Annotated in this window: 83 protein-coding genes, 1 tRNA gene and 4 pseudogenes; 51 read left to right on the top strand and 37 right to left on the bottom strand. The window is 63.0% G+C overall.

The window, feature by feature from the left end:
- Window positions 1–231: 231 nt before the first annotated feature.
- Together NLX68_RS12445 and NLX68_RS12440 are read right to left on the bottom strand one after the other, a co-directional pair.
- On the bottom strand, window positions 232–669 hold the full coding sequence (locus tag NLX68_RS12445; protein ID WP_254284235.1) for a CopD family copper resistance protein: 438 nt from the start codon (window positions 667–669) through the stop codon (window positions 232–234).
- Between the two features lie 17 nt (window positions 670–686).
- Complete coding sequence (locus tag NLX68_RS12440; RefSeq protein WP_254284234.1) at window positions 687–1,877, bottom strand: NnrS family protein; 1,191 nt, start codon at window positions 1,875–1,877, stop codon at window positions 687–689.
- Between the two features lie 358 nt (window positions 1,878–2,235).
- Here NLX68_RS12440 and NLX68_RS12435 point away from each other — a divergent pair, with 358 nt between their 5' ends.
- Both NLX68_RS12435 and NLX68_RS12430 read left to right on the top strand, forming a co-directional pair.
- The gene (locus NLX68_RS12435; protein WP_100782683.1) at window positions 2,236–2,919 is read left to right on the top strand and encodes a Crp/Fnr family transcriptional regulator; all 684 of its coding nucleotides are present in this window, start codon (window positions 2,236–2,238) and stop codon (window positions 2,917–2,919) included.
- Window positions 2,916–3,107: a hypothetical protein gene (locus NLX68_RS12430; RefSeq protein ID WP_010221924.1), complete on the top strand. Its 192-nt coding sequence runs from the start codon at window positions 2,916–2,918 to the stop codon at window positions 3,105–3,107. Before NLX68_RS12435 ends, NLX68_RS12430 begins: the two co-directional genes overlap by 4 nt.
- Here the strand turns inward: NLX68_RS12430 and NLX68_RS12425 are convergent.
- The 6 genes from NLX68_RS12425 to NLX68_RS12400 form a co-directional block, all read right to left on the bottom strand.
- On the bottom strand, window positions 3,104–4,942 hold the full coding sequence (locus tag NLX68_RS12425; RefSeq protein ID WP_254284233.1) for a nitric oxide reductase activation protein NorD: 1,839 nt from the start codon (window positions 4,940–4,942) through the stop codon (window positions 3,104–3,106). The two genes, NLX68_RS12430 and NLX68_RS12425, sit on opposite strands and share 4 nt — an antisense overlap.
- Before the next feature lie 75 nt (window positions 4,943–5,017).
- Window positions 5,018–6,445, bottom strand: coding sequence for a cbb3-type cytochrome c oxidase subunit I (locus NLX68_RS12420; protein WP_010221922.1), 1,428 nt, complete (start codon window positions 6,443–6,445; stop codon window positions 5,018–5,020).
- A 3-nt stretch (window positions 6,446–6,448) separates the two neighbouring features.
- Window positions 6,449–6,889, bottom strand: a complete 441-nt coding sequence (locus tag NLX68_RS12415; protein WP_010221921.1) for a cytochrome c — start codon at window positions 6,887–6,889, stop codon at window positions 6,449–6,451.
- Between the two features lie 90 nt (window positions 6,890–6,979).
- Window positions 6,980–7,216 (bottom strand): cytochrome C oxidase subunit IV family protein, encoded by a 237-nt coding sequence (locus NLX68_RS12410; protein WP_254284232.1) that lies wholly within the window; start codon window positions 7,214–7,216, stop codon window positions 6,980–6,982.
- A 9-nt stretch (window positions 7,217–7,225) separates the two neighbouring features.
- Complete coding sequence (locus NLX68_RS12405) at window positions 7,226–7,804, bottom strand: cytochrome c oxidase subunit 3 (RefSeq protein ID WP_254284231.1); 579 nt, start codon at window positions 7,802–7,804, stop codon at window positions 7,226–7,228.
- Window positions 7,788–8,582: a CbbQ/NirQ/NorQ/GpvN family protein gene (locus NLX68_RS12400; RefSeq protein WP_254284230.1), complete on the bottom strand. Its 795-nt coding sequence runs from the start codon at window positions 8,580–8,582 to the stop codon at window positions 7,788–7,790. Before NLX68_RS12400 ends, NLX68_RS12405 begins: the two co-directional genes overlap by 17 nt.
- A gap of 319 nt (window positions 8,583–8,901) precedes the next feature.
- Here NLX68_RS12400 and nirS point away from each other — a divergent pair, with 319 nt between their 5' ends.
- The 11 genes from nirS to NLX68_RS12345 all read left to right on the top strand — a co-directional run bounded on the left by nirS (window position 8,902) and on the right by NLX68_RS12345 (window position 17,782).
- On the top strand, window positions 8,902–10,470 hold the full coding sequence (nirS, locus tag NLX68_RS12395; RefSeq protein WP_223253866.1) for a nitrite reductase: 1,569 nt from the start codon (window positions 8,902–8,904) through the stop codon (window positions 10,468–10,470).
- A 24-nt stretch (window positions 10,471–10,494) separates the two neighbouring features.
- Window positions 10,495–10,809 carry a c-type cytochrome gene (locus tag NLX68_RS12390; RefSeq protein WP_010221916.1) on the top strand — a complete coding sequence of 105 codons (315 nt, stop codon included), beginning with the start codon at window positions 10,495–10,497 and terminating at the stop codon, window positions 10,807–10,809.
- A 19-nt stretch (window positions 10,810–10,828) separates the two neighbouring features.
- Window positions 10,829–11,152: a cytochrome c gene (locus tag NLX68_RS12385; protein WP_254284229.1), complete on the top strand. Its 324-nt coding sequence runs from the start codon at window positions 10,829–10,831 to the stop codon at window positions 11,150–11,152.
- Window positions 11,149–12,327 (top strand): cytochrome D1 domain-containing protein, encoded by a 1,179-nt coding sequence (locus tag NLX68_RS12380; RefSeq protein ID WP_254284228.1) that lies wholly within the window; start codon window positions 11,149–11,151, stop codon window positions 12,325–12,327. The genes NLX68_RS12385 and NLX68_RS12380 overlap by 4 nt, the downstream gene beginning before the upstream one ends.
- A gap of 1 nt (window position 12,328) precedes the next feature.
- Window positions 12,329–12,787 (top strand): Lrp/AsnC family transcriptional regulator, encoded by a 459-nt coding sequence (locus NLX68_RS12375; protein WP_254284227.1) that lies wholly within the window; start codon window positions 12,329–12,331, stop codon window positions 12,785–12,787.
- Window positions 12,784–13,293, top strand: coding sequence for an AsnC family protein (locus tag NLX68_RS12370; RefSeq protein ID WP_254284226.1), 510 nt, complete (start codon window positions 12,784–12,786; stop codon window positions 13,291–13,293). The genes NLX68_RS12375 and NLX68_RS12370 overlap by 4 nt, the downstream gene beginning before the upstream one ends.
- Complete coding sequence (locus NLX68_RS12365; RefSeq protein ID WP_254284225.1) at window positions 13,286–13,729, top strand: Lrp/AsnC family transcriptional regulator; 444 nt, start codon at window positions 13,286–13,288, stop codon at window positions 13,727–13,729. The genes NLX68_RS12370 and NLX68_RS12365 overlap by 8 nt, the downstream gene beginning before the upstream one ends.
- Window positions 13,704–14,204 (top strand): nitrite reductase, encoded by a 501-nt coding sequence (locus tag NLX68_RS12360; protein WP_254284224.1) that lies wholly within the window; start codon window positions 13,704–13,706, stop codon window positions 14,202–14,204. Before NLX68_RS12365 ends, NLX68_RS12360 begins: the two co-directional genes overlap by 26 nt.
- A gap of 15 nt (window positions 14,205–14,219) precedes the next feature.
- Window positions 14,220–15,398, top strand: a complete 1,179-nt coding sequence (gene nirJ / locus NLX68_RS12355) for a heme d1 biosynthesis radical SAM protein NirJ (protein WP_254284223.1) — start codon at window positions 14,220–14,222, stop codon at window positions 15,396–15,398.
- 72 nt (window positions 15,399–15,470) lie between these two features.
- Window positions 15,471–16,301, top strand: a complete 831-nt coding sequence (gene cobA, locus NLX68_RS12350) for a uroporphyrinogen-III C-methyltransferase (RefSeq protein WP_254284222.1) — start codon at window positions 15,471–15,473, stop codon at window positions 16,299–16,301.
- A complete protein-coding gene (locus NLX68_RS12345) occupies window positions 16,298–17,782 on the top strand; it encodes a nitrite reductase (protein ID WP_254284221.1) in 1,485 nt (494 codons plus the stop codon). Before cobA ends, NLX68_RS12345 begins: the two co-directional genes overlap by 4 nt.
- On the opposite strand, the gene hemN is transcribed toward NLX68_RS12345, so the two are convergent.
- The 3 genes from hemN to NLX68_RS12330 all read right to left on the bottom strand — a co-directional run bounded on the left by hemN (window position 17,779) and on the right by NLX68_RS12330 (window position 21,017).
- Window positions 17,779–19,164, bottom strand: coding sequence for an oxygen-independent coproporphyrinogen III oxidase (hemN, locus tag NLX68_RS12340; protein ID WP_254284220.1), 1,386 nt, complete (start codon window positions 19,162–19,164; stop codon window positions 17,779–17,781). The genes NLX68_RS12345 and hemN overlap by 4 nt on opposite strands.
- Complete coding sequence (locus NLX68_RS12335; RefSeq protein ID WP_254284409.1) at window positions 19,151–20,452, bottom strand: coproporphyrinogen III oxidase; 1,302 nt, start codon at window positions 20,450–20,452, stop codon at window positions 19,151–19,153. Before NLX68_RS12335 ends, hemN begins: the two co-directional genes overlap by 14 nt.
- A gap of 121 nt (window positions 20,453–20,573) precedes the next feature.
- On the bottom strand, window positions 20,574–21,017 hold the full coding sequence (locus tag NLX68_RS12330) for a CopD family copper resistance protein (protein WP_254284219.1): 444 nt from the start codon (window positions 21,015–21,017) through the stop codon (window positions 20,574–20,576).
- Window positions 21,018–21,200: 183 nt separating this feature from the next.
- On the opposite strand from NLX68_RS12330, the gene NLX68_RS12325 reads away from it, so the two are divergent.
- The 6 genes and pseudogenes from NLX68_RS12325 to NLX68_RS12300 form a co-directional block, all read left to right on the top strand.
- Window positions 21,201–21,626 carry a DUF1810 domain-containing protein gene (locus NLX68_RS12325; protein ID WP_254284218.1) on the top strand — a complete coding sequence of 142 codons (426 nt, stop codon included), beginning with the start codon at window positions 21,201–21,203 and terminating at the stop codon, window positions 21,624–21,626.
- A 185-nt stretch (window positions 21,627–21,811) separates the two neighbouring features.
- Entirely contained in the window at window positions 21,812–23,551 is a 1,740-nt protein-coding gene (locus tag NLX68_RS12320; RefSeq protein WP_254284217.1) for a dipeptidase, read from the top strand.
- Window positions 23,552–23,724: 173 nt separating this feature from the next.
- On the top strand, window positions 23,725–24,333 hold the full coding sequence (locus tag NLX68_RS12315) for a hypothetical protein (RefSeq protein ID WP_254284216.1): 609 nt from the start codon (window positions 23,725–23,727) through the stop codon (window positions 24,331–24,333).
- Window positions 24,334–24,490: 157 nt separating this feature from the next.
- Entirely contained in the window at window positions 24,491–27,094 is a 2,604-nt protein-coding gene (locus NLX68_RS12310; RefSeq protein ID WP_254284408.1) for an autotransporter outer membrane beta-barrel domain-containing protein, read from the top strand.
- The gene (locus tag NLX68_RS12305) at window positions 27,094–27,984 is read left to right on the top strand and encodes an alpha/beta hydrolase (protein ID WP_254284215.1); all 891 of its coding nucleotides are present in this window, start codon (window positions 27,094–27,096) and stop codon (window positions 27,982–27,984) included. The genes NLX68_RS12310 and NLX68_RS12305 overlap by 1 nt, the downstream gene beginning before the upstream one ends.
- Window positions 27,985–28,057: 73 nt before the next feature.
- Window positions 28,058–28,268 (top strand): annotated as a pseudogene (locus NLX68_RS12300) (DUF2857 domain-containing protein); the annotation flags it as partial.
- Window positions 28,269–28,380: 112 nt separating this feature from the next.
- On the opposite strand, the gene NLX68_RS12295 reads toward NLX68_RS12300, so the two are convergent.
- Both NLX68_RS12295 and NLX68_RS12290 read right to left on the bottom strand, forming a co-directional pair.
- The gene (locus tag NLX68_RS12295; RefSeq protein ID WP_254284214.1) at window positions 28,381–29,289 is read right to left on the bottom strand and encodes a carbohydrate kinase; all 909 of its coding nucleotides are present in this window, start codon (window positions 29,287–29,289) and stop codon (window positions 28,381–28,383) included.
- Between the two features lie 133 nt (window positions 29,290–29,422).
- The gene (locus tag NLX68_RS12290; RefSeq protein WP_254284213.1) at window positions 29,423–30,985 is read right to left on the bottom strand and encodes a carbohydrate porin; all 1,563 of its coding nucleotides are present in this window, start codon (window positions 30,983–30,985) and stop codon (window positions 29,423–29,425) included.
- Between the two features lie 167 nt (window positions 30,986–31,152).
- Here NLX68_RS12290 and NLX68_RS12285 point away from each other — a divergent pair, with 167 nt between their 5' ends.
- The 6 genes from NLX68_RS12285 to NLX68_RS12260 all read left to right on the top strand — a co-directional run bounded on the left by NLX68_RS12285 (window position 31,153) and on the right by NLX68_RS12260 (window position 37,990).
- Entirely contained in the window at window positions 31,153–32,427 is a 1,275-nt protein-coding gene (locus tag NLX68_RS12285) for an ABC transporter substrate-binding protein (RefSeq protein ID WP_254284212.1), read from the top strand.
- 21 nt (window positions 32,428–32,448) lie between these two features.
- Window positions 32,449–33,411: a carbohydrate ABC transporter permease gene (locus NLX68_RS12280; RefSeq protein WP_254284211.1), complete on the top strand. Its 963-nt coding sequence runs from the start codon at window positions 32,449–32,451 to the stop codon at window positions 33,409–33,411.
- Window positions 33,408–34,250, top strand: a complete 843-nt coding sequence (locus NLX68_RS12275) for a carbohydrate ABC transporter permease (RefSeq protein WP_254284210.1) — start codon at window positions 33,408–33,410, stop codon at window positions 34,248–34,250. The genes NLX68_RS12280 and NLX68_RS12275 overlap by 4 nt, the downstream gene beginning before the upstream one ends.
- A gap of 27 nt (window positions 34,251–34,277) precedes the next feature.
- Window positions 34,278–35,423 carry a sn-glycerol-3-phosphate ABC transporter ATP-binding protein UgpC gene (locus NLX68_RS12270; protein ID WP_254284209.1) on the top strand — a complete coding sequence of 382 codons (1,146 nt, stop codon included), beginning with the start codon at window positions 34,278–34,280 and terminating at the stop codon, window positions 35,421–35,423.
- Window positions 35,420–36,922 carry a glycoside hydrolase family 32 protein gene (locus NLX68_RS12265; protein WP_254284208.1) on the top strand — a complete coding sequence of 501 codons (1,503 nt, stop codon included), beginning with the start codon at window positions 35,420–35,422 and terminating at the stop codon, window positions 36,920–36,922. The genes NLX68_RS12270 and NLX68_RS12265 overlap by 4 nt, the downstream gene beginning before the upstream one ends.
- 75 nt (window positions 36,923–36,997) lie before the next feature.
- Window positions 36,998–37,990 (top strand): LacI family DNA-binding transcriptional regulator, encoded by a 993-nt coding sequence (locus tag NLX68_RS12260; RefSeq protein WP_254284207.1) that lies wholly within the window; start codon window positions 36,998–37,000, stop codon window positions 37,988–37,990.
- Here NLX68_RS12260 and NLX68_RS12255 read toward each other — a convergent pair.
- From NLX68_RS12255 to NLX68_RS12240, 4 genes are all read right to left on the bottom strand, one after another.
- Window positions 37,948–38,226, bottom strand: coding sequence for an AMP-binding protein (locus tag NLX68_RS12255; protein WP_254284206.1), 279 nt, complete (start codon window positions 38,224–38,226; stop codon window positions 37,948–37,950). The two genes, NLX68_RS12260 and NLX68_RS12255, sit on opposite strands and share 43 nt — an antisense overlap.
- A complete protein-coding gene (locus NLX68_RS12250) occupies window positions 38,223–39,509 on the bottom strand; it encodes an MFS transporter (RefSeq protein WP_254284205.1) in 1,287 nt (428 codons plus the stop codon). Before NLX68_RS12250 ends, NLX68_RS12255 begins: the two co-directional genes overlap by 4 nt.
- Before the next feature lie 217 nt (window positions 39,510–39,726).
- Window positions 39,727–39,987: an ectoine synthase gene (locus NLX68_RS12245; RefSeq protein ID WP_254284204.1), complete on the bottom strand. Its 261-nt coding sequence runs from the start codon at window positions 39,985–39,987 to the stop codon at window positions 39,727–39,729.
- 1,151 nt (window positions 39,988–41,138) lie between these two features.
- Complete coding sequence (locus NLX68_RS12240) at window positions 41,139–42,101, bottom strand: GlxA family transcriptional regulator (protein WP_254284203.1); 963 nt, start codon at window positions 42,099–42,101, stop codon at window positions 41,139–41,141.
- Window positions 42,102–42,196: 95 nt separating this feature from the next.
- On the opposite strand from NLX68_RS12240, the gene NLX68_RS12235 reads away from it, so the two are divergent.
- Entirely contained in the window at window positions 42,197–42,634 is a 438-nt protein-coding gene (locus NLX68_RS12235; protein WP_254284202.1) for a tautomerase family protein, read from the top strand.
- A 193-nt stretch (window positions 42,635–42,827) separates the two neighbouring features.
- Here the strand turns inward: NLX68_RS12235 and NLX68_RS12230 are convergent.
- The 7 genes and pseudogenes from NLX68_RS12230 to NLX68_RS12200 form a co-directional block, all read right to left on the bottom strand.
- Window positions 42,828–43,258 (bottom strand): annotated as a pseudogene (locus tag NLX68_RS12230) (dihydroxy-acid dehydratase); the annotation flags it as partial.
- Window positions 43,252–43,648: pseudogene (locus tag NLX68_RS12225) on the bottom strand (Arm DNA-binding domain-containing protein); the annotation flags it as partial. The pseudogenes NLX68_RS12230 and NLX68_RS12225, both read right to left, overlap by 7 nt.
- 228 nt (window positions 43,649–43,876) lie before the next feature.
- A tRNA-Gly gene (locus NLX68_RS12220) sits at window positions 43,877–43,952 on the bottom strand.
- 63 nt (window positions 43,953–44,015) lie between these two features.
- Window positions 44,016–44,576: a CDP-diacylglycerol--glycerol-3-phosphate 3-phosphatidyltransferase gene (gene pgsA / locus NLX68_RS12215; RefSeq protein ID WP_010221879.1), complete on the bottom strand. Its 561-nt coding sequence runs from the start codon at window positions 44,574–44,576 to the stop codon at window positions 44,016–44,018.
- A 32-nt stretch (window positions 44,577–44,608) separates the two neighbouring features.
- Window positions 44,609–46,432, bottom strand: a complete 1,824-nt coding sequence (uvrC, locus tag NLX68_RS12210; RefSeq protein ID WP_254284201.1) for an excinuclease ABC subunit UvrC — start codon at window positions 46,430–46,432, stop codon at window positions 44,609–44,611.
- 8 nt (window positions 46,433–46,440) lie between these two features.
- The gene (uvrY, locus tag NLX68_RS12205) at window positions 46,441–47,079 is read right to left on the bottom strand and encodes a UvrY/SirA/GacA family response regulator transcription factor (RefSeq protein WP_010221877.1); all 639 of its coding nucleotides are present in this window, start codon (window positions 47,077–47,079) and stop codon (window positions 46,441–46,443) included.
- Window positions 47,080–47,178: 99 nt separating this feature from the next.
- Window positions 47,179–47,565: a helix-turn-helix domain-containing protein gene (locus tag NLX68_RS12200; protein ID WP_254284200.1), complete on the bottom strand. Its 387-nt coding sequence runs from the start codon at window positions 47,563–47,565 to the stop codon at window positions 47,179–47,181.
- Between the two features lie 659 nt (window positions 47,566–48,224).
- Here NLX68_RS12200 and NLX68_RS12195 point away from each other — a divergent pair.
- From NLX68_RS12195 to NLX68_RS12145, 11 genes and pseudogenes are all read left to right on the top strand, one after another.
- On the top strand, window positions 48,225–49,532 hold the full coding sequence (locus tag NLX68_RS12195; RefSeq protein ID WP_254284199.1) for a nucleotide sugar dehydrogenase: 1,308 nt from the start codon (window positions 48,225–48,227) through the stop codon (window positions 49,530–49,532).
- Window positions 49,533–49,709: 177 nt separating this feature from the next.
- Window positions 49,710–51,242, top strand: coding sequence for a glycosyltransferase (locus NLX68_RS12190; RefSeq protein WP_254284198.1), 1,533 nt, complete (start codon window positions 49,710–49,712; stop codon window positions 51,240–51,242).
- 15 nt (window positions 51,243–51,257) lie between these two features.
- Window positions 51,258–52,409, top strand: a complete 1,152-nt coding sequence (locus NLX68_RS12185; RefSeq protein ID WP_254284197.1) for a PilZ domain-containing protein — start codon at window positions 51,258–51,260, stop codon at window positions 52,407–52,409.
- Window positions 52,410–52,433: 24 nt separating this feature from the next.
- Window positions 52,434–53,885 carry a sel1 repeat family protein gene (locus NLX68_RS12180; RefSeq protein WP_254284196.1) on the top strand — a complete coding sequence of 484 codons (1,452 nt, stop codon included), beginning with the start codon at window positions 52,434–52,436 and terminating at the stop codon, window positions 53,883–53,885.
- On the top strand, window positions 53,882–55,333 hold the full coding sequence (locus NLX68_RS12175; RefSeq protein WP_254284195.1) for an alginate export family protein: 1,452 nt from the start codon (window positions 53,882–53,884) through the stop codon (window positions 55,331–55,333). Before NLX68_RS12180 ends, NLX68_RS12175 begins: the two co-directional genes overlap by 4 nt.
- 14 nt (window positions 55,334–55,347) lie before the next feature.
- A complete protein-coding gene (locus NLX68_RS12170; protein ID WP_254284194.1) occupies window positions 55,348–56,775 on the top strand; it encodes an MBOAT family protein in 1,428 nt (475 codons plus the stop codon).
- A 9-nt stretch (window positions 56,776–56,784) separates the two neighbouring features.
- Entirely contained in the window at window positions 56,785–57,879 is a 1,095-nt protein-coding gene (locus tag NLX68_RS12165) for an alginate O-acetyltransferase (RefSeq protein WP_254284193.1), read from the top strand.
- Between the two features lie 10 nt (window positions 57,880–57,889).
- Complete coding sequence (locus tag NLX68_RS12160; protein ID WP_254284192.1) at window positions 57,890–58,534, top strand: alginate O-acetyltransferase AlgF; 645 nt, start codon at window positions 57,890–57,892, stop codon at window positions 58,532–58,534.
- A gap of 9 nt (window positions 58,535–58,543) precedes the next feature.
- A complete protein-coding gene (locus NLX68_RS12155) occupies window positions 58,544–59,947 on the top strand; it encodes an alginate biosynthesis protein AlgX (protein ID WP_254284191.1) in 1,404 nt (467 codons plus the stop codon).
- The gene (locus NLX68_RS12150; protein ID WP_254284190.1) at window positions 59,938–61,053 is read left to right on the top strand and encodes a polysaccharide lyase; all 1,116 of its coding nucleotides are present in this window, start codon (window positions 59,938–59,940) and stop codon (window positions 61,051–61,053) included. The genes NLX68_RS12155 and NLX68_RS12150 overlap by 10 nt, the downstream gene beginning before the upstream one ends.
- A gap of 17 nt (window positions 61,054–61,070) precedes the next feature.
- Window positions 61,071–62,249 (top strand): annotated as a pseudogene (locus NLX68_RS12145) (right-handed parallel beta-helix repeat-containing protein); the annotation flags it as partial.
- Window positions 62,250–62,516: 267 nt separating this feature from the next.
- Here the strand turns inward: NLX68_RS12145 and NLX68_RS12140 are convergent.
- Both NLX68_RS12140 and NLX68_RS12135 read right to left on the bottom strand, forming a co-directional pair.
- Entirely contained in the window at window positions 62,517–62,948 is a 432-nt protein-coding gene (locus tag NLX68_RS12140) for an N-acetyltransferase (RefSeq protein WP_254284189.1), read from the bottom strand.
- A 62-nt stretch (window positions 62,949–63,010) separates the two neighbouring features.
- Window positions 63,011–63,409 carry a DUF488 domain-containing protein gene (locus NLX68_RS12135; RefSeq protein ID WP_254284188.1) on the bottom strand — a complete coding sequence of 133 codons (399 nt, stop codon included), beginning with the start codon at window positions 63,407–63,409 and terminating at the stop codon, window positions 63,011–63,013.
- Between the two features lie 128 nt (window positions 63,410–63,537).
- Between NLX68_RS12135 and NLX68_RS12130 the strand changes: the two genes are divergently transcribed.
- Window positions 63,538–65,154 (top strand): inorganic phosphate transporter, encoded by a 1,617-nt coding sequence (locus tag NLX68_RS12130; protein WP_254284187.1) that lies wholly within the window; start codon window positions 63,538–63,540, stop codon window positions 65,152–65,154.
- A 69-nt stretch (window positions 65,155–65,223) separates the two neighbouring features.
- Here NLX68_RS12130 and NLX68_RS12125 read toward each other — a convergent pair whose 3' ends face one another.
- The 6 genes from NLX68_RS12125 to NLX68_RS12100 all read right to left on the bottom strand — a co-directional run bounded on the left by NLX68_RS12125 (window position 65,224) and on the right by NLX68_RS12100 (window position 71,956).
- Entirely contained in the window at window positions 65,224–65,919 is a 696-nt protein-coding gene (locus tag NLX68_RS12125) for a glutathione S-transferase N-terminal domain-containing protein (RefSeq protein WP_213570820.1), read from the bottom strand.
- A 49-nt stretch (window positions 65,920–65,968) separates the two neighbouring features.
- Window positions 65,969–66,475: a GNAT family N-acetyltransferase gene (locus NLX68_RS12120; protein ID WP_254284186.1), complete on the bottom strand. Its 507-nt coding sequence runs from the start codon at window positions 66,473–66,475 to the stop codon at window positions 65,969–65,971.
- A gap of 48 nt (window positions 66,476–66,523) precedes the next feature.
- Window positions 66,524–68,362, bottom strand: a complete 1,839-nt coding sequence (locus tag NLX68_RS12115; RefSeq protein ID WP_254284407.1) for an amidohydrolase — start codon at window positions 68,360–68,362, stop codon at window positions 66,524–66,526.
- Window positions 68,363–68,560: 198 nt separating this feature from the next.
- Entirely contained in the window at window positions 68,561–69,055 is a 495-nt protein-coding gene (locus NLX68_RS12110) for a DUF934 domain-containing protein (RefSeq protein ID WP_254284185.1), read from the bottom strand.
- On the bottom strand, window positions 69,043–70,725 hold the full coding sequence (locus NLX68_RS12105; RefSeq protein WP_254284184.1) for a nitrite/sulfite reductase: 1,683 nt from the start codon (window positions 70,723–70,725) through the stop codon (window positions 69,043–69,045). Before NLX68_RS12105 ends, NLX68_RS12110 begins: the two co-directional genes overlap by 13 nt.
- A 157-nt stretch (window positions 70,726–70,882) precedes the next feature.
- Window positions 70,883–71,956 carry a sigma-54-dependent Fis family transcriptional regulator gene (locus NLX68_RS12100; RefSeq protein ID WP_254284183.1) on the bottom strand — a complete coding sequence of 358 codons (1,074 nt, stop codon included), beginning with the start codon at window positions 71,954–71,956 and terminating at the stop codon, window positions 70,883–70,885.
- 273 nt (window positions 71,957–72,229) lie between these two features.
- On the opposite strand from NLX68_RS12100, the gene NLX68_RS12095 reads away from it, so the two are divergent.
- From NLX68_RS12095 to NLX68_RS12085, 3 genes are read left to right on the top strand one after another with little or no spacing between them, the layout of a single operon-like run.
- Window positions 72,230–73,453, top strand: coding sequence for a lipase family protein (locus NLX68_RS12095; RefSeq protein WP_254284182.1), 1,224 nt, complete (start codon window positions 72,230–72,232; stop codon window positions 73,451–73,453).
- 11 nt (window positions 73,454–73,464) lie between these two features.
- A complete protein-coding gene (locus tag NLX68_RS12090) occupies window positions 73,465–74,661 on the top strand; it encodes an LLM class flavin-dependent oxidoreductase (protein WP_254284181.1) in 1,197 nt (398 codons plus the stop codon).
- Between the two features lie 4 nt (window positions 74,662–74,665).
- Window positions 74,666–76,225, top strand: coding sequence for an ABC transporter substrate-binding protein (locus NLX68_RS12085; RefSeq protein WP_254284180.1), 1,560 nt, complete (start codon window positions 74,666–74,668; stop codon window positions 76,223–76,225).
- Here NLX68_RS12085 and hpaA read toward each other — a convergent pair.
- Entirely contained in the window at window positions 76,222–77,124 is a 903-nt protein-coding gene (gene hpaA, locus NLX68_RS12080) for a 4-hydroxyphenylacetate catabolism regulatory protein HpaA (protein ID WP_254284179.1), read from the bottom strand. The genes NLX68_RS12085 and hpaA overlap by 4 nt on opposite strands.
- Window positions 77,125–77,267: 143 nt before the next feature.
- Here hpaA and NLX68_RS12075 point away from each other — a divergent pair, with 143 nt between their 5' ends.
- From NLX68_RS12075 to hpaI, 8 genes are all read left to right on the top strand, one after another.
- Window positions 77,268–77,939: a fumarylacetoacetate hydrolase family protein gene (locus NLX68_RS12075; RefSeq protein ID WP_115087195.1), complete on the top strand. Its 672-nt coding sequence runs from the start codon at window positions 77,268–77,270 to the stop codon at window positions 77,937–77,939.
- On the top strand, window positions 77,939–78,712 hold the full coding sequence (locus NLX68_RS12070; RefSeq protein ID WP_254284178.1) for a fumarylacetoacetate hydrolase family protein: 774 nt from the start codon (window positions 77,939–77,941) through the stop codon (window positions 78,710–78,712). Before NLX68_RS12075 ends, NLX68_RS12070 begins: the two co-directional genes overlap by 1 nt.
- A gap of 5 nt (window positions 78,713–78,717) precedes the next feature.
- Window positions 78,718–80,178: a 5-carboxymethyl-2-hydroxymuconate semialdehyde dehydrogenase gene (gene hpaE / locus NLX68_RS12065; RefSeq protein ID WP_254284177.1), complete on the top strand. Its 1,461-nt coding sequence runs from the start codon at window positions 78,718–78,720 to the stop codon at window positions 80,176–80,178.
- Between the two features lie 120 nt (window positions 80,179–80,298).
- Window positions 80,299–81,156 carry a 3,4-dihydroxyphenylacetate 2,3-dioxygenase gene (hpaD, locus tag NLX68_RS12060; RefSeq protein WP_254284176.1) on the top strand — a complete coding sequence of 286 codons (858 nt, stop codon included), beginning with the start codon at window positions 80,299–80,301 and terminating at the stop codon, window positions 81,154–81,156.
- A 74-nt stretch (window positions 81,157–81,230) separates the two neighbouring features.
- On the top strand, window positions 81,231–81,623 hold the full coding sequence (locus tag NLX68_RS12055) for a 5-carboxymethyl-2-hydroxymuconate isomerase (protein WP_254284175.1): 393 nt from the start codon (window positions 81,231–81,233) through the stop codon (window positions 81,621–81,623).
- A 51-nt stretch (window positions 81,624–81,674) separates the two neighbouring features.
- Window positions 81,675–82,979 carry an MFS transporter gene (locus NLX68_RS12050; protein WP_254284174.1) on the top strand — a complete coding sequence of 435 codons (1,305 nt, stop codon included), beginning with the start codon at window positions 81,675–81,677 and terminating at the stop codon, window positions 82,977–82,979.
- A gap of 11 nt (window positions 82,980–82,990) precedes the next feature.
- A complete protein-coding gene (gene hpaH, locus NLX68_RS12045; RefSeq protein WP_010221844.1) occupies window positions 82,991–83,794 on the top strand; it encodes a 2-oxo-hept-4-ene-1,7-dioate hydratase in 804 nt (267 codons plus the stop codon).
- A gap of 10 nt (window positions 83,795–83,804) precedes the next feature.
- On the top strand, window positions 83,805–84,608 hold the full coding sequence (gene hpaI, locus NLX68_RS12040; RefSeq protein WP_254284173.1) for a 4-hydroxy-2-oxoheptanedioate aldolase: 804 nt from the start codon (window positions 83,805–83,807) through the stop codon (window positions 84,606–84,608).
- Between the two features lie 73 nt (window positions 84,609–84,681).
- Here the strand turns inward: hpaI and hpaR are convergent, their stop codons facing one another.
- The gene (gene hpaR / locus NLX68_RS12035) at window positions 84,682–85,104 is read right to left on the bottom strand and encodes a homoprotocatechuate degradation operon regulator HpaR (RefSeq protein ID WP_254284172.1); all 423 of its coding nucleotides are present in this window, start codon (window positions 85,102–85,104) and stop codon (window positions 84,682–84,684) included.
- Window positions 85,105–85,268: 164 nt separating this feature from the next.
- On the opposite strand from hpaR, the gene NLX68_RS12030 reads away from it, so the two are divergent.
- Both NLX68_RS12030 and NLX68_RS12025 read left to right on the top strand, forming a co-directional pair.
- Window positions 85,269–86,567 (top strand): FAD-binding oxidoreductase, encoded by a 1,299-nt coding sequence (locus NLX68_RS12030; protein WP_254284171.1) that lies wholly within the window; start codon window positions 85,269–85,271, stop codon window positions 86,565–86,567.
- A gap of 34 nt (window positions 86,568–86,601) precedes the next feature.
- Window positions 86,602–86,967: a cupin domain-containing protein gene (locus tag NLX68_RS12025; protein ID WP_254284170.1), complete on the top strand. Its 366-nt coding sequence runs from the start codon at window positions 86,602–86,604 to the stop codon at window positions 86,965–86,967.
- 88 nt (window positions 86,968–87,055) lie between these two features.
- Here NLX68_RS12025 and NLX68_RS12020 read toward each other — a convergent pair whose 3' ends face one another.
- From NLX68_RS12020 to feaR, 3 genes are all read right to left on the bottom strand, one after another.
- On the bottom strand, window positions 87,056–87,640 hold the full coding sequence (locus NLX68_RS12020) for a TetR/AcrR family transcriptional regulator (protein WP_254284169.1): 585 nt from the start codon (window positions 87,638–87,640) through the stop codon (window positions 87,056–87,058).
- 27 nt (window positions 87,641–87,667) lie between these two features.
- Complete coding sequence (locus NLX68_RS12015; RefSeq protein ID WP_254284168.1) at window positions 87,668–88,891, bottom strand: multidrug effflux MFS transporter; 1,224 nt, start codon at window positions 88,889–88,891, stop codon at window positions 87,668–87,670.
- A gap of 131 nt (window positions 88,892–89,022) precedes the next feature.
- Window positions 89,023–89,967: a transcriptional regulator FeaR gene (gene feaR / locus NLX68_RS12010; RefSeq protein WP_254284167.1), complete on the bottom strand. Its 945-nt coding sequence runs from the start codon at window positions 89,965–89,967 to the stop codon at window positions 89,023–89,025.
- Window positions 89,968–90,020: the final 53 nt, after the last annotated feature.

Here is a 90,020-nt window from a genome sequence, read left to right as displayed (position 1 = left end):
AGACGACACCTGATGTGCTGGCTGTACCGGCCTCATCGCTGGCAAGGCCAGCTCCCACAGAGGTCGTAATCCAGGCAGCACTTGATGTGCTGGCTGTACCGGCCTCATCGCTGGCAAGGCCAGCTCCCACAGAGGTCGTAATCCAAGCAACACCTGATGTGCTGGTTGTACCGGCCTCATCGCGGGGCAAGCCCGCTCCTACAAGTAGTGCCCGCCTGAGTTTGGCGCAGCCTAGTGCCAATAGAACATCGCCTTGGCCAGGATCACGATCACCAGCATATGGCCAAGAATGCTGCAGCGGATCCAACGCGCCCGCCCCTGGCTCAAGCGCCCGCGTTTGAGCCAGAACGCCAGCAACAGGTAATGACCAATGATGCTCAGGGCCAGGACGATTTTCAGGCTCAGCAGGCTGGCAAAGCTGCTGGCCAACGGTTGGCTCAAGGCCGCGCGGTGATGCCAGGCCAGGCCAACACCAGCGCCATACAGCAGCAACACCACGCCATGCAGCACCTTGCGCGAACGCACCGACAGCGCCTGGTCGACCCCGGCCTGTGCCGCAACCGGCACCTGCCGGCGCGCCGCTTGCCAGATGAGCACTTCGAAAAACAGCGTGCCGATAAAGGCGATGGCCGCCAGTAGATGAATCACCAACAAATACGGATACAACATCCTTCGCCTCCAGGCGCTTAACCAGGGTGCCCGTCAACCCGGGCGCGCAGCAGCATCGGTGCATAGCGCCAGGTATACACGGCAAACGCCAGCACCCAGCACGTCCCGGCCAGCCACAAGCCCGCCATCGGCATCCACGGCACCAACAGCACCCGGCTGAGCGCAGCCAGGTTGAGCAGAACAAACGCCAGGGTCATCCCCGCCGGCGGCTGCAATGCCCGCCCGGTATGGCCAAGGCTGACCCGGGCAATCATCGCCAGGATCAACCCGGCCATGGCGCCGATAGTCAGGCAATGCACCGCCAGGCTCGGGTTCAACGGCACGCCGAAATGCCACAGGGCCATGCCCAGGCAGGCCAGGGCCAACCAGCCGTAGGCCAGGTGCAACGACCACAGCAGCGGCACCTGCCAAATCCCGCGATCGTGCCAGCGCCACAGGCGCACTACATGCCCGAGCGCCAGGGCGGCAAACAGCAGGCCGACCCCGGCATTGGCCGTCAGGGCAGGCCCTGCCGCATACAGCACCGCTACCAGCGCCGACCCCGCCAGCAACAGCCAGTCGAGCCAGGGCCAGGGCACTACCGCCTCGGTCCGACCCAAGCCGCGCTGGGTGAAGAACGGAATCACCCGCCCGCCAATCAGGCCCATCATCGCCGCCACCAGCCAGATGCCGCCGAGCACGCCCTGGCGCTGCCAGCCATCGTGGCCTTGCACCAGGCCATACACCGCCAGGCCATCGACCGCCGTCAACAACAGCAAGACCATCACTATCGGGTAGTTGCGCTTTTGCCGCACCTGCCACAGGGTGCCGCCCATCAACACCGCCACCAGCAACGGGAAGCCCAGCTCCAGCAGCGCCAGCAACGGCCAGGGCGCATTCGCCAGCCACGCCACCCGCCCGGCCAGCCACAGTAGCGCCAGGCCCGCCAGCGGCTTGCCACTCAGGCCCGGTTGCCCGGTCCAGGTCTGCACCGCCGTAAGCAAAAAGCCGGCGATGATCGCCAGGCCGAAACCGAACACCAGTTCATGCCGGTGCCAGGCCAGCCAACCGCCGGCCGGCTGCCAGGTGCCAAGGGCGCCGTTCAGCGCCGCCAGCCACAGCGGTATCGCCAACACTGCCAGCGCACAGCCAGCGAGGAACAACGGCCGGAACGCCAGGCGCAAGAGTGGCACGATGGCCAGCGCTTTACGGCGATCAAGTACTTGCATCAAGCCTCTCCTTACCTTGTTGCCGGCTCGTACTGAGCCCGGCCTCATCATCTGCCATCGGCAGGCTGCCACCCTTGTCGCACGTCAAGGCGCGCGGCGTGCAACGGCGTAGGCTGCCAATCGCTGCTGCATACGCCAGTGCAAGGGTTGTGCCCTGGCGTGATTGCGGGCTGAAGCAGGAGAAACAAGGGTAAAAATAACCCTGTCGCGGTCAATTTAACCCAAACGCCGTGGGTATTTTTCACCCTCAAGTATCAGCACGCCATAAAACCCGGGGCTTGCCGCCTGGCCCGGCTCTTGCTCGACGCCTACATCCAGGTTCGAGCCCCACCCCTTTTCCGCTTGAGGATGAAATGCCATGGTGCTTCACCGCGTCCACCACCAGATCTTGCGTACTCACCACCTGTTCGAGCCCTTGAACGACGAGCAGCTCGATGAATTGATGGGCAGCAGCCAACTGCTCAGCGTCGACAAGGGCGAGCCGCTGTTCCGTCAGGGCGAGCCGGCCGAGGCGTTCTACTTCGTGATTGCCGGTGCGGTGAAGATCTACCGTTTGACCCCGGACGGCCAGGAGAAGGTCTTCGAAGTCATCGGCCCGCGGCAGACTTTCGCCGAAGCGATGATGCTGATGGACACGCCCAATTATGTCGCCTCGGCCGAAGCGGTCGGGCAAACGCAGCTCTATCGGCTCTCGACCAGCACCTACATGCGCCTGCTGCAGAGCAACAGCCGGCTGACCTTCGCCCTGCTCGGCAAGCTGTGCGTGCGCCTGCACCAGCGGGTCAATGAAATCGAGACGTTGTCGCTGAAAAATGCCACCCACCGGGTGGTGCGCTACCTGTTGACGCAACTGATGCACGCCGAGCCGGTGCAGCGCCAGTTCGAACTGCCGATGGCCAAGCAGCTGATAGCCGGCCACCTGTCGATCCAGCCGGAGACCTTTTCAAGGATCATCCGCCGCCTGATCGATGAAAAGATCATCACTCAGGACGGTCGGCGCATCGCCATTCTCGATCGGCCGCGGCTGGAGCAATTCGAATGAATGCCCTGCCGGTATGCCTGTACTGCGAACACACCAATCCCGCCAAGGCCAGCACCTGTGAGCACTGCGGCATGCCGCTGCCCGCTACCGCAGCATTGGCCGGTGCGCGACAACAGTTGCGCTTCCTGTGGTTCTGCATCGGCCTGACGCTGTTCTGTGTGGCAATGGTGTTCTGGTTGCCACGCTAAGGCTGGGTCAACTGCCGATACAGCTGCGGCAAACGCTGCGGCAGTTGCTCAGGCTGGTGTATCAGGGCGTAGCCGTTGCTGCCGAACATGTATGGCAGGTAGGCACCGGCCTTGCGGTCGATGGTGATGCAAAAGGGTGTCAGGCCCAGGCGCCGGGCTTCACGCACCGCTTCGCGGGTGTCTTCAACGCCATATCGCCCTTCGTAAAGGTCCAGGTCATTGGGCTTGCCATCGCTGAGCAGCAGCAACAGCTTGCGCTGTCGCTTACAGCCGCCAAGCACTTGGCTTGCCTGGCGAATCGCAGCGCCCATGCGAGTGTAGTAACCCGGTTTGAGCCCCTGGATCTTGCCGCGCGTGACATCGTCATAGCGCTGATCGAACGCTTTGAGTTGCTGCATGCGCACCTGCTGGCGACGCAACGAAGAAAACCCGTACAGGGCAAACTCATCCCCCAGCGTCGACAGGGTTTCGCCGAACAGCAGCAGGCTGTCGCGGATCACGTCGATCACCCGCTGCTCATCGTTCAAGTGGGCGTCGGTGGACATCGATACATCGGCCAGCAACAGGCAGGCAAGATCGCGGCGAATGCGACGCTGCTCCAGGAACAGGCCACGCTCGGCGCACTGGCCATGCACACGTTCGACATGAAAATCCAGCCAGGCCTGCAGGTCCGGTTCGCTGCCCTGGGGCTGCTGACGCAACCACTGGCGATCCGTGCGCAGGTGCTCGAACTGCCGGCGCAGGCGCCGTGCCGGGCCTTGCAGCCGCGCCGGTAGCGGTTGGGGCATGCAATCACGCGGTTCGAGCAACTGCAGGTTGACGAAACCGGCTTGCAGGCGGCCTTGGCGATAGTCCCATTCCGGCAACTTGATGCCTGCGCCCAGGGGGATGTCGTCGACGTCCGCCGGCGGCAGGTCCAGGTGCAGTTTCAGGCCGCCACCCTTGCGGATACGGGTGCGCGACAGGGTCAACTGATCGAGGTCTTCGGCCACCCGGGCAGCGTCCGGGTCCTGGCTATCGTCTTCCCAGCGGTCGAGGTCGACGTGTTCGGTCCAACTGAACAGGTTCTCCAGGCGCACGATCAACAGGCCGCCCTTGGCCGGGCTGTCATCGATACGGCTGGCGCGTTTGCGTCCGCCCTGCTGCTGGCCGGGGGTGTTGGGCAGCTCGTTTTGCGCGTCTTCAAGGTCACCCGCCTGAGGGCTGGCAAGGTGCAGCGGCGGATACAACCACAGCGGCAGCGGCCAGGCCGCCCGTTCACTGCGCGGGAACACCTCGACGCTGCCCGGCTCGCGCAGGGCCTGGCGCAAGGCGCGTTCAAGCAGCGCAGCATCCGGGCTTAGCGAGGCCGGATCCGGGCGCAGTTGCAGGTGCGCATCGACCAGCCGTTGGTAGCGGCCCGCCATCCCCGGAAAGCGTTGCAGCAGCTCACGCGTCCAGCGCTGATTGTCCCGCCCCCAGTGGCGCATCGGCCCCGATTGCGCCGCGAGCAAGGCCAGCCAGCGATACAGCTCTTCGTTCAAGGCAGCGTCGGGAAACACTGCCAGGTGCGCCGGCAACCGCACGTTGTGCGCGTCACACCAGGCCAGCGGCGCCTGCTTACAGGTGCCGGCGATCTGCTGCAACAGACTGCGGCGCAGGAGCAGGTCACGCTCACTGGCGGCCTCCACACCGATGCCGCCCGCCCCGCCCATGGCCCTGAACAACAGCGCCAGGCGCCGTTGCCTGGGGGCCAGTTCGACCCGTGCCTCGGGGAAATCGACACTCGCCCGGCGGGTAATGAAACGATGCCAGAGACTGCCGACCCATTCTTCCAATTCGACCGTGAAGGCCATGCTGCCTCCTGTGTACAACGCAGAAAGCGGCCCGCTGCATCAGCCGGGCCGCAGGTGTTCAAACACTAATGCCGTTCACGAAGGCACTACCCTGGCCGGTGCGCGCAAGGCGGCGCGGCCACGCTGGCGAAAACTCAGCAGGTAGCACAACAGCCCCGCGAGAAAGCCCACGCCGCTGACCAGCCGCGCCCAGAACAGCCCGCGCAACTGATCGGTGGTGGACATGAACGGCAAGGCACTGCCGTCTTCGGCCCAGCGCTGCAACAGCACCTGGACCACGCCGGCGGCGGTGAGCAGCAAGGTGATCATCACCATCGACAGGGTCATCAGCCAGAAGCCCCACACCTCCAGGGTCTGCGAGCGCTCATCGGCGGCCTCGCCGAGCCCGCGCAGGCGCGGCATGGCATAGCTGATCAAGGTCATGACGATCATCGCGTAGGCGCCGTAGAAGGCCAGGTGGCCATGGGCGGCGGTGAGCTGGGTGCCATGGGTGTAGTAGTTGACCGGCGCCAGGGTGTGCAGGAAACCCCAGACGCCGGCGCCGAAGAACGCCGTGACCGTGGTGCCCTTGGCCCACAGGGTGGCGGCGCGGTTGGGGTGCTGGCGCCGACGGTTCTTCACCATGCTGAAGGCGAACATGACCATGGCCAGGAACGGCAGCGGCTCCAGCGCCGAGAAGATCGAGCCGACCCACAGCCACACCTCGGGTGCACCGATCCAGAAGAAGTGGTGACCCGTGCCGATGATGCCGGTAATCAATGCCATGGCGATGATCACATACAGCCATTTTTCCACCACCTCGCGGTCAACCCCGGTGATCTTGATCAGCACGAAGGCCAGCATCGAGCCCATGATCAGCTCCCACACGCCCTCGACCCAAAGATGCACCACCCACCACCAGTAGAACTTGTCGCGGGCAAGGTTGCCGGGGTTGTAGAAGGAGAACAGGAAGAACACCGCGAGGCCAATCAGGCCGGTCATCATCACCATGCTCACGGTGGTCTTGCGGCCTTTGAGCAGGGTCATGCCGATGTTGTAGAGGAAGCCCAGGCACACCACGACGATGCCCAGCTTGGTGATGGTCGGCTGCTCGAGGAACTCGCGGCCCATGGTCGGCAGCAGCTCGTTGTGGGTCAGCCGCGCAAGGCCGGCATAGGGCACCAGCAGATAGCCGAGGATGGTCAGCACGCCGGCGGCGGCGAACACCCAGAACAGCAGGATCGCCAGCCTTGGGCTGTGCAGCTCGCGGTCGGCTTCTTCCGGCACCAGGTAATACGCCGCGCCCATGAAGCCGAACAGCAGCCAGACGATCAGCAGGTTGGTGTGCACCATGCGCGCCACGTTGAACGGAATGGCCGGGAACAGGAAGTCCCCGATCACGTATTGCAGGCCCATGATCAAACCGAACAGCACCTGGCCGAGGAACAGGATCAGGGCGAACACGAAGTAGGGTTTGGCAACGGCCTGGGAGGCAAATTTAAGATGCGGATTGGCAACGTTCATCACTCAGCCCTCCTGGTTTGGCGGCCAGCCATTGGTATTGATGTTCGAGCTCCATTTGAGGAATTCGGCGATGTCGTCGACTTCCTGTTCGCTCAAGTTGAACTGCGGCATGGCCCGGCGGCCGGGCACGCCCAGCGGCTGCATCTTCATCCAGGCATGCATGAACGGCTTGAAGCCTTCTTCGCCGCCACGGCGCTTGAACACATTGCCCAGCTCCGGCGCAAAGTACGCACCCTCGCCCAGCAGCGTGTGGCAGCCGACGCAGTTGTTCTGCTCCCAGACCGTCTTGCCGCGCACCACCGCGTCGGTCAATTGCGCGGCGTTGCTGCGTTCGGGAAAGGTCTGTTCGGTGTGGTAGGTCAAAGCCAGGAATATCAGGAAGAAGAACACGCTTCCCCCGAAATAGATGTTCCTGGCCATGCCCTTGGTGAAGGTCTCTGACATGGTCGCTTCCTCATTGCTTGGCCTGGCCATGATAGAAAGCGCGGGGTGAAAACCTGCTTGATGGCGATCAAGAAACGCCGATGGTTTTACTCAGGTATTAGCGGCCAGGCTCAGGCCCACCAGCGCGGCCAACACCAGGGCCCAGCTCAGCAGCAACCAGCGCCAGCGCTGCGGGCCGTGGCGCAGTTCCATGAAGCCATCGGTGATCAACCAGGCCTTGGCCACCGCCAGCAGCAGGATCAGCGCGCCCTGGCCGAGCATCACCGTGCCCAGGCTCAGGCACGTCAAGGCAAGCCAGCACAGCAGCAGGAACATCGATGTCGGCATGCGCCCTCCTCACCCGAGCAGGTAAACCAGCGGGAACAGCAACACCCAGACCAGATCGACCATGTGCCAGTACAGCACCCCGGATTCAAAGCCGCTGCAGGTACCCGGGCCAAGGCTGCGACGCCAGGCCATCTGCGCCAGCCAGGCCAGGATCAGCATGCCGAGCAGGACATGGAGAAAGTGAAAGCCGGTGAGAATCCAGTACAAGGTGAAGAAGGTGTTGTGCTCGATGCCCAGCCCGGCGCTGAGCAAGTGGCGGTATTCGCCGAGCTTGAGCGCCACATAGACACTGGCCACCAGCAAGGCGGCCAGCAGCAACACTGCCGCCCGCCGCGACCGGTACTTGCGCACCTGCTCCAGGGCCAGCGCCGCCAGCAGCCCGGCGCTGAGCAGGCTCAGGGTCATCGCCAGGCCGGTGGAGCTGTCGAGCAAGGCACGGCTGGTGGCGAACAGCTGCGGCTTGAGTTGCTGAGTCACGGCAAAGGCCAGGATCAGGATGGCGAACACCGAAAGCTCGGCGAGGATGAACAGCCACATCGCCAGGTCGCCCGGCAGTTGCCGGGGCATTGGCTCAAGGGAAGTGGACATCGACCACGTCCATCAACGCCGCGACCGTCAGCGGGTCATCGGTGAGCGGCTCGGCCAGGCAGGCCAGGCACGCTTCTCGCGGGTGCATGCCGGCAGCGATCATGCGCGCGGTGAAAATCAGCAGGCGGGTCGAGGCCACCTCTTCCAGGTCGTGTTGGTCCAGGCGGCGCAGCGCCTGGCCGAGCTTGACGATCTGGTTGGCCAGAGCGCCATCGACCCCGGCCTCGCGGCGTACGATGTGCGCTTCTTCGGCTGCGGGCAGGTAGTCGAAGCGCATCGCCACAAAGCGCTGGCGGGTGCTGGGCTTCATGCCCTTGAGCAGGTTCTGGTAGCCGGGGTTATAGGACACCACCAGCATGAACGACGGCGGCGCCTGCAACACTTCGCCGGTGCGTTCGAGAAACAGCTCGCGGCGGCCATCGGCCAGCGGGTGCAACACCACCACCGTGTCCTGACGCGCCTCGACCACTTCGTCGAGGTAGCAGATGCCGCCTTCGCGCACCGCACGGGTCAGCGGGCCGTCCTGCCACCAGGTGCCCTGGGCGCCGATCAGGTGGCGGCCGACCAGGTCGGCGGCGCTGAGGTCGTCGTGGCAGGCCACGGTGTGCAGCGGCAGTTGCAGGCGCTGAGCCATGTGCTGGACGAAGCGGGTCTTGCCACAGCCGGTGGGGCCTTTGATCAGCACCGGCATGCCGTGGCGCCAGGCCTGTTCGAACAATGCCCGTTCGTTGCCGTGCGCTTGATAGAAGGGTTCGCAGCGAGGTTCTGTGAGGTCCATGGCTTACCTGGGTAGACAGCGGGTTCGACCACCACGCTAAGAGCCCCTGCGACAACCTGGCAAGCACCATGGGCGGCAAACTTGATCGCCGTCAAGCGGTCCGCGGCCTGCTCCGGCATAGCCTTTCCCGGCACCAAGAACCTGCGCTCTGTCCTGGCGTTCCAGCACATCGCAAAGGTCTAGCCTGAGGAGAGAAGGAATGCTGATCAGTAATCGAAAAACCTTTGCCCTGAGCCTCGCCAGCCTCTGTTCGGCGCTGGCGCTGGCGTTGCCCACCAGCGTCGGCGCCGAGCAGAAAAGCGCTGCCGCACAACCGGCCATGGTCACCACGGCCGGCGCGCCGGACATGACCCAGGCCGATTTCGATGCCGCCAAGGAGATCTACTTCCAGCGCTGCGCCGGTTGTCATGGCGTGCTGCGCAAGGGCGCCACCGGCAAGCCGCTGACCCCGGACATCACCCAGGCCCGTGGCCAGGCCTACCTGGAAGCGCTGATCAGCTACGGCTCGCCAGCCGGCATGCCGAACTGGGGCACCTCCAACGCGCTGACCAAGGCGCAGATCACCAGCATGGCCCAGTTCATCCAGCACACCCCGCCAACGCCGCCGGAATGGGGCATGGCCGAAACCCGCAACACCTGGAAGCTGCTGGTCAAGCCCGAAGACCGCCCTACCCGCCAGCTGAGCACGCTCAACCTGCAGAACCTGTTCTCGGTGACCCTGCGCGACGACGGCAAGATCGCCCTGATCGATGGCGACAGCAAGCAGATCGTCAAGCTCATCGAGACCGGCTACGCCGTGCACATCTCACGGATCTCGGCGTCCGGCCGCTACCTGCTGGTGATCGGCCGCGATGCGCGCATCGACATGATCGACCTGTGGCCCAAAGAGCCGACCAAGGTCGCCGAGATCAAGGTCGGCATCGAGGCGCGCTCGGTGGAGACCTCCAAGTTCAAGGGCTTTGAAGACAAGTACACCATCGCCGGTTCCTACTGGCCGCCGCAGTTCACCATCATGGACGGCGAGACCCTGGAGCCCAAGCAGATCGTCTCGACCCGCGGCATGACCGTCGACAAGCAGGAGTACCACCCCGAGCCACGAGTGGCGGCGATCATCGCCTCCCACGAATGGCCGGAGTTCATCGTCAACGTCAAGGAAACCGGCAAGGTCATGCTGGTCAACTACGAAGACATCAAGAACCTCACCATCACCAGCATCGACGCTGCGCCGTTCCTGCACGACGGCGGCTGGGACAGCAGCCACCGCTACTTCATGACGGCGGCCAACAACGCCAACAAGGTCGCGGTGATCGACTCCAAGGAGCGCCGCCTGACCGCCCTGGTCGACGTCGGCAAGACCCCGCACCCCGGCCGTGGCGCCAACTTCGTGCACCCGCAGTTCGGCCCGGTGTGGGCTACCAGCCACCTGGGCGATGCCGGCATCTCGATGATCGGCACCGACCCGCTCAAGCACCCGCAGTACGCCTGGAAACAGGTCGGCTCGCTCAAGGGCCAGGGCGGCGGCTCGCTGTTCATCAAGACCCACCCCGACTCGCGCCACCTGTACGTCGATACCACCCTCAACCCGGACGCCAAGCTCAGCCAGTCGGTGGCGGTGTTCGACATCGACAAGCTCGATGCCGGCTACAAGGTGCTGCCGATCGCCGAGTACTCGGGGATCAAGCAAGGCGCCCTGCGCGTGGTCCAGCCCGAATACAACAAGGCCGGTGACGAGGTGTGGTTCTCGGTATGGAACGGCCAGACCGAAGAGTCGGCGCTGGTGGTGATCGACGACAAGACCCTGGCGCTCAAGCAGGTGATCAAGGACAAGCGGCTGATCACGCCAACCGGCAAGTTCAATGTCTACAACACCCAACACGACATTTATTGAGCTTCATCAACGCAAGGAGTCGTCATGAAAAATACCCTGCTGTCACTGTGCACCCTGGCCGCTGCGTTGAGCCTGCAAACGGCCCTGGCCGATGACGGGCTGGCGCTGTTCCAGAGCAAGTCCTGCGTTGCCTGCCATGCCGTCGACGCCAAGCTGGTAGGCCCGGCGCTCAAGGACGTGGCGGCCAAGAACGCCGGCGTCAGTGGCGCCGCCGACACCCTGGCCAGCCATATCAAGAACGGTACCCAAGGCAATTGGGGGCCGATCCCGATGCCGGCCAATGCGGTCAGTGATGATGAAGCAAAACAGTTGGCCAACTGGGTCTTGAGCCTCAAGTAACCCACCCAAGGAGGGCGTCATGAAAACTCACCGCGCTGTCGTATGCCTGGCGGCCCTCCTGCTCTGCCCCCCTGTTTTCAGCGCGCCTGACGCCCTGCGCCAGGCGCAGCTCAAACACCTGCTGGCCCAGGACTGCGGCGCCTGCCATGGCCTGCACCTGACCGGCGGCCTGGGCCCGGAACTGACCCCGGCGGCCCTGGCCGGCAAACCCCGTGACGGCCTGATCGCCACCGTGCGCCTGGGCCGCCCCGGCACCGCCATGCCCGCCTGGGAGGCGCTGTTGAGCGCCGACGACATCGGCTGGCTGGTCGATCATCTTGTGCAAGGAGCCCCCGCCCCATGATCCGACGCGTACTGATACCCGCCACCTGCGCGCTGCTGGTGTCCGCCTGTACCCAGGCGCCGCTGCGCGGCACTGGCGACCTGGGCCTGGTGGTGGAGCGCGCCAGCGGTAGCGTGCAAATCATCGACAGCACCGCGGGCAAGGCCCTGGCGCGGATCGACGGGCTGGGCGATTTGTCCCATGCCTCGGCGGTGTTTTCCCGCGATCAACGTTATGCCTACGTGTTCGGCCGCGACGGCGGCCTGAGCAAGCTCGACCTGCTCCAGCAGCGCATCGACAAACGCCTGATCCAGGGCGGTAACAGCATCGGCGGTGCAATCAGCCAGGACGGCAAACTGATCGCGGTGTCCAACTATGTGCCCGGCGGGGTCAAGGTCTTCGATGCGCACAGCCTGGAACTGGTCGCCGACATTCCCGCCACCCTGCTCGCCGACGGTAAAAAACGCTCGCGAGTGGTCGGCCTGGTGGACGCGCCCGGCCAGCGCTTCGTGTTCAGCCTGTTCGACAGCGGCGAAATCTGGAGCGCCGATTTCAGCCAGGGCAACACACCGAAGATCACCCGCTTTGCCAATATCGGCCAGCAACCCTACGACGCGCTGATCAGCGCCGATGGCCGCTATTACATGGCCGGCCTGTTCGGCGAAGACGGCATGGCCCAGCTTGACCTCTGGCACCCTGAGCGCGGGGTCAAGCGCGTGCTCGGCGACTATGGTCGCGGCCAGGAAAAACTGCCGGTGTACAAGATGCCGCACCTGGAAGGCTGGGCGCTGGCCGACAACCAGGCCTTCGTGCCGGCGGTGGGGCGCCATCAGGTACTGGTGATGGATGCCCGCACCTGGCAGCAGACCGACGCCATCGCCGTCGCCGGGCAACCGGTGTTTGTCACCGCGCGCCCGGACGGACGCCAGCTGTGGGTCAACTTTGCCTACCCGGACAACGACCGGGTGCAGGTCATCGATACCGAGAGCCACGCCCTGGTCGCCGACCTCAAGCCCGGCCCCGCCGTGCTGCACATGGAGTTCACCGCCCGCGGCGACCAGCTGTGGCTGTCGGTCCGTGACGGCAACCAGGTGCAGGTCTGGGACCCGTACAGCCTCAAGCGCCTCGCCACCCTGCCGGCCGCGGCCCCCAGTGGCATCTTCTTTAGCAGCCGCGCCCAGCAGATGGGGTACTGAGATGCCGCTACTCGCCCTTGAGCAGCGCATGATCGAGCGTTTCCAGCATGGCATGCCGATCTGTGCCGAGCCCTACCTTGAGATGGCCCAGGTGCTGGACTGCAGCGAAGCGCAGGTGATTGCCTGCCTGCAGCAGATGGCCGAGCGCGGCAGCCTGTCGCGCATCGGCCCGGTGTTCGAGCACCACCGCGCCGGCGCCAGCACCCTGGCCGCCCTGGCCGTGCCCGCCGAACGCCTGCAACAGGTGGCCGAACGCGTCAGCCAGTACCCCGAGGTCAACCACAACTATGCCCGCGAGCATCACTACAACCTCTGGTTCGTGCTGACCGGGCCGGACCGCCCGCACCTGCAGCGGGTGCTCGACGAACTGGAAGCCGACACCGGCCTGACCCCGCTGGACCTGCCGATGCTCACCGCCTACCGCATCGACCTGGGCTTCGCCCTGGGAGACGCACCATGAGTTGCCCGCTCGACTCCGCGCAATGCCTGGCCCTGCGACGGTTGCTCGAAAGCGGCCTGCCGCTGCTGCCCCGGCCTTACCAGGCCCTGGCGCAGCAGATCGGTGCCCAAGAGCAGCAGGTACTGGCGCAGCTCGACCAGTGGCAGCAGCAAGGCCTGTTCCGCCGCCTGGGCCTGGTGCTCAACCACCGTGCCCTGGGCTTTACCGCCAACGCCATGCTGGTGCTGGACATCCCCGATGCGCTGATCGACGAAGTCGGCCAGCGCCTGGGGCGCGAGCCGCAGGTCAGCCTCTGCTACCAGCGGCCGCGGCGCTTGCCGCAGTGGCGCTACAACCTGTTCTGCATGGTCCATGGCCGCCAGCGCGAGCGAGTCGAGGCGCAGATCGCAGGGTTGCTCGAACGGCACCAGCTCAGCGACCTGCCCTATCAACTGCTGTTCAGCACCCAGGCGTTCAAACAATGCGGCGGCCGCTTCGCCCCTCTTGGAGCCCGCCCCCATGGATGAACTCGACCGCCGCCTGATCAATCGCCTGCAACTGGGCCTGCCGCTGGTGCCTCAGCCCTGGCAGGTGCTGGCCGAGGAGCTGGGCAGCAGCAGCGAGCAACTGCGCGAACGCCTGCAACGCCTGCTCGACGACGGCACCCTGACCCGCTTTGGGCCGATGTTCGACATCGAGCGCCTGGGTGGCGCCTTTACCCTGGCGGCGCTGAAGGTCCCCGAGGCGCGCTTCGAGGCCGTCGCCGCGGTACTTGAGGCCATGCCTGAAGTCGCCCACAACTACCGACGCGAACACCCCTGGAACATGTGGTTCGTGCTCGGCTGCGCCAGCCTCGAAGCCCTCAACGACGCACTACGGCGCATCGAACAGGGCACCGGCCTGACCCCGCTGAACCTGCCCAAGGAGCAGACTTACCATGTCGGCTTGTACTTCCCAGTCTGAACAGGCCCTGGCCCTGCGCCTGGTGGAACTGACCCAGGCCGGCCTGCCGCTGGTCGACGACCCGTGGGCCTGGCTGGCCGAACAGTTACAGCTGAGCGTCGAGGCGACCCTGGCGCTGCTCAAGCGCCTGCAGGCCGACGGCGCCATCCGCCGTATCGCTGCGGTGCCCAACCACTACCGCCTGGGCTATTGCTGCAACGGCATGACCGTCTGGGATGTCGACGATTCGCAGATGCCCCGCCTGGGCCGGCTGATCGGCGCCCAGCCCTTCGTCAGCCACTGCTACCGGCGCCCGCGCAGCGGCGACTGGCGCTACAACCTGTTCGCCATGGTCCATGGCCGCAGCAGCGCTGAAATCAACAGCTACCGCGAGCACCTGCGCTACCTGCTGGGCGATGCCTGCCGGGCCGACGACATGCTGGTGAGCAGCCGCATTCTGAAAAAAACCGGTTTACGCCTACCCACCGGCCCCTGAACCAAGGAGCGTTGCATGTTGAGGATCAGCCACTACCTGCGCACCCTGGCCGGCCACAGCCCGGCCCCTCGTACCAGCCCGGCGGGCAGCACGCGCCCGCCGGTGGTGATCTGGAATCTTCTGCGCCGTTGCAACCTGACGTGCAAGCACTGCTACGCCACCTCGGCCGATAGCGCGTTTCGCGACGAGCTGGACACCGAAGCGGCCCTGCAGGTAATCGACGACCTGGCCGAGGCCGGGGTCAAGGTGCTGATCCTCTCCGGCGGCGAGCCGCTGCTGCGCGGCGACCTGTTCCTGCTCAGCGCCCATGCCCGCGACAAAGGCATGTTCGTCGCCCTGTCGAGCAACGGCACGCTGATCGATGAAGACAACATTGCCCAGGTGCGCGCGGCCCGCTTCGATTACGTCGGCATTAGCATCGATGGCCTTGAGGCCACCCACGATGCCTTTCGCCAGCTCAACGGCAGCTTCGCCCGTTCGCTGAAGGCTATGCGCCTGTGCCGCGAACACGGTATTCGCGTCGGCATGCGCACCACCCTGACCCAGGACAACCACGCGCAATTGCCGCAGCTGCTGGCGTTGATGCGCGACTGTGACGTGCACAAGTTTTACCTCTCGCACCTGAACTACAGCGGCCGCGGCAAACGCAGCCGCAAGCTCGACGCACTGCAGCAGATGAGCCGCGAAGCGATGAACCTGCTGTTCGACCAGGCCTGGGAGGATATCCAGCACGGGCGCGACAGCGACTTCGTCAGCGGCAACAACGATGCCGATGCCATCCTTTTGCTGCAGTGGACCGCGCACCATCTGCCCGAGCACTACCGGCAACTGGAACAGATGCTGCGCGCCTGGGGCGGCAATGCCTCAGGCTGCGCCATCGCCAATATCGACAACACCGGCGAGGTGCACCCCGACACCTACTGGTGGCAGCACTCGGTGGGCAATGTACGCCGCACGCCGTTCCGCACCCTGTGGCTGGAACAGCCCGACCCTCTGCTGCTGCGCCTGCGCGAGCATCCCCGGGCCGTGACCGGGCGCTGCGCCGCCTGCCGCTGGCTGAGCATCTGCAACGGCAACACCCGCACCCGCGCCTGGGCCGCCGGTGACCTCTGGGGCCAGGACCCCGGCTGCCACCTGAGCGATGAAGAAATCGGCCTGCCGCCATCGGCGCGCATTCCTTGCGTCACGCATTGACAACCTGACCGGGCAAGCCGCCGACACAGGCGACAACCCGGCACCCCTGATGATGGATCAAGGAACGCCCTCATGCATTGTGCCTCCGTTCTACCTGCCGCCCTGCACTCGCCCTTCAACCCCGGGGAAGTCGCCCTGGTCGGCGCCGGGCCCGGTGACCCGCGCCTGCTTACCCTGCGCGCCTGGAGCCTGCTGATGCAGGCCGATGCCGTTGTTTACGACCGGCTGATCAGCGGCGAACTGCTGGCGCTGATCCCTACCGCCTGCAGCCGCCACTACGTCGGCAAGATCAGCGGCTACCACAGCCTGCCCCAGGCGCAGATCAACCAGTTGCTGGTCGACCTCGCGGCCCGGGGCCAGCGGGTGGTGCGGCTCAAGGGCGGCGACCCGTTCATCTTCGGCCGTGGCGCCGAAGAGCTCGATTACCTCCTGCAGCACGGCATCGATTGCCAGGTGGTACCGGGCATCACGGCCGCCGCCGGCTGCAGCGCCTATGCCGGCATCCCCCTGACCCACCGCGACCTGGTCAACTCCTGCCGCTTCATCACCGGCCACTTGCAGCACGACGGCGAACTCAACCTGCCCTGGCAGAACCTGGCCGACAGCAGCCAGACCCTGGTGTTCTACATGGGCCTGTCCAACCTGCGGCTGATCGCCGAGCAATTGATCGGCGCCGGGCTTGCGGCCGATACGCCGGCGGCGCTGATCAGCCAGGGCACGTGCGCCGATCAGCAGGTGCTGCGCGGCAGCCTGGCGCAGTTGCCAATGCTGGCCCGCCAATGCCCCGCCGCCACGCCGACGCTGACGGTGATCGGCCAGGTGGTCGGGCTGTTCGCCGAGCAGGCGCTGCGCTACCCGGCGCACTTTGCCGGTGCCGCGCTGGCCGCCGAGGTCGCGCCATGAAAGCCCTGGCCCTTGTCCCGTGGTTATGGATGGCTTCGGCCCAGGGCGGCCCGGCCCTTGACCAGGCCGCGGCGGACTACCAACAACATTGCCAGCAGTGCCATGGCGCCCATCGTTTCGGTGCCAGCGGCCCGGCCCTGCTGCCGGAGAGCCTGAGCCGGATCAAACCCGCCGAGATCCGCCAGGTGATCACCGGCGGCCGCCCGGCCAGCCAGATGAACGGTTTTGCCCAGGTATTGAGCCCAGCCCGGATCGACGACCTGGTGGCCTACCTGCAACAGCCCCCGGCCACGCCACCGACCTGGAGCGACAGCGAGATCCGCGCCAGCCACCAGGTGTTCAACGCTGTCGACAGCCTGCCCGGCACACCCCAGCACGGCGCCGACCCGCTGAACCTGTTCGTGGTGGTCGAAGCCGGCGACCATCACATCAACATCCTCGACGGCGACCGCTTTACCGTACTGGCCCGTTTTGCCTCGCACTTCGCCGTGCATGGCGGGCCGAAATTCTCCCCTGACGGGCGCTTTGTCTACTTCGCCTCCCGCGATGGCTGGGTCAGCCAGTACGACCTGCACAACCTCAAGCTGATCGCCGAAGTGCGCACCGGGCTCAACACCCGCAACCTGGCGGTGAGCAAGGACGGGCGCTGGGTGCTGGTGGGCAACTACCTGCCGGGCAACCTGGTGCTGCTCGACGCCCGCGACCTGAGGCCGGTGAAAACCATCGCCGCCGTTGGCCAGGACGGTACGCCGTCGCGGGTCAGCGCGGTGTACACGGCGCCGCCGCGAGACAGCTTCATCGTTGCGCTCAAGGACGTGAAAGAGGTGTGGGAACTGTCCAGTGCCGGCCAGCCCGACTTCGTGCCGCGGCGCATTGCCGCCGAGGATTTTCTCGACGACTTCTCCTTCTCGCCGGACTACCGGCAGCTGCTGGCCACCTCACGCAAGGCCAACGGCGGCCAGGTGATCGACCTCGACAGCGGCCAGGTGCTCAGCCGCATCGCCCTGCCCGGCATGCCGCACCTGGGCTCCGGCACCTGGTGGCGGCGCGGCGGCGACTGGGTATTTGCCACGCCGAACATCAGCAAGGGGCTGATCTCGGTGATCGACCTCAAGACCTGGAACGTGATCAAGGAGATCCCGACCCTGGGCCCGGGGTTTTTCATGCGCAGCCACGCCAACTCGGCCTATGCCTGGACCGATGTATTCTTCGGCCCCGACAACGATGCCATCCACCTGATCGACAAGCAGACCCTGGAGATCGCCCACACTCTGCGACCGGTACCGGGCAAGACCGCCGCCCACGTCGAGTTCAGCCACGACGGCCGCTACCTGTTGCTGAGCATCTGGGCCAACGACGGCGCGCTGATCGTCTACGACAGCCAGACCCTCAAGGAGCTCAAGCGCATCCCGATGAACAAGCCCTCGGGCAAGTACAACGTCGGCAACAAGATCGAGTTCGCCGAAGGTACCTCGCATTAAACCGTGCGCGAGAACTGGCCTTTGCGCCCACCGCCCAGGTAGGCGTCAAAGGCCATGGCGGTGTTGCGCATCATCAAGTGGCCCTGGGGCAGCAACTGCAAGGCGTGCCGGTCAAGCGCCAGCAACTGGTCATCCACCTGCTCGGCCAACTGCTCCAGGGCCTCGGCGAAGTAGTCGTTGAAGCGGATGCCATGGGCCGCCTCGAAGGTGGCGAAATCGACACGGCCATGGCACATCAACTGGTTGATCACCTCGCGGCGCAACAGGTCGTCGGCGTTCAGGCGGTAGCCGCGCTGGATCGGCAACAGGCCCTGGTCGAGCCGCGCATAGTACTGCGACAGCAGCTTGACGCTCTGGCTGTAACTGTCGCCGACCTTGCCGATGGCCGACACGCCCAGGCCGATCAGGTCGCAGTCGGCGTGGGTCGAGTAACCCTGAAAATTACGCTGCAGGGTGCCCTTGGCGCGGGCCAGGGCCAGTTCGTCGTCCGGCAAGGCAAAGTGGTCCATGCCGATGTACACGTAACCGGCTTCAGTCAGGCGCTGGATGGTCAGCTCCAGCAGCTCCAGCTTGCGCTCCGGCGGCGGCATGTCTTCGCGGCGGATCATCCGCTGGGCGCGCACCTGCTCGGGCAGGTGGGCATAGCTGTAGGCGGCAATGCGGTCCGGGCGCAGGGCGATGATTTTTTCCAGGGTCACGTCGAAGCTCTGCACCGTTTGCAGTGGCAGGCCATAGATCAGATCGACGCTGATCGACTTGAAGCGCGCGTGGCGTGCGGCGGCCACCAAGGCGTAAATCTGCGCTTCGCTTTGCCGGCGATTGACCGCGGCCTGTACATCGGCATCGAAATCCTGCACGCCGAAACTCAGGCGATTAAAGCCCAGGCCACGCAGCATCTGGATTTGCCCGGTACTGACGGTGCGCGGGTCGACCTCGATGGAAAACTCGTGCTCGTCGCTGTCATCAAGGTTGAACGCCTGGTGCAGGCAGTCCATCAACTCGGCCAGTTGCGCGTTGCTCAGGTAGGTCGGGGTGCCGCCGCCCAGGTGCAGCTGGGTCAGCTTGCGGCTGCGCTCGAACAGCGCGCCCTGCAAGGCGATCTCCCGCTTCAGGTAGCCCAGGTACTCGGCCGCGCGGTGTGTCTTGCGGGTGATGATCTTGTTACAGGCGCAGTAATAGCAAAGGCTCTGGCAGAACGGGATATGGATATAGGCCGACAGCGGTTTGGCCATCGGCGCCTGGTTGCTGGCCTGCACCGCCTGCAGGTAGTCATCGAGGGCAAAGGCCGGGTGAAACTGCGGTGCGGTCGGGTACGAGGTGTAGCGCGGGCCCGGACGGTCGTACTTTTGTACCAGGGCGCGGTTGAATTCAAAGGCTGGCATCGTGATCGACCCATTGCTGATGGAGGGAAAGCCCCGGGCTGCTCTGTTCGAACAACTGGCAGATGGCATCCACGTCCACTCGGCCTGCGGGCAATATGCTGATGTAACCTGCGCCCAGCTCGACCAGCCCGGCGCGGCTCATGGCCTCCAGCTGGCGCCAGGCGCTGGCGAAGTGCTGGCGAAAGTCCAGGCCATAGCGGCTTTCGATGGCCTGGATATCCAGCTCCAGATCACAGGCCAGGCGTTCCATTACCCGCTGGCGCACCTGGTCGTCGGCCTCGCAGCGCCAGCCGCGGCAGGTGGCCAGCTGCTCGTTGCCCAGCTGTTGCAGGTAGTGCGCCAGGGTTAGCGCATTCTGCGCATAGAGCGCGTCGAACTGGCTGATCGCCCCCAGCCCGAAGCCGACATGGTCACAGTAACCGTGGCGGGTAAAACCCTGACAATTGCGGCGCAGTCGCCCGCGTTCCTGGGCGATGGCCAGGTCGTCGTCGGCGCGCACGAACTGGCCCAGGCCGATAGGCTGGTAGCCCGCCTGTAACAGTTGCTCAAAACAGGTGCGCCGCATCTGCGCCTTGTCCTGCTCGCTGCAGGGCGCTTGCCGGGCACTGTGGGCATAGCGTGGCGGCGGTTGGCTGTAATCGAACACCTGCAGGCGGTCGGGCTCAAGCTCGATCAGGGTGGCGAGCTTGCGGGCGAAGCTGTCCGGGGTCTGCCAGGCGTGGCCGTAGCCCAGGTCGACACTGACCGAGCGAAAATCAAAGGTCCGCGCCGCATCGATCAGCGAGTGAATCGGCGCCGGGTTCTGCCAGCGCGCGGCCGACAGCGCACCGTCCGGCGTGCAATCCGGCACGCCGATGCTGACCTGGTTGAAGCCCAGCTCACGCAACAGGCCCATGCTCGCCCAATCGGTGTGCTGCAGATCGACCTCGACGCCGTAGTCACCGAGCTCATGCTCAAGGAAGGTAAAGCGCCTGCGCAGGTGCGCCATCAATTGCTGCAACGCTGCAGCGTCCAGGCGGGTAGCGCTCAGCTGGAACTGCTCGACGCGCTGCTCGGCACTCAGGTGACACCCCACCAGGGCGATTTCCCGCCGCAGGCAGTGCAGATAGCGCTCCTGCTCCAGACTCTCGAGCCCGGCCGGCACCTGCAGGCTCAAGGACAACGGGCGCAGTTGCTGGCGGCTGGCACGCAGCGCACGCAACACGTCCAGCGAGCCGATCCCGGCGTGAAACCTGCGGGTATCGGCATGCCCCCTGGGCTCGCTCGGCCACTGCCCGTACGGGGGCATCTGCGCGGGGTAGCGATGAAGAGTATCGAGCATGACAGGGCTCCGAGACAGGCTGCGGAACCTTAGTGTCTGCCCAGAGCGGCCGGAGGGCCTTGATTTGCATCAAGCGCCGCGCGACTGGCTACCAGGTCAGGTAGAACATGGCCTTGGCCAGCACCAGGATCAGCAGCACATGCGCGAATACGCTGTGATGAATGAACTTCACCCGGCCGCTGCTCATCTGCCCGGTTCTGAACAGCAGCATGGCAATCAGAAAATGCACCAGTACACTACCGGCAACGATGACCTTCACCAGCAGCAAGGTGCCGAACGACGAGCTCAGCGGCGCGGCCAGCACCGGCAGATAACGCTGCCAGACCATCCCCACCCCGGCGCCGAACAGCACCAGCAGCACCCAGGGCATCAACTGCCGGGCGCGCTGGCCGATGGCCTGTTCGAGCAAGAGCATGAGTTTGGCCGGCAGCTGTTTGCGGATGTGCTCCAGGAACAACAGCTCGAAGAACACCGTACCGATGAACATCACTGCGGCGAACAGGTGCAGGGTTAACAGCAGCGGGTAAAGCATCGGGACCTCGGCGCGAGTGTGGTACTGGGCTGGAGACTAGCGCGGTGGGCAGTAGCCTGCGTTGATGGCAATCAACAAAGCGCAGCCAACGTTCATTGCCGGCCCCCACACAAGAAATGCAATCTGCCCTGCTCTATGCTGACCTGTGTGAGTGCACATTCAACGCTGCAAGGGAGCGACAACATGGCGGATCCCTTCAATCTCACTCGTTTCGTCGACGCCCAGGAGCCGGTGTATGAGCGGGTTATGCAGGAGCTGCAGGCGGCTCGCAAGACCAGCCACTGGATGTGGTTCATCTTCCCGCAGCTGCGGGGCCTGGGGCACAGCGAAACCGCCGAGCGCTACGCCATCAGCGGCGCCGAGGAAGCCCGGGCTTATCTGCAGCATGAACTGTTGGGGCCACGCCTGGAGCGCTGCGTTGCTACCCTGCTGCAGCACCCGGACAAAAGCGCGTTGCAGATCCTTGGCCACCCCGACGAACTCAAATTGCGTTCCTGCCTGACCCTGTTTGCCCGGGTAGCGCCCGAGCCGCTGCTGTTCCAGCGGGCGCTCAAGCAATTTTATGACGGCAAGACGGACACCCGGACGTTGGCGCTGCTCGGCGACTGAACAGCGGCGACAGCCGACAAGCTGTCCTCCCCTGGGCTTTTTGCGTTTCTGCGCCGCTTTTACATTTCTGTGCGACACATCCCACTTCAGGGACTCCCGTACCAGGCCCTCATGGTGGTAGCTTGGAAATGTTTTGTTGCACCTATCCTTTCTCATCATTTGCCTGCAAAGGAATGCCCCCCGCAATGAATTTCGCCCTGAAAAAACTGGCTGCGGCCACCCTGATGCTGGCTGGCCTGGCATCCATCACTTCGCCTGCCCATGCCAACATCACCGCGCAGCAGAGCGCGGCCATTCTCAAGAGTTTCAGCGACGCATCGGTCAAGGATTTCCGTCAGTTCCTCGCCAGTGTGGCGAAAAGCGAACTCGGCAAGGCCGACAAGCTCGACCAGAGCATCGCCGCCTTTCTCGGCAGCAAGCAGTTGACGGCTGAGCAACAGAACGAAATCCATCGCCTGCTGGGTATCTATGCGCGGGTGAAATACGGCGATGCGGCCACCCAGACCTTGCGTGAACTGGTAGCCATTCCGACCTTTCGCGTCGACGGTGTTGCCCAGCACGACAACCCCGAGTTCATCAAGATCGCCGACAAGATCAAGGGCCTGGCCCAGGCCTTCAACCTGAACTTCCGTAACATCGACAACCGTGTCTATGAAATATCCCTGGAAGGCCAAGGCGATGAAGTGGTCGGCATTCATGCCCACGCCGACGTGGTGCCGGTGACGCCGGAGAACTGGGTACTCAAGGACGGTACCCGCCTCGACCCGTTCAAGGTCACCCTGATCGGTGATCGCATGTACGGCCGTGGTACCGAAGACGACAAAAACGGCATCGTCGTGGCGATGTATGCGATGAAGATCATCAAGGAAGAAAAGCTGCCGCTGGCACGCAACTTCAAACTGCTGGTCGACACCACCGAAGAGACCACCGGCGACGCCATCCCCTATTACTTCGAGCGCAACCCGACGCCCAACTACAACCTGGCGCTGGACGGTGGCTACCCGGTGGTGATCGCCGAGAAAGGTTATGGCACGGTCATGGCCAGCTTTGCCCGGCGCGCAGGCGAAGGCAAAGGCGCTGAAATCATCGCGCTGACCGGCGGCCTGGCCACCAACCAGATCCCGTCCACCTCGGTGGCTACCCTGGTGACCGACAAGCCCGCCGAATTGGCTGCCAGCCTGCAAAAAGCCGGCGCTGAGTATGCCAAGGCCAATGGCGGCAACTTCGAGGTAAGCGCCAAGGTCGATGGCAAGAACGTCAAACTGACCGTCACCGGTGTCTCGGCGCACTCCTCGGAACCGGAGTCCGGGGTCAACCCGGTGGCGCGGATGCTCGACTTCCTCAATAGCCTCGATGGCAAGGTCGCGCTCAAGCACAACCACATCACCGACGCCGCCCGCTACGCCGCCGACAACTGGGGCCTGGACTACCTGGGGGGCAAGCTGGGAGTCGGTTTCGCGGACACATTCATGGGCCCGCTGACCACCTCGCTGACCTACGTCGGCCTCGACGACAAAGCCTTGAAGCTGGCGGTCAACCTGCGTGTGCCGAAGGGCAAAAGCCCGCAAACCCTGAAGAGTGAAATCGCTGGCAAGCTGGATGCGTGGACCAAACAGAGCCACATCACACCGACCTTCGACTACTCGATCGCCGAGCCGATGTACCGCAACCCCGAGGGCGAATGGGTCAAGGCGTTGCTGGCAGTCGCCAGCGAGAACCTGGGGATGAAGCACGGGTTCGGCACCTCCGCTGGCGCCACCTCGGTGCATGAACTGCCCAATGGCGTGCAGTTCGGCCTGGCCATGCCCGACGTCAAATACACCGGGCATAACGACAACGAGTTCAAGACCGTGGAGCAGTTCTTGCTGGACCTGCAAGTCGTGACGGAAATGATGGGGCGTGTGGGGCAGATGCCCAAGCTTTGACGCGCCTGGCAGGCCCGCTGTGGTGGCGGGCCCGCCTTGTTGACGGTGTTGCGCAGTTTCTTCAGCGATGTCGCCGTGCTGCAGGTTATGATCCCCCCGCCCCACCATGGAATGGATCAAACATGCAAAAGACCTCGCCCCGGCCAAGGTTGCTCAGGGCCACACTGTTGGCATTGGCTGCGCTGAGCAGCGCCAGCATCAGTGGCTGCCTGACCAGCGCGCTGTATGAGCCGCGGGCCAGCGATGAAGTCTATACAGAGCAGGTTGGCCAGCTCTATGTCACGGCTGACCAGAAGAGCCTTGTGGTGCTGGGCAAAAAATACCACTACGTCATCCTGGTCGAACCCGAACTGTTGCAGGCGATCCGCTCAGGGCTGCATGCAAAGATGCAGGCTGAGTTTCTGCCGGTCCACGTCGGCATGTTTAAAACCCTGGATGGCGAGTTCGTACTCAAGATTCCCGGGCTTGGGCAACTTGATCCACGCGAGCTCAACGAGGCGCAAGCGCTGGGCTTCGTTGCGTCGGCGCAGCAGGACGCCCTGCTGCATCGCTACAGAATCCGCGGCAGCCGGTTTGAGTCCGCAAAGGACATCACGGGTTTTCAGGGCAATACGCTGAACAGCACATACACCCTTCAGGTGTCGGCCTACAGGGAAAAGAGCAAGGTTACCCAGGTACTGCTGACGCCGGTCACCGTCACCGCTGATGGCGTGTTGATGATCCTCGCCGCACCGCTGTTGCCGGTGGCGTTCATGGTGGCTCAACCGTTCCGGGTCAAGTAGCGGTCAAGCAATCAAATAATATCATTTTGACATCAACTCATTTACCATCGCCGCGCTCTTCTGCGTGGCCCTACCTTTTTTGTCGCAACGAGGTTCAGCCCCGCACGGAAGCGAAGCACCCAAAACTCCGTTAAAGGAATGAACCGTGACCCCCGTGATGTTTCGCAAGACCCTGCTCGCCCTGGCCGTAGCCACCACTGCCCTGCCCGCCTTCGCAGACACTGTCCAGCTGACCAACGCCGGCATTAAAAGCGAGCACCAGCACTACAGCGGCAATCTCGAGATCACCGGTGCCTATAACGGCCGCAGCGCTGAAGATGCCATCGAACTCAACGGTTCGAGCATCGACAAGGATCTGATCCTCAACGCTACTATCAATAGCACCGGCGACTTCGCCGGCGGCGTTGACATGGACGTCTGGGAAGGCACGCAACCGTGGGTCGCCAACAGCATCGGCGGCGACGTGATCAACAAGGGCAGCATTTCCGCCATCGGCGGTGGCGCCAACGCACTGATGATCGACCCGGCGAAGATCGGCGGCAGTGTCATCAACGAAGGCCTGCTGTACGCAGAAGGCGCCCCGCTGAGCGATGACGGCGGCCGCGACGTCGCCCGCGCGGTGGACTTTTCCGGCTCGTCGGTGATCAACGGCGACCTGCTCAACGCTGCCAGCGGCAAGATCATCGCCAAGGGCGAAGATGCCAAAGGCATCAACCTTGAAGGCGGCAAGATCGTCGGCAAGGTCATCAACCGCGGCCTGATCGAAGTCACCGGCGCAGGCGCCACCGGCATCGACGCCACCACCAGCGGCTCGGGCATCCAAACCGACATGGTCGACCTGGCCGGCATCGAGAACCACGGCACCATCATTGCCAACGGCGACGACGCCGAGGGTATCCGCATCGACGGCGCCAGCTTCACCGGCATGAACAACCACCTGGTCAACACCGGCACCATCCGCGCCGAAGACGCCGCCATCGCCATCGGCTTCAGCGACTTCGACAGCCCGGGCGCCCAGCCCTGGTACAAAGAAGAAGGCGATTTCAACATCTTCAACAGCGGTTCGATCATTTCTGCCGACGAGGCCATCGACGCCTCGGAAAGCAACCGCCCGGTCGAGCTGATCCTGCGCAAAGGCAGCGTGATTGTCGGCAACCTGATCGACCTGAGCAACATCGAGATCGAAGGCGACACCTCGTTCACCGGTACCGACAGCCGCGCTGACGGCGCCAACATTCGTATGAAAGACGGCGGCTGGATCGATGTCGGCAGCCTCAGCGACGACCTGAAAACCACCCTGACCTTCGAAGCCCCGCACACCAGCATCGACGGCAACCTGTACGTCGCCGGCAATTCGGCCCTGGGCCTGAACCTGAGCAGCGCCACCGACGCCAACACGGCTGTGCTCAAGGTCAGCGGCACCACCCAGTTCGGCCAGGGCGCCCAAGTGCAGCTGGCGGCCAAAGGCGAAGACTTCAATGCCAACGGCAGCACCTACAAACTGATCGAAGCCGGCCATATCGAACTGCTGGGCGCCGACGGCGAAAGCGTCGACCCGAACGGCAAACTCAACCTGGTCAGCAGCTCGGCGCTGCTCAAGGTCGACAGCTTCACCGTCGACAACAATCAGGTGGTGGCTGTAGTCACCGGCAAGGGCAAGGAAGAAGTCGAGCAGATCATCACCAACCAGGGTGGTTCGGCCAACAGCCAGAAAGCCCTGGGCAGCCTGACCGCCGACGGCATGATCGGCAAGCTGGCCAACAACGACCCGTTCAAGCAGGCATTGCTCAACGCCGACGAAGCCCAGGTCGCCAAGCTGGCCTCGGAACTGACCCCGGAAACCAACGGCGGCGCGACCCAGGCCGCCACTACCAGCCAGAACCTGGTGAGCAACGTCACCGGCAGCCGCACCAGCTCGCTGCGCGGCGCGTCTTCGGGTGAGGGTTTCAAGGAAGCCGGTGTCTGGGTCCAGTCGCTGTACAGCGATGCCTCGCAGGACCTGCGCGACGGCGTGGCCGGCTACAACGCCTACAGCCGCGGTATCGCCGTGGGTGCCGATGGCAAGCTCAACGACAACCTGACCCTGGGCCTGGCCTACAGCTTCATCAACACCGACGTGAACGGTAAAAGCGGCAACCAGACCGAAGTCGACAGCCATGCCTTCACCCTCTACGGTGGGTTCGAGCAGGGTAACTACTTCGTCGATGCCAGCCTGACCTACGGCTTCAACGACAACCAGAGCAAGCGCAGCATTGCCGGCACGCAAGCCAAGGCCGACTATGACAGCGACCTGCTGGGCCTGAACCTGATCGGTGGCTACACCTACCACATCAACCCGCAGGTACTGCTCGAGCCGCGCCTGGCTGCCCGCTACAGCCTGGTGAACATCGACGGCTACCGTGAAAAAGGCTCTTCGGCAGCGCTGAAAGTTGAAGACCAGCGTTACGAAGCCATCGAACTGGGCGCAGGCCTGCGTGTAGCCGGTAGCTTCGCCCTGGGCGCCGGTACCCTGGAGCCGCAAGCCAAGCTGATGGCGTATCACGACTTTGCCGCTGACGAAGCGAAAAGCACCTCGACCTTCCTGCTCGGCAGCACGCCGTTCGTGACCAGCGGTGCCAAGGCAGCACGCAACAGCTACGAAGCCGGCGTGGGTGCCGACTACAAGCTGGGCGCGGTGACCCTGGGCGTCAACTACGACTACATCGGCAAGTCGGGCTTCGATGCCGACGTATTCTCGGCGAAAGTCCGTTACGACTTCTGATGAGCAAACGTCTTGCCGGCCCACGCCCGTGGGCCGGCGTCTGTCGAACCGTGGGGGCGCTGCTGGTCAGCGCCCTTCTCTGTGCCTGCCAATCCTCCTTTCAAGCGCTGCAGCAACTGGCTGAACAGCACGGTCGACATGTAGAGGTAGTACCGGGACAGCCATTTCCGCTCGCCATCCTGGCACCACCTGAGCAGCGTGCAACCGAGCGTCTGCGGGTGTACCTGGAAGGCGACGGCCATGCCTGGGCCACGGCGACTCAGCCCAGCCTTGATCCGAGCCCGCGCAACCTGCTGGTGGCACGACTGGCGCTTGAGGATCCGACCCCGAATGCCTATCTCGCACGGCCTTGCCAGTTCGTCACCGCAGCAGGCTGTACCTCTGCGCTGTGGACTGATCGGCGCTTCTCCCAGGAAGTCGTCAGCAGCCTCAGCCAGGCGCTGGACCGGCTCAAACAGCGCTTCGGCAATCGCGAGTTCGAGTTGGTGGGGTATTCCGGTGGCGCGGCGTTGGCGGTACTGCTGGCCGGGCAACGGGACGATGTCACGCAGATCCAGACCATTGCCGGCAATCTTGATCCAGGGTTATGGGTACAGCTCAAAGGCTTGTCGCCGCTGAACGGTTCGCTGGACCCGATGGTCTATCGGGAGCGCCTGAAATCATTGCCCCAGCGGCATCTGCTGGGAGGTCGCGACCAGGTGATTGCGGGTGAGATCGCCGCCAGCTTTCGCGGCAATCTGCGTTCGAGCGACTGCAATCAACGGGTGATCATCCCTGCCGCGACGCATGAGTCAGGCTGGGAGGCTGCGTGGAGGGCTTGGCGAAGCCAGGCGATCGAAAAGTGCAATCAACTACAGGGCCTTGACCCGCACATCCCAACCAACTTTTGAGCGTCCAGAAGCGGAAACTCAATCGGCGCCCGGATCTCCAGCTCGCCCGAACTGTCAGTCCAGCGCCTTGCTCATGATCACGACCTTCAATTTGTTGAACCATGCCATGTTGAACCAGGTGCTGCACGAGCTGCGCCATGGCCGCCTGCAGCGCTGTAAAGCCCTGGGGTTGGCCGATGAAGCTATCGAGGTCCTGCACGGAAACCGCACTGCGTCGCCGCGTGCTGAAAATCGAGACCCACCGCGGCCGGCCGGTTCAGGAGTATGACGTGTGGAACCGCTGGTTCAACCTGGTCGATCGCTCACGTGTGACTGATGACAATCCCTTCGACGACTAGCCAGCGCAGCTTGTTTATCTTGCATCTGGCCTCCCGCTTGCAGCGCCGGCAACCATGGTCAGGTATGCATTAGCAGCTTCAGTAAACCATCTACATCAGCTAGTGCGGGAGCATGGGCTCCGGCATGACGGCACGATATGGATGCGCAAGCCGCTGAAAATCGCAGGCGCTCTTTCAAGTCTGCGATCCCCAGCATCTGCGCAGCCAGCCAACCCGCCATACAAGCATCTCCTGCTCCCACCGTGTCTTCCACTTCCACGGCAATAGCTGGCTGATCGAGTTGGCTGTCCGGGGTGTGGAGAGTCATCCCGTGTTCCCCTCGGGTAAAAAGGATCTGCGCCTGAGAATTCAGAGCACGCAGCTCATCCATTGCCTGGTATTCGGTCAGCCCTGGATAAATATGCCGGAGGTCTTCGTCGGAAAGCTTGATCATGTCAGCAAGAGTGGTCATCGTAGTGAAGGTCTGCTCCCGATAATGGCGATCCATTAACGTGCGCCAATTGGGGTCATAGCTAATCCGTTTACCGGCTCCCTTGGCCGCCTGAGCAATTTTAACCAGCCTGTCTGCGAGTGGTTGTCGAGCCAAACTGATGCAACTGAAGTGGCACAGCTCTGCGTGGTTGACCCATCCTTCGGGCATCTGATCTGGATCGAAAAAAAGATCGGCATCTCCCGCAAAAAAGTAACGTGGAGGACGGCTCGATAGAACAATGGCGACCAAAGGATCTCGATCTACCCGTTGGATGAAGTTCATATCTAGCCCTGCAGCTTTCGACTGCGAGACTATCTCGTCGCCCATTGAATCTTTGCTCACTGCCCCTGCAAAAGCGCTGCTAACACCCAAGCGACTTAGTGCTCGTGCAACGTTCCAAGGAGCACCACCTGGGTAGCCCTTCCACTGTCCAGGGGTGCCTTGGACAAGGTCCGTCAGGGCTTCGCCAAATACTACTGCGCGAGGCAATACCATCGTCACTTCCTCAGTTTTTTATCGTAGGGATAACTGCAGGCTAATCAGCGTTGACCGGTAAACAATGACTCAATACGCAGGGTGAAAAGCCGGGTTCGATGCGTGAAGGCGTGGTGGCCGACGCGTTCAAATATTAAAACCAGGTTTCCATCTGTATACCGTATTGCCATACACCTCCGGCGTTGAAGTCCGTCTTGCCGAAGTTGTCGGTGGCGCTGTATCTGTCCAGATCCGAAGACCAGTTCATGAGACTTGCGAACACGCGCAACTCGGGACGTGTGAGAAGGTCTCCAACATCAGGTTTGAATGTCGGGGCAACCGTGAATTTCCAGAAGTTACCGTCGACCGCATTACGTTGCATATAGCCCTTGGGATCGAGGTCCATGGTTTGCCAGCTCATTTCGTAGGCCATCTCGAAATTGCTGTTGATTTCATTGGCCAAGCGCACGTTCAGGGTCATCCAACGGTAGTCGTCACCCTTGACGTATCTGTCCTTGCTTTGTTCGGCCAGCAAGCTGGGACCGATGCGCCAGCCAGGTGCAATGGGTGTCTCACCGTAAAGCGCCAGACGCAAGGCGCGGGCATCGTCGATCAGTTCGCCATCCGAGCCGATGTTCTTGACCTCTGCCCCCAGACCTTGCCCATAGAGCAGTGCCGTTTTGAAGAAGCCTTCCCTGCCGAGAAAGTTTTTCTGGTGATTGGCCAGCATGCTGTGCAAGCCTGAATCCGCAGGCGTCAGGCCCGCTTCATTGCTGCGGGTGCCAATGTCGTTTTTCTTTGAGCCAATGGCATTGAACATCCACTGCCACTGACCATTATCAAAGAACTGGTTAGAGGTCAGGATGTAGCTTTCCACATCGGCGTTGATACCGCCTTCACTGAAATCCCCGTAGTTACGCCCGATCAAGGAATAATTCGAGCGCCAATTCTTGTTCATCTGCATATCGTAGATTCCACCCCCGGTGCCAGCCAGATAGACGACGTCCGAGTCCAGCCAGTGGATGTCGAAGTTATCCCTGTCGAATCGCTTGCCTGCCCACAGGGTGGCGTTCTCAAACACTGAATTCCCCTTGAATGCAGCAAGATGGTCGAGCTCTGCAAATACCTGACGCACGTTCAGGTTACTTTCATTGGCCGTCCAGTCGTTGGAACTTTCCACTCCATCGGCGATAGAAACCGTGAATTTGGAACGGGTGCCGTTTTGCGCATAGGTTTCTTTCGAGAGGTCTATGCGCATGTAGGTGTCGTCTTCGTTACCGAGTCGCCCGACGGCCCCGCCGACCGAACCGGCAGGGGTTGTATAAGGGCCACCACGACCACCGCCACGTTCATCGTTGATCAGCAGTCCGGAACGGGCGTAGCCCTTGAAGCTGAAACCGTCAGTAAGGTGTCCGCTGCTGCCCTGCTTCTCGATGCTTTGCTGACGGGCTTCTAATGTTGCCACCCGGGCATCCAAAGTGGGCGCCGCAATCGCTGTCGAAGTAGACGCAGGCGGCAAGGTGAGAGTTGCACGTTTGAGCTGCTGCAATTCCCTGGCGAGTGCTTGGGTCTGCTGTTCGGCTGCGGCTGCACGCTTTTCCGCTGCGCTGGCACGGGCTTCAAACGCGGCCATGCGTTCTTCCAGAGTCGCGGCCTCAGAGGTCGCAGCCGATGTGCCGAGCACACCTGCAAGTAGCCAGCTTGATGCTTTCTGCATGTGGGTTTCCTATCTTGTTTTTATTGTTTGCTCCTGCGACCAGCCCTTTCTACGTGCGTTTCGAATTGTCGCGATCGACGAAAAAAAGGATGCCTCATCGCAAAGACGCTGCTACATTTGGCAATGTTAACGTTAACTTTTCTAAAAACAAAAATAAAGGGTACTCAATGAAACAGCTGAAATCTCTCCTTCCAGCAGCACTCATTACCCTCTGCACCGGACTGCCATCCGCCTCGAGCGCAGCAGATTTGACGATTTCGTGCGGTGCGGTGGGTGCGGAATTAGCACTCTGCAAGGAGGCTGTCGAGGCGTGGTCGAAACAGACCGGCAATAACGTCGAGGTGGTTTCCACGCCTAATTCGGCGACCGAGAGGCTGTCGTTCTACCAACAGATCCTCAGTGCGCAGTCCACCGACATCGACATCATCCAAATCGATATGGTGTGGCCGGGGATGCTGGCCAAACACCTGATGGATCTGCGCGAGGTGCTTCCTGCCAACGCTACCCAGGGCTACTTCCAGGCACAGGTGGATAACGCCACGGTGAACGGGCGGCTGGTGACGATGCCATGGTTCACCGACTCGGGCCTGCTGTATTACCGCAAGGACTTGCTCGAGAAGTACAACCAGCAGGTTCCCCAGACCTGGGAGGAAATGACCGCTACCGCCAGGAATATTCAACAGGCCGAGCGCACTGCTGGGAACGCCAATGCCTGGGGCTACATCTTTCAGGGGCGCGCCTACGAGGGCCTGACGTGTAACGCGCTGGAGTGGATCAGCAGCCAACCGGAAGGCGGACTTGTCAACCCACGCGGTGACATCGTGGTCAACACTCAGGCCTCAAGAGCGGCTTTGACCCTGGCGAAAAGCTGGGTGGGAGACATCTCCCCGCGAGGCGTACTCAACTACACCGAGGAAGAAGGACGTGGCGTATTCCAATCGGGAAATGCGTTGTTCATGCGTAACTGGCCTTATGTCTGGGCCTTGGTACAAAGCCCGGACAGTGCCGTAAAAGACAAGGTCGGGGTCGCCCCCCTGCCCCGTGGCGGCATAACCGGCACCCATGCCTCCACCCTCGGTGGGTGGGGCCTGGCAGTATCGCGTTACAGCGCCCATCCAAAACTTGCCGCAGAGTTAGTGAGCTACTTGAGCAGTGCGCAGCAGCAGAAACATCGTGCCCTGGTCGGCGCCTATAACCCGGTTATCGAGTCGCTGTATCAAGATCCCGACCTGCTCGCGGCGATGCCTTATTACAGTCAGCTGTACAGCATTCTCAACGATGGGGTGATGCGCCCCGCCTCAATAACCGCCGATCGCTATCCACGGGTCTCCAATGCGTTCTTCGATCGAGTGCATGGCGTGCTGGCGGGCGAGCAGCCTGTCGATCAGGCGCTGAGCGAACTGGACAGTGAGCTCACTCGCATCAAACGTCGGAGCTGGTAAGCCACAAGGAAGGAAATCGCCATGCCTGTCTCTACTACCCATGCCCCCCGTGAGCAGCTCCTGCTCACCCGGGAAACGCCTGTACAGCGCCGCCAAGTACGCACCGCCTGGCTGTTTCTGACGCCGATGTTGCTGTGTCTGGCTCTGGTGGCGGTCTGGCCGCTACTGCGCACATTCTGGTTCAGCCTGACTGACGCCAACCTGGCGGACACCAGTGATGGATCCTTCGTAGGCTTGAGCAATTATCTGTTCCACAACGGTTCCAACTGGTCGGGCATCCTGGTTGATCCTCAATGGTGGAACGCTGTTCGCAACACCTTGCATTTCACCGTGGTGTCGGTGGGACTGGAAGTCGTCCTGGGGCTACTGGTGGCGTTGCTGTTGAACATCAAGTTCACCGGCCGTTCCTTGGTGCGTGCGTTGATTCTGATTCCTTGGGCGATTCCTACCATTGTCTCGGCGAAGATCTGGTCGTGGATGCTCAACGACCAGTTCGGCATCATCAATCACCTGATGCTGAGCGTCGGCCTGATTGACGCGCCCCTGGCCTGGACGGCAGATGCGGATCTGTCGATGTGGGCGGTGATCATCGTCGATGTCTGGAAGACCGTCCCGTTTGTCACGCTGCTGATGCTGGCGGCCTTGCAGATGTTGCCGAGTGATTGCTACGACGCCGCCAGGGTCGATGGCATTCACCCGCTGAAGGTGTTCTGGCGTGTCACGCTTCCTCTGTTGATGCCTGCATTGTTGGTGGCGGCGATCTTCCGCATCCTCGATTCCCTGCGAGTGTTCGACGTGATCTATGTGCTGACCTCGAATTCTTCGAGCACCATGAGCATGTCGGTCTATGCCCGCCAACACCTGGTGGAGTTCCAGGATGTTGGCTATGGCAGCGCGGCCTCGACTCTGCTGTTTCTGGTCGTTGCGGTAATCGCCATGCTTTATCTCTACCTCGGACGCCGTCAAATGGAGGTTCGGTCATGAGCCTGCGCCTACTCAAAAAAACGCTGTTACGTCTCGGGTTCTGGTGTCTGATCGGGGTTTTGCTGCTGTATGCGGTCTTCCCTTTCTACTACGCCATCGTGACTTCGCTAAAGCCGTCTGGTGCCTTGTTCCAGGTGAGCTACTGGATCGAAAGCCCCGACTTCTCCAATTACGCGGCGGTACTCCACCAAGCCTCATTCCTGCGAGCGATCGGTAACTCGCTGGTGGTTGCGCTTTGCGTGGTGACCCTGGCGCTGTTCCTCAGTGTGACCGCCGCCTATGCCTTAGGAAGGGTGAAATTCCGTGGGCGTGGCACGGTATTGATGATGGTTCTCGGCGTGTCGATGTTTCCCCAGGTTGCCGTACTGTCGGGGCTGTTCGAAGTGATACGCGCCCTGGGCCTGTACAACACGTCTTGGGCATTGATCCTGAGCTACACGATTTTCACCCTGCCGTTCACCGTCTGGGTGCTGACCACGTTCATGGGCCAACTTCCACATGAACTGGAAGAAGCGGCAATCATGGATGGCGCTTCGCCCTGGGTAACGCTTACCCGGGTGCTGTTGCCGCTGCTATGGCCTGCACTGATCACCACTGGTTTGTTGGCTTTTATTGCAGCGTGGAACGAGTTCCTGTTTGCCTTGACCTTCACCCTCACCGACACGCAACGCACGGTGCCGGTCGCCATTGCCTTGATTTCCGGCGGTAGCCCCCATGAGCTGCCGTGGGGGCTGTTGATGACCGCATCGGTGCTGGTCACCGTCCCTCTGGTGATTCTGGTGCTGATCTTCCAGCGCCGAATCGTATCCGGTCTCACTGCCGGCGCGTTAAAGGGTTGATGCCCAACAAGTACAAGGAACAGCATCGTGATCAAATTGAAACTAGACAACGTGAACAAACAACTGGGCGGAATGCAGATACTTCGCGACGTTAACCTGGAGATCGCTGCGGGTGAATTCGTAGTGTTCATTGGCCCTTCGGGCTGCGGAAAGTCGACCCTGCTGCGACTGATCGCCGGACTGGATTCGATCGGCGGCGGCAACCTGCTGATCGACGGGCAACGGGTCAACGACCTGGAACCGCGTGAGCGTGGCGTCGGCATGGTGTTTCAGTCTTATGCGCTGTATCCGCACATGAGCGTCTACGACAACATCAGCTTTGGCCTCAAACTGGCCAAGACCGAAAAGAGCACCCTGCGCGAACGCGTGCTGAAAACAGCGCAGATCCTTCAACTGGACAAATTGCTGCAACGCAAACCAAAGGAACTGTCTGGAGGACAGCGTCAGCGTGTAGCAATGGGCAGAGCCATGGCGCGGGAGCCGGACATTTTGTTGTTCGATGAACCCCTCTCCAATCTGGATGCATCTTTACGGGTACAGATGCGCAACGAAATCGCCAGGCTGCATGATCGACTGGGCTCGACCATGATCTACGTCACCCACGATCAAGTGGAAGCGATGACCCTTGCCGACAAAATTGTTGTGCTCAATGGCGGTCATGTAGAGCAGATCGGCTCACCGCGCGAACTCTATGAGCGCCCAGCGAGCCGCTTTGTCGCCGGCTTTCTCGGTTCGCCAAAAATGAACTTTCTAGCGGCGCGCCTGCATGCCCCGGGCGAAACCAGCCTGGTCGATACCCCCGTTTTGGGTATGACCTCCCTACCCTTCGACAGCTCGCACCTGGCGGCAGGCACGCTACTGAGCCTGGGGGTTCGCCCGGAGCATGTTTCGCTCAAAGCGGCAGGGGGGGCGGTCGGGGTCGTCGTGGCCGGGGTCGAATACCTTGGCAGCGAAACGTATGTGCACCTCGAAACAGGCCAGGAGGAACCACTGATCTGTCGTTGCGAGGTCAGCGCCGGATGGCAGGCGGGCGATCGGGTCGAACTGCAACTGGACATCGACAACCTGCACCTGTTCGACGACGACGGTACGGCCTTGGAGCGTCATCCACAAGCCATTGAAAACCGTCCGAATGAAGTCTCTCTGCGCTCAGACCGAGCACCGGCCCTATGACCTTGTCTTCGAACAACATGAGCGATCCAATGTCGTCTTCCCTTGACCTTGCGCAGCAGGCACTGAGTGACGGCCTGTCTCGTGTCATCCAGGATTATCGGCCCGGTTATCATATCGCCCCCCCGGCAGGTTGGATGAACGACCCTAACGGGGTCGTGTACTTTCGTGGCGAATATCACGTTTTCTATCAACATTACCCCTTCGAAGCGAAATGGGGCCCGATGTATTGGGGGCACGCCAAGAGCGCCGATCTGGTTCATTGGCAGCACCTGCCCATTGCACTGGCACCCGGTGATGACTTCGACCGTGATGGATGTTTTTCCGGTAGTGCGGTGGTGTACGGGGATACCCTCGCACTGATCTACACCGGACACACCTGGCTGGGGGAAGTGGGTGACGAACGCTTGATCCGTCAAGTTCAGTGCCTGGCCACCAGTATCGACGGCATCCGGTTCGTCAAGCAGGGCGCAGTCATCGAGACCGCGCCGCACGACACGATAATGCACTTTCGTGACCCCAAGGTATGGAAAGAGGATGACTATTGGTACCTCATTGCCGGCGCACGTCTGGGCGATAGGCCGCTGCTCCCGCTGTACCGTTCTACGGACCTGTTCACCTGGGAGTTCCTCGATTACGTGTCCAGTGGCAGCGAGGGCGATGGCTACATGTGGGAGTGCCCGGATCTGTTTCGACTGAACGGACGCGATGTGCTGCTGTACTCCCCCCAAGGCATGCAACCCCAAGGTTATGAACGGCTCAACAAGTACCAGACCGGTTATCGAGTGGGCCGACTCAACAGCGAGTGGCACTTCACTGGCGGGCCTTTTATCGAACTGGATAACGGCCACGATTTCTATGCAGCGCAAACGTTGATAGCTGCCGATGGTCGACGACTTTTGTGGGCGTGGCTCGACATGTGGGAAAGCCCGATGCCGAGCAGAACCCATCACTGGTGCGGCATGCTCGGTTTACCGCGCGAACTTGAACTGCGCGCAGATCGCCTGCGCGTGTATCCGGCACGGGAGCTCAGCGCTCTACGCAAGGCGCCATTGCCGAGTACCCCGTGGTGGGATGAGTCGGGAACCCGGTGGGTGCCGCAAGTGAATGGCGATATGCTCGAAATCCATGTGCATCTGGATTTGCTCGGCTGCACCGATGGGCACTTGGGAATCGCCTTGCGCTGCAGCGACGATGGCCATGAAGAAACCCTACTCTACTATGATGCGTCGTTACGTCGTCTGGTGCTTGACCGCAGCCACTCGGGTGCGCAAGCCACAGGTCAGCGCAGCGTGGCGATAGACGCAAGGCAGGAGCGACTCGAACTGCGCGTGTTCCTGGATCGCTCGTCCATCGAGGTGTTCGACGAAAGCGGGTGCTTTAGCCTCAGCAGTCGCCTCTATCCGCAGCCCGACAGCCTGGGGGTGAAGCTCCTTGCAAGCGGGAATGGCGGGCGTGTCTCCATTCCCAGAGCATGGCCTCTCGCCTCGGGATGGCTATGAGCAGCGTCATTCGGATCGCAAGAAGCGCAGGCCATGTGTCATGATTCTCCGCAAACCTGACCGGTCTCGCCTCGTATGACTTCAGTGAAAGACGTTGCACAACTGGCCGGCGTGTCCCTGATGACGGTTTCTAGAGCGCTCAACAATCCGGAAAAATTGAGCCCCGAAACCTATCAGCGGGTACGTCGCGCCATTGATGAACTGCAATTCGTACCGAGCCTGTCGGCGCGCAAGATTCGCGGCGACAACCTCCAGACACGAACCATCGGTGTGTTCGCGCTGGACACGGCGACCACACCGTTCGCCGTCGAGCTGCTGCTGTCCATCGAACAGACCGCGCAGCAAGCAGGCTGGAATGTCTTTATCCTTAACCTGCTAAGCAACCCGCCTACCGACCAGAACATCGACCTTATGTTGTCACACCGCCCTGACGGGTTGATCTTCAGCGCCATGGGGTTGCGCCAGGTGTGCATTCCCGAGCGGTTGAAGAGCAAACCCCTGGTACTCGCCAATTGCCTGGCGGATGACAGCCACCTGGTCAGTTATGTGCCCGACGACGAAACGGGGCAGTATCGAGCCGTGCATCACGCATTGAGCCAAGGCTATCAGCGTCCTCTGTTTATCAATCTGCCCAAACAGAGTCTGGCCTGGGGGCTGCGTCAAAAAGGCATGCAGCGTGCTTGTCAGGCATTCGGACTGGCGCCTGACGCACTCCTGCAGTACGACCTGTCCGATCATGACGCCTATGGTGAAACCGCAGCCATCCTCGACCGGCACATCACTGATGGTCGTCCCCAATTCGACATTCTGATCTGTGGCAACGACCGCATTGCTTTTTGTGCCTATCAGGTGTTGTTGGGCCGTGGTCTGAAAATTCCCGACGATGTCGCCGTGCTCGGCTACGACAACATGATTGGTATTGCTGAGCTGTTCATCCCGCCGCTGACCACGGTGCAACTGCCGTACTACGAGATCGGTCGCAAGGCTGCCCGGCACTTGATCGACACCCTCGAGGAATCGGGAGCTCAGCCAGTGGATTGTCCATTGGTGGTCAGGGCATCACTATAAGAATGAGGTAATTCGGTGCGGTCGACGAAATACAGGTACTGCTCACTGTCCATCCTGAACAGGTCACCTGTGAAATAGACCCGCGCCTCACCGAACAGATCGTTTCTAAGCACACGCCGGGTCAGCTCAGGTTGGTTCCAGTAGCCGAGCATTACCAGTTCGCCAGCGACGACCAGTACGACCTTCTCTGGCGTAAGCTCGGCGTGGTTTTTCACATAGTGGTGGAAAGGTCTCATTGGGCCACCTCGTGGTCATCCATCAGAGGCACTTCGGCCGTGTTCGCGCAGGCAGCTTCATTGTCCTTGGGAACGAGCAATACCATCGCACCGACGATAACTTCGAAAATCCCGCTACCGAGGATGACCATACCGGTTTCGAACCGCGCATAAAGTGCCGCGCCGCAGGCCCCAGCAATGAGAATGGAGGCACCCAGCGCAGCAAAGCGCAACCTTGCCAGCCCGGCGATCTCGCTTTGCCTGAATGTGGTTTGAATCAGCAGAATGAATGAAATGTCGATCAGTGGCCCACCGAGCGCGGCCAGGCCGGCGCCGAACATCATCCCGGCCAGGACGTACTCCGCTGGCAAATACATCACCGCCGCACCGATGGTCGCAATGCCCAGACCGTTGACCACGGAGCCGAAGGTAAAGCCACCATACAGGCGGTGGATATGCAGGTTCCCGACGACGAAAATAGAGATCAGGTTGCCGCAGCCATAGGCGCCCATGATCAGGCCGTAGGCGGCAAAGTCCTGTACACCGAAGCCCTGGATGTCGTATTTGACCACGGCCAGCGCCATGCCGATAGAAATGCCCAGACTCCAGGCGATGTTGCCCAATCCAGCACACACATACACCGCCTGCATCTGCCGGCGGCCGACCAGGCTGCGCCAACCGGCAGTGAAGGCGGCACGCCGGCTCGTCACCTTGAGCGGTTGTCGAGGCAATGCCTTGCTCAGCTTCATCACCGCCCAAGCCGAGATCAGGAAAGTCAGGCTATTGAGGGTAAACAGATGTTCAAGCGGAATCAGCAGCGTAATTGCCGCGGCCAGCATCGGCCCGATCACTCGAGCCACCCGGATGATCGCGTCGAATAGCGCATTGACGGCCTGCAACTGGTCCGACGCCACGACAATGCGTGGCAGGCTGGCGCGCAAGGCCGGTTCGAACAAAGAGTTGACAATCATCATGAGCATGACCGGCACCGCCAGCATCCACAGGCTCATGATGCCCAGCGTCCAGGCCAGCATCGGAAGCAGGGCGAGCCCGGCCCGCGCCAGGTCGGCACCGATCATCGTGCGCCGATGGTCCCAACGCTCAGCCCAGATCCCTCCCAGCAGCGCCCCCGCCAACGCGGCCCCACCGCGCAACGCACTAAGCCAACTCGCATCGGTGCCGGCGATCTGCACTGCCATCCAGGCGACGGCGATCGCGAACAACTCGTCGCCGATCGAAGATAGCGCCAGCCCTCCCCATAACAACGCCACCGGCCGCTGAAGCAACGGTCTAAACAACTTCATATAATCAATTCCGTAAATAAAGACCCGTCACACCACGCAGCGGTAAGTCCACTCTTATCGGCGCGTCAAACGTCGAGGCCGGGTCTACTCCAGCGTTGATAACTTCATCATTGATCCGAACTGACCTTGACCAACGTGCAACCACCACACCTCATCACCCCGGGGAGTACCAGGTGAGCTTTCAAGGTTGCGACGTACCGAGCCGGACGTTCATTGCTCAATAAGAGGAGGCACTCTGCTTGTTTATCGAATGACGTTCGGTGCCCACAAGTGGAGGATTGAAAACACTGACCAGGGTGAGGTCCGTGAACTTCCCACCCCGCAAACAGTGACGATCATGCTTGTCCAAAACATACATACCTCCTGGGCGAATCGGATGAACCGTGCCATCCACATCCTCAATCTCCCCTTCACCGGCAATGCAATAGCAGGCCTCAATCAGTCTTTTCAACATCAGAAACACTTCGAAAAAACACATTCAACTCCTTATGAATATATAGGCTATTGCATAAAATGCTTCGAACCAACCTGAACGTCCATAGCGGAAGCGCCACACCAAAAACGTAAAGGCGCGCCCACATGCATTCAGCATTCAGCCGATCATTTGAAGTGCACTCGCCTTCCCGGGTAGCGCTGTCTTTCGCGAAATTTAATAGCGGTCTCAAGATACAAAGCAACCCGGTAGCAAGATAACCAGAATACGCCCTACAAAAACAAGGCGTGCTATAGAGGGACGTAGGATGTACACGATGCACGTGTGCCATTATGGCGAACTAGTCATTCCTTGACCCTATTGACTGACGCTCTGCAGTCGACATCAACTACGATCGAATAGTACGCATGCAATTTCCAGGGTGTCAATGCGTCTTCTTATGCAGCGCCCACTAAGACGATTGAAATATTCGAACACCACTCGTGACATTTCAGTTACAAAACTCAAAAGCTATAATCATCATCATGCATTAAATCAAAAAGTGATAAGTAGCTGATACGCACAGTCTGCTGGTTATATTTTCGGGCACTACTTCAGACTGCCGGCCTCTGAAGCATGCACAGGTACGCTATACCTGACGACGGGGCTCAATGAGCGTGGCCTTCACGCCTACTCCACCCTGCACCACCAGGACTGCGCATAGCAGGCACCGTCCACTTCCTCGATCCCCGTCAGGTTCATTCCGGCCTGCAGCTGCATCTTCCGCAGTTGATCTGTCGGTATGGCAACGCCCAACTTTCACCGGCGCAAGATGAGGAAACGCATGCCTGCAGACACTAGATAAAAATACAGAACTCTGTGGATTGCTAACAAAGGGCTATTGACCCTACGCGGCTTGGTAATCGAGATTGCAGAGGCCAATGGTGAGTCACCTGGCGACCTCGACAACCTTTCGCAGGAACACGGCAACGTGCGATCAGGCGAATACGCATTCAACATCCATGGCCGGAATACTTGGTACGAAGCCCCTTATGCAGTGTGCCAGGTCATGCCGGCACTCAAGGCGAACGCACAGTACTACCATCTTCAACAGGTGGATGAGAGTACGCTGCACCTAAGCATAAGTTCAGCGCCTTGGCGATTGCGCACGCTTTCTGCTACGAGCGGTCTGCGGACGAGATCTTCAGAGATAGCGGTTACTGGCGCAGTTGTTTTGGGGAGGCGTTCAACAGGCGGCGCATAAGTCGCCGTAGGGCTGTGGCATCCTGGTATCCCACCTGCTCGGCGATGAATTCAACGGAGTACCTGCTGGTTTCCAGCAGCACGCGGGCCCTGTTCAGTTGTACACGCTGGATCAAATTCCGAGTTGAAAGACCGGTTGCTTTATGAAGGTGCCGGGACAGCGTTCGCTCAGACATGCCGACGTACGCCGCAAGGCTCGGGACACTGGGCGGATGGGGCAGTCGTGCTTCTATGTAGGCGGTGAGGTTGGCGACCAGCGTATTGCCCTGGGCCATGATTGCCGGGTTGATGAATGGGGATTGCAACTGCCGGCCATCGAGTAGAAGGGCCTTGCCCACAACGTCGGCGAGCTCCGGTGACAGACGTCTGCGCAGCAGGTGCAGCATCAGGTCAGTTTGCGCGAAGGCTGCGCCGGCGGTCGTCAAGGGCGGGTCGCAGAGCACCATGACGTTGGGGTCGACAATGCAGTCAGGCGCAATGCTCGACAGCCAAGGGGCGAGCCACCAGGACGTCGTCACCCGTCGCCCCGTCAGTAACCCTGCGGCATGCAGGAGAAAGACCGCCGAGCACGAGGCTGCAATCTCCTTGCTTTGATTCACATGTGCCTTCAGCGCTGGCAGTGCCTGAAGGACCCAGTCTTCCTCAAGACGCTGCAGCAGCGCGTCGAAGTCGCTGATGCCGAGGCCCGGAATGACCCAGCAGGAGTTGTCCTCGACGCCTGTGGTCAGCGCGTCAACCTGCAGCAGCATGCCTTGGCCCAGCGTAATCAGCCCTGGCTGCGGCCCACAAACGCGCCAGCGTGGAACGGCAAGGCCGCGCCGTTGCGCAAGTGTGGCGGCGGTGCCGAGGATGTCCAGGGTGGCTGCAACGCTCGAGGCGAACGCCCCGGGAAAGACGAGGACAGTGAAATCGTACATTGTCCGATTATGCCCGAAAGAAGACGAATCGGTCACTTATCGAGTAAAGGGATAACTGGCCCAATGGCGCCTCCAGTTAACAGCGAGGTTTCCCCATGCCAAACATCCTGATCAAGGTGCCTACCGGCGCTTTCAACCAGCCACAGCGCCACCAACTGCTTCGAAGCGTAAGCGACGTGGCAATGATTAATGAACACATGGGCGATGCCCCTCAGCAGCGTGCGTTGTGCTGGGTGCTCATCGAGGAAGTGCAGGCCGATGAATGGCTGTGCGGAGGCATTGCTCCTCATGCCCGGGTTGTCCCATGCATTGTCATCGTCAAGGTGCCTGCCGGAGTTCTTGATGCACCGATGCGTCAGCGCTACGTGCGTGAACTGCACTGTGCGGTACAATCGAGCCTGGCTGCGGGGGATCAGCGTCAGTTGCTGAGCTCAATACAGATCCAGGATGTTGTTGACGGCACTTGGGGGGCGAACGGTGATATTTGGCATTTAGCCGACTTCACCCGTGCAGCCGGATACGGACATCTATAGGCCCTCCAGAAAGCTTACATCTGAACCTGTATGCCTATTCTTCCGCACCCCCTGTCTATCTAGCCCCTCCTGTCGAACCGTCGGTTGTTTCAGTCCCCCGTCGAGATAAGCGGCTGGCCGTACTGTTGCGATTCGCTGTGAGCCAGGGGGGAGGCATTCGCCTGCCGCCAAATCGATGCCGAACCTGCGTCACATCCCTGACCGCACCGCGAGCTGCGTTCGATGTCAGCGTCGCATAGGCCTGAATTGCAGCCGACACTTTTCGAGCCCGAGCGGCTGGCTGCCAGGCTGGCCCCTCCTTGGCATCCATCGCGTGGTAACGCTGGTTCAAAGTCGCCTTCTCGACGATCAGTTCAACGGAACGGTTGGGAATACCGATCTTGATCACGCCCCCTGTTTCCACCAGGCCTATCAGTCCACCTTCCGCCGCTTCCGGTGATACATGGCCGATGGACAGGCCGGAGCTGCCGCCCGGAAATCGCCCATCGGTCAAAAGAGCGCAGGACTTGGCCAGCGCTTTGGATTTGAGATGGCTGGTTAGAGGACTTCCTCCATACCAGGGCCGCCCTTGGGGCCTTCGTAGCGGATGACCACGACATCGCCAGGCATAGTCTGGTCGGCAACACGTCGTTGGTGAAAGTGCGCTGGATCTGCACCGATGTGCTCTGGCGCCCAACCTTGAGCACACAAGACCGATGTTCGACCACAGGTCGTACATGAATTGAAAAGTGTTCTGGTCAGCCAGGTGAACCGCGTGGCGCTTGTGGCTGCGGTGGATACGAGGGTTGACGCCCTTGGCCAGCAGTCGTCACGCAGGGAACGCGCCTGGCGCAAGCCGACTTCAGGGTAGGTCCCCAGGGACATGCGCTTTTGCTTGCCGGCCCATGAGTAGCGGCAATGCCACGACGTGCCGCCGGACGCGGTCACGCCAAGTGACAGGCCGTCGATATCACCGAGGGTATCGTCTTTGCCGGTGGCCTTGGCCTGGCGGACGGTTGCATCTGAGAGTGCCATGCTACGAGCTCCTGAATAGAGGATTCAGGGCAGATGCTCGTGACGTATGACGCTCCACTCCAGCAACAAACCGATACCACCGCCACCCGATTTTTATGGACTGATTTCTGGACTAAAAAAGTACAGATACCCGTGGCTTTCAGCGGATCTTGCTGGAACGAAAAAAGACGCCGAAGCGTCTTTTTTCAATGACTTACAGATTTCCTTGGAACTCTGTAGATCGATATTTGGAGCGGGAAACGAGACTCGAACTCGCGACCCCGACCTTGGCAAGGTCGTGCTCTACCAACTGAGCTATTCCCGCGTCGTGATGGGGCCTATTGTAACGATTCAATAAATCTCGTCAAGCCCTTGATTCAAAAAAGCTTTATTTCTGCTCCGAGCCTTCGCGCAGGTGCGGCCAGGCGGCGCGCAGGTAGTGCACCATCGACCACAGGGTCAGGCCGGCCGAGATCATCAGCAAGGCGTAGCCGAGGATCACCCAGAAGGTCAGCACCGGCGGGTTGGCCAGCAAAATCACCAGGGCGAGCATCTGCGCCGCGGTCTTCCACTTGCCCAGGTTCGACACCGCCACATGCGCCCTCGCCCCCAGCTCCGCCATCCACTCGCGCAGGGCCGAGACCACGATCTCGCGGCCGATGATCACCGCTGCCGGCAGGGTCAGCCAGAAGTTGGCGTGCACTTGCACCAGCAGGACCAGGGCCACGGCCACCATCAGCTTGTCGGCCACCGGGTCCAGGAAGGCACCGAATGGCGTGCTCTGCTGCAGGCGACGGGCCAGGTAACCGTCCAGCCAGTCAGTGGCCGCGGCGATGGCGAAGACACTGCTCGCTGCGATATAGCTCCAGTGATACGGAACATAGAACAGCAAAATGAAGATCGGAATGAGCAGGACGCGAAGAACGGTAAGCAGATTTGGAATATTCATCGGCACAACTGGCTGCAAAGTGAGCGAGCATTCTACTCGCTATGCAGGTTGGCATAAATCGACTCGGCAAGCTTTTTACTGATTCCCGGTGCTTTGGCGATTTCTTCGACGCTGGCGCGGGTCAGTTCCTGCAGGCCACCGAAGTGCTTGAGCAGGTCGCGACGGCGTTTCGGGCCGACGCCAGCGACGCCTTCGAGGGTCGAGGTGCGGCGGGTTTTGCCACGGCGGGCACGGTGGCCGGTGATGGCAAAACGGTGCGCTTCATCGCGAATCTGCTGGATCAGGTGCAGCGCCGGTGAGTCGCCCTTGAGGGTGAACTCGTGGGCCACATCATTGAGGTACAGGGTTTCGAAACCGGCCTTGCGCGTGGTGCCCTTGGCCACCCCGAGCAGGATCAGGTCGGGCACCGCCAGTTCCTGCAACACTTCCCGGGCCATGTTCAACTGGCCCTTGCCGCCGTCCACCAGGAGCACGTCGGGCAGCTTGCCCTCGCCGTCCTTGAGCCGACCAAAGCGCCGGGTCAGGGCCTGGTGCATGGCCGCGTAGTCGTCGCCCGGGGTCACGCCTTCGATGTTGTAGCGGCGGTAGTCGGACTTGAGCGGCCCTTCCGGGCCAAACACCACGCACGAGGCCACGGTGGCTTCGCCGCTGGAATGGCTGATGTCGTAGCATTCCAGGCGCTGCGGGGTTTCGTCCAGGGCCAGGACCTGGGCCAGCGCCTCGAAGCGCGAAGCCATGTGCTGGCGGTTGGCCAGGCGTGCACCCAGCGCCTGTTCGGCGTTGGTCACCGCCAGTTGCTGCCAGCGCGCACGGGTGCCCCGCACCCGGTGGCTGATGGTCAGTTCACGGCCGCGCAGGGTTTCGATGGCGGCAGTAATGGCCGCGAAGTCCTCGTGCACCACGTTGACGATCAGTTCGCCGGGCAGCTCGCGCTCGGCGTTGCCCACGTAATACTGCGAGAGGAACGCGGCCATGACCTCGGCCACCTCCTCCTCGATGCCCACCTGGGGGAAGAAGTTCTTGCTGCCCAGCACCCGCCCGCCGCGCACGCTGATCAGGTGCACGCAGGCGCCGCCGGGGTTGACGAACGCCGCGACGACATCGACATCGCCGCTGCCGCCTTCCATGCTCTGCTGGTCCTGGACCCGGCGCAGCAAGGCGATCTGATCGCGCAGTTCGGCGGCCTTCTCGAACGCCAGGGCCATGGCCGCCTGTTCCATCTCGGCGTTCAGCTCGTTGGTCAGCTGGTGGCTGCGGCCCTCAAGGAACATCACCGAGTGGCGCACATCGACCGCGTATTCTTCAGGCTCGACCAGGCCGACACAGGGCGCCTTGCAGCGCTTGATCTGGTATTGCAGGCACGGCCGGGTGCGGTTGCTGTAATAGCTGTCTTCGCACTGACGGACGAAAAAGGTCTTCTGCAGCAGGCTCAGGCTTTCGCGGATGGCGCCGGCGCTGGGGTACGGGCCGAAATACTTGCCTTTTTGCTTCTTGGCCCCGCGATGAATGCCCAGGCGCGGGTAGTCGCCATCGGAGAGAAACACATAGGGATAGGATTTGTCGTCGCGCAACAGGATGTTGTACGGCGGCCGCCATTCCTTGATCAGGGTCTGCTCGAGCAGCAGCGCCTCGGTCTCGTTGGCGGTGATGGTGGTTTCGACCTGGGCGATGCGCGCCACCAGGGCAGCCGTCTTCGGCGCCAGGCCAGTCTTGCGAAAGTAGCTGGCGAGGCGCTTCTTGAGGTTCTTGGCCTTGCCCACATACAGCAGCCGGGCCTCACCGTCGAACATCCGGTAGACGCCCGGGCGACCGCTGCAGGTCGCCAGGAATGCGCTTGAATCAAATACAGCTGTCATGAATGCGCTCAGAGACTGGCGTCAACCATGCCGTGGCGGACCGCCAGCAGCGTCAACTCGACGTCGCTGGTGACCGAGAGTTTTTCGAAGATCCGGTAACGGTAAGTATTGACCGTTTTCGGTGACAGACACAGCTTGTCGGAGATGATCTGCACCTTCTGGCAGCCAACGATCATCAGGGCAATCTGGATTTCCCGCTCCGACAGCGCATCAAACGGCGAGCCTTGCGGCTGGAACGACTTGAGCGCCAACTGCTGAGCGATTTGCGGGCTGATGTAGCGCTGCCCGGCAAACACCAGGCGGATGGCCTGGACCATTTCATCCAGCCCTGCACCCTTGGTCAGGTAACCTGCGGCGCCGGCCTGCAACAGCCGAGTGGGGAACGGGTCTTCTTCACAGACAGTCACCGCCACCACTTTCACATCCGGGTGGCTGCGCAGCAGTTTACGCGTCGCCTCCAGGCCGCCAATACCGGGCATTTTAACGTCCATCAGGACCACGTCGGGCTTGAGTTCGCGCGCAACCTTCAGCGATGCCTCGCCAGAGTCAGCCTCGCCCACCACCTGCAGACCATCGATATCGGCCAGCATGCGCGTGATGCCCGTACGCACCAGATCGTGGTCATCGACCACCAGCACCCTAATCAAGCAGACACCTCGCACTGCGGCGGTAATTGGATCCCGCCACCTTAGCAAAAAATAGAGCCGTAGACCTAACGGAACAGATCATTTGCCTGACGTCATTTTTCATTTGCCAGACAGCCGCCCATAGATACCCCGCTCATGGCCGCCAACCCTCAGCGGCGGGCGCTGTACACGCTCGGCAAGGCTGCCCAGCAAATGCTGGACGGCAGCCTGGTCGGCCGCTTGCAGCAGGCGAAAGCTGCTGAGCAGCTGTTCTTCTTCGGCGTTCAGGCTGCCGTGCGCAACCGGAGTATGTACCCCGCTCAACACATACAGCGCATCGACCCCGCGCGCCGCCACCGCCGCCAGATAGTCGGCCTTGGGCGTACGCTCGCCGCTTTCATATTTGCCCTGGGCGTTGGGCTCGACCCCGCCGATGTCGCCAAATACCCGCTGGGTCAGGCCCAGCCGCTCTCTTTCTTCCCTGATACGCGAACCGATTCCGTTCATTTGCTTGGCGTCCCTTATCCAGCATCCGGATGGATGAGCACACAACCTTCAATGGCGTGCCTCGAACGAAGCCAGAACTATGCCGCGATCAGCTCCGCTGCACAAGTCGACGCCCGCTCTACCTGTCCACAGTTGTCAAGACAACCGCCGCAAACCCTGTAATTCACGCCTGCACTACATGCACAAGGCATTAATAATTCCAGACAACTTCCCTTACTAGCCAAAGTGCCATCACGCGGGGAATTTCGACGTTCAAATACAACAGCGCGTAGAGAATAAAGAAGCTCAAGAGGACACGTAAAAAGCCGTCAAAAAAACCATGAAAAATGCCAAAAGTCATCGAAGCAACGGCTTTCTGGCGTCATTTTAACGGCAAAAAACCGATACCGGTTTTTTGACGCCCAACTAACAACAAACTTTAAACTATTGATTTATAAGAGTTTTTAAACTTTAACAGAGATTTTTTAAACTTTATCCAACTCAGAATTAGAGACTGCTTGCCGAAGTTTAAAAAACCCCCTTAGGATGTAATAAGACAACGAAAACGCTTGCATCGCCTCTTGTTATCGCGCTGCTGTTTCTTGCGCGTCTGCCGCGTCGACCATGCCGTTTAACTGAGTATCTCGGTCAGCGTTTGCTGAACCTTGGGAGAGGGAACTATGAATATCAGCATCTTTGGATTGGGTTATGTAGGCGCTGTCTGTGCCGGTTGTTTGTCCGCGCGTGGGCACCAGGTGCTGGGCGTGGATATCTCGCCGGCCAAGATCGACATGATCAACCAGGGCAAGTCGCCCATCGTCGAACCCGGCCTGGAACAACTGCTGCTCGATGGCGTGCGCCACGGCCGCCTGCGTGGCACCACGGATGTCCAGGCAGCGGTGCTGGCCACCGAGATGTCGCTGCTGTGCGTCGGTACCCCGAGCAAGAAGAACGGCGACCTGGACCTGGTCTACATGGAAGCGGTGTGCCGCGAAATCGGCACCGCCATGCGCGACAAGGCCAGCCGCCACACCGTGGTGGTGCGCAGTACCGTGCTGCCCGGTACAGTGAAGAACGTGGTGATCCCGATGCTTGAAAAATACGCCGGCAAGCGCGCCGGCATTGATTTCGGCGTGGCGGTCAACCCCGAGTTCCTGCGTGAAAGCACCGCGATCCAGGACTACGACTTCCCGGCCATGACCGTGATCGGCGAGCTGGACACGCAATCGGGCGACCTGCTGCAGTCGCTGTACCAGGGCCTGGACGCGCCGGTGATCCGCAAGTCGATCGAAGTCGCCGAGATGATCAAGTACACCTGCAACGTCTGGCACGCGACCAAGGTCAGTTTTGCCAACGAGATCGGCAACATTGCCAAGGCTTCCGGTGTCGATGGCCGCGAGGTGATGGACGTGGTCTGCCAGGACTACAAGCTCAACCTGTCGCGCTACTACCTGCGCCCAGGCTTTGCCTTCGGTGGCTCGTGCCTGCCCAAGGACGTGCGCGCCCTCACCTATCGCGCCGGCCAGCTGGACGTCGAGCACCCGCTGCTGGCCTCGATCATGGCCAGCAACCGCAACCAGGTGAAGAACGCCTTCGAGCTGATCACCCGCCAGGACAAACGCCGCATCGGCCTGCTGGGCCTGAGTTTCAAGGCCGGCAGCGACGACCTGCGCGAGAGCCCGCTGGTGGAGCTGGCGGAAATGCTCATCGGCAAGGGGTACGAGCTGAGCATCTACGACGCCAACGTCGAGTACGCCCGGGTGTTCGGCGCCAACCGCGAGTACATCGAGTCGAAGATCCCTCACGTTTCGTCGCTGCTGTGCAACGACCTGCAGCAGGTGATCCGCGAAGCCGAGGTGGTGGTGCTGGGCAATAACGATGACCGTTTCGCCCAGGCCCTGGATGCCAACGGCGGCAAGCAGATCATCGACCTGGTCGGCTTCATGGCCCACGGCAGCGATACCCAGCGTGAAGGTATCTGCTGGTAAGGCCCCCGTACGCCAGTAGAAAGCACTCCACTCAGAGAGTACCCGGCGATTCACCCAGGCACCCCGCCTGACTGACTGCTCACCTGCCTCCTGCCCGGCCGACCCTGTCTTGGCCAGGCGCGAAAAGTGCGCATGTCATTCAGCCGGGCATGGCCCGAACACAGGAGCAACGGTTACATGGAACGACAGCAACAGCCGCCCCGGGGCCAGCCGGACTACCTGCAGGCAGGCGCGCGTTTTTGCGCCTGGGCCTGCCTGTTCGGCCTGATCGCGCTGGCGTCGGAGATGGTCGCGCCGCAGTACCTGGACCCTGCGCACCACACGTTCATCTTCATCATCGGTGCGCTGGGCATGTGGCGCTATGGCAACGCTATCGTCCACTACCTGCGCGGCATGTACTTCCTGCACTGGAAGTTCCCGCGCATGCGCAAGGCGGTCGAGCGCATGGGCGATGCGGCGCTGCCAGCGCACATGTTCATGGTGGTGACCAGCTTTCGCATTCCCACCCACACCACCTTCAAGGTCTACCAGTCGGTGTTCCAGGAGGTGCAGCGCCTGCAAGTGCCGTGCACGGTGATCGCCTCGATCGTCGAAAAGGGCGACGAGCAGTTCATCAAGCAAATCATGCGCAACGAGGTCAAGGACCGCGACGACATCAAGCTGGTGATCGTCCGTGCCCGCGGCACCGGCAAGCGTGACGGCTTGGCCCATGCCTTCCGCGCCTTGTCGCGGCAGATGCCACTGCAGGACTCGGTGGTCGGCGTGGTCGACGGCGACACCATGATGCTGCCCGGCTGCGTCGAGCGCGCGGTCAAGCTGTTCGCCTACCTACCCAACGTCGGCGGCCTGACCACCAACGAGTTCTGCGAAGTCGAAGGCAGCAACCTGATGCGCCAATGGCACTCGATGCGCTTCGTCCAGCGGCACATCAACATGTGTTCGATGGCCCTGTCGCACCGGGTGCTGACCCTGACCGGGCGGCTGTCGTTCTTTCGCGCCAGTGTCATGACCGACCCGGACTTCATCCGCGACGTCGAGGCGGATTTTCTCCAGCACTGGCGCCTGGGGCGTTTTCAGTTTCTCACCGGTGACGACAAGTCGTCGTGGCTGAGCCTGATGCGCGCCGGCTGGGATACCTTCTACGTGCCCGACAGCAACACCCTGACCGTCGAGCATCCGCCAGACAACAGCTTCTGGCGTGCCACCCGTCAGCTGATGTTCCGCTGGTACGGCAACTCGCTGCGCCAGAACTTCCGTGCCACCGCCCTGCTCGGCCGCGCCCGCCTGGGCCTGTTCACCCTGTATGTGCTGCTCGATCAGCGGGTGTCGATGTGGACCTGCCTGATGGGCCTGAGCGCCTCGGTGGTCGCCGGCATCGTGTTCGGCATCCAGTACCTGCTGGTGTACCTGTTCTGGGTACTGCTGTCGCGCAGCCTCGTCACCGTGCTGTTTCTGTTCGCCGGCCACCCGGTCAGCCCGGTGTACCCGTTCGTTCTTTATTACAACCAGATCATCGGCTCGCTGATGAAAGTCTACGCCCTGTTCCACATGGACCAGCAGAGCTGGACCCGGCAAAAAACCACATTAAGCAACGGCACCGTCAACTTCGATGCCGCCCTGAACCGCTGGTCTTCCAAGGCGATGCTGTTTTCATCCATCGCGATTTTCTTCGGGGTCATCTCGGTTCTTCTCGAACTCACGCAACGTTAAGGAAAGGCGCCTGCCATGAGTAGCTCAAGCACACCCGCAGTACCCGCGAACGTCGTCCACGAAGCCATCGACGAACGCCAGTACGTGCGCACCAAACTCAATGCCCGGGTCACGCTCAGCGCGGCCGGCCAGCCGCCGTTCGACAGCACCCTGCAGGATATCTCCCTGGGCGGCATCGGCCTGGTTCACCCCGAGCCGCTGAAGGTCGGCAGCCTGTACCACGCCTCGATCCAGCTGCGCCTGAACCAGGTCGACCTGAACATCGACAGCCAGATCAAGATCGTCTCCCAGCGCGGTCAGGAAGTCGGCGCCCAGTTCGTCGAGCTCGACTCGCAAAAGCGCGACATCCTGCGCTACATCATCAGCGCCTACCTGTCCGGCGAGATCGCCGACATCAACGGCCTGTTCAACGTGATGCAGCGGGAAAACTACATCAAGGAGCGCAAGCACAAGTACGCCAGCGCACGCAGCTCGGGCGAGCGCCTCAAGGCCACCCTCGGCACCCTGCTGTATGCCGCCGCCGGCCTCGCCGCGCTGGGCTTTGTCGCCTACAAGTGCTACCTGCTGTTCTTTCGCATCCCCGCCGTGCAGGCCCAGGTCTCGGCCAACGCCCAGGTCATCAGCATGCCCGACAACGGCTATGTGAAGTTCCTCCTGGCGCCCGGGCAGACCGAGGTCAAGGCCGGCGCGCCGGTGGCGAGCATCTCCACCCAGTTGGCCACCAGCTTCACCAGCCCGGCCGACATGAAAGCGGTCGCCGACCTCTCGCCCGGCGACCTGCAGACCTTGCTCGGGCGCGCCACCATCGAAACCGTGATCAACAGCCCGTGCGACTGCGAGGTGTACTTCCCGAGCAAGCCCTTGGACGGCTACGGCTACAAGCAGGCACCGCTGGTGCATCTGCTGCCCAGGGATGAAGGCCTGTTCGTCAGCGCCAACGTGCCGTTCGACAAGCTCGCCGACATCGGCCGGGTGACCTCGGTGGAGCTCAAGGTGTTCGGGCTGGATGAGACCTTCAGCGGCAAGGTCATCGACTCCCATGTCGATGAGGCCAACAAGAACCTGGCCCTGACCATCGCCCCCGACAGCCCGCTGCCCCGCGCCGCGTACCAGAAGCCGGTAGCGGTGGACCTGTACCTGGGCCTGCCGTTCACGGCTTCGCGCTAAGCACCCGCAAGGAAGGAATAGGCAATGAATGCGAAGACGCCCTCCCGCCTGCTGCTGGCCAGCATCGGCCTGGCCTGCGCCAGCAGCGCCCTGGCCGGACAAAGCCTGGAGCAGATCCGCTACGCGCTGTACAAGGACCCGAGCGCCAACGTCAGTGACGACCTGCGCACCCTGGCCGACCGCGGTGACCTGGCGTCCAAGCTGCTGCTCGGCGAGGTACTGGCCAACAGCGATGGCGCCAGCCGCCAGGAAGTCATCGGCCTGTACAAGCAGGCGTTTGCCGACGGCCGCGGGCAAGTGCCGGCGCTGGCCTCGCTGGCGCGCCTGCTGGACCGTACCCCGAGCCTGCAAAAGGGCCAGCACGACTGGATGGCCCAGGCCCTGACCCGTTACCCGGCGACCCTCGACCCGCGCAATGCCAGCACCACCCTGGAGGTGTTCCTGGTTTACCCGCAACTGGTCTCCACCGAACAGGCCGGGCAGTTGCTGGCGCTGTACCAGCAGTCGTGCCTGCTCAACTGCCGCCCCGAGCTGTACCAGGCCGTGCTGGCCGAGCGCCAGGGTGACCGCGCCGGCGCCGAGCGCTGGTACCAGCAGGCGGTGCGCGTCGATGTCCGGGCGATCGATCGCTACTACCGCTTCCTCGGCGACGATCAGGACCGCGCCTTCCCGGCCTTTGCCCGCAGCCTCGAAGCGCTGCGCCCGACCCTCGCGGTGGAGATCGTGCACCGCATCGGCTCGTTGCTCGACAGCATCAACAGCGTGCAGCGCGCCGAGCAGGAAGCCGACCGCTACCAGCGCCAGGCCAACGCCATGGGCCCGGCGCAGGTGCAACCGGACGCCGCGCAACTGGCCGCGGACAAGCAGCGCAGCGATGCCCTGGACCTGGCCCGCGGCGAAGCCCATCGCTGGCGCGACAACGCCGTCGAACGCGGCTTTGTGCCGGCGATGGTGTCCAAGGCCAACTTCATGATCTCCAACCCCACCGAGCACAACGCCGAAGAGACCCAGGCGCTGATCGACCAGGTCCGGGCCCGCGAAGCGACCCGGGCCAAGGCGCTGCAGGCCTCGTTCTACATGGTCAACAACTGGCTGACCCTGGACCCGGACAAGGCCCGCGCGCTGATCGACGAGCTGCTCGCCGACCGCTACCCCGACGCCGAACTGCTGCTGGCCGAGTACTACAGCAAGGGCGTGGCCGACCAGCCCGACCAGGACCAGGCCCTGGCGATTTTCCAGGCCCAGGCCCGGGCCGGCTCCACCGCCGCCTGGTACCGCATGGCCACCTTGCACGCTTACGGCCGTGCCATCTGCCATGACCCGGTCAAGGCCTACACCTATGCCCAGGTGGCCCTGGTGCTGGGCGAGAACGGTGCCCGCAGCCTGGTAAAGCGCCTGGAAAAGACCCTGAAAAAGGATGACATCGCCCGTGCCCTGGCGGCGCGCAACGATCTGTTGAAGGAGGCAACCCTGTGAAAGCCCACCACCCCCTGTTCGGCGCCCTGCTGGCCCTGGCACCGCTGTACCCGGCGCTCGCCCTGGAAGAAGTCACCGGCCCCGAGGCCGACAGCAGCGAGCCGGTACGGGTCGCAGGCGTCAGCGAACCGGTGATCACCTCGGAGTTTTTCAACAAGCTCACCGTGCAGACCGGCTACGGCCCGGAAAACTCCGAGGTCGGCCGCAGCCGCGAGATGTTCTACAGCCTGCGCTATGAACCGTCGTTCGCCTGGTATTCGCCGGAAAAACGCTGGGCCAAGTGGATGGTCTACGGCCGCATGTGGCTGAACTATGACTCCAGCGAGTCGGCCAGCGTGCAGAACGAAAACGCCAACAACCTCGACCGCGACCAGCCCGAAGGCTGGTACGCCGAACTGCGCGAACTGTATGTGAAACGCAACCTGCTCGGCGATGACCCGCGTTTCTCGCTGTCGGCCGGGCGCCAGCGCTACTTTGACGACTACGGCATCTGGTGGGACGACAGCATCGAGTCGCTGCGCTTGAACTACAACGACACCTTCTCCCGCGGCTTCGTTGCCGTGGCGCAGAAGTTCTACAACTACAACAGCGACGTCAACCGCCTGGCCGACAGCGAGGAGCGCACCACCTACCTGATGGGCGAATACGCCTACCGCTGGAGCGAGCACAACTGGGCCGGCGTGCGCCTGATGCACGAGAACGACCACAGCGGCCACGACGCCGAAGACCGCTACGACTTCAAGGGCATGCGCTACGGGCTGTTCTTCAAGGCTGACGACCTGGACGTGACGCCGCTGTTCAGCGACTACCATCTGGAGCTCGCAGGCCTGGACGGCAAGGTCGACAACACCGACGTCAACGGCATCACCAGCACTGGCCACAACGCCAGCGGCTGGGCGGCCCTGGGCGAGATCGGCAAGCGCTTCCACGACCTGCCGTGGACGCCCCGGGTCGCTCTGCGCGGCGGTCTGACCGATAAACCCGGCAACGACAACGACGGCTTTCGCCTGAATGCCATCCAGTCGGATCGCATCACCCGCCAGGGCAGCTACAGCACGCGCCTGGCCAGCTCCTTCGTCAGCCTCGACCTGCGCAACCTGAGCTACTACGGCATCGCCCTGGAAACCAACCCGACGCCGCGCAGCGCCCTCGATTTTCGCCTGACCGAACTCAAGCTGCGCGACGCCAACGGCACCCTGCCGATCCGCCTCGACGGCGACCAGCGCAGCGAGCGCAACCGCGCCATCGCTCAGGGCCGCCACGGCAACGGCAAGGACGTCGGGCAGATGCTCGACCTCAACTACTACTGGAAGATGTTTCCGGTGGCCATCGACGGCAAGCACCTGGACGTCAACGCCCTGGTCAGCGCCAGCTACCTCAATGCCGGCAACGCCCTGGACAGCGGTGATGACTACCAGCTGACCTTCGGCGTCGTGGTCAGCTACTAAGGACGGAACCCGAGATGATCTTCGCCTCCAACGTGTTCCTGTTCCTCTACCTGCCGCTGTTCCTGGCCGTGTACTTCCTCGCCCGGGCGCAGTGGCGCTCGACGGTGATCGTCGCCGCCAGCTACATCTTCTATGCCTGGTGGCGGCCGGATTTTCTCCTGCTGTTCGTCGCCATCACCTACTGGAACTACTGGTTCGGCCTGCGCATCAAGGCGCGCCTGGATGCCGGCGACAAGCGCTGGGCCTTTCGCCTGCTGTGGATCGGCATCATCGGCAACCTGTCGACCCTGGGCTACTTCAAGTACGCCAACTTCGGCGCCGAGGTGCTGGCCGCCCTGCTCGCGCCGCTGGGCATCAACACCTTCACCCTGGAGACGATTTTCCTGCCGCTGGGCATCTCCTTCTATGTCTTCCATGCCCTGAGCTACATCGTCGACATCTACCGCAAGGACGCTACGCCAACCAACAACTTCATCGACTTCGCCGCCTTCGTCGCACTGTTCCCGCACCTGGTGGCCGGGCCGATCCTGCGCTATAGCCAACTGGCGCCGCAGCTGCGCCAGCGCACTCACTCGCTGGAGCTGTTCTCCCTGGGCGTGTGCCGCTTCATGCTCGGCTTCATCATGAAGGTGCTGATCGCCGACCAGCTGGCGCCGATCAACGTGCTGTTCATCAGCGAAGGCACCCTGCAGTTGAGCGATGCCTGGTTCGGCCTGGTGGTCTCGACCCTGCAGCTGTACTTCGACTTCGCCGGCTACAGCCACATGGCCCTGGGCCTGGCCTTGATGATGGGTTTCCGTTTTCCGGAAAACTTCAACCAACCCTATGTGTCGCAGAGCATCACCGAGTTCTGGGCCCGCTGGCACATGACCCTGGCGCACTTTCTGCGCGACTACGTGTACATGCCGCTGGTGCGCAAGCGCATCGCCGGGGCGCTGCCGGCGCTGGTCTACACCATGCTGCTGTCGGGCCTGTGGCATGGCGCCAGTTTCGCCTTTATCTGCTGGGGGCTGTTCTTCGGTTTCGGCATGGTCATCGAGCGCAAGTTCAACCTCGCCACCAAGATCACCACGCCCTACCACCTGGGCCGCAACCTGCGCACCTTCGTGCTGATCATCCTGAGCATGCCGCTGTTCTTTACCAACGACCTGCGCCACAGCATCGACATCTACCAGGCGCTGTTCGGCCTCAACGGCCTGGGCTCGCTGGACCTGTACGTGCTCGGCGCCTCGAAGATGGCCATGTCGTTCGCCGCCATTGCCCTGTGCTGGCTGGTGCTGGCCGGCAGCAACAACGTGCGCTTCTACGCCGGCCACAAGGAGCAGTACTTCATGCGCCATGTCGGCGGCCTCAAGGCGCTGCTGCTGTGGGCCGGCTTTGCCCTGGCGCTGAGCAGCCTGGCGGCGCATTCGTTCTCGCCCTTTTTGTACTTTCAGTTCTAGGAGAGCGCCATGTACCCGGTCATGAATTCAGCCAGCAAGGTCAACGGCATCGCCTTCGGCGTATTGCTGGCGGGCATGTTCGTCTACTCGCTGCCGCCGGTGTTCAGTTTTGCCCGTAACCAGACCGACGCCTGGAACCTGTTCGTCGACGGCAAGCTGCTGCGCAAGTTCGAGCAGGTCTACGAAAAGCGCTTCTTCCTGCGTGAACCGTCGGTCGAGCTGTGGGCCAACGCCCAGTACCGGCTGTTCGACGAAGGCACCAAGGGCGTGGTGCTGGGCAACGACGGTTGGCTCTACACCAACCAGGAGTACCGCGTACCGAACAATCTTGAGGCCAACCTCGACGGCCAGCTCAAGCAGATCGCCGAGATCGAGCAACGCCTCAAGGCCCACAACAAGCGCCTGATCCTGCTGCCGCTGCCAATGAAAGCCGACGTGTACGCCGCCCACGCCGAACGCGCGATCGACCCGCGGGCAATCAGCCTGTACGACCGCTTCGTCGAACGCCTGCAGGCGCAGAACATTGCCGTCACGCCGCTGCGTTCGGCGTTTCTGGCCAACCTCGCCGGCCCCGGGCTGTTCCTCAAGTCCGACACCCACTGGAGCCCGGAAGGCGCGCGCCTGAGCGCCTGCGAGCTGGCCCGCCAGCGCCCGGAACTGCTCGGTGACGAGCGCTACCTGTCGCACAAGGTCGCCGACAAGACGGTCAAGGGCGATCTGATGAACTACATCCAGTTCAACCATGCGCAACTGGCGCCGCAGTTCGGCCCCAACCAGATCGCCCTGTACGAAACCCTCAAGGCCGAACAGAACGCCGGCGACCTGTTCGCCAGCGAAAACCAGAGCCTGATGCTGGTCGGCACCAGTTACAGCAAGATCGATGACTGGAACTTCGTCGGCTTTCTCAAGGAGGCGCTCAACCGCGACTTGCTAAGCGTTGCGGTCGAAGCCCGGGGGCCGTTCGAGGCCATGAGCCAGTTCCTTGCCAGCGACCAGTTGAGCAACCCCGAGATCGACACCGTGGTCTGGGAGTTCCCCCTGCGCACCCTGCTCGCCCACCGCCTCGGTTCCCTGAGCCGTCCCGGCCAGACCCAACATTTCTAAGGAGAGACTGATGAACATTGCACTGCAACGCCTGCTCGCCACTTCCGCCCTGCTGCTGGGCAGCGCCGCTGCCCATGGCGCCGAAGGCAATGCCGACCTGTACGACGCCGTGGCCCCGGCCGACTCGGCCTTCGTCCGCGTGCTCAACCTGTCCAACGCCAACATCGACGTGACCCTGAGCGGCAAGATCAGCCCGCAACGGGTCGCCGCCGGCCAGCTCAGCGGCTACCGTTTCACCCCGGCCGGCGCGCACAAGATCGCCGTCGGCGCTACCGCCATCGAGCCGCAGCTCAAGGCCAATGCCGCCAGCACCGTGGTCTTTGATGGCAGCAAGCTGACCCTGATCGCCGACAAATACGTCAACGAACCGAAGAAAGCCCAGGTCGCCTTCTACAACCTGACCGCGGCCCAGGCCGCGTTGAAAACCGTCGACGGCAAGCACGTGATCGTCGCGCCGCTGGGCAAGGAGCAGACCGGCAGCCGCATGGTCAACGAGATCAAGATCGGCTTTGCCGCCTACGTCGATGAGCAGAACGTGGCCACGTTCGATGAGCTGTTCCTGAAAAAAGGCCGCTCCTACAGCTACGTGCTGCTGCCCCAGGGCGCCGGCTATCGCAGCATGAGCCTGGCTAACAGCATCGACCCGAGCGAGTGATCCATGGCCATGAAGCGCATTCTTCCCCTTGGCCTGGCCGCACTGCTGGGCCCTCTGCTGAGCACCCCAGGCGTGGCCGCCGAGCCAGGCAAGGCCACCTGCAGCAGCCTTGAGTGCATGGTCTGCCCGGGCTTGAGCAACCCACAGAACTACGCCGAAGGGCGCATGAAGCTGATGCGTGAAATCGTCCCGGCCAAGGACCGCTGGCTGTTTCGCTCGGCGGTCGACCTGACCAATGCTTTCGGCATCCCGGCGCCGATGCGCCCGGAGTTCGCCCGTTTGATGGCCGCCTTCCGCCAGCAGGGTATCCACGTGGCCATGGCGGTACAACCGACCCGCGGCCTGATGCACCGCGACAAGCTCTACGCCGACAAGCTGCACGGCTTCGACTTTGCCCGCGCCAGCACCAACCTCGAAAGCTACCTGCAACAACTGCGCGCCGCTGGCGCGGTGGTGCCGCCATTGATGCAACTGGTGCACACCCCGCCCAAGGGCGAGTTCTTCTTTCGCCGTGACCACCACTGGACCCCGGCCGGCGCCGAAGCCACGGCGCGACTGGTGGCCGAAGAAGTACGGCGCCAGCCGTTCTATGCCCAACTGAGCAAAAAGCGCTACCGCACCGAACCCGGCGTCATGGTGCCCAAGGACGGCACGCTGAACCTGGCGCTGAGTTATATCTGCGGCAACAACTATGGGTTCCAGTACGTGCGCGGCTACCAGACCATCCCCGAAGCCGACGGCGCTGACGCGCTGTTCGACGACGCGCCGGACCCTGAAGTGATCCTGGTCGGCGACAGTAACGCGGCCGCCCGTGAAGACGAAAGCAAGCAGTTCAACTTCGACGGCTACCTCAAGCAGTACCTGGAGGTCGACATCCTCAACTACGCCCTGCCCGGCGTCGGCCAGGACGGCTCGCTGCTCGAATACCTGCTGTCGGAGAACTACAAGCCCAAGGCACCGCCGAAGCTGATCATCTGGGAGCTGCCGGCCAACTACCAGCTGGAATCCGAGTCGATGTACCGCCAACTGATCCCGGCGGTCAAGGGCGGTTGCCCGGTGTCCACCGAGGTCCTGGCCAACCGTGTGCAGCGCCCGCCGCTGCGGGTCAACGAGCGCATCGAGCTGCTCAGTAACGCAGGTGATGGCCGCAAGAACCTCAGCAACGGCCAGGGCTTTCTCGATATCCGTATCAGCGACAAGAACGTCAAGGACTTCTACCTGATCGTCTATTACGACAACGGTGCCCGCGACAAAGTCTGGTTCCGCCGCGAAGCGGTGGTCACCGGCGGCCAGTACTACCTTGAGCTGAGCCGCGCCAAGGAATTTGCCGGCGCCAACCTGCTGTCGGTGTTCATGGAGCCGACCAAGCCCGGCACTGCCGCCACCCAAGTGGAAACCCGCGTATGCCTGTAAAGACCTGGACCGCGCTGGGCCTGGGCCTGTGCGCCAGCCTGCAGTTGAGCAGCAGCCTGGCGGCCAGCTCGATCTGGCCGCCGCGGGCCACCGCGCAGTCGGCGATGATCGCCGACTACCGGACCCTGAGCTGCAGCAAGGAAGTGCCCGCGCCCTACACCGGCAGCTTGCAGCTGCAAAGCAAGTACGACCAGCGCGATGCCAGCAAGTCGACCCTGCGCAGCACCCCGGACGCCAACAGCGAGCAGATCGGCAAGCAGGTCAAGCCGTTCATCGGCGGCCTGATCTACGCCAGCAAGCGCTTTCAGCGGGCCAAAAACCCGCAGGAGGCGAACATGGCCCTGGCCTGCCAGGACCAGTGGCTGGAGCGCTGGGCCCAGGCCGGGGCGCTGCTCAACCCCGACGCCAGCAGCACCGGCATGGCCGCGCGCAAATGGGCGGTGGCGGCCATGGCCTCGACCCTGCTGCTGACCCAGGCCGCCAGCGACGCCAAGCTGCAACTGTCGCCGGCACAGAAGGCCTGGCTCAGCCAGCTCGGCGAACGCATCATCGCCGAGTACCAGCCGCGCCGCACGCCGGGCTTTACCTGGTTCAACAACCATGACTACTGGGCGGCCTGGGCCGTGGCGGCGACCGGCATGCTGGTGCAGCGCGACGATTTCATCCAGTGGGCCGACGGCAACCTGCGCCGTGGCCTGCAGCAAGCGGTGAAAGCCCGCGATGGCAACTACGCCTATCTGCCGCTGGAAGTGGCGCGCAGCAAGCTGGCCGCCACCTACAGCCAGTACGCCCTGGTGCCACTGGTACTGCTGGCGGAATCGGCGCGGGCCAATGGCCTGCCGTGGAGCAGCGACGATCAGCAGACCCTGGAACTGCTGGCCAACTTCGCCGCCCGCAGCATCCTCGACCCCGACGGGCTGCCCGAGCTCAAAGGCCAGTCGCAGACCGACGTTGCCCCGTACAAGCTGGCCTGGCTGATCCCCTTCCTGCAGCACGCCCCGGGCAACCGCCTGGCCCGCCAGCTGTATGACAGCGAGGATGGCGAGGTCGACAACTACAGCCAGATCGGCGGCTCGCTCAAGCCGTTCTATCCCAAACTGCCGTAACCCAAGGACGAACCGTCATGGCCATGCTTGCCCGCCCGCTTACCCTTTCCTGCCTCGCGCTGCTGTTCAGCGCCATGGCCCAGGCCGCCAGCCAGAACCTGCCACTGCAGCCATCGCTGAGCGCGGTGAACAGCGCCGAGCACCAGCGCGACCTGCAGCAGTTGCAGCAACAGGTCAGCCAGGCCGTGCAGCTGCAGGTCGACGAACGCCCGCGCCCGGCTGGCCGCGCCAGTGTCAGCCTGCAACCGATGTTCTCGTCCCAGGCCGGCAGCTGGCCGTTCGAGCCGTTCGTCAACAACGGCCTGTTCCGCGCCATTGCCGGCTACCAGGCGCATCATCCGCAAGCGGTAATGGTGCGCGGTGGCAGCGTAACGCTGGCGCAGTTGCACGAGGCGCTGAACGACCCGAAGATTATCAAGCGCTACAAGGACGGCTACCTGCTCAGCTACCCGCTGCTGATCGCCAACGACGGCGGCCTGCTGCTCGACGGCACCAGCCTGTACCTGTACAGCTACTCCGGCACGGCGTTGATCAACCAGGGCTGGCTGGGCCTGAATCAGTCGCGCCTGGAAAGCGTCGCCGGCGACAAACCGGGCAGCACCGACCGCGCCTGGCGGCCGTTCGTGGTGGCCTGGGCCGGCAGCCATACCCAGGTGCTGGGCTCGACCCTCAACCGCCTGGGCTACAACGCCAACCTCTCGCGCGGCCTGACCACCGCCCTGAGCAGCCAACAGGCCGCGTCGACCCGCCCGGCCACGCTGCTGATCCGCGACAGCCAGTTCACTGAGCTGGCCAGCGCGGTGGAGCTGCAACACAGCCAGGCGCAGATCGACAACAGCCAGTTCGGCCAGTCCCAGCAGTACGCCATCGACGTGCGCGACAGCCAAGTGACAGTGCGCAACAACCAGTTGCGCGGCATCGACAACAACAGCGGCATCCGCCTGCGCGGCCAGACCCGCGCACGCATCGAGCACAACCTGATCCTCGGCGCGCACAAGGCGGCCATCGAGGTCAGCGAGCAACAGGGCGCCCTACTGCTCACTGGCAACCTGATCGGCGACAGCCGTGGCAACGGCATCCAGCTACGCAACCTGGCGCCGGCGGCTGGCGCCCCGCTGCTGATCAGCGACAACCTGATCGGCAACAGCCAGGGCAGCGCCGTGGATGCCAGCGAAGTCGGCGCCGTCAGCCTGATCGGCAACCGCATCGGCAACAGCCCGGAATACGCCGTCAGCCTGCGCAATGCCGCGCCGCTGGCCGGCCCCCTGACCTTGAGCGGCAACACCCTGGGCAAGGTCGGCAAGGCTGTGGTGCGAATCGAGGGTTTGCAGCAGGTGGTGCTGGGGCCGAACACCTTCGAGGGTAAGCCGATCCTGCAGAACCTGCTGATTGGTGACTTGTTGCCGGTGCAGAGCCTGTTGCTGCAGGCGACCCAGCGTCAGGGCTGCGTGGTGCGGGTCGAGCTAAGCGAACGCCCGTTGCATGCGCAAAAAGCATTCGTCCTCGCCCATGCAGACGAAGCCCTCGCGCTCGTACAGGCGCCGTGCCGGGTTGCTCTTGAACACCATCAGGCGCAGCAGCGGCAATTGCCGTTGGCCGGTCCAGTCGGCCAGTTGCGTTAACACCCAGCGGCCGATACCGCGGTCGCGAAAGCCTTCGAGCAGGTGCAGTTCACGGATGAACAGGGCCTGGCGGTCCTGGCTGAGGCTGAAGTAACCCAACGGCTGCTGGGCTTCGCTGATCAGCCACTGCTCGCGCCACGTCCAGGCCTGGTCGAAGGCTTCTTCCTGCCAGAGCAGGTCGAACTCGCGGTAATAAGGCAGCATGGCCCGGCGGGTGAGGTCGCGGGCGAAGGTGCGGTGCTGGTCGGTGGCGGGGGTCAGTTGCACAGTCATAAGGGCCAGGATATGTGGGAGCCGGCGTTGCCGGCGATGGGCTGCAAAGCAGCCCCATTGACTCAAGGTTTGAATTGTTCGGCATAACACACCGGCGAACTGGCCGGACCCTGGCGCTCCAGCTCATCCTCAAGCCATTGCGCCAGCACCATCGCATTGTTGTGCTCGGTATCCTTGCCAGCATACAGCAAGGTCACATCGCCCTGCCCGGCCATGCCCAGCAGCGTCCACCAATGCTCGGGCCGCGCCGTCAGTTCCTCGCGGTAGCGCTCGGCAAACCCGGCAAAATCCACTTCACCGGCATGAAAAGCCTGACGCAACACCGTTGAAGGCGCCACCTCCGGCAACCACAAGGCTTGCAGCTGGTCCTTGCGCCGGTTGCGCGGCCACAGGCGGTCGACCAGCACGCGCTGGCCATCGCTGGCTTGCTGCGGATCATAAACGCGTTTGCAGCGGATCATCGCTTCGCTCCATCGGCAGGTCCCTTGATCCTAGGACTTTCCTTGACCGAGGTCACGGTGCTGTCAGCGATTGTTTTTATCATGGCCGGGCAAGGCTAGACCCTTCCTGGTAACCCGGACCCGTCATCATGACCACCCCGACCCTGGCTGGCAGCCCCTCGCTGGCCAACCACGATCCACGCCCGCGTCTGAATCACAAATCCGGCCGCACCACCCTGACCCTGTTCTTCGGCCTGCTGGCGGCCGGCCTGGTGTATACCGCCTGGAACCTGTTCCGCGACATTGACGCCACCGGCACCGTGGTCACCACCTGGACACCCTTTGTGCTGCTCGGCCTGGCGTTGCTGATTGCCCTGGGGTTCGAGTTCGTCAACGGTTTTCACGACACCGCCAACGCCGTGGCCACGGTGATCTACACCCATTCGCTACCACCGTCGGTGGCGGTGGTCTGGTCCGGCTGTTTCAATTTTCTCGGCGTGCTGCTGTCCAGCGGTGCGGTGGCCTTCGGCATCATCGCCTTGCTGCCGGTGGAGCTGATCCTGCAAGTCGGCTCCTCGGCCGGTTTCTCCATGGTCTTTGCCCTGTTGCTGTCGGCGATCATCTGGAACCTGGGCACCTGGTGGCTGGGCCTGCCAGCGTCCTCATCGCATACCTTGATCGGCTCGATCATCGGCGTTGGCATCGCCAACGCCCTGATGCACGGGCGTGACGGCACCAGCGGCGTGGACTGGAGCCAGGCCAGCAAGGTCGGTTACTCACTGTTGCTCTCGCCGCTGGTGGGCTTTACCTGCGCGGCGCTGTTGCTGCTGGCCCTGCGCATGCTGGTCAAGCGTCGCGAGCTGTACCAGGCACCGGTCGGCAATACGCCGCCGCCCTGGTGGATTCGCGGGCTGTTGATCCTCACCTGCACCGGCGTGTCCTTCGCCCATGGCTCCAACGACGGGCAGAAAGGCATGGGCCTGATCATGCTGATCCTGGTCGGCACCCTGCCCATGGCCTATGCCTTGAACCGGACCATGCCGGCTGACCAGTCGCTGCAGTTCGCCGCGGTGGCCGAGGTCACCCAGCAGGCCTTGCAGCGCAGCGCCCCGCAGGCCGCACCGGCAGACCCGCGACAAACCCTCGGCAGCTTCATTCGCGAACCGCAGGCCAGCGACGAACTGGTGCCGGCGCTGGCGGCGCTGGCCGGGATGATCGGCACCGAGGTCAAAAGCTACGGTTCGCTCAACCGGGTGCCCGCAGAGGCCATGGCCAACGTGCGCAACGACATGTACCTGACCTCCGAGGCCATCCGCCTGATCGACAAGCACCAGTTGGCGCATTTCGATGCCGATACCCAGGCCAAGGTGCAAGTGTTCAAACAGCAGATCGACAGCGCCACCCACTACATTCCGCTGTGGGTGAAGATTGCCGTGGCCATCGCCCTGGGGCTGGGGACCATGGTCGGCTGGCGGCGCATCGTGGTGACCGTTGGCGAGAAGATCGGCAAGACCCACCTGACCTACGCCCAGGGCGCGTCGGCGGAGCTGGTGGCGATGTGCACCATTGGTGCCGCGGACATGTATGGGTTGCCGGTGTCGACCACCCACGTGCTGTCGTCCGGGGTGGCCGGGAGCATGGTCGCCAATGGCTCGGGCTTGCAGATGCGCACCCTCTTCAACCTGATGATGGCCTGGGTGCTGACCTTGCCGGCGGCGATGATGCTGGCGGGGGGGTTGTACTGGCTGTTGCGGCAGGTGTTCTGAACGCGGTCAAGCCCGCTCCTACAGTGATTGCGCCGATCCTGTAGGAGCGGGCTTGACCCGCGATGAGGCCTATGCAGGTATCTTCAACCCGCGCTCCACCGCCGGCCGCTGCACGAACGCCGCCAGCACCCGCTTGACGTTGGCAAAGTCATCAAAGCCCACCAGCTCGCCCGCCTCATAAAAGCCGACCAGGTTGCGCACCCAGGGCAGAATGGCGATATCGGCAATGCTGTAGGCGTCCATCACCCACTCACGCCCTTGCAGGCGCTGGTCCAGCACCCCGAGCAAGCGCCGCGACTCGGCCACGTAACGGTCGCGCGGACGCTTGTCTTCGTACGCCTTGCCGGCGAACTTGTGGAAAAAACCCACCTGGCCGAACATCGGCCCGATCCCGCCCATCTGGAACATCAGCCACTGCAGGGTCTCGTAGCGCTGGGCCGGGTCCGCCGACAGCAGTTGCCCGCTCTTCTCTGCCAGGTAAACCAGGATCGCCCCGGACTCGAACAACGCCAGCGGCTCGCCACCCGGGCCATTGGGGTCGAGGATCGCCGGGATCTTGTTGTTGGCGCTCAGGGAGATGAATTCCGGGGTCAACTGGTCATTGGTCTCGAAGCTGACCTTGTGCACCTCGTAGGCCAGGCCGATCTCCTCGAGCATGATCGACACCTTCACGCCGTTGGGCGTGGCCAGCGAGTACAGCTGCAGCAGCTCGGGCTGTTTGGCCGGCCATTTGCGGGTGATCGGGAATGCACTGAGATCGGTCATGAACAGAACCTTGAGCAAGAAATTGAGGCAGACACTGTAACCAGTTTTGTCACCGCCGCGCGACCATCACCCAGTCGCGGTGACGCTCCGGGCCGCATTCGAACAGCGCCTCGCCGACCTTGCTAAAACCATTGCGCTGATAAAAACGGATGGCCCGGGTGTTCTGTTCATTGACGGTCAGGCGAATCGCCCCGCGCACCGGCGCCAGGGTGTCGTCGAGCAGCAGCTGGGCGCCGCCGTGGCTATGGTGCTCGGGCAGTACATAGCAGCGGCTCAGCTCCGGCAGGCCGTCAGCCTCGGCAATCCCCAGGGCTTCAGGTGCACTGTCGATCATGCTGTAGCCGACCACGCTACCCAGGTACTCCAGCACCCGCAGGCGCTTGCGCGGATTGAGCAGGTGGAGGACGAAATGCTCGGGCTGCAACAGCCTGTCGATGTAGGCCTGCAACGCCTGGGGCGCAGCATCCGGCGGGCTGGCCAGGGCGAAGGTCAGGCCGGCGACATGGCTGAGCGCCTCGGCATCACTGGGCCGGGCAACACGGGTACTGAAAGGCATTAAGCAACATCCTGTCGATCGGGCGAACCGGCATGGTAGCCCGAACCCTCAGAAGGCAAAACAGGAACAACCGAATGCGCCCCAAAAGCCCTGAAAATCGCTGACCGGCACCGACGATTGCCGAGCGCGCTGGTGCGCATGGGCATGCACCGCGCAGGCACCGACGCACTGATGCACCTGGGCGGTCAGCGGCGTGCCCTGGCGCCAGTGCCCGGGGACCTTGGCCACCGGCGACCAGTCGGGCAGCACCGGCAAGGTCGGTGGGTCGAGCCGGGCGAACTCGGCGGCGCCATACACCACCTTGCCATCGACCAGGGTCAGCACCGACTCCAGGTGCTTGATCGCCTCGGCGTCGATGCTGAAATAGTCGGCGCTCAAGGCCGTCAGGTCTGCCAGTTGCCCAACCTTGATCTGGCCCTTCTTGCCCTGCTCGCTGGAAAACCAGGCGCTGCCGTGGGTGAACAGCGACAACGCCGTGTCGCGGTCCAGCCCCTGTGGGTACAGCTCCAGCCCGCCAACGGTACGCCCGCTGACCAACCAGTACAGCGAGGTCCAGGGGTTGTAGCTGGACACCCGGGTGGCGTCGGTGCCGGCGCCGACCGGGATGCCTTCGCCAAGCATGCGCTTGATCGGTGGCGTGTGCTGCGCCGCCTTGGCGCCGTAGCGCTCGACGAAGTACTCGCCCTGAAACGCCATGCGGTCCTGAATGGCGATGCCGCCGCCCAGCGCCCGCACCCGCTCGATGTTCTTCGGGCTGATGGTCTCGGCATGGTCGAAGAACCACGGCAGGCCGTTGAAAGGGATGTCGCGGTTGACCTTCTCGAACACGTCGAGCATGCGCGAGATCGATTCGTCGTAGGTGGCGTGCAGGCGAAACGGCCAGCGCTGCTCGACCAGATGGCGCACCACCGGTTCCAGATCGCCCTCCATGCCGCCGGGCAGGTCCGGACGCGGTTCGAGGAAGTCCTCGAAGTCGGCGGCGGAGAACACCAGCATCTCGCCGGCGCCGTTGTGGCGCAGAAAATCGTCGCCCTGACCGTACTTGACGCTGGCGGTCCAGTGCTTGAAATCGGCCAGTTCTTCCTTGGGCTTCTGGGTAAACAGGTTGTAGGCGATACGCACGGTCAACTGCCGGGCCTTGGCCAGTTGCTCGATCACCGCGTAATCGTCAGGGTAGTTCTGGTAGCCGCCACCGGCATCGATGGCGCTGGTCAGGCCCAGGCGGTTGAGCTCACGCATGAACTGGCGAGTCGAGTTGACCTGGTATTCCAGCGGCAGCTTCGGCCCCTTGGCCAGGGTCGAATAAAGGATCAGCGCATTGGGCCGGGCGATCAGCATGCCGGTCGGGTTGCCGTTGGCGTCGCGCTGGATCTCGCCACCCGGCGGGTTGGGCGTGTTGCGGTCATAGCCGACCACGCGCAGGGCTGCGCGGTTGAGCAAGGCGCGGTCGTACAGGTGCAGAACAAACACCGGGGTGTCCGGCGCCGCCTGGTTGAGCTCGTCGAGGGTCGGCAAGCGGCGCTCGGCGAACTGGAATTCGTTCCAGCCGCCGACCACCCTCACCCACTGCGGCGCAGGCGTGCGCAGGGCCTGGTCCTTGAGCATGCGCAAGGCGTCGGCCAGGGACGGCACGCCCTCCCAGCGCAGCTCCAGATTGTAGTTCAGGCCGCCGCGGATCAGGTGCAGGTGCGAATCGTTGAGCCCGGGGATCACCGTGCGTTGCTTGAGGTCGATGACCTGGGTCGCAGGCCCGCGCAAGGCCATGACCTGGGCGTCATCGCCGACCGCCACGAAGCGCCCGTCGCGAATGGCCACGGCGCTGGCTTGCGGCCGCTCGCGGTCCACCGTGTGCACGCGGCCGTTGTGCAGGATCAGCTCGACCGGCACGGCCGATTCGGTACTGCGCAAAATGGCCCCGGCGGCCAGTGGCACCGCCGAGTACATGGCCCCGGCGGCGCCGAGCAGCGAACTTGCAGCGATAAAACGGCGGCGGCTTTCCCGATCCTGGTTCATGGCGGCTCCTGAGGCACGGCGTTGCCGGGCAAACAAAAGCTAAACGATAGACCAGCGCCGGCGCCGCACCAGTCAGCGACGACGAAACAACGGCCGTGGCTCGATCACCGAACGCCCGTACAGCACGCTCATGCCGGCCAGGCCCAGCAAGGCATCCTGCGCGCATTTGTCTTCACGCACCGCATAGCTGTCGAAGCCGCACTGGCGCATGTGGCTGAGCTGGTCGCGCAACACATCGCCGACCGCACGCAGTTCGCCGTGCCAGCCCAGCCGGCTGCGCAGCAAGTAGGCCTGGCTGTAGCCACGGCCGTCGCGAAAGCTGGGGAAGTCCACCGCAATCAACGGCACCTGTGCCAGCCACGGGCGCAACGGTTCGACATCATCGTCCGGGCCCAGCCACAAGCCGTCACGCCCCAGGGGCCGCTGGGCGCGGCGGGCAATCCAGGTGGCCAGCGGCAGAATCAGCAGGCCGTCGGGCAGCACCTCGCCGGGTTCGCGCAACAGTTGCCAGGGATCGTGCTCGAGCAACTGCGCCTCACCATTGCGCAGGCCAATCACATTACGCATATCAGCTCCTCCGGACGCTTGGCATAGACCCGTTCCTTGAAGGGTTCCAGGCCGACCCGGCGCACGGTGTCGACAAAGGCTTCGTCCTGCTCGCGGTAGGCGCAATAGGTGGCGATGATCTGCTCGATCACCTGCGGGATCTCGGCAGCGCTGAACGACGGGCCAATGACCTTGCCCAGGGTGCTGTGCTTGCCCTGGGCGCCGCCGAGGGTCACCTGGTACCACTCGCTGCCGTTCTTGTCGACGCCGAGGATGCCGATGTTGCCGATGTGGTGGTGGCCGCAGGCGTTGATGCAGCCGGAGATGTTCAGGCTCAGCTCACCCAGGTCGTGCAGGTAGTCCAGGTCATCGAAGCGGCGCTGGATCGACTGGGCGATGGGGATCGACGTGGCGTTGGCCAGGGCGCAGAAATCGCCGCCCGGGCAGGCAATGATGTCCGTCAGCAGACCAATGTTGGCCGTGCCCAGGCCGCGTTCGCAGGCCAGGCGCCAGAGCGCGTGCAGGTCACGCTTGCGCACGTCCGGGAGAATCAGGTTCTGCTCGTGGGCAATGCGGATTTCGCCGAAGCCGAACTGCTCCGACCAATCGGCCACCGCATCCATTTGCGCATCGCTCAGGTCGCCTGGCGGCGAGGCATCGCCCGGCTTGGTCGACAGCACCACACTGGCATAGCCCGGGACCTTGTGCGGCTTGACGCAGCAGGCCACCCAGCGGGCGAACGCGTGGTCCTGGGCCAGATGGGTGTCGTAGGCCAGGTCATCGTCAATGACGCTGTCATAGGCTGGAGGCTCGAAGGCGGCAGCCACGCGCTGGAACTCGTCCTCGGTGAGTTGCGCCGGACCGTCCTTGATGTGTTGCCACTCCTCCTCCACCTCGCGGGAGAACGCCTCGATGCCCAGCGCCTTGACCAGGATCTTGATCCGCGCCTTGTACTTGTTGTCGCGCCGGCCATGGCGGTTGTACACGCGCAAAATGGCTTCGACATACGACAACAGGTGCTGCCACGGCAGGCCCTCGCGAATCTGCAAACCGAGGATCGGCGTGCGCCCCAGGCCGCCGCCGACCATGACCCGCAGGCACATCTGGCCGTGGCCGTCGCGGTACAGGTAAAGGCCGATGTCATGCATCATGATCGCCGCGCGGTCTTCAATCGCCGAACAGATGGCGATCTTGAACTTGCGCGGCAAAAACAGGAACTCCGGGTTGATCGTCGACCACTGCCGGAGGATCTCGGCCAGCGGCCGCGGGTCGAGCAACTCGTCGGCGGCAACGCCGGCAAAGGCTTCGGTGGTGATGTTGCGCACGCAGTTGCCGGAGGTCTGGATCGCATGCATCTCGACCTCGGCCAGGCGCTGGAGGATGTCCGGCACCTGGGCCAGTTCAATCCAGTTGAACTGGATGTTCTGGCGCGTGGTGAAGTGGCCGTAGCCGCGGTCGTACTCGCGGGCGATCTGCGCCAGGGTGCGCATCTGCCGAGCGCCGAGGGTGCCGTAGGGGATGGCCACGCGCAACATGTAGGCATGCTTTTGCAGGTACAGGCCGTTTTGCAGGCGCAGGGGCAGGAACTCTTCTTCACTCAGTTCGCCAGCCATGAACCGGCGTACCTGATCGCGAAACTGCGCCACGCGCTCGAACACCAGCGCACGGTCATACTCGTCATAGTGATACATGGTTCGGACCTCATCAGGGAGGCCGTTACTATGGCTTTTGGGTGTACTGGGTTACAGATTCAGGTTGGTGGGATTTATACGGATCAGATGGACTTGAAGCATCGCGGGGCAAGCCCGCTCCCACCCTGTAGGAGCGGGCTTGCCCCGCGATGAGGCCCTAATGCACAGCACCCTCCGTACGCTTCAACTCACCAATCTTCTCCAACCGCGCCCGCACGATGTTGCGGCTGATGTTCAGCAAGCGCCCGGTCTGCAACTGATTGCCATGACAGAAGCGGTACGCGGTGCGAAACACCGTTTCCTCGATATGCTCGTACAAGTCTGGAATGTTCTGCTCGAACAGCGCCGTCAGCGCCGCCTCAAGGTTCGGCGGTTCGCTGGCCAGGCGCAGCGGCTGACTGTGTTCTTCCTGGCGAATGCCCACCGAGCGCATGTCCACCAGGTGCAGGTCGGCCGGCTGCACCAGCTGTTGCCGGCACACCAGCAGCGCGTGGTGAATGGCGTTTTCCAGCTCGCGGATGTTGCCTGGCCAGCTGTGCGACAGCAGCTTGCGCTCGCTTTCCGGGCTCAGGCTGGCGCGGCTGTAGCCCAGGCGCTGGCAGTGCTCCTCAAGGAAGAACTCGGCCAGCGGCAGGATGTCCCCCGGGCGTTCGCGCAGCGGCGGCAGGCGGATGGTCGCCACGTGCAGGCGGTAGAACAGGTCTTCGCGAAAATGCCCGGCCACCACCGCATCGGCGAGGTTGACGTTGGTCGCCGCCACCAGACGCACGTTGATCGGGATCGGCGTGCGCGAGCCCAGGCGTACCACTTCGCGCTCCTGCAGCACCCGCAGCAGTTTCACCTGCATGTTCAGCGGCAGGTCGCCGATCTCATCGAGGAACAGCGTGCCGCCGTTGGCCGCTTCGAACCAGCCGGCCTTGCTGTTGGTGGCGCCGGTAAAGGCGCCCTTCTCGTGGCCGAACAGCTCGCTCTCGACCAGGGTTTCGGCAAAGGCGCCGCAGTTGACCGCCACGAACGGCTCGCGCCCGCGACGGCTGAGCTGATGGATATGGCGGGCCACCAGCTCCTTGCCGGTGCCGGTCTCGCCGATGATCAGGGTGTTGGCTTCACTCGGCGCCAGGCGTTCGATGCGGCTGAGCAGTTCCTGGGAGCGCGGGTCCTTGAACACCAGAACGGTGGCGCGAACGGATTTGCTCAGTTCCCGGGCATGGGGATGGGTTATCAGCGACATGGTGCATTCCTGGCAGTGAAAGCGCAGGGCCATAGTGCCCGAAACAAATTAGAACAAATAATTATTAATTAGCATTTATATATTCCCATTAGCGATATGTGTTCTGCGCTGCTGCTCCAGCAACAGTCGGCCAGCAACCCGTGGTGGCTGGCCAGCATCGATGCCCTCAGGCAACCCTCTTGCTGGCAACCCAGCCCTTGAAAACCAAGGTCTGCAGCGCCCTGGCACGCATTTCGCTCAAGCCTGGCACACGCACCGTGCAAGGACCTCTCGATGAAACTGCAGAACACATTCGCCTTCGGCCTGAGCCTGCTAGCCCTGTCGCTCAGCGCCATGGCCGCTGACACCTTCGCGCCCAAACCCGACCCGCTGCAAGGCGATGGCCGGGTCTCGGCGTTCTACAGCTGGAGCCAGGCCATCCCCGCCAGCCCCGGCAAACTGCTGCGCAGCGAGCCGCTGGAACAGACCCTGAGCCTGCCCGGCGCGGCGTCGCAACTGCGCATCCTCTATAGCTCCACCGACGGCATCGACGGCAAGACCCCGGTGGCAGTGTCTGGTGCGCTGTTCATTCCCAAGGGCAAGGCACCGGCAGGTGGCTGGCCGCTGGTGACCTGGGGCCATGGCACGGTGGGCGTGGCGGATGTCTGCGCGCCGTCCTGGGCCGGGCGCTCGTACCGCGACGTGCAGTACCTGGCGCGCTGGCTCAACGAGGGCTACGCCATCGTCGCCACCGACTACCAGGGCCTGGGCGTGCCCGGCGGCCACCCGCTGCTGAACAACCGCATGGCCGCCTACGGCATCCTCGACGCCGCCCGCGCGGTGATTGCCGGGGTGCCGGGGCTGGCCAACAAGGTGCTGGTGGTCGGCCAGTCCCAGGGCGGCGCCGGCGCCTTTGCCTCGGCCGCCTATGCGCCGACCTACGCCCCGGACCTGGGCCTGAAGGGCAGCGTCGGCACCGGGGTGATCTACACCGTGGGTGCGAAGAACGTCGGCGAGCAGGACCCGGACAAGGTCGACGCCTCCCTGGCCTACGGCTTCTACACCTTGCTGGCGGCCCAGCAGTACGACCCGCGCATCGACCCGCGCGACTTCTACACCGACAAGGCCCTGCCGCTGTTCGAACAGGCGCGCAGCACCTGCCTGTCATCACTGGTGGCCGATGTGCTCGGCACCGGCCTGACCCCGGCCAACACCCGCAAGGCCAACAGCGGCGAACAACTCAAGCCGTGGCTGGCGCAGGTGTCCTACCCGACCCTGAAACTCAAGCAGCCGATCTTCATCGGCACCGGCGCCGAAGACAAGACCCCGGCCGCCGCCACCCAGGTGGCCTTGATGCAGGACGCCTGCAAGACCGGCTCGATCGTCGAAGGCCACCTGTACAAGGGCCTGGGCCACAGCGAGACGGTCAACGCCTCGCTCAAGGATTCCCTGCCCTTCGCCCGCAAGGTGTTCAGCGACCAGCCCATCAGCGCAATCTGCAACCCCACCGTGCAATAAGGACTATCACCGTGAGCATTGAATTTTTCACCCGCCTGCCGTTGCACGGCGAAACCCAGTTCCTCCCTGGCGATCCGCGCAACCGCGGCGACTGGCATGCCGGCAGCGACAGCACCGGCGCGGTGTCGAACTTTGCCGTGGGCGATCACTTCACCTACATCGACTACCTCGGGCAGATCGCCCGCGCCGCCGAGATCAACGGCTTTGGCGGCGCGCTGATGGTCAACGCACCGTCTGGCGAAGAGCCGTGGACGGTGTGCTCGCTGCTGGCCCGCGAGACCCGCACCTTAAGCTACGTCACCGCCTTCCAGCCCTACCACTACACGCCCTGGGTCGCCGTGCAGCAGGCCGCCACCTACCAGCGCGCCACCGGCAACCGCCTGGTGTGGAACATCATCAATGGCGGCTCGGACGTGATCCAGCGCCAGGTCGGTGACTTCAGCGACCACGATGAACGCTACGAACGCGCCATCGAGTTCATGGACGTGGTCAAGGGCTACTGGCACTCGGAGAACTTCCACTACCAGGGCCGCTTCTACCAGGCCGAAGGCGGCGGCCTGCGCGGCCCGCAGAAAAAGGCCGAGCTGCCGCTGATCTGCACTGCCGGCTCGTCGATCGCGGCGCGGGAGTTCGCCGCCCGCCACGCCGACTTCTACCTGATGCGCGCCGAGCACCCGGACGAGATCCGCGCGCTGATCGCCGACATTCGCGAGCGTACGCTCAAGCATGGCCGCAGCAACATCCGCTTCGGCCTGTCGATCGATGTCATCACCCGCGAGACCGAAGCCCAGGCCCTGGCCGAGGCCAAGCGCTTCTTCGACGAAGGCGTGGCCAAGGGCGCGGTCAAGGCCGTGGCCGCCCATGCCGGGCTGCGCACTGCGCGCAAGCTCAGTTACGAAAATGAGTACTCGGCCAAGGATCAAAGCCGGCCGTTCGACGACTTTTTCATCTACCCCAACGTCTGGGCCGGCTTCGGTTACATCGGCATCCCGCCAGGCCTGGCGCTGGTTGGCAGCTACGCCAACGTGGTGGCGCGGATTCGCGAGTACAACGCCCTGGGCATCGAGCTGTTCTTCCTCGCCGGCTACCCGCACCTGGAAGAAGCCTACCGCTTGGGCGAGCACATCCTCCCGCATTTTCGCGGCGAGCGGGCGCCGCTCAAGCGCATCGACACCCAGGCGCCGGCCTTGCGTGCAGCAGGAGGCTGAGGCCATGGACCCTTTCGATCACCAACGCCGGCGCTTTCTCGGCTATAGCCTGGCGCTGGGCGGCGGGCTGCTGCTCAGTGGTTGCGGCCCCGAGCAGCCGGCCGCCAGCCCTGTCGCCAACGACCCGCCGCGCCACGGCGGGCGCCTGCGCCTGGGCGTGCTGTCCGGCGGCCAGGTCGGCAACCTTGACGCCCACAAGCCGATCGGCAGCGGCATCGTTCGCGGCTTTGCCCTGTACAGCAAGCTGTGGGAATGGGACGAGCAGATGCAGCCGCGCCTGGCCCTGGCCGAAGAGGCCGAAGCCAGCGCCGACGCCAGCAGTTGGACCGTACGCCTGCGCCAGGGCCTTGAGTTTCACAACGGCAAGACCATCGATGCCGACGACCTGATCTTCTCCATTCGCCGTCTGACCGACCCGCAATTGGCCTCGCCCTATGCTGCGCTGCTGCACTGGGTCGACCGCGACAACCTGGAAAAACTCGACGCGCGCACCGTGCGCATCCGCTTCAAGGACGGGCGCAGCTACCTGCCGCTGGCAGAAACCTGGGTCAACTTCGGCGGCATCGTCCCGGTCGACTACCACCCGCTGACCAACCCGGTCGGCGCCGGCCCCTACAAGCTGAAAAGCTTCACCCCCGGCCAGCGCTCGGTGTTCAGCCGCTTCGAAAACTACTACAAGGACGGCAAACCCTACGCCGACGAGCTGGAGATCATCGACTTCAAGGACCAGGTCTCGCGCCTGGCCGCCTTGCGCGCCGGGCAGATCGACATGGCCAACGGCCTGCCCAGCGAGCAGTTGCAGATCATCGAACGCGACCCGCGCCTGCAACTGGTGACTTCGGTCAGCGGCAACTGGCTGTCGTTCGAGATGAACACCAGCAAGCCACCGTTCGACAACCCGAAAGTCCGCGAGGCGTTGCGCCTGCTGGCCGACCGCCCGGAGCTGGTGCGCCGCGCCTTGAATGGCCAGGGCCGGGTGGCCAACGACCTGTACGCACCGAACGACCCGACCTTCAACCACCGCCTCGGCCCACGCCCGCATGACCCGCAACGGGCGGCAACACTGCTGCGCGAAGCCGGCCACGAACAGCTCGAAGTCGAGCTGGTGACCACCAGCGGCCCGGCCCTGGCTTCGGCCCTGGTGTTTGCCGAACAGGCCAAGGCCATCGGCGTGACCCTCAAGGTGCGCCAGGTCGACCAGGCCACCTTCGACGGCCCGCAGCACGACCAGTGGCAACTGAGCACTGGCGGCACCATCGGCGCGCCGTTCCTGGCCAGTGCCATGCACATCGATGCGCCCTTCGCCGTGGCCAACAAGACCCACTTCAACGACCCGCAGTTCAGCGAGCTGTTCCTCCAGGCCATGGCCCAGCCAGACCTGGCCAAGCGCAGCGCCCTGGTGCACCAGGCCCAGCAGATCCAGTATGAGCGAGGTGGTCTGCTGATCTGGGGCTACGTCAATCTGCTCGACGCTTTCTCGCGTCAGGTCGGCGGCGCCGCGGCCGAGCAGACGCTGTTCAGCACCTGGCGTTTCGACAACCTCTGGCTACGCGGCCAGGCCTAGCGCAACCCCGCCTGACGCTGGCGGTATTCCCCCGGCGTCAGTTGCGCGTAACGCAAAAAGAACCGGCTGAAATACGCCGGGTCCTTGAAGCCCAGGCGGTAGCAGATCTCGTTGGCCGAGCTGCCGGTGTACAGCAGCAGGCGCCGCGCCTCCTGCATCAGACGCTCGAGGATCAGCCGCTTGGACGGCAGGTCGGCGATGCGCCGGCACACTTCGTTGAGCCGCGCCTCGGTGACGCCGATGCCCTGGGCGTAGCGCGCCAACGGCCAGTGTTCGAGGTAGTGGGCCTCGATCAGTTCGTTGAAGCGGTGGAACACCTGCAAGTCTTCATGACGGGTTTGCCGTGCCGGCAGCGAGCGCGCACACAGGCGCAGCAGGCTGGTCATGATCAGCCGCGTCAAGCTTTCCAGCGCAGCTGCGCGCCCGGCTGCGCTGGCGTTGATCTCGCTGTGCAGCTCATCGAACAGCAGCGCCAGGCGCCGCGCCTCGGCGGCGTAATTCGGCTCCAGGCCGCTCAAGGCCACGCAGGCCGGCGCCACCTGCGGCCCCGGCGCCAACCCAGGATCGGCTTCAAGTAACTGCCAGACCAGTTGCTGGCGCACGGTCAGCACATGGCCGTCGGCATCGGGCTCGGTGACAAAGGAATGCGGAATGGTCGGCGGCGTGAGGAAGAACATCGGCCCCGATTCGACGTACTGCTGGTCGTCCAGGTACACCCGCACCGTGCCGCTCTTGACGTAATGCACCTGGAAAAACCGGTCATGGCGGTGCACCGGCATGTTGCGGCCGAAGAACCCGGCGAGGTTGCCGAGCTTGTCGTAGTGCACCTCGGCATCGCTGTAGCGCTGGTCGTAGACCTGACCGATGTTGATGTTGGGGATTGGCTGGCGTTCGCTCATGGCCCTGCTCACTCTTATTGTTGTGCCGCCAGCTTACTCCTGCAGCAAGCCGCTTGCATTTCGTTAACATCTTAATTATAACGTTAATACATTAACAATTATTCGAGCAGGGACCCTGCCCCTGCCCCAGCCAGGAGAAGCCCATGAGCCGTGCCTTGCACGATGCTGCCAGCGGTACCCTGTTCGGCGTTGCGCTGAACTACCAGGGGTTGCTGAACCAGCGTCTCGCCGAATTCGAACAGCCGCCGTATCAAAAGCCGCCGGTCAAGCCGGTGCTGTTCATCAAGACCCCCAACACCCGTAATGGCCACGGCCAGCCGGTGGTCTACCCGCAGGGCATCGAGCAGCTGCAACCGGGCCCGGCCCTGGGTGTGGTGATCGGCAAGCGCGCCACCCGGGTCAGCGTCGACAATGCCCTCAGCCATGTCGCCGGCTACACCATCGTCAATGAATTCAGCCTGCCGGAAGACAGCTACTACCGCCCGGCGGTCAAGGCCAAGTGCCGCGACGGCTTCTGCGCCCTGGGCCCTGAGCTGGTACCCGCCGCGCAGGTTGCCGACCCGCAGCAACTGAGCATCAAGCTGTTCATTAATGGCCAACTGCGCCAGCAAAACAGCACCGCCAACATGGTCCGCAGCGTTGCCCAGCTGATTGCCGAGATCAGCGAATTCATGACCCTGCACGAAGGTGATGTGCTGATCACCGGCACCCCCGAAGGCCGCGTCGATGTACTGCCCGGGGATCAGGTAGAAGTCGAGATCAGTGGCCTCGGGCGCCTGACCAACAGCATCGTTGCCGCGCAGGAGAAGCGCTGATGAAACACGCACGTATCCGCTACCAGGGTGAAGTCCACGCCGTCACCGTCGAGGCCGACAACGCTGTGCGCCTGGCTGATGGCCGGTTGTTGCCGGAGCAGCAGGTCGAGTGGCTGCCGCCGGCTACCGGCACCATGTTCGCCCTGGGCCTGAACTACGCCGACCACGCCGCGGAGCTGGCCTTCACGCCGCCCACCGAACCGCTGGCGTTCGTCAAATCGGTGGGCACCTACACCGGCCACAACCAGGTCAGCTGGCGCCCAGACAACGTCGCCTACATGCACTACGAGTGCGAGCTGGTGGCGGTGATCGGCAAGCCGGCGCGCAACGTCAAGCGCGAGGACGCACTCAAGTACCTGGCCGGCTACACGGTGTGCAACGACTACGCCATCCGCGATTACCTGGAGAACTACTACCGGCCCAACCTGCGGGTGAAAAACCGCGACGCCACCACCCCGGTCGGGCCGTGGATCGTCGATGTCGCCGATGTGCCGGATGCCAGCAACCTGACCTTGCGCACCTGGATCAACGGTGAGCTCAAGCAGCAAGGCAGTACCAAGGACATGATTTTCGACATCCCCTACCTGATCGAATACCTGTCCAGCTTCATGACCCTGCAGCCGGGCGACATGATCGCCACCGGCACTCCCGAAGGCCTGGCCGATGTGGTGCCGGGCGATGAAGTGGTGGTCGAAGTCGAAGGCGTCGGGCGCCTGGTCAACCGTATTGTCAGCGAAGCCGAGTTCTTCGCCCTCAACCGCCAAGAGGCATGAGCAGCATGATCAAACACTGGATCGACGGCCGTGAGGTCGAAAGCAAAGACGTGTTCGTCAACTACAACCCGGCCACCGGTGAAGCCATTGGCGAAGTCGCCAGCGGCGGCGCCGAAGAAGTTGCCCAGGCAGTAGCAGCGGCGAAAGAAGCCTTCCCGAAATGGGCCAACACCCCGGCCAAGGAACGCGCCCGGCTGATGCGCAAGCTCGGCGAACTGATCGAGCAGAACGTGCCGCACCTGGCCGAACTGGAAACCCTCGACACCGGCTTGCCGATCCACCAGACCAAAAACGTGCTGATCCCCCGTGCTTCGCACAACTTCGACTTCTTCGCCGAAGTCTGCACGCGCATGGACGGCCACACCTACCCGGTCGACGACCAGATGCTCAACTACACCCTGTACCAGCCGGTGGGCGTGTGCGGGCTGGTGTCGCCGTGGAACGTGCCGTTCATGACCGCCACCTGGAAGACTGCGCCGTGCCTGGCCCTGGGCAACACCGCGGTGCTGAAGATGAGTGAACTGTCGCCGCTGACCGCCAACGAACTGGGGCGCCTGGCGGTGGAAGCCGGCATCCCCAAGGGTGTGCTCAACGTCATCCAGGGCTACGGCGCCACCGCCGGCGACGCCCTGGTGCGTCACCCGGACGTACGTGCGATCTCCTTTACCGGCGGCACCGCTACCGGCAAAAAGATCATGCAGACCGCAGGCCTGAAGAAGTACTCCATGGAGCTGGGCGGCAAGTCGCCGGTGCTGATCTTCGAAGACGCCGACCTTGAGCGTGCCCTGGATGCGGCGCTGTTCACCATCTTCTCGCTCAATGGCGAGCGCTGCACCGCCGGTAGCCGCATTTTCATCCAGGAGAGCGTCTATCCGCAGTTCGTCGCCGAGTTCGCCGCACGGGCCAAACGGCTGATCGTCGGTGACCCGCAAGACCCGAAAACCCAGGTAGGCTCGATGATCACTCAAGCCCACTATGACAAGGTCACCGGTTACATCAGGATCGGCATCGAGGAAGGCGCGACCCTGCTCGCTGGCGGCCTGGAGCGCCCGGCCAACCTGCCGGCGCACCTGGCCCGTGGGCAGTTCATCCAGCCGACGGTGTTCGCCGACGTCAACAACCAGATGCGCATCGCCCAGGAAGAAATCTTCGGCCCGGTGGTGTGCCTGATTCCGTTCAAGGACGAAGCCGAGGCGCTGCGACTGGCCAATGACACCGAGTATGGCCTGGCCTCGTACATCTGGACGCAGGACATCGGCAAGGCGCATCGTCTGGCCCGCGGCATCGAGGCCGGCATGGTGTTCATCAACAGCCAGAACGTGCGCGACCTGCGCCAGCCGTTTGGCGGGGTCAAGGGTTCGGGCACTGGCCGTGAAGGCGGGCAGTACAGCTTCGAGGTGTTTGCCGAGATCAAGAACGTGTGTATCTCGATGGGCAGTCATCATATTCCGCGCTGGGGCGTCTGACAGCATCGCGGGGCAAGCCCGCTCCCACAGGTTTTGAGGCTGCCTTGTGGGAGCGGGCTTGACCCGCGATGAAGGCGCAACCGATCGCAAACAAGAACAACAATCTACAGGAGTTCCATCATGGGCGAAGTCGTCCTGGCAGCCAAAGTCTGCCACGTACCCTCGATGTACCTGTCCGAACTGCCCGGCAAGCACCATGGCTGCCGCGAGGCGGCGATCGCCGGGCACAAGGAAATCGGCCGCCGCGCCCGCGAGCTGGGCGCCGATACTGCCGTGGTGTTCGACGTCCACTGGCTGGTCAACAGCGGCTACCACATCAACTGCGGCGAGCACTTCAAGGGTACCTACACCAGCAACGAACTGCCGCACTTCATCAAGAACATGGACTTCGAGTACCCCGGCTGCCCGGACCTGGGCGAGCTGATCGGCCTTGAAGCCAACGCCGCCGGCGTGCGCACCCTGGCCCACAACATCCCAAGCCTTGAGCTTGAGTACGGCACCCTGGTACCGATGCGCTACATGCACATGGATGTACCGGAGGCGCAAAAGCTCAAGGTCGTGTCGATTGCCGCCTGGTGCGCCTGGCACCGCCTGGAAGACAGCTTCGCCTTTGGCGCCGCCGTGCGCCGGGCCATTGAAAAGAGCGACCGCAAGGTCCTGGTACTGGCCTCGGGTTCGCTCTCGCACCGCTTCTCGGACGACCGCGACGCCGAAGCCAACATCCACAACTGGACCCGCGAATTCGACAAGCAGATGGACCTGCGGGTGGTCGAGTTGTGGAAGCAGGGCCGCTTCAAGGAGTTCTGCGCGATGCTCCCGGACTACGCCAACCACTGCTACGGCGAAGGCGGCATGCACGACACGGCGATGCTCCTGGGCCTGCTCGGCGGCGCCGACTACAACAAGCCGGTCGAGGTGCTGACCGAGCCGTTCGGCAGCTCCGGCACCGGCCAGATCAACGCCATCTTCCCCCTGTAACCCTGTAGGAGCGGGCTTGCCCCGCGATCACCCATCGCGGGGCAAGCCCGCTCCTACATGAGACGGAAATCCTCATGCCGCACTTCATTGCCGAGTACACCGACAACATCGAGCAACAGGCCGACCTGCCCCGCCTGTTCGAGAAGGTCCACGCCAGCCTGGGCGCCAGTGGCGTGTTCCCCCTGGGCGGCATCCGCAGCCGCGGCGTGCGCCTGGACACCTGGCGCATGGCCGATGGCAAGCATGACTACGCCTTCGTCCACATGACCCTCAAGGTCGGCCATGGCCGCGACCTGGACACCCGCACCCAGGTTGCCCAGGCGCTGTTCGAGGTGATCACCGCGCATTTTGCCGCGCTGCAAAGCCAGCGCCTGCTGGCCCTGTCGTTCGAGATGATCGAGCTGCACCCGCAACTGAATTTCAAGCAGAACAACGTTCACGCCTTTCTGCACAACCAGGCGGGCTGAGCCACAGCCACCCGCCCTCCCCAACGGCCCTCTGACAAAAAGTACAAGATCATGAGCACAGCCAATACTGCCGAACACGCTGCCCTTGCCCAACATGACTCGACCCACAGCAAGATCACCTGGCGGCTGATGCCGCTGCTACTGATCTGTTACCTGTTCGCTCACCTGGACCGCATCAACATTGGTTTTGCCAAGATGCAGATGAGCAGCGACCTGCACTTCAGCGACACGGTCTACGGCTTTGGTGCCGGGCTGTTTTTCATCGCCTACGCGCTGTTCGGCGTACCGAGCAACATTGCCCTGGACCGGGTCGGCCCGCGGCGCTGGATCGCCACCCTGATGGTGGTCTGGGGCACGTTGTCGACCAGCATGCTCTGGGTCGAATCGGCCTCGGGCTTCTACGTCCTGCGCTTTTTGCTGGGCGTCGCCGAAGCCGGCTTCTTCCCCGGCATCCTGGTTTACCTCAACCGCTGGTACCCGGCCCGCCGCCGTGGGCAGATCACCGCGCTGTTCGCCATTGCCGTGCCCATGGCCGGCGTGGTCGGCGGGCCGCTGTCGGGCGGCATCCTCGAGCTGTTCCACGACGCCGCCGGCTTGCGTGGCTGGCAGTGGATGTTCCTGATTGAAGGCGCACCGGTGGTGTTGCTCGGCCTGGTGGTGCTCAAGTGCCTGCCCGACAGCTTCGAAAGCGTCAGCTGGCTGAACGGCAACGAGAAACAGCAACTGCGCGAGCAACTGAGCCAGGAAGAACAGCGCAAATCCATCACCTCGTTCGCCGGCATCCTGCGCGACAGCCAGGTCTGGCTGCTGGTGGCGGTGTACTTTGCGGTGATGCTGGCGGTCAACACCCTGGCGTTCTGGATGCCGACCCTGATCCACGGCGCCGGCATCGGCAGCGATGGCCGGGTCGGGTTGCTCAGCGCCGTGCCGTACCTGGCCGGGTGCTTCTTCATGATCGCCTGCGGGCGTTCTTCGGACCGTCAGCGTGAACGCCGCTGGCACCTGTGCGTACCGCTGCTGATGTCGGCCCTCGGCATTGCCATCGCCGGCCTGTCGCCAGGCAACCCGGTGATGGTGCTGGGCGGGCTGATCATCGCCGGCATGGGCGCCAGCGCCGCCTTGCCGATGTTCTGGCAACTGCCACCGGCGTTCCTCTCGAACACCACCCAGGCTGCCGGTATCGCCCTGATCAGCTCGTTCGGCAGCATCGCCTCGTTCCTTGCCCCCTACCTGATCGGCTGGATGCGCGACACCACCCAGAGCGCCAGCCTGGCCCTGTACGTATTGGCGCTGTTCATCACCCTCGGCGGCTTGCTGGTGCTGCGCACCAAGGCTGCCATCGTCAACCCTCAGTAAGAGATTTAGCCATGCTTGACCACAGCCAGATCCTGCAAGCCGCCGCCCAGCTCGACCGCGCCGAACGCAGCCGCGAACAGGTGCGGCAGTTCTCCCTGGAGCATCCGGGCATCAGCATCGAGGACGCCTATGCCATCCAGCGTGCCTGGGTCGCGCAAAAGATCCAGGACGGGCGCAAGCTGGTCGGCCACAAGATCGGCCTGACCTCGCGGGCCATGCAGGTGTCGTCGAACATCAGCGAGCCGGACTACGGCGCGTTGCTCGATGACATGTTCTTCGACGAAGGCAGCGACATCCCCTTCCAGCGCTTTATCGTGCCGCGGGTCGAGGTCGAGCTGGCCTTCGTCCTCGGCAAGCCGCTCAAGGGGCCGAACGTGACCCTGTTCGATGTGCTCGACGCCACCGAATGGGTGATCCCGGCGCTGGAGATCATCGATGCGCGCATCCAGCAGATCGACCCGCAGACCCAGGCCACGCGCAAGGTCTTCGACACCATCTCCGACAACGCCGCCAACGCCGGCGTGGTCATGGGCGGGCGCGCGGTGCGCCCGGGCGATATCGACCTGCGCAAGGTGCCGGCGGTGCTCTACCGCAATGGTGTGATCGAAGAGTCCGGGGTCTCGGCGGCGGTGCTCAATCACCCGGCCAAGGGTGTCGCCTGGCTGGCCAACAAGCTGGCGCCGTACGACGTCACCCTCGAAGCCGGGCAGATCATCCTCGCTGGCTCCTTCACCCGCCCGGTGGCGGCCAACCCGGGCGATACCTTCCATGTCGACTACGACATGCTCGGTTCGATTGCCTGTCGTTTCGTTTGAGGACTTGCCCATGGACATGCCCATCAACCGCTTCAAGCAACGCCTGCAACGCGGCGAGGCGCAAATCGGCCTGTGGCTCGGCCTGGCCGAGCCGTACTGCGCAGAACTTGCCGCCAACGCAGGCTTCGACTGGCTGCTGATCGACGGCGAACACGCGCCCAACGACCTGCGCGGCATGCTCGGCCAGTTGCAGGCCATCGCCCCCTACCCGGCCCAGGCGATCATCCGCCCGGTGATCGGCGACACCGCGCTGATCAAGCAGGTGCTGGATATCGGCGCGCAAACCCTGTTGGTGCCGATGGTCGAAAGCGCCGAACAGGTGCGCCAACTGGTGCGCGCCATGCACTACCCGCCCAAGGGTGTGCGCGGCGTCGGCAGCGCCCTGGCACGGGCATCGCGCTGGAACAGCATCCCCGGTTATCTCGACCAGGCCGATGAGCAGATGTGCTTACTGGTGCAGATCGAGAGCCTTGAAGGGCTGCAGAACCTGGATGCGATTGCCGCAGTCGAGGGGGTTGACGGGGTGTTCATCGGCCCGGCGGACCTGAGTGCGTCCATGGGGTATCGCGGCAATCCCGGGCACCCTGAGGTGCAGGCGGCGATTGAACAGGCGATCGGACAGATTCAAAAGGCCGGCAAGGCAGCAGGGATTCTCAGTGCCGATGAAGCCTTGGCACGGCGCTACCTGGAGCTGGGCGCCGGGTTTGTCGCGGTGGGGGTGGATACCACGGTGCTGATGCGCGGCTTGCAGGGGTTGGCGGGCAGGTTCAAGGGGGATTTGCTGGCGGTTTCAGCTGGGCCTTCTGTGTATTGACTGTACTGGCCCTATCGCGGGGCAAGCCCGCTCCTACACATCCCCGTAGGAGCGGGCTTGCCCCGCGATGCAGTCACCGCCCTACCTGCTTCAATTCCTCCAGCAACCCCAGCAACGCCTGCAACTTCTGCTCGCCGAACTGCTCCTGAATACGCCGATAGTTGCTCTCCATGCACTGGCTCATCGAGGCAAAAATCTCCTCGCCCTTGGCCGCCAGGTTGACCAGCACCCGGCGCTGATCCTGCTCGGCCTTGCGCCGGCTGACCAGCCCGGCCGCCTCCATGCGCACCAGCACCCCGGTCATGCTCGGCTTGAGGATGCAGGCCTGTTCCGCCAGGCGGTAGATCTCCATTTCGCCCTGCTGGCGCAGGATACGGATCACCCGCCACTGCTGCTCGGTCAGCCCGTGCTGGTTGAGCGAGGGGCGAAAGAAACGCATGGCCGCTTCGCGGGCTTGCAACAAGGTCAGGGTCAGGGACGGGCGCGGTTGGGGCATGGGTTGGCTAATCATCAGGCTATTTTGTTAACACTTTAACAAAATCAACGCCTTGCCACAGCCCTGGCACCGCCAGTCAAGCCCGGCGGCAGGCAGGATCAAGACGCCAGCGCGGCGCAGGGCCTTAATAGAGCCCATCAGTACTTCACTTTTCAGGCAGCGCCATGATCAACATCGAAACGCCGACCTACTACACCGCCACCAAAAAATACAACCTCAGCTTCCCGACCCTGGAAGAGGACGTGGACGCCGACGTGGTCATCATCGGCGGCGGTTTTTCCGGGATCAACACGGCCCTGGAGCTGGCGGAAAAAGGCATCACCAACATCGTCGTGCTCGAAGCCCGTTACCTGGGCTTTGGCGGCACCGGGCGCAATGGCGGGCAGATCATGGCCGGCATCGGCCACGACCTGGAGAAGATCAAGCAGCACGTCGGCGACGATGGCCTGCGCCAGATCTTCGAGATCAGCGACCTGGGCGCCGACATCATCAAGCAGCGCATTGCCAAGTACGCCATCGATGCCGACTTCTGCCATGGCTACGGCTACATGGGCTTCAATGCCCGCCAGGAAAAGACCCTGCGCGCCTGGGAAAAGGACTTCAAGTCGGTCAATTCCCAGCACGAGATCCGTTTTCTCGCTGGCAGCGAGGTCAAGCAGATCATCGGCTCCGACGCCTACAGCAGTGCCCTGCTGCACATGGGCGGTGGCCATGTGCACTCGCTGAACCTGTTGCTCGGTGAAGCCAAGGCCCTCAGCGCACACGGCGTGCGCATCTTCGAGAACAGCCCGGCGCTGCAGGTGCAGTACGGCGAGCGCATTCGCGTACGCACCGGGCGCGGTTCGGTGACCGCCAGCAAGCTGCTGTGGGCCTGCGACAGTTTCCTCAACAAGCTGGAACCGGAGCTGCACCGCTCGACCATCAACACCTACGCCTTCCAGATGATGACCGAGCCGCTGCCGGACGAACTGATCCAGCGCATCAGCCCGATTCGCGGCGCCTACAGCGACATCCGCCCGGTGATCGACTACTACCGCGTGACCAACGAAAACCGCCTGTTGTTCGGTGCCGCCACGCCGCTGGTCGAGCACATCCCGCGCGACCTCAAGGCCTGGAACCGCAACCTGATGCTGAAGATCTTCCCCTACCTCAAGGACGTGAAGATCGACCTGGCCTGGGGCGGGCCGATGGCGTGCAGCCCCAACCTGTTCCCGCAGATCGGCACCCTGCCCGGTCGGCGCAACGCGTTTTACGTGCAAGGTTATTCCGGTTTTGGCGTCACCCCCAGCCACATCATCTGCAAGGTACTGGCCGAAGGCATGAGCGAAGGCTCTGCGCGCTATGACCTGATCAGTTCGGTGCCACGCCCGACCATCCCGGCCAAGGACCCACTGCGCGCGGTGCTGCTGACCGCCGGCAAGTCCTGGCACCAGTTGTCCGGCTACTGGAATGGCCGGCGCTGAAACCCATTGTTTTCATCCCTCAAGGAACACTGCCATGACCCTGACTGCCGTTAAACAGAACCTCCAGCTCAGCGAACTCGACGCCTGGGGCACCGTTGCCGACCTGGGTTCGGAAATACTCGAAGGCGAAGTGCGTGCTTTCGGCAAGATGACCTTCGGCGCGCCGACCGACCCGGTCAGCAGCGCCTATTTTGGCACCACCACGGGCACATTCCGCATGGTCTACCCGTTCAACGAACAGGCCGTGGTGGTCACCGGCCAAGTGCGCTTGACCGACGAAGCGAGCGGCGTCAGCCGCACCTACAACCCGGGTGACAGCTGGTTCGTGACCAAGGGCACGCCGGTGTTGTGGGAGATTCTCAGCGAGAGTTTTGTGAAACATTACTTCGCGGTGGTCTGACTAGAAGCATCGCGGGTCAAGCCCGCTCCCACAGAGAGATTCTGTGGGAGCGGCGGTGCGACGCCTCGACTTGACCCGCGATGAGGCCCTAAAGCCTGGCCAACGATTCCCCAAACAAGCGCCACAATGCCGCCAAGCGCCGCTCAAACGCCCCCGCCCCCGCATAGATCAATTCGACATTCAAACTGTCGACAATCCCCAGGTAGGCATCGCCATACAAGCGTTGCTGCTGCTCATCCAGCGCTGGCGCATAGCGGCGCAATGCCTGGGTGAACAACTCGCCCAAACGCGCCAGGTACGCCTCGAACCCGGCGCAGATCACCGGCCGCAATTCACTGGGCGGAAAGAACGCCGTGCGCAGCATGAAGCGCAAATGCGCCGACGCCTGGTAACGTTGGTTCAAACGCTCGGTAAAGCGCTGCCCCGGCAATTCCCCGGCCGTCACCTTCTCGGCAAAGCAGGCCTCCAGGTACTCATGCTCGGCGTGCAGGGCCCGCGCGTAGACCACCTGGAACAGGTCATCCTTGCCAGCGAAATGCGCATACAACGACGGCTTGCGCATGCCTGCGGCGGCGGCGATATCGTTCAGCGACGAGGCGTCATAACCCAGTTCGGCAAACTGCTCGACGGCAATCGCGCAGATTTTTTCCGCCGACGGCGTCAGGCTTCTCATAGCGGTGTCTCCTACAACAAATACAGATCAATGGCCAGCCAGGCTCTGCAGGTGCGGCTCGGCATGACGGGTGCTGATGTGCACCAGCAGCGCGACGCACACCGCCGAGACGCCGAGCAACAGCGCCCAGTGCGCCGCACCCAAAGGTGCCATGATGCCCGACAATGGCGTGGCAAACGACGAAATGATCAACTGGAAGGCGCCGAGCAAGGCGGCGGTCGAGCCCAGGGCCTTGCTCTGCGACGCCATCACCAGCGACATCAGGGTCGCCTCGGCCATGCCCAGGCCGAACATGGCCACGGCCATGCCGGCAACGATGCCCACCAGCCCCGCCGCACTCAGTGCGCCAGCCAGCACCAGCACGGCACCCACCAACATGCACGCCGCGCCCCAGCGGGCCAGACGCACCAGGCCCTTGCGCGCCACCAGGCGGCCGGCGCTGATGGCACCGAGCAAAATGGCCACACCGGTGGCACCGAACAACGTGCCGAAGGCTTCCACCGACAGGCCGAAATGGTGCTGGTAAACCAAGGCCGCCCCGCCGATGTAGGCAAACAGGAAGAAAAACACCGCCGACAAGGCCAGGGCCGGGCGCAGGAACTGGCGGTCGCAGGCGATTCGCAGGTAGGTGCGCAAAAACTCACGCGGTTGCCAGGCCATGCGTTGGTCCTGGGGCAAGGTCTCCTTGAGCATCACGGCCGAGTTGAGCAGCACCAACACGCCCAGTACCGCCAGCACCAGCATGATCGCCCGCCAGCCAAAGTGCGCACCGACAAAGCCGCCCAGCGCCGGGGCGATCACCGGTGCCAGGCCCTCGATGGTCATCAGCAAGGCGAAGATCTGCGCCGCCCTTGCACCTTCGGCGACATCGCGAACCATGCTCATGATCACCACCAGGGTCATGGCGCTGCCCAGGCCCTGGACGAAGCGCGCCAGCAGCAGGCTGTTGAGGTCTGGCGCCGCAGCGGCGGCCAGGGAGCTCAGGACGAACACCAGCAAGCCGGCGAGCAATGGCCGGCGCCGGCCGAGGGTATCGACCAGCGGGCCGAACAGCAGTTGCCCGGCGCCCATGGCCAGGAGGAACACGGTCAGGGTCAACTGCACCCCGGCATAGGAAGTGGCGAACTCGCTGGCAATGCTCGGCATGCTGGCCAGGTACATGTCGACCGCCGAGGGCCCGAGGGCGCCGATCAGGGCCAGGGAAATGGCGAAGCCGACCCGGGCGGTCGGCGTGGAGGCTGCACTGTGCATAGGCTCGATTCCAGATAAAAACGGCATCTGGCTGGTGTTTACCATTAAACCTACCTATCGGTAGGTAGCCAGTCCGGGCGAGCCTATACAGACCGCATCCTGCGGTCAAGTCAGCACAGTTGAAACGACGATCAGGCCAGGCTGCTGGCGCGGTAGTCCTTGGGCGACTGCTCGAACTGCTTCTTGAACGAACGGCTGAAGTGCGCCGAGTCGGTGAAGCCCCATTTGTAGGCGATGGTGGTGATCGACTCGCGCTTGAGCACCGGGTTGGCCAGGTCGGCGGCGCTGCGCTTGAGGCGCGCGCGCTGGATGTAACGGCAGACGCTGTCGCCCTGCTCTTCGAACAGGCGGTAAAGGTGGCGCACGGAAATGTTCAGGCGGTTGGCGAGGTTGACCGGGGTCAGGTTGGCCTGACCCAGGGAGTCATCGATGATTTTTTGCACATAGCTGCGCAAGTTGGCGCCCTGCAACGAGGCCGGCAGGGCTGCCGGATCGTCACTGCCCTCAAGGGCCGAACCGAGCAACGACAGGAAGGCACTGTGCAGCGCCTGGCCCTCGCCCTGCTCGTCTTCGCCGGCGCTTTGCTCCTTGCACAGTTGGTCCATCAACAGGTGCAGCATGCGCCCGCAGGCACGGGTCTGGGAGATCTTGCCGAAGGTGCGGCTGTCGCTGCCCAGTTGCTTGCACACCTCGGCCCGCGCCAGTGACAGCGAGGCGTGTTCAATCAGGCCGAAGGGCATGATTTCGCAGGCGCCGGCGGCGTCCATCAGAAGCATTTCGCCCGGTGCCAGCTGGATGCTGACGCCGTTCTGGGTGATCTGCGAAAAGCCGGTGCGCTGGCTGACCAGAAAGCAGTGCTGGTCGTTGTCGCGGTCGCTGTTCAGGCCCTTGCGGCGGATCAGCCCGGCATTGGTGCGCAGGTTGGCCAGGGCCAGGCCGCCGCGCGACCAGGTGGAAATCTCGCCGATGAACAGCGAGGGGTTGAACGCCAGTTCCGTCTCGTACACCCCGCAGATGTTCTGCATCGTTGCGTTCCAGCGTTCCAGCGCAGGGCTGCTGGCGTGATGGATACTCATGGGTACCTCCACAGTGGCATCTTGTTTTTGTTGGGCAATAGTTAACATGTTAT

The organism is Pseudomonas sp. SBB6 (genome assembly GCF_024213215.1).
GTDB lineage: Bacteria > Pseudomonadota > Gammaproteobacteria > Pseudomonadales > Pseudomonadaceae > Aquipseudomonas > Aquipseudomonas donghuensis.
The sequence above is the reverse complement of the archived record's forward strand: the minus strand, read 5'-3'. Positions and strand labels throughout refer to the sequence as shown.

Coding starts and splice junctions, on each gene's coding strand:
- feaR (WP_254284167.1), bottom strand. CDS start 89,967: ATGAGTATCCATCACGCCAGCAGCCCTGCGCTGGAACGCTGGAACGCA.
- hpaE (WP_254284177.1), top strand. CDS start 78,718: ATGATCAAACACTGGATCGACGGCCGTGAGGTCGAAAGCAAAGACGTG.
- NLX68_RS12415 (WP_010221921.1), bottom strand. CDS start 6,889: ATGTCAGAGACCTTCACCAAGGGCATGGCCAGGAACATCTATTTCGGG.
- NLX68_RS12375 (WP_254284227.1), top strand. CDS start 12,329: ATGCCGCTACTCGCCCTTGAGCAGCGCATGATCGAGCGTTTCCAGCAT.
- NLX68_RS12105 (WP_254284184.1), bottom strand. CDS start 70,725: ATGTATCACTATGACGAGTATGACCGTGCGCTGGTGTTCGAGCGCGTG.
- NLX68_RS12070 (WP_254284178.1), top strand. CDS start 77,939: ATGAAACACGCACGTATCCGCTACCAGGGTGAAGTCCACGCCGTCACC.
- NLX68_RS12180 (WP_254284196.1), top strand. CDS start 52,434: ATGAATGCGAAGACGCCCTCCCGCCTGCTGCTGGCCAGCATCGGCCTG.
- NLX68_RS12320 (WP_254284217.1), top strand. CDS start 21,812: ATGAATTTCGCCCTGAAAAAACTGGCTGCGGCCACCCTGATGCTGGCT.
- NLX68_RS12020 (WP_254284169.1), bottom strand. CDS start 87,640: ATGAGAAGCCTGACGCCGTCGGCGGAAAAAATCTGCGCGATTGCCGTC.
- NLX68_RS12360 (WP_254284224.1), top strand. CDS start 13,704: ATGTCGGCTTGTACTTCCCAGTCTGAACAGGCCCTGGCCCTGCGCCTG.
- NLX68_RS12380 (WP_254284228.1), top strand. CDS start 11,149: ATGATCCGACGCGTACTGATACCCGCCACCTGCGCGCTGCTGGTGTCC.
- NLX68_RS12265 (WP_254284208.1), top strand. CDS start 35,420: ATGACCTTGTCTTCGAACAACATGAGCGATCCAATGTCGTCTTCCCTT.
- NLX68_RS12190 (WP_254284198.1), top strand. CDS start 49,710: ATGGAACGACAGCAACAGCCGCCCCGGGGCCAGCCGGACTACCTGCAG.
- NLX68_RS12275 (WP_254284210.1), top strand. CDS start 33,408: ATGAGCCTGCGCCTACTCAAAAAAACGCTGTTACGTCTCGGGTTCTGG.
- NLX68_RS12285 (WP_254284212.1), top strand. CDS start 31,153: ATGAAACAGCTGAAATCTCTCCTTCCAGCAGCACTCATTACCCTCTGC.
- NLX68_RS12245 (WP_254284204.1), bottom strand. CDS start 39,987: ATGTGTTTTTTCGAAGTGTTTCTGATGTTGAAAAGACTGATTGAGGCC.
- NLX68_RS12015 (WP_254284168.1), bottom strand. CDS start 88,891: ATGCACAGTGCAGCCTCCACGCCGACCGCCCGGGTCGGCTTCGCCATT.
- NLX68_RS12075 (WP_115087195.1), top strand. CDS start 77,268: ATGAGCCGTGCCTTGCACGATGCTGCCAGCGGTACCCTGTTCGGCGTT.
- NLX68_RS12445 (WP_254284235.1), bottom strand. CDS start 669: ATGTTGTATCCGTATTTGTTGGTGATTCATCTACTGGCGGCCATCGCC.
- NLX68_RS12280 (WP_254284211.1), top strand. CDS start 32,449: ATGCCTGTCTCTACTACCCATGCCCCCCGTGAGCAGCTCCTGCTCACC.
- NLX68_RS12420 (WP_010221922.1), bottom strand. CDS start 6,445: ATGAACGTTGCCAATCCGCATCTTAAATTTGCCTCCCAGGCCGTTGCC.
- NLX68_RS12085 (WP_254284180.1), top strand. CDS start 74,666: ATGGACCCTTTCGATCACCAACGCCGGCGCTTTCTCGGCTATAGCCTG.
- NLX68_RS12110 (WP_254284185.1), bottom strand. CDS start 69,055: ATGCGTAATGTGATTGGCCTGCGCAATGGTGAGGCGCAGTTGCTCGAG.
- NLX68_RS12095 (WP_254284182.1), top strand. CDS start 72,230: ATGAAACTGCAGAACACATTCGCCTTCGGCCTGAGCCTGCTAGCCCTG.
- NLX68_RS12250 (WP_254284205.1), bottom strand. CDS start 39,509: ATGAAGTTGTTTAGACCGTTGCTTCAGCGGCCGGTGGCGTTGTTATGG.
- NLX68_RS12370 (WP_254284226.1), top strand. CDS start 12,784: ATGAGTTGCCCGCTCGACTCCGCGCAATGCCTGGCCCTGCGACGGTTG.
- NLX68_RS12185 (WP_254284197.1), top strand. CDS start 51,258: ATGAGTAGCTCAAGCACACCCGCAGTACCCGCGAACGTCGTCCACGAA.
- NLX68_RS12330 (WP_254284219.1), bottom strand. CDS start 21,017: ATGCTTTACCCGCTGCTGTTAACCCTGCACCTGTTCGCCGCAGTGATG.
- NLX68_RS12310 (WP_254284408.1), top strand. CDS start 24,491: ATGTTTCGCAAGACCCTGCTCGCCCTGGCCGTAGCCACCACTGCCCTG.
- NLX68_RS12260 (WP_254284207.1), top strand. CDS start 36,998: ATGACTTCAGTGAAAGACGTTGCACAACTGGCCGGCGTGTCCCTGATG.
- NLX68_RS12255 (WP_254284206.1), bottom strand. CDS start 38,226: ATGAGACCTTTCCACCACTATGTGAAAAACCACGCCGAGCTTACGCCA.
- NLX68_RS12130 (WP_254284187.1), top strand. CDS start 63,538: ATGACCACCCCGACCCTGGCTGGCAGCCCCTCGCTGGCCAACCACGAT.
- NLX68_RS12435 (WP_100782683.1), top strand. CDS start 2,236: ATGGTGCTTCACCGCGTCCACCACCAGATCTTGCGTACTCACCACCTG.
- pgsA (WP_010221879.1), bottom strand. CDS start 44,576: ATGAATATTCCAAATCTGCTTACCGTTCTTCGCGTCCTGCTCATTCCG.
- NLX68_RS12305 (WP_254284215.1), top strand. CDS start 27,094: ATGAGCAAACGTCTTGCCGGCCCACGCCCGTGGGCCGGCGTCTGTCGA.
- NLX68_RS12335 (WP_254284409.1), bottom strand. CDS start 20,452: ATGCCCCCGTACGGGCAGTGGCCGAGCGAGCCCAGGGGGCATGCCGAT.
- NLX68_RS12440 (WP_254284234.1), bottom strand. CDS start 1,877: ATGCAAGTACTTGATCGCCGTAAAGCGCTGGCCATCGTGCCACTCTTG.
- NLX68_RS12410 (WP_254284232.1), bottom strand. CDS start 7,216: ATGCCGACATCGATGTTCCTGCTGCTGTGCTGGCTTGCCTTGACGTGC.
- NLX68_RS12025 (WP_254284170.1), top strand. CDS start 86,602: ATGACCCTGACTGCCGTTAAACAGAACCTCCAGCTCAGCGAACTCGAC.
- NLX68_RS12170 (WP_254284194.1), top strand. CDS start 55,348: ATGATCTTCGCCTCCAACGTGTTCCTGTTCCTCTACCTGCCGCTGTTC.
- NLX68_RS12055 (WP_254284175.1), top strand. CDS start 81,231: ATGCCGCACTTCATTGCCGAGTACACCGACAACATCGAGCAACAGGCC.
- NLX68_RS12160 (WP_254284192.1), top strand. CDS start 57,890: ATGAACATTGCACTGCAACGCCTGCTCGCCACTTCCGCCCTGCTGCTG.
- hemN (WP_254284220.1), bottom strand. CDS start 19,164: ATGCCAGCCTTTGAATTCAACCGCGCCCTGGTACAAAAGTACGACCGT.
- NLX68_RS12155 (WP_254284191.1), top strand. CDS start 58,544: ATGAAGCGCATTCTTCCCCTTGGCCTGGCCGCACTGCTGGGCCCTCTG.
- NLX68_RS12425 (WP_254284233.1), bottom strand. CDS start 4,942: ATGGCCTTCACGGTCGAATTGGAAGAATGGGTCGGCAGTCTCTGGCAT.
- NLX68_RS12405 (WP_254284231.1), bottom strand. CDS start 7,804: ATGTCCACTTCCCTTGAGCCAATGCCCCGGCAACTGCCGGGCGACCTG.
- nirJ (WP_254284223.1), top strand. CDS start 14,220: ATGTTGAGGATCAGCCACTACCTGCGCACCCTGGCCGGCCACAGCCCG.
- NLX68_RS12290 (WP_254284213.1), bottom strand. CDS start 30,985: ATGCAGAAAGCATCAAGCTGGCTACTTGCAGGTGTGCTCGGCACATCG.
- NLX68_RS12150 (WP_254284190.1), top strand. CDS start 59,938: ATGCCTGTAAAGACCTGGACCGCGCTGGGCCTGGGCCTGTGCGCCAGC.
- NLX68_RS12325 (WP_254284218.1), top strand. CDS start 21,201: ATGGCGGATCCCTTCAATCTCACTCGTTTCGTCGACGCCCAGGAGCCG.
- NLX68_RS12390 (WP_010221916.1), top strand. CDS start 10,495: ATGAAAAATACCCTGCTGTCACTGTGCACCCTGGCCGCTGCGTTGAGC.
- NLX68_RS12100 (WP_254284183.1), bottom strand. CDS start 71,956: ATGTCGCTGATAACCCATCCCCATGCCCGGGAACTGAGCAAATCCGTT.
- nirS (WP_223253866.1), top strand. CDS start 8,902: ATGGTCACCACGGCCGGCGCGCCGGACATGACCCAGGCCGATTTCGAT.
- NLX68_RS12295 (WP_254284214.1), bottom strand. CDS start 29,289: ATGGTATTGCCTCGCGCAGTAGTATTTGGCGAAGCCCTGACGGACCTT.
- NLX68_RS12240 (WP_254284203.1), bottom strand. CDS start 42,101: ATGTACGATTTCACTGTCCTCGTCTTTCCCGGGGCGTTCGCCTCGAGC.
- NLX68_RS12030 (WP_254284171.1), top strand. CDS start 85,269: ATGATCAACATCGAAACGCCGACCTACTACACCGCCACCAAAAAATAC.
- cobA (WP_254284222.1), top strand. CDS start 15,471: ATGCATTGTGCCTCCGTTCTACCTGCCGCCCTGCACTCGCCCTTCAAC.
- NLX68_RS12385 (WP_254284229.1), top strand. CDS start 10,829: ATGAAAACTCACCGCGCTGTCGTATGCCTGGCGGCCCTCCTGCTCTGC.
- hpaD (WP_254284176.1), top strand. CDS start 80,299: ATGGGCGAAGTCGTCCTGGCAGCCAAAGTCTGCCACGTACCCTCGATG.
- uvrC (WP_254284201.1), bottom strand. CDS start 46,432: ATGACAGCTGTATTTGATTCAAGCGCATTCCTGGCGACCTGCAGCGGT.
- NLX68_RS12050 (WP_254284174.1), top strand. CDS start 81,675: ATGAGCACAGCCAATACTGCCGAACACGCTGCCCTTGCCCAACATGAC.
- NLX68_RS12365 (WP_254284225.1), top strand. CDS start 13,286: ATGGATGAACTCGACCGCCGCCTGATCAATCGCCTGCAACTGGGCCTG.
- NLX68_RS12140 (WP_254284189.1), bottom strand. CDS start 62,948: ATGACTGTGCAACTGACCCCCGCCACCGACCAGCACCGCACCTTCGCC.
- hpaR (WP_254284172.1), bottom strand. CDS start 85,104: ATGCCCCAACCGCGCCCGTCCCTGACCCTGACCTTGTTGCAAGCCCGC.
- NLX68_RS12125 (WP_213570820.1), bottom strand. CDS start 65,919: ATGACCGATCTCAGTGCATTCCCGATCACCCGCAAATGGCCGGCCAAA.
- NLX68_RS12235 (WP_254284202.1), top strand. CDS start 42,197: ATGCCAAACATCCTGATCAAGGTGCCTACCGGCGCTTTCAACCAGCCA.
- NLX68_RS12195 (WP_254284199.1), top strand. CDS start 48,225: ATGAATATCAGCATCTTTGGATTGGGTTATGTAGGCGCTGTCTGTGCC.
- NLX68_RS12400 (WP_254284230.1), bottom strand. CDS start 8,582: ATGGACCTCACAGAACCTCGCTGCGAACCCTTCTATCAAGCGCACGGC.
- hpaH (WP_010221844.1), top strand. CDS start 82,991: ATGCTTGACCACAGCCAGATCCTGCAAGCCGCCGCCCAGCTCGACCGC.
- NLX68_RS12430 (WP_010221924.1), top strand. CDS start 2,916: ATGAATGCCCTGCCGGTATGCCTGTACTGCGAACACACCAATCCCGCC.
- hpaA (WP_254284179.1), bottom strand. CDS start 77,124: ATGAGCGAACGCCAGCCAATCCCCAACATCAACATCGGTCAGGTCTAC.
- NLX68_RS12120 (WP_254284186.1), bottom strand. CDS start 66,475: ATGCCTTTCAGTACCCGTGTTGCCCGGCCCAGTGATGCCGAGGCGCTC.
- NLX68_RS12200 (WP_254284200.1), bottom strand. CDS start 47,565: ATGAACGGAATCGGTTCGCGTATCAGGGAAGAAAGAGAGCGGCTGGGC.
- NLX68_RS12165 (WP_254284193.1), top strand. CDS start 56,785: ATGTACCCGGTCATGAATTCAGCCAGCAAGGTCAACGGCATCGCCTTC.
- NLX68_RS12135 (WP_254284188.1), bottom strand. CDS start 63,409: ATGATCCGCTGCAAACGCGTTTATGATCCGCAGCAAGCCAGCGATGGC.
- hpaI (WP_254284173.1), top strand. CDS start 83,805: ATGGACATGCCCATCAACCGCTTCAAGCAACGCCTGCAACGCGGCGAG.
- NLX68_RS12345 (WP_254284221.1), top strand. CDS start 16,298: ATGAAAGCCCTGGCCCTTGTCCCGTGGTTATGGATGGCTTCGGCCCAG.